This window comes from Sulfitobacter sp. L-8, from assembly GCF_056859255.1.
The window spans coordinates 1-81,209 of the sequence record NZ_JBSXOD010000029.1 but is presented as its reverse complement, the minus strand read 5'-3'; the positions used below and the strand labels follow the sequence as shown (position 1 = coordinate 81,209).

77 protein-coding genes and 9 pseudogenes are annotated in these 81,209 nt (G+C 59.0%); 22 read left to right on the top strand and 64 right to left on the bottom strand.

Translation table 11 applies throughout. The features are described 5' to 3' along the window. Nucleotides 1-6: 6 nt before the first annotated feature. Both AC13DE_RS02825 and AC13DE_RS02820 read right to left on the bottom strand, forming a co-directional pair. Nucleotides 7-1,176 carry an IS256 family transposase gene (locus AC13DE_RS02825; protein ID WP_483046981.1) on the bottom strand — a complete coding sequence of 390 codons (1,170 nt, stop codon included), beginning with the start codon at nucleotides 1,174-1,176 and terminating at the stop codon, nucleotides 7-9. 135 nt (nucleotides 1,177-1,311) lie between these two features. Further along, nucleotides 1,312-2,370 carry an IS110 family RNA-guided transposase gene (locus AC13DE_RS02820; RefSeq protein ID WP_483046980.1) on the bottom strand — a complete coding sequence of 353 codons (1,059 nt, stop codon included), beginning with the start codon at nucleotides 2,368-2,370 and terminating at the stop codon, nucleotides 1,312-1,314. A 51-nt stretch (nucleotides 2,371-2,421) separates the two neighbouring features. Between AC13DE_RS02820 and AC13DE_RS02815 the strand changes: the two are divergent. After that, nucleotides 2,422-2,643, top strand: a pseudogene (locus AC13DE_RS02815) (transposase domain-containing protein); the annotation flags it as partial. A gap of 191 nt (nucleotides 2,644-2,834) precedes the next feature. Here the strand turns inward: AC13DE_RS02815 and AC13DE_RS02810 are convergent. From AC13DE_RS02810 to AC13DE_RS02755, 12 genes are all read right to left on the bottom strand, one after another. Next, complete coding sequence (locus AC13DE_RS02810; protein ID WP_483046979.1) at nucleotides 2,835-3,635, bottom strand: ATP-binding cassette domain-containing protein; 801 nt, start codon at nucleotides 3,633-3,635, stop codon at nucleotides 2,835-2,837. Next, nucleotides 3,632-4,651, bottom strand: coding sequence for an ABC transporter ATP-binding protein (locus tag AC13DE_RS02805; RefSeq protein ID WP_483046978.1), 1,020 nt, complete (start codon nucleotides 4,649-4,651; stop codon nucleotides 3,632-3,634). The genes AC13DE_RS02810 and AC13DE_RS02805 overlap by 4 nt, the downstream gene beginning before the upstream one ends. After that, nucleotides 4,648-5,478, bottom strand: coding sequence for an ABC transporter permease (locus AC13DE_RS02800; protein ID WP_322330077.1), 831 nt, complete (start codon nucleotides 5,476-5,478; stop codon nucleotides 4,648-4,650). The genes AC13DE_RS02805 and AC13DE_RS02800 overlap by 4 nt, the downstream gene beginning before the upstream one ends. 2 nt (nucleotides 5,479-5,480) lie before the next feature. Further along, the gene (locus AC13DE_RS02795; RefSeq protein ID WP_483046977.1) at nucleotides 5,481-6,491 is read right to left on the bottom strand and encodes an ABC transporter permease; all 1,011 of its coding nucleotides are present in this window, start codon (nucleotides 6,489-6,491) and stop codon (nucleotides 5,481-5,483) included. Between the two features lie 75 nt (nucleotides 6,492-6,566). Then, nucleotides 6,567-8,090, bottom strand: coding sequence for an ABC transporter substrate-binding protein (locus AC13DE_RS02790; protein WP_483046976.1), 1,524 nt, complete (start codon nucleotides 8,088-8,090; stop codon nucleotides 6,567-6,569). A gap of 121 nt (nucleotides 8,091-8,211) precedes the next feature. Next, a complete protein-coding gene (locus tag AC13DE_RS02785; RefSeq protein ID WP_483046975.1) occupies nucleotides 8,212-9,633 on the bottom strand; it encodes a M20/M25/M40 family metallo-hydrolase in 1,422 nt (473 codons plus the stop codon). A gap of 7 nt (nucleotides 9,634-9,640) precedes the next feature. Further along, the gene (locus AC13DE_RS02780; protein ID WP_483046974.1) at nucleotides 9,641-10,462 is read right to left on the bottom strand and encodes a GntR family transcriptional regulator; all 822 of its coding nucleotides are present in this window, start codon (nucleotides 10,460-10,462) and stop codon (nucleotides 9,641-9,643) included. Beyond that, nucleotides 10,459-11,913, bottom strand: a complete 1,455-nt coding sequence (locus tag AC13DE_RS02775) for an amidase (RefSeq protein ID WP_483046973.1) — start codon at nucleotides 11,911-11,913, stop codon at nucleotides 10,459-10,461. Before AC13DE_RS02775 ends, AC13DE_RS02780 begins: the two co-directional genes overlap by 4 nt. An 840-nt stretch (nucleotides 11,914-12,753) precedes the next feature. Further along, entirely contained in the window at nucleotides 12,754-13,095 is a 342-nt protein-coding gene (locus AC13DE_RS02770) for a DoxX family protein (RefSeq protein WP_483046972.1), read from the bottom strand. Between the two features lie 43 nt (nucleotides 13,096-13,138). Continuing rightward, the gene (locus AC13DE_RS02765; RefSeq protein ID WP_483046971.1) at nucleotides 13,139-13,648 is read right to left on the bottom strand and encodes a flavin reductase family protein; all 510 of its coding nucleotides are present in this window, start codon (nucleotides 13,646-13,648) and stop codon (nucleotides 13,139-13,141) included. After that, entirely contained in the window at nucleotides 13,645-13,989 is a 345-nt protein-coding gene (gene fdxA, locus AC13DE_RS02760; RefSeq protein WP_322330084.1) for a ferredoxin FdxA, read from the bottom strand. Before fdxA ends, AC13DE_RS02765 begins: the two co-directional genes overlap by 4 nt. 61 nt (nucleotides 13,990-14,050) lie before the next feature. After that, a complete protein-coding gene (locus tag AC13DE_RS02755; protein ID WP_483046970.1) occupies nucleotides 14,051-14,653 on the bottom strand; it encodes a superoxide dismutase in 603 nt (200 codons plus the stop codon). Nucleotides 14,654-14,742: 89 nt separating this feature from the next. On the opposite strand from AC13DE_RS02755, the gene AC13DE_RS02750 reads away from it, so the two are divergent. From AC13DE_RS02750 to murB, 3 genes are read left to right on the top strand one after another with little or no spacing between them, the layout of a single operon-like run. Then, nucleotides 14,743-15,405, top strand: a complete 663-nt coding sequence (locus AC13DE_RS02750; protein ID WP_483046969.1) for a helix-turn-helix transcriptional regulator — start codon at nucleotides 14,743-14,745, stop codon at nucleotides 15,403-15,405. Next, entirely contained in the window at nucleotides 15,405-15,863 is a 459-nt protein-coding gene (locus tag AC13DE_RS02745) for a group III truncated hemoglobin (RefSeq protein WP_394380306.1), read from the top strand. The genes AC13DE_RS02750 and AC13DE_RS02745 overlap by 1 nt, the downstream gene beginning before the upstream one ends. Beyond that, on the top strand, nucleotides 15,860-16,861 hold the full coding sequence (gene murB, locus AC13DE_RS02740) for a UDP-N-acetylmuramate dehydrogenase (protein WP_483046968.1): 1,002 nt from the start codon (nucleotides 15,860-15,862) through the stop codon (nucleotides 16,859-16,861). The genes AC13DE_RS02745 and murB overlap by 4 nt, the downstream gene beginning before the upstream one ends. 651 nt (nucleotides 16,862-17,512) lie before the next feature. Here murB and AC13DE_RS02735 read toward each other — a convergent pair. Next, on the bottom strand, nucleotides 17,513-17,650 hold the full coding sequence (locus tag AC13DE_RS02735; protein ID WP_322330090.1) for a hypothetical protein: 138 nt from the start codon (nucleotides 17,648-17,650) through the stop codon (nucleotides 17,513-17,515). 99 nt (nucleotides 17,651-17,749) lie between these two features. Further along, nucleotides 17,750-18,511: an IclR family transcriptional regulator domain-containing protein gene (locus AC13DE_RS02730; RefSeq protein ID WP_483046967.1), complete on the bottom strand. Its 762-nt coding sequence runs from the start codon at nucleotides 18,509-18,511 to the stop codon at nucleotides 17,750-17,752. Nucleotides 18,512-18,616: 105 nt separating this feature from the next. Between AC13DE_RS02730 and AC13DE_RS02725 the strand changes: the two genes are divergently transcribed. From AC13DE_RS02725 to AC13DE_RS02695, 7 genes are all read left to right on the top strand, one after another. Next, nucleotides 18,617-19,336, top strand: coding sequence for a 3-oxoacid CoA-transferase subunit A (locus AC13DE_RS02725; protein ID WP_483046966.1), 720 nt, complete (start codon nucleotides 18,617-18,619; stop codon nucleotides 19,334-19,336). 17 nt (nucleotides 19,337-19,353) lie between these two features. Beyond that, complete coding sequence (locus AC13DE_RS02720; protein WP_483046984.1) at nucleotides 19,354-20,031, top strand: 3-oxoacid CoA-transferase subunit B; 678 nt, start codon at nucleotides 19,354-19,356, stop codon at nucleotides 20,029-20,031. Continuing rightward, nucleotides 20,028-21,227, top strand: coding sequence for a 3-oxoadipyl-CoA thiolase (gene pcaF / locus AC13DE_RS02715; protein ID WP_483046965.1), 1,200 nt, complete (start codon nucleotides 20,028-20,030; stop codon nucleotides 21,225-21,227). Before AC13DE_RS02720 ends, pcaF begins: the two co-directional genes overlap by 4 nt. Nucleotides 21,228-22,553: 1,326 nt before the next feature. After that, nucleotides 22,554-22,940 carry a helix-turn-helix domain-containing protein gene (locus AC13DE_RS02710; RefSeq protein WP_394403957.1) on the top strand — a complete coding sequence of 129 codons (387 nt, stop codon included), beginning with the start codon at nucleotides 22,554-22,556 and terminating at the stop codon, nucleotides 22,938-22,940. 50 nt (nucleotides 22,941-22,990) lie between these two features. Continuing rightward, a complete protein-coding gene (locus AC13DE_RS02705; RefSeq protein ID WP_483046983.1) occupies nucleotides 22,991-23,512 on the top strand; it encodes an IS630 family transposase in 522 nt (173 codons plus the stop codon). A gap of 260 nt (nucleotides 23,513-23,772) precedes the next feature. Further along, nucleotides 23,773-24,189, top strand: coding sequence for an IS200/IS605 family transposase (tnpA, locus tag AC13DE_RS02700; RefSeq protein WP_088636158.1), 417 nt, complete (start codon nucleotides 23,773-23,775; stop codon nucleotides 24,187-24,189). Nucleotides 24,190-24,657: 468 nt separating this feature from the next. Next, nucleotides 24,658-24,804, top strand: a complete 147-nt coding sequence (locus tag AC13DE_RS02695; RefSeq protein ID WP_483046964.1) for a hypothetical protein — start codon at nucleotides 24,658-24,660, stop codon at nucleotides 24,802-24,804. Here the strand turns inward: AC13DE_RS02695 and AC13DE_RS02690 are convergent. The 12 genes and pseudogenes from AC13DE_RS02690 to pcaC form a co-directional block, all read right to left on the bottom strand. Further along, a pseudogene (locus tag AC13DE_RS02690) lies at nucleotides 24,801-25,679 on the bottom strand (IS3 family transposase); the annotation flags it as partial. The gene AC13DE_RS02695 and the pseudogene AC13DE_RS02690 overlap by 4 nt on opposite strands. Before the next feature lie 12 nt (nucleotides 25,680-25,691). Next, a pseudogene (locus tag AC13DE_RS02685) lies at nucleotides 25,692-27,058 on the bottom strand (IS110 family RNA-guided transposase). Between the two features lie 241 nt (nucleotides 27,059-27,299). Continuing rightward, nucleotides 27,300-27,539 (bottom strand): annotated as a pseudogene (locus tag AC13DE_RS02680) (transposase); the annotation flags it as partial. Between the two features lie 267 nt (nucleotides 27,540-27,806). Continuing rightward, complete coding sequence (locus tag AC13DE_RS02675) at nucleotides 27,807-29,303, bottom strand: sodium:solute symporter family protein (RefSeq protein WP_483046963.1); 1,497 nt, start codon at nucleotides 29,301-29,303, stop codon at nucleotides 27,807-27,809. Then, nucleotides 29,300-29,485, bottom strand: a complete 186-nt coding sequence (locus AC13DE_RS02670) for a hypothetical protein (RefSeq protein WP_483046962.1) — start codon at nucleotides 29,483-29,485, stop codon at nucleotides 29,300-29,302. The genes AC13DE_RS02675 and AC13DE_RS02670 overlap by 4 nt, the downstream gene beginning before the upstream one ends. 162 nt (nucleotides 29,486-29,647) lie before the next feature. Next, nucleotides 29,648-30,571: an EamA family transporter gene (locus tag AC13DE_RS02665; protein ID WP_483046961.1), complete on the bottom strand. Its 924-nt coding sequence runs from the start codon at nucleotides 30,569-30,571 to the stop codon at nucleotides 29,648-29,650. Beyond that, a complete protein-coding gene (locus tag AC13DE_RS02660; RefSeq protein WP_483046960.1) occupies nucleotides 30,568-31,623 on the bottom strand; it encodes a 3-carboxy-cis,cis-muconate cycloisomerase in 1,056 nt (351 codons plus the stop codon). Before AC13DE_RS02660 ends, AC13DE_RS02665 begins: the two co-directional genes overlap by 4 nt. After that, entirely contained in the window at nucleotides 31,620-32,405 is a 786-nt protein-coding gene (gene pcaD, locus AC13DE_RS02655) for a 3-oxoadipate enol-lactonase (protein ID WP_483046959.1), read from the bottom strand. Before pcaD ends, AC13DE_RS02660 begins: the two co-directional genes overlap by 4 nt. 28 nt (nucleotides 32,406-32,433) lie before the next feature. After that, nucleotides 32,434-33,266: pseudogene (locus tag AC13DE_RS02650) on the bottom strand (beta-keto acid cleavage family enzyme). A gap of 6 nt (nucleotides 33,267-33,272) precedes the next feature. Then, nucleotides 33,273-33,893: a protocatechuate 3,4-dioxygenase subunit alpha gene (gene pcaG / locus AC13DE_RS02645; RefSeq protein ID WP_483046958.1), complete on the bottom strand. Its 621-nt coding sequence runs from the start codon at nucleotides 33,891-33,893 to the stop codon at nucleotides 33,273-33,275. A 3-nt stretch (nucleotides 33,894-33,896) separates the two neighbouring features. Beyond that, the gene (gene pcaH / locus AC13DE_RS02640; protein ID WP_322330067.1) at nucleotides 33,897-34,625 is read right to left on the bottom strand and encodes a protocatechuate 3,4-dioxygenase subunit beta; all 729 of its coding nucleotides are present in this window, start codon (nucleotides 34,623-34,625) and stop codon (nucleotides 33,897-33,899) included. Continuing rightward, nucleotides 34,622-35,005 (bottom strand): 4-carboxymuconolactone decarboxylase, encoded by a 384-nt coding sequence (gene pcaC / locus AC13DE_RS02635; protein ID WP_483046957.1) that lies wholly within the window; start codon nucleotides 35,003-35,005, stop codon nucleotides 34,622-34,624. The genes pcaH and pcaC overlap by 4 nt, the downstream gene beginning before the upstream one ends. Before the next feature lie 99 nt (nucleotides 35,006-35,104). Here pcaC and pcaQ point away from each other — a divergent pair, with 99 nt between their 5' ends. Next, nucleotides 35,105-36,043, top strand: coding sequence for a pca operon transcription factor PcaQ (gene pcaQ / locus AC13DE_RS02630; RefSeq protein WP_483046956.1), 939 nt, complete (start codon nucleotides 35,105-35,107; stop codon nucleotides 36,041-36,043). Here the strand turns inward: pcaQ and AC13DE_RS02625 are convergent. From AC13DE_RS02625 to AC13DE_RS02535, 19 genes are all read right to left on the bottom strand, one after another. Beyond that, nucleotides 36,020-36,586 (bottom strand): antibiotic biosynthesis monooxygenase, encoded by a 567-nt coding sequence (locus AC13DE_RS02625; protein ID WP_483046955.1) that lies wholly within the window; start codon nucleotides 36,584-36,586, stop codon nucleotides 36,020-36,022. The two genes, pcaQ and AC13DE_RS02625, sit on opposite strands and share 24 nt — an antisense overlap. A 100-nt stretch (nucleotides 36,587-36,686) precedes the next feature. Beyond that, nucleotides 36,687-37,967, bottom strand: coding sequence for a Rieske 2Fe-2S domain-containing protein (locus AC13DE_RS02620; RefSeq protein ID WP_322330063.1), 1,281 nt, complete (start codon nucleotides 37,965-37,967; stop codon nucleotides 36,687-36,689). A 90-nt stretch (nucleotides 37,968-38,057) separates the two neighbouring features. Beyond that, nucleotides 38,058-38,294, bottom strand: coding sequence for a putative antibiotic biosynthesis monooxygenase (locus tag AC13DE_RS02615; RefSeq protein ID WP_322330062.1), 237 nt, complete (start codon nucleotides 38,292-38,294; stop codon nucleotides 38,058-38,060). A 68-nt stretch (nucleotides 38,295-38,362) separates the two neighbouring features. Beyond that, nucleotides 38,363-40,267 (bottom strand): TRAP transporter permease, encoded by a 1,905-nt coding sequence (locus tag AC13DE_RS02610; RefSeq protein WP_483046954.1) that lies wholly within the window; start codon nucleotides 40,265-40,267, stop codon nucleotides 38,363-38,365. Continuing rightward, nucleotides 40,264-41,247 (bottom strand): TAXI family TRAP transporter solute-binding subunit, encoded by a 984-nt coding sequence (locus tag AC13DE_RS02605; RefSeq protein ID WP_483046953.1) that lies wholly within the window; start codon nucleotides 41,245-41,247, stop codon nucleotides 40,264-40,266. Before AC13DE_RS02605 ends, AC13DE_RS02610 begins: the two co-directional genes overlap by 4 nt. A 296-nt stretch (nucleotides 41,248-41,543) precedes the next feature. Next, nucleotides 41,544-42,068, bottom strand: coding sequence for a MarR family winged helix-turn-helix transcriptional regulator (locus tag AC13DE_RS02600; protein WP_483046952.1), 525 nt, complete (start codon nucleotides 42,066-42,068; stop codon nucleotides 41,544-41,546). 121 nt (nucleotides 42,069-42,189) lie between these two features. Continuing rightward, nucleotides 42,190-43,950 carry a thiamine pyrophosphate-binding protein gene (locus tag AC13DE_RS02595; RefSeq protein ID WP_483046951.1) on the bottom strand — a complete coding sequence of 587 codons (1,761 nt, stop codon included), beginning with the start codon at nucleotides 43,948-43,950 and terminating at the stop codon, nucleotides 42,190-42,192. A gap of 26 nt (nucleotides 43,951-43,976) precedes the next feature. Next, a complete protein-coding gene (locus AC13DE_RS02590) occupies nucleotides 43,977-45,458 on the bottom strand; it encodes an aldehyde dehydrogenase family protein (RefSeq protein ID WP_483046950.1) in 1,482 nt (493 codons plus the stop codon). 38 nt (nucleotides 45,459-45,496) lie between these two features. Next, nucleotides 45,497-45,937, bottom strand: coding sequence for a hypothetical protein (locus AC13DE_RS02585; protein WP_483046949.1), 441 nt, complete (start codon nucleotides 45,935-45,937; stop codon nucleotides 45,497-45,499). 10 nt (nucleotides 45,938-45,947) lie between these two features. Beyond that, on the bottom strand, nucleotides 45,948-46,940 hold the full coding sequence (locus AC13DE_RS02580) for an ABC transporter substrate-binding protein (RefSeq protein WP_483046948.1): 993 nt from the start codon (nucleotides 46,938-46,940) through the stop codon (nucleotides 45,948-45,950). Continuing rightward, the gene (locus tag AC13DE_RS02575) at nucleotides 46,937-48,127 is read right to left on the bottom strand and encodes a Gfo/Idh/MocA family protein (RefSeq protein WP_483046947.1); all 1,191 of its coding nucleotides are present in this window, start codon (nucleotides 48,125-48,127) and stop codon (nucleotides 46,937-46,939) included. The genes AC13DE_RS02580 and AC13DE_RS02575 overlap by 4 nt, the downstream gene beginning before the upstream one ends. Beyond that, complete coding sequence (locus tag AC13DE_RS02570) at nucleotides 48,117-49,058, bottom strand: PDR/VanB family oxidoreductase (protein ID WP_483046946.1); 942 nt, start codon at nucleotides 49,056-49,058, stop codon at nucleotides 48,117-48,119. Before AC13DE_RS02570 ends, AC13DE_RS02575 begins: the two co-directional genes overlap by 11 nt. Nucleotides 49,059-49,433: 375 nt before the next feature. Then, a complete protein-coding gene (locus AC13DE_RS02565) occupies nucleotides 49,434-49,595 on the bottom strand; it encodes an ATP-binding protein (protein WP_483046945.1) in 162 nt (53 codons plus the stop codon). A gap of 96 nt (nucleotides 49,596-49,691) precedes the next feature. Next, complete coding sequence (locus AC13DE_RS02560; RefSeq protein ID WP_483046944.1) at nucleotides 49,692-50,474, bottom strand: IclR family transcriptional regulator; 783 nt, start codon at nucleotides 50,472-50,474, stop codon at nucleotides 49,692-49,694. Between the two features lie 143 nt (nucleotides 50,475-50,617). Further along, the gene (locus AC13DE_RS02555; RefSeq protein ID WP_322330118.1) at nucleotides 50,618-51,373 is read right to left on the bottom strand and encodes a citryl-CoA lyase; all 756 of its coding nucleotides are present in this window, start codon (nucleotides 51,371-51,373) and stop codon (nucleotides 50,618-50,620) included. Nucleotides 51,374-51,386: 13 nt separating this feature from the next. Beyond that, nucleotides 51,387-52,526, bottom strand: a complete 1,140-nt coding sequence (locus AC13DE_RS02550) for a CaiB/BaiF CoA transferase family protein (protein WP_483046943.1) — start codon at nucleotides 52,524-52,526, stop codon at nucleotides 51,387-51,389. Between the two features lie 482 nt (nucleotides 52,527-53,008). Next, nucleotides 53,009-53,767: an IS21-like element helper ATPase IstB gene (istB, locus tag AC13DE_RS02545; protein WP_483046942.1), complete on the bottom strand. Its 759-nt coding sequence runs from the start codon at nucleotides 53,765-53,767 to the stop codon at nucleotides 53,009-53,011. Further along, on the bottom strand, nucleotides 53,764-55,263 hold the full coding sequence (gene istA, locus AC13DE_RS02540; RefSeq protein ID WP_483046941.1) for an IS21 family transposase: 1,500 nt from the start codon (nucleotides 55,261-55,263) through the stop codon (nucleotides 53,764-53,766). Before istA ends, istB begins: the two co-directional genes overlap by 4 nt. Nucleotides 55,264-55,316: 53 nt before the next feature. Further along, on the bottom strand, nucleotides 55,317-55,790 hold the full coding sequence (locus AC13DE_RS02535) for a DUF4158 domain-containing protein (protein WP_483046940.1): 474 nt from the start codon (nucleotides 55,788-55,790) through the stop codon (nucleotides 55,317-55,319). Between the two features lie 82 nt (nucleotides 55,791-55,872). Between AC13DE_RS02535 and AC13DE_RS02530 the strand changes: the two genes are divergently transcribed. Beyond that, nucleotides 55,873-56,175 carry a type 2 periplasmic-binding domain-containing protein gene (locus AC13DE_RS02530; protein WP_483046939.1) on the top strand — a complete coding sequence of 101 codons (303 nt, stop codon included), beginning with the start codon at nucleotides 55,873-55,875 and terminating at the stop codon, nucleotides 56,173-56,175. Nucleotides 56,176-56,203: 28 nt separating this feature from the next. On the opposite strand, the pseudogene AC13DE_RS02525 reads toward AC13DE_RS02530, so the two are convergent. Together AC13DE_RS02525 and AC13DE_RS02520 are read right to left on the bottom strand one after the other, a co-directional pair. Continuing rightward, nucleotides 56,204-56,812 (bottom strand): annotated as a pseudogene (locus AC13DE_RS02525) (IS5 family transposase); the annotation flags it as partial. Continuing rightward, complete coding sequence (locus tag AC13DE_RS02520; RefSeq protein ID WP_483046985.1) at nucleotides 56,788-56,967, bottom strand: hypothetical protein; 180 nt, start codon at nucleotides 56,965-56,967, stop codon at nucleotides 56,788-56,790. The gene AC13DE_RS02520 and the pseudogene AC13DE_RS02525, both read right to left, overlap by 25 nt. 179 nt (nucleotides 56,968-57,146) lie before the next feature. On the opposite strand from AC13DE_RS02520, the gene AC13DE_RS02515 reads away from it, so the two are divergent. From AC13DE_RS02515 to AC13DE_RS02485, 7 genes are all read left to right on the top strand, one after another. Then, the gene (locus AC13DE_RS02515) at nucleotides 57,147-58,070 is read left to right on the top strand and encodes a crotonase/enoyl-CoA hydratase family protein (RefSeq protein WP_483046938.1); all 924 of its coding nucleotides are present in this window, start codon (nucleotides 57,147-57,149) and stop codon (nucleotides 58,068-58,070) included. Between the two features lie 48 nt (nucleotides 58,071-58,118). Further along, a complete protein-coding gene (locus AC13DE_RS02510; RefSeq protein ID WP_483046982.1) occupies nucleotides 58,119-59,372 on the top strand; it encodes an acyl-CoA dehydrogenase family protein in 1,254 nt (417 codons plus the stop codon). Continuing rightward, a complete protein-coding gene (locus tag AC13DE_RS02505; RefSeq protein WP_483046937.1) occupies nucleotides 59,369-60,400 on the top strand; it encodes a phosphotransferase family protein in 1,032 nt (343 codons plus the stop codon). Before AC13DE_RS02510 ends, AC13DE_RS02505 begins: the two co-directional genes overlap by 4 nt. An 88-nt stretch (nucleotides 60,401-60,488) precedes the next feature. Beyond that, nucleotides 60,489-61,184, top strand: a complete 696-nt coding sequence (locus AC13DE_RS02500; RefSeq protein ID WP_483046936.1) for an SDR family oxidoreductase — start codon at nucleotides 60,489-60,491, stop codon at nucleotides 61,182-61,184. Further along, entirely contained in the window at nucleotides 61,184-61,975 is a 792-nt protein-coding gene (locus AC13DE_RS02495; protein ID WP_483046935.1) for an SDR family NAD(P)-dependent oxidoreductase, read from the top strand. Before AC13DE_RS02500 ends, AC13DE_RS02495 begins: the two co-directional genes overlap by 1 nt. A gap of 8 nt (nucleotides 61,976-61,983) precedes the next feature. Beyond that, nucleotides 61,984-62,619, top strand: a complete 636-nt coding sequence (locus AC13DE_RS02490) for a TetR/AcrR family transcriptional regulator (protein WP_483046934.1) — start codon at nucleotides 61,984-61,986, stop codon at nucleotides 62,617-62,619. Between the two features lie 45 nt (nucleotides 62,620-62,664). Continuing rightward, complete coding sequence (locus tag AC13DE_RS02485; RefSeq protein ID WP_483046933.1) at nucleotides 62,665-64,284, top strand: AMP-binding protein; 1,620 nt, start codon at nucleotides 62,665-62,667, stop codon at nucleotides 64,282-64,284. 67 nt (nucleotides 64,285-64,351) lie between these two features. Here the strand turns inward: AC13DE_RS02485 and AC13DE_RS02480 are convergent, their stop codons facing one another. Genes AC13DE_RS02480 through AC13DE_RS02450 form a run of 7 tightly spaced genes read right to left on the bottom strand, consistent with a single transcriptional unit; the run spans nucleotide 64,352 to nucleotide 71,788 of the window. After that, nucleotides 64,352-65,479, bottom strand: coding sequence for a CaiB/BaiF CoA transferase family protein (locus tag AC13DE_RS02480; protein WP_483046932.1), 1,128 nt, complete (start codon nucleotides 65,477-65,479; stop codon nucleotides 64,352-64,354). Between the two features lie 16 nt (nucleotides 65,480-65,495). Next, nucleotides 65,496-66,533 (bottom strand): hypothetical protein, encoded by a 1,038-nt coding sequence (locus tag AC13DE_RS02475; RefSeq protein ID WP_483046931.1) that lies wholly within the window; start codon nucleotides 66,531-66,533, stop codon nucleotides 65,496-65,498. Nucleotides 66,534-66,560: 27 nt separating this feature from the next. After that, complete coding sequence (locus AC13DE_RS02470) at nucleotides 66,561-67,865, bottom strand: TRAP transporter large permease (RefSeq protein WP_483046930.1); 1,305 nt, start codon at nucleotides 67,863-67,865, stop codon at nucleotides 66,561-66,563. A 16-nt stretch (nucleotides 67,866-67,881) separates the two neighbouring features. Then, a complete protein-coding gene (locus tag AC13DE_RS02465) occupies nucleotides 67,882-68,412 on the bottom strand; it encodes a TRAP transporter small permease (protein WP_483046929.1) in 531 nt (176 codons plus the stop codon). Between the two features lie 16 nt (nucleotides 68,413-68,428). Next, the gene (locus AC13DE_RS02460; RefSeq protein WP_483046928.1) at nucleotides 68,429-69,535 is read right to left on the bottom strand and encodes a C4-dicarboxylate TRAP transporter substrate-binding protein; all 1,107 of its coding nucleotides are present in this window, start codon (nucleotides 69,533-69,535) and stop codon (nucleotides 68,429-68,431) included. A 25-nt stretch (nucleotides 69,536-69,560) separates the two neighbouring features. Beyond that, nucleotides 69,561-70,577, bottom strand: coding sequence for an NADPH:quinone oxidoreductase family protein (locus tag AC13DE_RS02455; RefSeq protein WP_483046927.1), 1,017 nt, complete (start codon nucleotides 70,575-70,577; stop codon nucleotides 69,561-69,563). Next, a complete protein-coding gene (locus AC13DE_RS02450; RefSeq protein ID WP_483046926.1) occupies nucleotides 70,574-71,788 on the bottom strand; it encodes a CaiB/BaiF CoA transferase family protein in 1,215 nt (404 codons plus the stop codon). The genes AC13DE_RS02455 and AC13DE_RS02450 overlap by 4 nt, the downstream gene beginning before the upstream one ends. Nucleotides 71,789-71,921: 133 nt before the next feature. Here AC13DE_RS02450 and AC13DE_RS02445 point away from each other — a divergent pair, with 133 nt between their 5' ends. Beyond that, nucleotides 71,922-72,590: a TetR-type transcription factor C-terminal domain-containing protein gene (locus AC13DE_RS02445; protein ID WP_483046925.1), complete on the top strand. Its 669-nt coding sequence runs from the start codon at nucleotides 71,922-71,924 to the stop codon at nucleotides 72,588-72,590. A gap of 10 nt (nucleotides 72,591-72,600) precedes the next feature. Here AC13DE_RS02445 and AC13DE_RS02440 read toward each other — a convergent pair whose 3' ends face one another. Both AC13DE_RS02440 and AC13DE_RS02435 read right to left on the bottom strand, forming a co-directional pair. After that, nucleotides 72,601-73,320: an enoyl-CoA hydratase/isomerase family protein gene (locus tag AC13DE_RS02440; protein ID WP_483046924.1), complete on the bottom strand. Its 720-nt coding sequence runs from the start codon at nucleotides 73,318-73,320 to the stop codon at nucleotides 72,601-72,603. Between the two features lie 49 nt (nucleotides 73,321-73,369). Further along, nucleotides 73,370-74,524 carry an acyl-CoA dehydrogenase family protein gene (locus AC13DE_RS02435; RefSeq protein ID WP_483046923.1) on the bottom strand — a complete coding sequence of 385 codons (1,155 nt, stop codon included), beginning with the start codon at nucleotides 74,522-74,524 and terminating at the stop codon, nucleotides 73,370-73,372. A gap of 327 nt (nucleotides 74,525-74,851) precedes the next feature. Here AC13DE_RS02435 and AC13DE_RS02430 point away from each other — a divergent pair. Then, nucleotides 74,852-75,475: pseudogene (locus AC13DE_RS02430) on the top strand (TrbL/VirB6 family protein); the annotation flags it as partial. Between the two features lie 39 nt (nucleotides 75,476-75,514). On the opposite strand, the gene AC13DE_RS02425 reads toward AC13DE_RS02430, so the two are convergent. From AC13DE_RS02425 to AC13DE_RS02400, 6 genes and pseudogenes are all read right to left on the bottom strand, one after another. Then, nucleotides 75,515-76,117, bottom strand: a complete 603-nt coding sequence (locus AC13DE_RS02425) for a plasmid pRiA4b ORF-3 family protein (protein WP_483046922.1) — start codon at nucleotides 76,115-76,117, stop codon at nucleotides 75,515-75,517. Beyond that, a pseudogene (locus tag AC13DE_RS02420) lies at nucleotides 76,114-76,731 on the bottom strand (IS66 family transposase); the annotation flags it as partial. The gene AC13DE_RS02425 and the pseudogene AC13DE_RS02420, both read right to left, overlap by 4 nt. 79 nt (nucleotides 76,732-76,810) lie before the next feature. After that, a complete protein-coding gene (locus tag AC13DE_RS02415) occupies nucleotides 76,811-77,746 on the bottom strand; it encodes a TniQ family protein (protein ID WP_175544817.1) in 936 nt (311 codons plus the stop codon). Beyond that, nucleotides 77,743-78,600: a TniB family NTP-binding protein gene (locus AC13DE_RS02410; RefSeq protein WP_245770741.1), complete on the bottom strand. Its 858-nt coding sequence runs from the start codon at nucleotides 78,598-78,600 to the stop codon at nucleotides 77,743-77,745. Before AC13DE_RS02410 ends, AC13DE_RS02415 begins: the two co-directional genes overlap by 4 nt. After that, a complete protein-coding gene (locus AC13DE_RS02405) occupies nucleotides 78,578-80,206 on the bottom strand; it encodes a Mu transposase C-terminal domain-containing protein (RefSeq protein ID WP_093039161.1) in 1,629 nt (542 codons plus the stop codon). Before AC13DE_RS02405 ends, AC13DE_RS02410 begins: the two co-directional genes overlap by 23 nt. Nucleotides 80,207-80,355: 149 nt before the next feature. Then, a pseudogene (locus AC13DE_RS02400) lies at nucleotides 80,356-80,991 on the bottom strand (DUF1403 family protein); the annotation flags it as partial. Nucleotides 80,992-81,209 lie beyond the last annotated feature (218 nt).

The window sequence follows — 81,209 nt, the reverse complement described above, 5'->3', positions numbered from 1 at the left end:
CCCACCTCATGCTCCAAACCCGGGCCCGCGCGCTTGACGGGACTCTCCGCGCCAAGTTCGAGCAGTGGTATCCCGGTCTGAAATCTCACGAAGAAACGCAAATGGTGGCCTGATTGCCCCGCACTTTGCGGTGCTCTCCACGACGTCTGTCCTGCGCTTGATCTCGCCGTTCAAACGTTCAATCGGATTCGTCGAATGCAACTTCGTCCGATGCTGTTGGGGAAAGGTCATGTAGGCGAGCACGTCTTCCTCGGCATCATCCATCAGCCCAGAGAGCCTAGGCAGCTTGGACCGCATCTGGTCGGCGACGTTGCGCCATTGGACTTTCGCCGCCGCATGGTCTGGCTGTGCAAAAGCGGTTGCGATAAAGGCGGAGACGACGCGTCGGCTGCTCTTGCCTGCATGCGCAAGAGCGTTCCTCTGGAAATGCACCCGACAACGCTGCCAGCTCGTGTTCAGCACGCGTGCGACTGAGGCCTTGATGCCTTCATGGGCATCACTGATGACCAGCTTCACACCACATAGCCCGCGCCGCACCAGATCGCGCAGAAACTCCGTCCAGAAGGTTTCGGCCTCGGACGGGCCGATGGACATGCCCAGCACCTCTCTGCGGCCGTCTGTATTGACGCCGACGGCGATGGTGACGGCAACGGAGACGATACGCCCGCCCTGGCGGACCTTGAGATAAGTCGCATCGATCCAAAGGTAGGGCCATTCGCCGTCAATTGGACGGGTAAGGAAGGCATCGACCCGCTCGTCGATCTCCTCGCACAGGCGGCTAACCTGGCTCTTCGAGATGCCGGTCCCACCCATCGCCTGGACGAGATCGTCCATAGAACGGGTTGAGACGCCATGGACATAAGCTTCTTGGATAACCGCGCTCAACGCCTTCTCTGTCGCCCGCCGCGGCTCCAGGAAAGAAGGAAAATAGCTGCCGGTGCGCAGCTTCGGGTTCCGCAGTTCCACGTTCCCGGCTCGCGTCTGCCAATCGCGTTCGCGGTAGCCGTTTCTCTGCGCCTTCCGCTCCGACGTCTTCTGATGATAGTCGGCCCCGGTTTTTGCGCCGACCTCCAGTTCCATCAGCCTTTCGGCGGCAAAACCGATCATATCTCGAAGAAGATCGGCATCCGCGCTCTTCTCGACAAGCTCTTTCAGGTCCATCATAGGTTTGGTCATCGGGGTCTTCCTTCGGTTCAGGTTGATGTTCGCAACCCGACCTTACCGAAAATTCACCGATGACCACCGCGCCTTTGATGACGTCCTACGGCGCCTCATGAAGGGCGCGGACGCCACCAAAAGCGCTACCAGAAGTTACACCTCTCCCTGGGACAGGACCTGACTGCGTTTGTGGCGTATCTGCGTGAGACGCTGATATCGGCCATACAATCGCAACTGCGCTTTCCAGGCGATATCCTTCGCTGCCTGTGACAGGTCTTTTTGTCGAACCAGTGACCACTGTCCCACCTTTGGCTTCAGCCGGTAGAGCCAGGCAGCCTCGAACAAGAGCGCGCGAACGTCCGAGGATCCTGCCTTAGTGATCCCGCGCGGGCGTATGCTGGACCCACTTGAGAATTCCCCCGGCACCAGGCCAAAGTAGCTCATCAGACGACGTGGGTTTTCAAACCGAGCAAAATCGCCGACTTCGGCGACAACCGCTGCGGCTATCACTATGTCAAGACCGCGAAGGGCTGTGAGTTCTCGCACGATCGGGGCCAAAACCCAGTCTGACATCAGGTTTTCAATCTGTCCGTCAATCTGGGCCCGTCGATCAACAGCTTGCTCTTCTTCATTGAGATAGCTCTGCAAAGCGAATTGCGTTGCAACATGGCCGAATTGAAGATCCGCCAGCCAGACCCAATGTCGATGTCCCCATTTCTTCCGTTCATAGCGCCGGCCGTGCTTCAGCAAGAAGCAGCTGATGCGCTGGCGTGCCTTACGAACTTGATGAGAGGATATGCGCCGCGCCTTGACCAGGTCCTGCATCGCCTCGTGGGTCGCATCCGGTGTCCAGATATAGGTGAGTTCACCGGCCCGGTGCAATCGGGCCAGATTCAGCGCGTCGATCGTATCGTTCTTCATGCGCCGCTTTCCCGGCTGAACAGGGGTTCTGGAGGGTGCAACGACGTCGCAGACATGTCCGAGTCCGATAAGATGGCGGTGCAGGCCATAGCCGCACGGACCTGCTTCATAGGCAAAAGATATCGCTTCAAACCTGACCGCCAATTTCTTGACCATTCGATTGATGGCGGTCGTCTCGTTCGGGATTGAACCCAAAGAGCAAAACTCGCCGGATCGTTCGCCTTCAGCAAAAGCCACAGCGATTGTATCCTTGTGTACATCGAGACCCACATAGGCATCAAAATTATCCATAACAGTTCTCCTTTCCTCGCCGCACGATTATGCACTGCAGTCACGGAAAACGGTCATCTCATCTGGCTCTTTGCAGGGGCCGACACAGGTGCGGAAACTTTGGCTCGCGCCATGACCATCATCGAAACAGCCAAGCTAAATGGCCTCGATCCACAGGCCTATCTCGCGGACGTTCTCGACCGTATCCACGACCACAAGATCAACAAGCTGGATGAGCTGCTGCCGTGGAACTGGAAGGCGCTACACCCTGAAGCAAGCAGTCAGGCCGCATAAACCGCGGTGCCAATGGCTTGGTTACGGAATAAGGGCGACTGCGTCATCCAGATCTGACCTACATCATCACAATCACGCTACTTGTCTCCGCAAGGCTTAGCTAAGTGAGATCGACGGCACTTGCCTTGCGACGCGAGCCCGTAGACCGCCAAGGATTGCTCTAGACGAGCTAATTTCTGGCCCGCGAAGAACTAATGGTGTAGACGCGGAACCGAGGCGATCAGTGAACGGGTGTAGCTGTCTTGCGGATTGTCCAGAACTTCAAGTGTACGCCCCCGCTCGACCGCCTGGCCTCCGTACATCACCATTACCGTATCGCAGAGATATTCTACGACAGAGATGTCGTGTGTAATGAATATGATAGACAGCCCGATCCGGTCGCGCAGATCTAGCAGCATGTTTAGGATTTGCATCTGGACCGAGATGTCGAGGGCGGAAACCGCCTCGTCTGCAACCAAAAACGAGGGTTCCATCACCAGGGCCCGCGCGATGCAGATACGCTGCCGCTGACCACCGGAAAACTGGAATGGATGCTTCTGGGACGCATCCGGTGACAACCCGACCAGCGACAGGGTCTCCGCCACCCGGTCGTCTCGTTCAGATTTCGCCATGCCGGCAATCGCCAGTCCCTCGGCGATGGCCTCGCCAATGCGCATACGCGGGTTAAGAGACGCATAGGGATCCTGAAACACCATCTGGATGCCGCGCCGCACCGGGGGTACACCCGAGACGCCGGGTCCGAACAGGTCGCGTCCGGCCAGAGATAGACTTCCGGCGTCAGGTTCTTCCAGGCCTACAAGCACGCGGGCCAAAGTCGATTTTCCGCATCCACTTTCGCCGACGATGCCGAAGATCTCTCCGGGTTGCACATCGAAACTAACTCCCTGCAGGGCCCTGGTCTCTGACGGCGGAGCGAACCAGCCGTGGGACCGGTGGAAGGTCTTCCTGATATCTCGGGCAGACATGGAGACGGTGGGACTGGTATGTATCATTCAGAAGGCCTCACGCATTTTGCGCGCCACTGCGGGCTTAGCTCTTTGACGGGTATGGGGGCTTCGGCACAGGCGGCATCCGCCTTGCCACAGCGATCCCGGAACCGGCAGCCGACATCCCAGTCAAGGGGCGACGGTACGGTGCCGGGGATTCCCTGCCGCCGTTTGCCATCGACCCTGCGCCCTGGTGCACAGTTCAGAAGCGCCTGGGTGTAGGGATGCGCCGAACGGCCGATCACGTCTGCCTCGGTCCCGGTTTCCATCAGGACACCGCCGTACAGCACCCCGACCCTATCTGTGTATTGATGGACAAGCGACAGGTCGTGAGAGATGAAGAGCACCGACAAACCGTGTTTCTGGCGGAGCCTCTGGATAATCTCCATTACTTCGCGCTGAATAGTCACGTCCAGAGCGGTCGTCGGTTCGTCGGCGATCAGCAGCTTGGGATTGTTGGCAAGCGCCATCGCGACCATGGCGCGTTGGCGCATCCCGCCAGACAGTTCATGTGGAAACAGCCGCGCGATCTTGATCGGGTTATCGAACCGCACCTCCGACAGCAACGTCTCGATCCGTTCGGTCCGCGTTTTTTTGGACTGCTTGCTGTGCAGTTCCAGCGTTTCCTCGATCTGGCGCCCGATCGGCATCAGCGGATCGAGCGAAGTCATCGGCTCTTGGAAAATCATCGAGATCGCGCCGCCCCGCAGCCTGCGCATCCTCGACTCCGGCAGGGTGATGAGCGAGTCACCGCAGAAATCAAGTTCGCCTTCGATTTCCAGCAGCGAGGACGGAAGCAGCCGCATGATTCCACGGGCGATCATCGTCTTGCCCGAACCGCTTTCCCCAACGAGAGAGAAGAACTCGCCCGCATTGATTTCGAAGGACACGTCGGAAACGATCTTAATCCGCTTGCGCCCCTCACGGACGAACAATGACAGGTTGCGCGCGGACAGTACCGGCGGATCGGTCCTGGTTGCGGCGTCCCGGGGTGGGGTCTGTGAGTCTGTATCTCGTATCATATCAGGTTCAGTGTCTTTTTCGGGTCATACTGGTCACGCAGCCAGTCTCCCAGAAGGTTCAGGGACAGCACGGTCATGAAGATCCCCGCGCCGGGCATCACGGCCAGCCACCAGGCCCGCGTGATGTAGGAGCGGCCTTCGGCCAGCATGCCGCCCCAGGTGGCGATCTGCGGCGGGACACCCAGGCCGAGAAAGCTCAACGAGGCCTCTGCCAAGATTGCGGTGGCCATGGAAAAGGTGCCGACGATGATCGCCGAAGCCATTAGGTTTGGAAGGATGTGCCGCCGCATGACCCACAACAACCCTCCTCCCATCACACGGGATGATTCAACATAGGCCAGTGATCGCAGGACCATCGCCTGTGCGCGGGCCATTCGCGAATAGGGAATCCACCGCTGGATCACGAGCGCGAAGATTACGTTAGTCAGGCTCTGCCCCAAAAAGGCGAGAATCGCGATAGCCAGCAGGATCGGCGGAAAGGCCCAGAAGGATTCCACGATTTTCTGCGTCACCAGATCCCAGGCGCCCCGCAGGTAACCAGACAGCGCGCCGACAGTGACACCGACGACCCCCGAAATGACCACGACCGACGCCGCGATGGCGAGTGATACGCGGGCGCCCGAGATCATGCGCGCGAGAATATCGCGGCCCAGGTGGTCGGTGCCAAGGAGATGCCCGTCCGTCAGTGGCGGGAGCAGCGAAGCCAGGAGGTTCTGCCGGTTCGCCCCGAAGGGCGTCAGCAGGTTTCCGAAGGCCGCAAGGAATAGGATGAAACCCAGCAGGAAGGCTCCGATTAGGAATTTGAGGTTGAAGAAATCGAACTTCATGGTCAGGCCTTGTTGCTGCGCAGGCGCGGGTCGATCAGGACGTAGAAGATGTCGATCAACAGGTTCAGCGCGATGAATAGGATGGTGTAGGAGGCCACGACCCCGGTCGTCAGGGGCATGTCCCTCACGCTGATCGATTGGAACAACAGGGTTCCGATGCCCGGCCATGAGAACACAACTTCGACGATGATGGACCCGCTGATCAGTGCGCCCAGTTCAAGCCCGATGATGGTGACGATCGGAATGGCCGCGTTGGGCATCAGGTGGCGCCGGACGATCGACCGCCTTTTCATGCCCTTGGCGACCGCGGTGAATACATGCTCTTCCTGACCTGCATCGATAACCGCAGCACGCGTGATCCGGGAAATTATCCCGATCATTGCTAGCGTCAGTGTCAGGGCGGGCAAGGCCAAGTATCGCAGGGCCTGGAAGAAGGTCTCGAAGGAGCCGGCCAATAGCGCATCTATGGTGACGAAGCCGGTCACCGTCGGCGCGGAAACGCCATAGGGCAGTCGGCCGCTGGAAGGGAACAGATTCATGTATCCTGAGAAGAAGAGCACTAGGAGGATGCCGACCCAGAATGACGGTGCGCTCACCCCTGAAATGGACAGCACGGACACGATCGCATCGATCACCTTGCCTTTGTTCAGGGCCGCGAGCATACCGAGCGGCACGGCAATCACGATGGCCAGAAGCAGCGCGTAGAACGACAGTTCGAGCGTAGCGGGCAAGCGTTCTCCGATCAGTTCGAACACCGGCGCACGGTAGCGATAGGATTCACCCAGGTCGAACCGGGCAAGGTTGCCTAGGAACTGGCCGTATTGCACCCAAACCGGACGATCCAGCCCCCAGGCCTCGCGTGTTTCGGCGACCTGCTCCTCGGTCGCGTCGTCGGGCAGCAGCAGTTCCGCCGCATCGCCCGGAGCCAACCTGAGAAGACCGAAGATGGCCATTGTTACAAGCAGAAGGACCGGGATCGCTCCGAGCAGCCTCGTCGTAATTAGGTGTAACAAACGTATGCTCCCAAATGTCGTTGCAGGCCGACCCGCGGCGATGCTGCCGCCGCGGGTCCATTGCAAGCCCTTGGCTTACATTGACATTTTCACGTCGGACAGCCAGATTTCGCCATCGGCGCTGGCATTCCACTCGATGCCCTTCTGCATGCCATGCACCAGGCGGTGCGACCACATGAAGAACATCGGCACCTCTTCGGCGATCAGTTCAGCCGCCTGCCGGACGATCTGGCAGCGCTCTTCCGGATCTAGGGTTTGACGTTCCTGCTGCAGCAGCGCGTCCAGTTCGGCGTTGGTGTAGCCAATCCGCTGCGTGACATCGGATTCAAGGTACTGCGACAGCGGCTCCGAGGGGTCCAGGAACAGGCCCCGGCCGAGGTAGTACATCGGCAGTTCACCGGCGCGCATCGCGGCGGTTAGATTGGCGTATTCCGGCACCTGCAGATCAACTTTGAATCCGACTTCGGTCAGCATCTGCGTCACGATTTCGGAAACTTGCCGGTCTGAGATGTAGCGGCCCGAAGCGGTCATGAACTCGATCGCCGGTCCGCCGTCTTCGTACCCGGCCTCAGCCAGAAGTTCGCGCGACTTTTCAGGATCATAGTCAATGACGAAATCGAGCGGCCCGCTGTAGCAGATCTGCTGTTCACCCAGGGGACCGTCCAGCTTGTCCGCAAGACCCATTAGAAACCGGTCGATAATTAGGTCCTTGTTGATGGCATGAGCGGCCGCCTGGCGCACTCGCTTGTCGGTCCAGGGTTCGAACTTGGGGTTGAAGGCCAAAAACATCTGTTCGATCGACGGGCTCTCCACGACGGAGATTGACTCGCTCCCTTCGATCCGCGACACCAGCTGAGGCGGGATCAGGCGAGCGATCTGCACTTCGCCATTCATCAGCGCAGTTACACGCTGCTCCGCCTCGCGGATCTGCCGGTAAACGGCGGTGTCGGGCGCGGCCTCAGCGATACCAGGGAAATCGTCGTTCTTCTCCAGCGCGATTTCTTGATCCAGCGTGTATGACGCAAGCTTGTAAGGACCCCAGCCATAGGGCGCGTCCTCGTCCGGTGACGCGCTGTCCTCGGCCAGTTCAGCGCTTGTGATGATGAAGCGGTCGAAGATGTAGGAAAGCAGCGACGCCAGGGGCTTTGTCGTAACGATCTCGAAGGTGTGTTCATCAACTTCGCGGATTGTCTCGACTTCGCTGAAGATGTTCTTCTGGATGCTCGCCGGATCGTTCAGGACACGATCATAAGAATGCAGCACATCTGTCGTCGTCGGGCCGGGGCCTCCATCGTGACGGACCAAGTCGTCGCGCAGCTTGAAGCGCCAAGTGTTGTCGTCGACGATTTCCCAGCTTTCCACTAAGATGCCTTCGTATTCCTTGGTGGCATAGTTGTAGCGCCCCAGGCAGCCATAAGTCTGGCACCAGACCGAATACATCTGCGCGTTACTCTCGGCGTAAGGCGTCGGAGAGGTCATCGGGAAGGTGCTGGTCACCATCAGCAGCTTGTCGTCTTGGGCCGCGGCGGGAACTGCCGTACCGAGGACCGCAAGCGCGCTCAGCGCTCCGGCGATCAGGCGGTTTCTGTTAGTCTTCATGTGGTCGTTCTCCCTTTCGCTTGTCGGATCTGCCCCCATCTTTCCGCTTGCGGGGGTCAAAATATACTTAGCCGTCTAAGTTTGTGGATGTGAAAACCCGTTTGGGTCCCCTGCCCTGCCTTCACTTATTTTTTAGTATCTCCCGCTCGCCTTCCGAGACTTCTCCGATGTCCCAGAAGATCCCAGCCATCATGGCCAGCCCGTCATCGTACAGGCCAATTAGCCCATGTTCGTTCGGCCCGTGCTGGCCGCAGCCGCCATAGCTCTGTGGCAGCCACATGACCGGAACCCCGAGCGTCTGTTTGAAAAATTCCGACGGCCCTGAGGCGCCGATGGTGGGAATTATGTTCGGATCACCGTCCATCGTCAGCGTCATCGACTTGGCGATCAGCTGCACCCAAGGGTGCTTGGGATCGGTGCGCGATGGCGGAAACATATCGCGTTCGGTGATCGGCTGCACCTCGACCTCAGGAAAGCCGTGGTCGTCTAGATGCTTCCGCAGCGCCGGAGCCACATCGTCGGCATTCGTGTCGACCGTGTGTCGCAACTGGATGCGCGACCGGGCATAGCCGGGGACCGCGGGCACCGGGTTCTCCGGCTGACCGCTGATCATGGACAGCACGATCGCGCTGTTCCAAGCATAGATACGTTCGGTCCGGCTCATCCCCGGCTCACCCCACCCTTCGTCCGGGGCGGGTGCGCCGGGCAAGTCCTTGACCTTCACCTTTCGGCTCGCCCCGCGTACAGAAACAGGAACGTTTTTGGGGCGCCATCCCTCAACCAGAATGCGGCCATCTCGAGAAATGATAGTAGAGATCGCATGGGCTAGGATCACCGCCGGGTCCTTCAGAAGCCCGCCCCAGTGCCCAGAGTGATGGCTACCCTCACGCAGATTAACGACCAGATCGATACCCAGACCGCCACGTGTACCCAGGGTGATATCAGCCACCTCCATACTCTGGCGCGGCCCGTCCAGCGCGATGAAGACATCCGCTGCTAGAATGTCCTTCTTGTCTTCCAAAAAATTTTGAAGCCCTGGCGATCCTGCCTCTTCTCCCATTTCGATCAGCACCGTGGCATTGAAACCAAGGGATCCGCGTTCCTCAATCACTGCGCGCAGGCCCTCAATCGCGATTAGGTGCTGGCCCTTATTATCTACCGTACCACGTCCGTAGACCCGCTTGCCCTCGACTTTTAAAGCCCATGGGTCCAAGTCTTCGCGCCAGCGTTCTGGCATAGCGCGCACCACGTCGCCATGCCCATAGACCAAGATCGTTGGCAGGGCGGTATCCTCGTGTCGCCGCGCGACGAGAAAGGGGCCGTGCTGCGGCAGCGGATTGTCGAAGATGTCGATCTTAAAGCCAAGGTTCTTCAAGTACGGGCCAACCACCTCGTGACAGTACCGTTCTAGTTCGGGCTTGCGCGAGGGTGGATGGCTTTCGGTCTGCACCGCAACCAGCCTGCCAAGCGTGTCCAAGAACTCGCCAGAAGCCAAGTAATTCTTCGCTCTCGCGATGGTGCTACTACGCGCGTCGACTGCCATTGTCTTCTTAGCCTTTCTTGCGGTCTGTTTTGGTGGCGCGGATATCTAGCCGAGAGGCCTTTCGCCCCTCTATGATGCCGGTCGCCCGGTCCTCTGCGCGCTTCAGATAACGGCAATAAGTATCGACCGCCGCGTTGGTCTCTCCGTCCGCCACAGATTGCGTGACCAACCGTAGAAGCCCGATAGTTATCCTGTGCTCATCCTGAGTTGTTGCGCGGAACAGCATGACCCGGACGTAATTTATCCGGCTTTGAAGAGAATCCAAAATTTGCACGGCGACCTCATTCCCGCCACCGGCCCAGATCAGGTGGACGAACCGACTGATGAAGCTAGTGTAGTCTTTGCTGTTCCTTTCGGCCGCATCTAGGGCCCGGTCCAGCAGTCGGCTCATCTTTTCAGTATCTTCCTCGTTGGCCTTGGCGATGAATCGCCGCAAGAGGGTCGATTCCAGGATGAGGCGGAGGTCGAAGATGTCGCGCACTTCATCCGGCGACAGCTCGGTGACCACGAGGCCTCGGGTGTTTTCGCGCCGGACTAACCCCTCGGCCTCCAGCAAGCGCAATGCCTCGCGCACCAGCGTCCGACTGACACCTGTTTCCTCACACAGATGCCTTTCAATTAGCGGCTCGCCCGGCCGGTAATGCAGCGACATGATTGCTTCACGGATAGTATTTGTGGCCTTGTCGCGAAATGTCTCGCTGTCGGCCCTCACGCGCATCTTCAAGTCCCAATTCCTCCTACTTGTGAAATGCGGGGGCCGGTCCACCCGCATCTTCGATGCGCCCACCGGCAGGCCGGCGCACACAGAGGAAGCAGGGGACAGGATCATACGACTGGCTCCATCTCGTCCCGGACCTTGACCTTCTCCAGCGCCACGAGGTCAGGAAGAGGGCGGGCTGTCAGCGGGTTGCGGGCCAGAAGCTGTTCCAGCGCAATCGCCGCGTGCATGACCTTCAGATCTTCGTTCCGGCGTCCGACGATCTGGATCCCAAAGGGCATACCCTCGCGATCGACGCCGCAGGGAATGGAAATGGCCGGATGGTTAAGCAGCGTGATCGCATAAGTCAGGCCGACATATTCGAAATAGTTCGACATTGGACGGTCGTTGACAACCGAGGGATAGACCTCGTGTTTCGGCCAAGGTGACACGCCGACGGTCGGCGTGATTAGCAGGTCGAATTCCCGGAAGAACAGTTGCGCTCGGCGGTACAGGTCCGTCTGGTCAGCCATCGCTTGGCCTACATCCGTAATCGAGAACTGCGAAGCATGTTCTAGGTTTTGAGCGACCAGCCGACCCCACTTGCCGGGGTGCGCCTGCTCCCGCTTGTTGTACATGCCGATATAGCTGACGGCCCGTAGCACTTCGTAAAGGTGGTCGACATTCTCCATCTCAGGTGACGCATCCGCGACCTCGCGGAAGGCCGATCCGAATATACCCAAGCGCTCGCGGAAGACCGCGCGCAGGCTGTCTTCGATCGGGGCAAAGCCCAAGTCTTCCGACACTGCTACACGCAGGCTCGAAAGATCGACGGGCCGGTCGTGCGAGTAATCCATGAATGAGGCAAGAGGATCCATTGGATCCGACGTCGCCATGGCCTTCAGCATGAAAAGCGTATCTTCTGCCGTCCGTGCCATTGGCCCCTGGACGGGAAAGTGCGTTGAACCGATCATCCGCTTGTCAGATGCAACGATGCCTGCCGTGGGTCGCATCCCGACGACACCGCAGAACGATGCGGGAATACGCAGGCTCCCGGCATTGTCCGACCCATGGGCCAGGGGCATCATGCCTGTCGCCAGCGCAATGGCAGACCCGCCGGACGATCCGCCACAGGTACGTGAAGGAACGAAGGGGTTGCCGCTGACGCCATAGACCGGGTTAAACGTGTTTCCCCCTGCACCGTGTTCCGGGGTGTTTGTCTTGGCAAAGATGTTGGCTCCCTTCGTCCGCAGGTTTGCCACAAGCGCCTCGTCCTTCTCGGGGACATTGTGGCGGAACATCTCGGATCCATAGGTCGTGGTTAGGCCAGCAGTGTCAACGAGGTCCTTGATTCCAACCGGCAAACCGTGAAGCGGCGGAAGGTCACCCCCAGCCATAACCTGCGCCTCGGCTTCCTTGGCACGGGCGCGGGCGGCTCCATAAGCTATCGCGACAACACCGGTGACCGGAGGGTTCACCGCCTCGATCCGGGCTAAACACGAATCCAGAAGCTCGACTGGCGACAGGACCTTATTGCCAATTTGCCTACGTGCTTCGACTGCGCTGAGATCGCAAGCCTGCATTTATTAACTTCCCTCGACCGGCCCGGTGACTGACCGAGCATATAAGACGTTCGGAGCTCGGCGGAAAACGCCTTGCCTCCACTTTGCATACATCGACCATAAATATAAACAATGAGTTAGGTCAATAATAAAGTTAGACCTCTATAATTATACATGCTTGCGCGCAGAGGAGCGGGTTAGGCTTGGCGTCTAAAAAGCTACCAAAATCCGAAAGGTTTCGTGGCAGCGGGCGCCTCAAAACGACCGAAAAGGATGCTTCGCGCGCGTGATAAAATTTCGGGGATCCGGCCGGTCAAGGCAATCCGAATCCGTCAAACGGTCCGTGCTTAGCCGAGCATGGCCGGCTCAGCCATAGTCAGCATCGAGTACACGGCAGAGGCGTGGGCCGGACGCCGCGCAGCCACGAATATTTCGACCGATCCGTTCATCGCGACCGCGCTCGACTTCAGGTTGTGGGGAGCTCAAAACTCCATCCGCTGCCCGAAAACCAACGAAGTTGATGCGCCATCCGTCAGCGCGCGCCATTCTAACTTGATGTTCGCATTGATCCGAACGCCCCGCAACAGATCGAGCAGCAGCCATAGCAGTGCCCAATGTGCGCAGGTCTGCCGGCCTGACCCCGCGTCATAGCCGATACCCTACCCGCGTCCCTTGCGCTGCCCTCTCCCGATAACTAAATTACTTCTTCCCCTAAAAAAATTAGCTGACCACGAACCAACAGCGATGCGAAGAACACCGAAATCAAATGCCGCATTAGGTCGATGTCCTTTTGGTTGCCCCTGCAGACGCTGGAAAACGGGAAGGTCGTTTCGGTAAAACCCTATGTCAGCTAACTGAAATTTACCTTTTCCAAGTCAGCCATCCGTTCGCCAAAACAAGAGCGAGTATGACCAGCGGTGTCACTGCATGACCGAATTCTCCGTGCAGAAGAACTGTCGCGGACGCGGCGCCCATGACGCAGCCTGCAAGGACGCTGCCAAGCAGGCGTGTTCGAGGCAGCGCAATCAGTGCGGCCGCGGTCCATTCCAGCAGGCCAGTGATGTAGTGAAACCAGTCGGGATAGCCCCAACGGTCATAGTCTGCGCGGATCTCTGTGCTGGCGAAAATGTTCAAGGCCCCACCCAAAAGGAAGAATGCGACAAGCGCGCCAGCGAAGATGTGGCGCCAGGGGATCGTAGACATGGGCTGTCCTCTATATTGTATCTAAAGGGATAAGGCCGTTCGCTCAAAGTGGACGAACGGTGGTGAACCGACGGTGGTGCCAGATGAGGGGCTGCCGGGTCTTGGCCAGGTCTATTGCCCTCGGCCGCCCGACAAAAAGGACGTGGTCTTCCGTCTCGATTTCTCCAGTGAGGCTGCAGTCCATCGCTACCATCGCCTCTCGCAGGCGGGGATGACCAGATGGCCAAGCCTCCCACGTGCCGTGATCGAAGCGCCGGTCGCGCGGAACCTTGCCTGCGAAGGCCTGAGCGACCGCTTGTTGATCGGCTTGCAGCATGGCGAATGAGAAGCCGCCGCTCGCGCGGATCAGCGAAGACAGTCTCGCGCCGGCGTCGATCGAGACTAGCAGCGAGGGTGGGTCGACGGCCAACGACAGAGCCGCCGTCACCGTGCGCCCGACGCGTTCGTCCGCATAGGCGGCCGTAACCACACATGCCGTCGCCGCAAGTGATGCCATGGCCTCGCGGAACGCGTTAGCGGGTTGGTCCGTTTTTGCGGATGCGATGGCAGTCATGACGCCTCCTTCTGCCCGGGCTCGGACGAGAAATGCGTCTGGAGCTTGTTCGGTATGCCGTCCATCTCGGCGGCATTCGCGGGCGGCTCGCCGGCAGCGGTGATGACAGGCCAAATCTCGGCGTACTTGCGGTTAAAATCGACCCAACGCTCGCTGTCTGGTTCCGTGTCGGGTCGTATGGCGTCCGCGGGGCATTCGGGTTCGCAAACGCCGCAATCAATGCATTCGTCGGGGTGGATGACGAGTGTATTCTCTCCCTCGTAGAAACAGTCAACGGGACAGACCTCGACGCAGTCCATGTATTTGCAGGCAATGCAGTTCTCGGTGACGACATATGTCATGGCGGACTCTTGGTTCGAGGAAGGCCCATGCGCGCCTAACGCGCGCATGGGAAGCGGCTGATCAGGCGAGGTTGGCCATTGCAAATTCGAAATTCGCGAGCCGATCCAAGAAGTTGTCGACGTAATCCGGACGGCGGTTGCGGTAGTCGACGTAGTAGCTATGCTCCCACACGTCCAGGCCGAGCAGCGCGGTCCCCTCGCCGGTAGCCAGTGGGTTTACCCCATTGGGCGTTTTCGTCACCCCAAGGCTGCCATCTGACTTCTGGATCAGCCAAGCCCAGCCGGACCCGAACTGCTCGGTGGCCGCAGCCTTGAACGCCTGCTTGAAGTCATCGACCGAGCCGAAGTCAGCGGTCAGCTTCTTTTCAAGCGCGCCGGGGATGCGACCGCCATTGGGCGAGAGCGCGTTCCAGAAGTGGATGTGGTTCCAGTGCTGGCCCGCCTGGTTGAAGATGCCTTCACGGTCGGCAACGCCATAGGTCGCGGTGATGATTTCCTCCAGCGACTTGCCCTGCAGGTCCGCGTTTCTTTCGACGAAACCGTTGAGGGCAGTCACATAAGCGTCGTGGTGCTTGTCGTGATGCAGTTCGAGCGTTTCGGTGCTCATCCCGAGACCCTCGAGGGCGGTGTGGGCGAAGTTAAGGGCTGGCAGTTCAAAGGCCATGTCAGGCTCCCTCTGATAGGTGCGGTTGCGCCGCGCGGTGCGACGGGTTATTAAAACAAGCAGGTACTTTGAAAACTTTTGGAGTCAATATGTCAAGTGATGTCTTGGAAAAAGAGGTGTGGTCGCCACGCTCCGCCTCCGAACGCGTCCTGATGGCTCTTAAGATGCATGGCGCGTTGACTTCGACCGAGGTGGGAGCCCGTCTCGGCACCTCTGGAGAGGCAGCACGACAGCAGCTTTTAAAGCTGGCAGAGGATGACCTCGTGGCCGACGAACGTAGGCCCTTCGGGCGCGGCCGGCCCTCAGTACGCTGGCGCTTAACCGAGAAGGGTCAGTCCCGTTTTCCCGACACTCACGCTGCGCTAACCGTGGACATCCTGCGCAGCATCTCGGGCGTCCTGGGCGAGGAAGCGCTGGACCGGATTATCCAGGCGCGCGAGTGGAAGACGCAAGCGCTTTATGAAGAGGCGATAGCTGACTGTGTGTCCCTACGTGATCGCTTAGGCAAACTGGTCGAACTGAGAAATGCTGAGGGTTACATGGCGGCTGCAGAGGAAGGCGAGGACGGGGAGTTTCGGCTGGTCGAAAACCACTGCCCGATATGCGCTGCGGCGACGGTTTGCCAAGGATTCTGCCGTGCTGAGAAGTCGGTGTTCGAGAACGTGCTGGGTGACGGCATCTCGGTCGAGCGGGTGGAGCATATCGTCAGCGGCGGGCGGCGCTGCACCTACGTCATCCGCGAGGCATCCTGATGGACGCGCCGCCCCGCCTCGTGGCACGTTTTCCCGAGGCCTTAGCCGAAGGCCTCGACGAGGCGATGATCCGCAAGGTCGTGCATCATTTCTACGCGGCCGCGCGCGAGGACCCGGTGATCGGCCCGGTGTTTCGCGCTCGGGTACCGGACGATCGCTGGCAGGCACATCTCGACTCGATCGAGGATTTCTGGTGCTCGAGCCTTCTTGGCACACGCCGCTACAAGGGTCGGCCCATGCCCAAGCACCTTGCGATTTCAGAGTTGAACGACGATCACTTCCGGCGCTGGCTGGCGCTGTTCCGGCACACGGTCACGCAGATTTGCCCCCAAAAGACCGCCGAGCTTTTCGTCGAGCGCTCCGAGCGCATTGCCGAGGCGTTCCGGATCAATATCGGCATGGACCGCGGCGAGGACCTGATGTTCCGGCCTAAACTTACGCGGGAAGCCTATCCATGAGGGAGCCGCCCGCCCCGCTGGTGCCTCGGTTTGACCTCAGCGGGCGCAATACGCTCGGTTTGCGGTCTCGTGCCAGCTACGGCGGCGTTCTGACCGACGAGAGCAAGATTATCGCGGCCGCGCAGTTCGCGGACCGCGTGGGCCTGCCCTTTCACATGCTTGGGCGCGGAAGCAACTGCCTGCTGGCCGAAAAGATCGACGCGGTGGTCGGGATCGCCGGCGCGCGCGGCCGCCGGTTGCAGCGTGTCGGAGGCGGCGTCCGCGTTACCGCCCGCGCAGGAGAGACATGGGATGACATCGTCCGCTGGACCGTCAGACGGGGCTTCGGCGGGCTCGAGAACCTTGCGGGGATTCCGGGTACAGCCGGGGCCGCTCCGATCCAGAACATCGGCGCTTTCGGCGTCGAGCTGAGCGACCTGGCCGAGAGCGTCGATGTCATCGATACTGCGGATTGGAAGCCACGTAGACTGGCAGCCGCCGAGTGTGGCTTCGGGTATCGCCAGAGCCGGTTCAAAAACGAGCCCGGGCGCTTTCTGGTGACCGGGATTACGCTTTACCTACCGACCAAATGGGACCCCGTTCTCTCACACGAAGGCCTGTCCGGATGCGCCTCTCCGAACGGACCGGCCAAGGTCATGAACGCCGTGTTGGCGCGGCGGCGCGCTCGGCTGCCTGATTGGCGGATTACTGGAAACGCGGGTTCTTTCTTTCATAATCCGGTCGTGCCGATTGCCGCCGCGGCCCGCATTCCGGACGTCTGCGGCCACCGGGTCCCGGGCGGCGTCAAGCTGCCGGCGGGCAAGATGCTCGATCTCTGCGGATTTCGCGGCCACGGATTGGGCGGCGCCGCATTTTCAGAGACCAACGCCCTGGTTCTCGTCAATGTTGGCGGAGCGACCTTGGGCGACGTGGACGCGCTTGCCGCGCGCGCACAAGACGCCGTTCGATTGAGGTTCGGCGTCGATCTCGTTCAGGAGCCATCGCGCGTTGGCAAGTGAGGCCCAATTGGCGGTCCGAATTGTTCTTCGGCGCCTTGCTTTCTTCTTTGGCGGCAAGTTCTAAAGTTTGTATCATCTGGTCTGAACGGTTGCGCTGGCAGCTGCGCGCATTGTTATCCAATCTTAAAAGGAATTCAGATAGGGTTCGCACCGACTATCTACAGAGTCCAGCCAGACATCTCCTGGTCGAAAGGCTTGGGGGTCTTCGGCGGGCAAAGCTGCGTAACCGTATACCGAAAGAGCGTGAGCCACCGCCGGGAGTGGTCGTTATTCAAGTCCGATATCGCACGGTGTGTATGCATACGCTGGCCCTAGTAGCCGCGTGTGCTAAGAAGGAGTGAGCGTTAGAAAGCCTCGATTTTGTCGAAATATGCCGATTATATATCAATTTGTAGTGGGCGCGGATTAGAGGACCGATCACCGGGTCCTCGCGCCTGGCCGTGTAGAAGTGATGCACGACCTTGCGAACCACGCGCGGCCATGACCTCCCTGCGATGCTGTAGGTGCAGCACCGCCCGCCGCCAACGATAAACTCCACCGAGATTCCGTCACCGAGTGCGTTCTCGAACATTACTTCCCGGCGCAGCAGAACCTCTGGCAAACCGGCTCCGCGGCGCGGATCGGGAAGTGGTTCTCCATAGGGCACAGTACTCAGTCCTCGCCCTCTTCGGCGGCTGCCATGTAGCCTTCGGCATTGTGCAGTTCGACCAGCTTTCCGGAGCGATCAGCTAGGAGCACGCAGTCGGCCATCGCCTCTTCGCAAAGCGCCTGCAACTTCGCCGTACGCATGAGTATGGTCCGGTCCAGAGCCTCTGAGCCTAGAACGTCCGGGATGCTGCGCAGGATGTTCACGGTCAGCGCTGCGTGGGTGTAGGGGAACCGTGTGAACTACCCAAGAATGCGCGCAATTCCGGCCTGAGCCTTTAGTAATACGGGCAGGTAACTATCAACCAATTCCTGTGGATTCGGCTGCGTTGCTGCCATCCCGGTGTTCAAGGCCGCAACCACGGCACCCTTGCTGTTGAGCACCGGCACCGCGAGCGACCGCAGGCTGATCTCAACCTCTTGGTCGACCATCGCATAGCCGCGCGTCCGCGCCGCCTGTACCTGCGCCATGATTTCCTCCGGGTCGGTCAGGCTGAACCGGGTGCGCGGGGACAGGTCGGACGCCTCGATGACGCGGCGCGCTTCCACGTCCGGCATCGCAGCCAGCAGCACCCGCCCCATGGAGGTGCTATGCGCCGGGAGGCGTGAGCCGGGCATCAGGCCGATCGACATGACCCGCCGCTGCGATGCGCGGGCGAGATAGACAATCTCGGTCTCGTCAAGGATGGCGACGGAACAGCTTTGGCCGATCTGTTCGGTCAGTTGATCCAGCCAGGGCTGAACGACCTGAGGCAGTTGCAAGCCACCGATGGCCCCGGTGCCAAGGCGCAAGCAGCGGTGTGTCAGCGTAAAGAACTTCCCGTCATAGGCGGCGTAGCCTTCGGCATGTAGCGTCAACAGGCATCGGCGCGAGGTGGCACGGTCAAGCCCGGTCAGCGCGGCGACCTCACTGATGGACAGCTTGGGGCGCTGTGCGTCGAAACACTCGATCACCCGAAGTCCCTTAGCGAGAGAGGAGACTGTACTGCTAGATTTGTTCGACATGCGCACATCAAATGACGCAATGCGAACAAATGTCAACATACGCACAAATTTCTGGCCGTGCAGGCATCTGCCCGCTAGACCCTCTGCAACCTGAGGAGACCAGCAATGGACAAAACACTTCCTACCGTGGCCGAGGCTGTGGCCGACATCCCGGATGGGGCGACGGTGATGATCGGGGGGTTTGGCGGCTCTGGCGCGCCCATCGAACTGATCCACGCCCTTATCGACCGCTTTCGCGCCACTGGCAGCCCGGCGGCGATTACTGTCATCAACAACAACGCAGGCAACGGCTATTGTGGGATCGCCGCGATGATTAAAGCGGGCATGGTCCGCAAGATGGTTTGCTCATTCCCGCGCAGTTCCAACGCCGAAGCCTTCAACGAAAAGTACCTCGCGGGCGAGATCGAGCTGGACCTCGTCCCCCAAGGCACATTGGCCGAGCGCATCCGCGCCGCCGGTGCTGGCATCCCGGCCTTTTACACGCCAACCTCCTTCGGCACGGAACTTGCCGAAGGCAAACCGACTGAAGAATTCGACGGCAAGATGTATGTCCGCGAAAGATGGCTGAAGGCGGATTACGCGCTGATCAAGGGGCAGGACGGAGATCCCACCGGCAACCTCACCTACCGCATGGCGGGACGCAACTTTAACCCGCTGATGGCCATGGCGGCAAAAAGAACCATCGCGCAGGTCAGCGTGCTCGGCGAGCCTGGCAGCATTGACCCGCAAGCGGTCATCACTCCGGGCATCTTTGTCGACGCCATTGTGGAAGTGGCCGAACCTCAACAAGAAGAAGTGCTTGTGCGCACGGGAGTGGTTTACTGATGGCTGAGTTCAACATCATGCAGGACAAGCTTTCCAACGCACAGATCGCATGGCGCGCGGCGCAGGACATCGAAGACGGGTCTTACGTCAACCTCGGCATCGGCTTCCCCGAGATGATTGCCAAGTTCCAGCCCGAAGGTCGCGATGTGACCTATCACACCGAAAACGGGGTTTTGGGTTTCGGTCAGGCCCCGAAAGAGGGCGAAGATGACTGGGATCTGATCAACGCTGGCAAGAAGCCGATCACGCTCAAGCCCGGTGCCGCGTTTTTCCACCATGCCGACAGTTTCGCGATGGTCCGCGGCGGGCATCTCGATCTCGCCGTGCTGGGAGCCTATCAGGTGGCTCAGAATGGCGATCTGGCGAACTGGCGCGTCGGCACTAAAGGCGTGCCTGCCGTGGGCGGCGCGATGGACCTCGTACATGGCGCCAAACGCGTGGCCGTGGTCACCGATCACGTCACCAAGGATCGCGGCCCGAAACTGGTTGAGCGCTGCACCTTCCCGCTGACCGGCTTAGGATGTGTCACCCAAGTCTATACCTCCCTTGCGGTGATCGACATCAGGAACGGCAGGTTCATCCTGCGGGAGAAAGTGCCGGGGCTGAGCATGGATGCTCTACAGGCTATTACCGGGGCCACGTTGTACATTGAAGGCGATGTTGCCGATCTTATCGTACCGGAGGAATTGGCATGATCGACGTCTATATCTGTGATTACATCCGTACACCCATTGGCCGATATGGCGGAGCTTTGTCCTCAGTCCGGGCGGATGATCTGGGCGCGGTGCCCCTCAGGGCGCTGATCGAACGCAACCCCTCTCTGGACCCTGCGGCAATTGACGAAGTTATCTTCGGCTGCGCCAATCAGGCGGGCGAGGACAACCGCAACGTCGCGCGCATGTCGCTGCTGCTGGCGGGCTACCCCGAGACCGTCCCCGGCACCACGATGAACCGGCTTTGCGGCTCGGGCATGGATGCGGTGATCACCGCCGCACGGGCGATCAAGGTCGGAGAGGCCGAGGTAATCGTCGCCGGTGGGGTCGAGAGCATGTCGCGCGCGCCCTTTGTGATGCCCAAGGCCGAGACCGCCTTTGGACGCAACAACGAGGTCTTTGACACCACCATCGGCTGGCGTTTTGTCAACAAGATGATGAAGGCACAATACGGCGTCGATTCAATGCCTGAAACCGCCGAGAACGTGGCCGAGGATTTTAACATCAACCGTGCAGATCAGGACACCTTCGCTCTGCGATCCCAGCAAAAAGCAGGTGCCGCCATGGCCAGCGGGCGTCTGGCGCAAGAGATCGTGCCTGTCTCTATCCCGCAGCGCCGGGGTGATCCCATCCTCGTGTCAGAAGACGAACACCCCCGCCCCTCGACCACCTTGGAGGCGCTGCAAAAGCTTAAATCCTTCGTCAAAGCGGATGGCACGGTGACGGCGGGCAATGCCTCCGGTGTGAATGATGGTGCGGCGGCATTGATCCTCGCCACCAAAGAAGCCGCAGAAAAACATGGGCTGACCCCCATCGCCAAAGTGCTCGGCGGCGCGACGGTCGGGGTCGCACCGCGCATCATGGGTTTTGGTCCTGCACCTGCGTCCGAGAAGCTGATGGCGCGGCTCGGGCTGAAACAAGCGGATTTCAGAGTCATCGAACTGAACGAGGCTTTCGCCTCGCAAGGTCTCGCTACCCTGCGCGATTTGGGGATCGCTGACGACGATCCGCGGGTGAACCCCAACGGCGGCGCAATTAGTCTTGGCCATCCCTTGGGCATGTCGGGAGCAAGGATTACCGGCACGGCTATGCTGGAGTTAAAACCTGGCGAGAAGTCCCTTTCCACTATGTGCATCGGTGTTGGGCAAGGGATCGCCATTGCGTTGGAAGCCGTCTGAGCCGCGAACGGTTGTGCCTCAGCGGAACTAATTACCGCAAGTGATAGCTCGCCTCGGAGCTCTATGAAGAACCGATGCGCGCCGGAGCTATGCTGAAAGCCGGCGGTTTGACATGAGGGCACGGGATCGCGCGGGCACGGACGAGAACGCCACTTTTCTGGCACGGGCTAAGCGCCTTGTGTTTCTGAGCGGCAGCGTAGCCGGCAACCTCCGGGTCTGAAAGAGTTGGCCGCGTTGGCAGAAGCCTCGGGCGCGCCGGCCATCTGCGAACAGGACCCCCCGCATCTCGGCTTCACGATGTCTCACCCACAGTTTGTCGACACACCGGCTCTGAACCACGACGTTCTTGCGGAGGCCTATCTCCCACAAGCTTTGGCGGGTCCCGCAAGAACGACTCACTCACGAATTGCCAGACGGTGCCTAAAACGACTAGAGCATTTGGCAGGCAGGGAGCACGGTCGGCTGGCGCCCGGAGGCCATGATCGAACACGACGACCCGTCGAACTTCCACGCGGCCCAGAGTTTGCAATGAACTCTGAAAACTAAACCGTATGAAGCTGGATTTCTCCGCGAAGTTTCTCTGATCGGAAGAGAAACGGCATGAAAGCATCGAGGTTTGCGGAGGCGCAGAAAGCCTTCTTCCTGAAGCGAGGCGAGCAGGGCACGCCGGCCCCGGAGATCTGCCGTTAGGCGGAGATCAGCCGGGCGAGGAACTTCAACTGGAAGAAAGAATACGGGGTCTCTTGTCGGAAGAAGTACGCCTGCTACGAAATTCAAAGGATGAGAATATCTGCCTGAAGAAGCCCCCTGCCCTGCTGCACCTCGTGATACCAAAAGGGCTGAACGCCCGGATGCAGACGCCAGCGCGCAAACTGTTCGCCGCAGGCGAGCCAGTCCTAGGCATCTTGGCTGCTACATGTCTCCACGGGCGTTGCGTCACAAGGTTGGTCCGTCGCTCTCCTATCACTCGGAGCTTTTCTTGGGCAGGGCGATGACGACGCTGATCCACTGCCAAGGGCTGCTGCCCGGCTCGCAAAGATTACCGGCACTCGGCGCAGGATCACCGGATGCGCAAGGGTCTATTTCGAACCGTTCGGCGGTTTGGCCGAGATCGAGGGCCCGAATCGTATCCTAAGGCAGCTGCATGGCACTGCCGTCTGCTGGTCCGCCTCAAATCGCAGCGATCTCATCGTCGGCTGAGGCCTCGGGAATACTCTCTCGGTCGGAACAGCTTTCTCTGAGCTAAAGCGTTTCTAACGAAACCTGAATCGTAGGGGATTCCCAAAATGGTCTGATTGTGATTCATCCTGTTTGGGAGGATGAACTATGTCAGCACCTTTGCCATCAGCGCTTCGGGCGCGGTTTCAGAGATATATTGAGGAAGGATTAAGCGGGCGAGCGGCGGCAGCGCGCTTGAAGTTGTCGCCAGCAACAGGCGCACGGTGGCGGCAACAGATTCAAAAGACAGGCCGGGCTGATCCGGCCGTACAGGGGCGTCCAAAAGGGTCTGGAAAATTAGCCCCCTACGTTGGCTTTTTCGAAGAGTTGATCGCTCAAGACCCTGATATCACATTGTTTGAGTTGCGTGATGCACTTGCTGATGCAACCGGACTTCAGGTCCACCACTCTGCTATCGGACACCTGCTAAAGCGGCTCGGGTTCACGCATAAAAAAAGTCACTGGTCGCTACCGAACGTCACCGCGCAAAGGTAAGGCGACGACGTGAGGATTGGTTCGCACACCGCTTGCCAGCCATCGCGCGGATGCCGGAACGCGTGGTCTTTCTTGATGAAACAGCGGTCAAAACGAACCTCACACGGCTACGCGGTTGGGCCCCTCGTGGCGAGCGCCTAACAATGGACGCGCCCTTCGGCAGTTGGGGGACCCAAACCCTGATTGCGGGGCTGACAAATGAGGCTCTGATCGCACCTTGGGTGATCAGAGGTGCGATGGATGGCCCTGCCTTTGCAGCCTATGTGCGCAAGGTACTGATCCCTGAGATCGCGCCCGGCACGGTAGTGGTTCTCGACAACCTCGCGACGCATCGCAACAAAGAAGCCGCGGCGGCACTCAAGGCCCATGGATGCTGGTTTCTCTATCTGCCGCCATATTCGCCAGACCTGAACCCGATTGAGTTGGCCTTCTCCAAATTGAAGGCTCACCTCAGACGCATCAGTGCGCGATCATTCACCTCGGTGTTCGAAGCCCTTGGCGATATCTGCGCGATGTACTCCCCGCAGGAGTGTTCAAACTACTTTCAGGCTGCCGGCTATGCCTCAGGTTAAAGTAGAAATGCTCTAAACCTCGCCTCTTGTCCTACAGCTACAAGTCTCAGCCTCTTCGTTCCGCTGTGGGGGATCAAGCGCATCTGGATCGCGCGAGACATTGACAAAGCCCGATGCAAGATTTTAGTATCCACGCTCTGGAGCAAACCCACCGACTTCCAGTCGGTTGCGCTTCAGCGTGAAAGAATCGTCTTATGAACATACCCTCTGAAAAATGAGCCGCAGCCGGGTCGGAGGCTCATTTTTCAGAGGGTATGTTCATGCAATACGACACCGGCAGCCACTGTGTTTTCTATCATCGGTATCACTTGGTCTGGTCCACCAAGTACCGCTTCAAGGTTCTCAAAGGTCGGGTGCGCCTGCGTGTGCGCGACATCTGCCGCCAGGTGTGCCACGAGAACGAAGTCGACATCTTGCGCGGCGTATTGTCGAGCGACCACGTTCACATGTTCGTATCAGTGCCACCGAAGCTCGCCATCTCCGATCTGGTGCGCAAGATGAAGGGTCGTTCGTCCCACAAGGTGCAACGGGAATTCCCGGAGTTGCGCAGGCGCTATTGGGGCCGCAGGTTCTGGGGCCGAGGGTATTTCTCAACGACCAACGGTGCCATCACCGAAGACATCGTACTTCAGTACTTGGAGCAGCACATCGCCGATCCTACCGGCGCCAGCCGGTAGTGGTTCAGTTTTATATCATAACCCGCAGTAATTTATATGAATTCTCTGCGATGAGCTCATTCCAGTTTCTGGCGATTTCGACGACGATCCGCTGGCCGTGGAAAAGGTTACGCTGCGCCGATCCCTGATGGATGCCATGAAAAAGCAAGGTTTGGAGATCGAAGACGGGTGACACCACCTTCCTCCGAATGCCCTAAGTGCGCAAAGGTTCCGCTAGTTCGATCTGATCCCGTTTGGATAAGGGTAGCGATGGGTCAGTGTGTCAGGGCAGAGCTCGCCTCGCCTGGGCAGCAATGCACCCCGGACCGAAAAATTCCCCTGCCGCTTAGAGCATTTCTCGCGGAACTAATGTCCCGGCCCACGGTGCATTCTCCGCTGCGCTCAGATCCTGATGGATGCGGCCCGGTCGCCGCCGGTCCTGATATCGCCCCATCCAAATGGGGTCAGGTCAACCAGAGGAACTAGACAATGCTCCATCAGTTAGACATCCCCGACGAGACCGGCATGTCCTGCGCCATCCTCGACTGCCTGGAGCTTTACGGCGCAATGCCCGGGCCAGGCGAGACCGATCATTGGACCTGTCGCGTTTTTGTGCCGCCCCACGTGCTCGTTTAGGCCATTTTCCTTTCGAAAGCGACCGGGCTTTTCCAACCCAGTGCTGAGTGCCGCCTTCGCGGATTGTAGAAGCCGTTGATGTATTGGAAGATGGCCAGCTCTGCTTCTCTTCGCGTATGCCATGGTCTCCGCCAGATCAGCTCTGCCTTGATCGTCTTGAAGAAGGTCTCGACGGCAGAGTTGTCATAACAATTGCCCTTGCCGCTCATCGATACTATGAACCCATGGTGGCGCAGAAGCTTCTGGTAGTCGTGCGAACAATATTGCGACCCACGGTCGGTGTGATGGATGCAGCCCTTGGGCGGCTGCCGCAGCGCAACAGCCATTTTCAATGCCCGGATTGCCAGGTCGCGCTTCATCCGGTTGCTCACCGCCCAACCGATCACCCGGCGTGAATGCAGATCGAGGATAACCGCGAGATACAACCACCCTTCACGGGTCCACACATAGCTGATGTCACCTGCCCACTTCTGATTGGATCCCTCCGCCTGGAAGTCACGGTTCAGCAGGTTGGGCGCAATGTTGAAGGCGTGATTACTATCCGTTGTCACCTTGTATCTCTTCGATCTCTCGACCCGTATGCCATTTTCACGCATCAATCTGCCAACCCGACGATGGCCGACATTCAAGCCCAGCTCTTTCAATTCTTCCGTCATCCTCGGTCGTCCATAGCTGCCCAAGCTTAGACGGGATTGCTCCTTGATGTGGGCCAGCACGACCATGTCAGTCCTCTGTCTTTGGCTGGCAGGGCGGTTGCGATAGGCGCGCAGGCCGCGTGAGCTGACACCCAGCATGTCACACATCCGCTTGGCGCAGAAGGCGTGACGGTGTTCTTCGATGAACCGGAACCTCATGGCTTTTGCCCCGCGAAGAACTGCGTTGCCTTCCTAAGAAACAGCCATGTCGGCCTCCAGTGGTAACTCTTGCAAATCATACCCGAATGACTTGGCTCGACGTTTGAGATTGCTAAGCACTCGATTGCGGTATCGTTCTTCATAATGGGATGCGCCGGGATCTTTGTAGGTCATGCCGTGTCGGAGGGTATTGTAGAATAGAACGGCAATTTTGCGCGCGGTGGCCGTGACTGCTTTGGCCTTGCCCGCGCGTGCTGCCAGTCGGCGGTAGAAAGCCCCAAGAGCGGTATCGCTGCGCCCGATCGTGACCGCAGCCAAACGCAAGAGGGCTGCAGCGCGGCTGGATGATCGCCGCGTTCGAGATGACAACACCTTACCGCCAGATATCTTGTTCCCCGGTGCTAGGCAGAGCCACGAGGTGAAGTGTTTGGCGCTTGGCCATGCGCGCAGGTCAGTGCCACATTCGCCAACCAATTTGAGTGACAGAGACGGCCCCATCCCGTGGATTGGGTCAGATCAACGCCAAGGACGGCGAACAGTGCGGCCCGTACATCAAACGAAGGCGTGCTGACTTGCTTGGTCTTTGTGCGCGGGCGTGGCAGTTGACTGGGATCATGTTCGGTATCTGCGCCCAATACCGCAAGCGTCGTCTCAAGATGGCGATCACATTCCAGCATCTTGGCCTGATAGAAGTCATAGAGTTCGAGCGACTGGGTCAGCCCGAAGATGTGTTCGGGGCGATCATTGCCATTGAGCGCGGCTTTGATTGTCTCTGTTGAAGCCTTGCAACGCACGTCGCGATACGCGGCTAACACGTCCAAATCCCGTTCGCCCGCAACAATCGCACGGATGATCTTCATCCCCGTCACGCTGGTGATATCAGAGACGACATGATGCAGCTGCAAGTTCATCTCCATCAGAGCCTTTTGCATGTGTTGGATGTGAGCAGCTGCATATTCCACCAACCGTTCGCGCTGGCGCAGATAAGCCCGCAACGTCGCAATCTCAGCCGTTGGTCGAAAGCTGCCACGCAGGAGCCCATATGAATGCAACTGCCGCAGCCAACTTGCGTCGCTGACGTCCGTCTTCCGACCTGGGACGTTCTTGGCGTAGCGGGCGTTGACCAGTATAACCTCGAAGCCGTGCTGTTCGAGTATCTCGTAGGCTGGGATCCAATACACGCCCGTGGATTCCATCGCGACGCTGGTCACACCGTGCGATTTGAACCAATAGGCCAAATCATGCAGATCATGCGTGAAAGTTCCAAACGCACGCACGGGTGCATCTGTCACGTCAGGGTTCACTGCAGCCATGTGTTCTCGTGAACCGATATCAACAGCGGCAGCGCCAATGTTGACGGTCTCAATGGTAGGGGGCCGTTCGGTCTTTTGCTTTGCCATCATCTATCCTCCTGTCGGCAACAGAAGGGCGTGGGCTATGCAAATCCGTCATCTTCCTAACCGGGATCGCCGCAAAACGGCGTCACCACTCTCAAGTTCGCACCAACCCATGGACCACGTTTTTTAACGGGGTTCCGCCCTTAGGCGGATCACCAATAAGCGAACGGCCGCTGCCCTTCATAGCGCAACATAGCACAGGCTGTTGCTACCGCGCGCAGGCGGGCTCCAACCCGGAACGGTTTTTTAGAATCTCCCTCTCCTCCTTGAGAATGCGGTTCTCTCGCCGAAGCCGTTCATTCTCCCGGGCAAGATCCAAGTCCTTGTCAGGCACCGCATTGGTGTCACGATGCGCCGTCACCCACTTGTTCAGCGTCGATAAGCCAATACCCAAATCTGAGGCAACTTGCCTGCGTGTCAGCCCGCTTGTCAGCGCGATCCGCGCCGCATCAGCGCGGAATTCGCCCGTGCGTTTCGTTCCCATAGTTCGTCTCCTTTACTGCAATAAATGCTATCAAAGGAGCGGCATCAAACCGTGACACGTCCAAACATCCTAAGCTGTGCACAGACCAGGTCACCTCACTGGCTGCGCATGTCAGCCGCTTCACCGTGATTTTGAAGAAACTGAATAAGCGCACTAAACGGATCATAGGTAAGATTTTGACGGCCTCTAAATATTCCCCCTCGTGAATCGTCGGAAAATCACCATTAGAGCATCCGTTGCAGATCGCGAATTTGCAAACCGCTTCAGTTACCTGTTGGAAAGCTTAGACATATTCGAAAGGGTTTCTACAGAATCAGGTATTCCGTCGATAAACCCCTCAGTCACTGATGCGGCGTTCGGCCTCGTGACAAGGCTGACACCCGCGAACAAGAGAGCGGACACAGGTAGGCCTAACACGCCAGCGTTTAGGCCAAACAAATTGTTGCCTGTCAGATACATGCAGAGAACAAAGACCGCGCCACCTACGATAGATGTCAAGGCTCCTTTTGCTGTGCCACCTGTCCAAAAAAAGGCACCAACGATCGCCGGCACAACGACGACCAAGCCGGCCGACGCAGCTACTGAGAGTACCGCGATCATTGAAAATTCTGCTGCCGCGAACATCATCGCTAAGATTGAGATCAATGGTATCACAAACTTGGCAATAACTAACTGGTCGTGGTCCTTTTGCGACCCGCCCATATTCCCGTACACGTCACGAGCGAAAATCGAGGAAAGCGTTAGTAGGATGGAGTCGATTGTCGAGACAGCGGCCGCTAGAATGCCGACCATTACAGTTACACCAAGAACTGGCGGAATATAGTCTGACGTCAAGAGGGTCGCGGTCGCAAGGTCAGGCTGATTGAGCATCGGAAAGGTGACAAATGCCGCAAATCCCCAAATGACTGACACGATCGTGTATATCAGACCGAAGCACAAAAAGATTAGTACCATCCGACGCATCGCCACCAGGTTCGCTGACATGAATAGACGTTGGCTGACCTGCGGGTTTGAAATTGAAAAAAAGAACCAGGGGATTGTGAGCCCGAGAAACGTCTTAAAACTGAAAAGGCCGGGTCCGGGAACCTGTAACATATCCGGCGCTCTTTCGGTGACCGCGCGGAACATGGCGGTGAAGCCCCCCAAACCATGGACAACGATAATCGCCACCAGAATCGAGGCGATCACCATTACAAGTGCTTGGAGGCTGTCAGTCCACATCACAGTTCTAATGCCGGCAATATAAGAGAAAGTGACCGCCAGAGTGGTCGCAATGATGATTCCCATCATGAATGTTATACTGCCACCAGTCATGCCCGAAAGAAGATAGCCGACCCCTGACAACTGTACGGCGGAATAAGGGATTAAGAATACAAGGCTTGTAGCTCCGGCTGCAATTGCGACACTGCGTTCGCCATAGCGGTGGCCAAGTAGCTCTGAAGGCGTGACATAGCCGTATTTTTTTCCTACTCGCCAAAACCGCGGCCCGAATATTGCGACTAGAGAGACACCAGAGAAATAGACAATCTCGAAGCCCAGTGCGCCAACGCCACCCCGATAGGTCAAACCGGCTAGCCCAATCATCATAAAGGCGGAGTAGGTTGTCGCCGAATAACTCAGCGCGGATATAATTCCACCCATCGATCGGCCCCCGAGAAAGTAGCCCGACATTGAGGTCGATGTTCCTTTCCGTGAGAGCCAAACAACAAGCAGAGAGACGGCGATGTAGAAAAAAATGCCAGTCAATAAATAAGACGTGGTCATTCGTCTTCCTCACTGAAGCTGGCCATAGCTGCAGCGTTGAGGAGGATGATGGCTAAACCAGCAAGACACCAAAACAGGAAAGCCCCCTTCCAATCCGCCATCTGTCCCAAAAAAATGTATGGCACGGCATAGCAAGCGATAATTGTCACTCCGATCAGGAGTAGCGCAAGCTTACGTAACATATCCCTTTCCTCTTAATAACTGATGAGCAACCATCTGCTTGCAAATCTACCTTGAGATTCTGTGGTCGAGAACTGCTTGATGTAATGCACCGAGTGCTTGCCAATGCCGCAGATGGAAAAGCGGACCAAATAGATGTGAAGTTCGCATTCCCGAACCTTGCGTCAAACCAGCGCTAGCACTGAAACACCCAAAAAGGCCAGCGCGGATGCAAGCGCGAAGGCCATTCCGGGTCGCTGTTCCGTCCTAAAGACGACCCCAGCCAGCCACGCGGCGAAGAACATTTCGACAGAGGCAACAATCGCAACCGTGGCCACACCCGCGTATACCAGCGCAAGAAAAAGTAGAATTTGCCCGATAGAAATCCCCGATGCCGCCGCCAGTTGCCAGCCGGTTGGCCGCCGCTTTACTGCCGCCAACTGCGCTGCAAAGCCCTGCGACACCGGCGCGGCCAAGCAGAAAAAAGCGATCCCCGCGCCAGCACCGATGGCAGTGCCCAGCAGTGGGTCGGGCAGGCCCGCGATCCCAAACTTGCGCGCTACGTAAGCTCCGCCATAGCTGGCGGCGGATACCACAGCCAACAAGCGCCCGGTCATCCGCGCGCGCCCGTCACGCGCGCCTTTGGCCTTCGCAGCCATCGGCGGCGCTGATATCCATACGATCGCGATGCCCGCGAAGATAAGAGCGAAGGCTGTAAGGATCTGCGGGCTTAGCCGCTCCCCGAGCATAATTATTGCCAAAACCGTGGCAAATACCGGTATAAGCCTGCGTAGCAGCGATGTCTCGATAACACCAGCGAGCTCGATCGAGCGAAAAAACGACACTCGACCTAGCACTGTTGCCAGCAGTCCTGCCGTGCAAAACGCTGCGACTCCCTGCCATAGCTGCGGCGACCAAGCTGGCAGCGGCGGGCCGACGAACAACCATGCGATCGCCGACAAGAGCGCGGTCAATAACACCGAAAGCAGAACAGCCGTGCCGCGACCGCCATTGGCCCGCGCGTCTTTGGTGGCCGCAACCGATGCGAATGCATAGCAAAAGGCCGACAGCACCGCGAGAGCCACACCCAGAGTGACAGTTGCGGTCATGCGGCGCCCATATCTTCGATTCCGTCACAGAGCGCATGCGCGGCCGTGATTGCCCGGCCGGTGGCCAACGTCATTTGCGGCAGTAGGGCCCATTCTAGCATCCACGCCGCGCCCGAGCGTTCCTGTTCGTGAATAAGCGCGTGATGCATTCCCGATAGAGACCCTGCATTCAGCCGCGCCAGCGTCACGAGCAGTTCAGCCAGCACTGGGTTAGATTTGTGTGGCATCGCTGACGATCCGCCACCGCTCGCGATACGGATATCGTCGAGCCCCTGCTGGGACATCAGTACAATGTCCTGCCCAATCTTGCCAAGCGCCCCTGAAAGGCCTGCGAGACAAGCCGCATAGTGAACGATTCCGCCGCGTTCACTGTGCCAAGCGTGATCTGGCGCCGACAGGCTGAGCCGCGCCGCCATGGTGTTGGCAATAGCCTGCCCTTGGTCGCCAAAGCTGTGTCGCGTGCCAACCGCGCCGCCCAACTGCAGTCGCTCAACTCCCGCTCGAGCGGCGTCAAGCCGGTCCGCATGGGCTGCCAGCGGCACGCGCCAGCTGCGCAACCGGTCCGCTATCTGAATCCACAGCGCCGCCTGCATCCGCGTCCGGCCCATCAGCAGTCGGTCCCCAAAGCGAGCGTCAAGATCCCAAAGGGTGGCGTCCAAGTTACGCAGCCGCCGCGTCAGGAGATCTGAGACGGCCCGGAGAGTCAATGCCAAGGCGGTGTCCATTACATCCTGAGACGTCGCGCCAGCGTGAATCGCGTCCTTGTGTGCGGGGTCGGCTGCGCGCCAGCGGCGCACCAGTGCGGGTATTGGTATGCCGTCGCGGGCCACGTCCCTAGCAAGCGACGCCGGGTCGATGATGCTGGCTTCCAGCGTCGCAGCGGCGGCGGCGCCATGGCCTTGAGGCACTCTTCCCACGTCCTCGAGCGCGTGGGACAGCGCCACTTCAAAGGCGGTGTAATGTGCGATCTGCTTCGTTGGAGACCAGAGGGCTTGCATTTCTGGATCTCCGAAAAGGCCGCAAAGCCAAGGGTGGTTGAAGACATCGCTCATCCCAGCCGCCCGTGCATGCCCGATACCAGTTCCGCCATGCAGTCTGGCACTTCGAGGCAAGGCAAATGCCCCACGCCTTCCAGTGTCACTAGGTCGGCGCCGGGAATTCGATGGGCCAGATCTGCGACGATACCGGGGGGAGTGGCTTTGTCCTCCGACCCGGCGATACACAAGACCGGACAACTCAGGCGCGGCAACGCGGCCAATAGATCCGCGTCACGGATCGCCTCACAGGCTGCGCGATACCCTGCTTGCGGAGTGCGGGCCAACATCATGCGCCACCCCTCGGTATCAATCGGGTGAGCGTCGCGGAACCCCAGCGATAGCCAGCGCTCGATAACGCCAGCCGACATCGCGGTCAGGCCTTGGGTGTCGAGGTCATCTATCCGCCTTTGCCACATATCTGGGCTGCCGATCCTGTAGGACGTATTGCTCAAAATGAGCCCGCGTACCAAGTCCGGGCGGGTGTCTGCCAGCTGTAGTGCGATAAGCCCACCAATGGATAAACCTACTACCAGCGCGTTAGATAGTGCTAAGTGATCCATGGTTTTGATCAGGTCCTGAGCGAATTCTGCAATGCTGTCACTCTGCCCTGATGATAGGCCGTGCCCACATTTGTCGTAGCGTAGGACTGTGGCGTCCGCGGGCAGTTCCGGTAGCACATTATCCCAGATCCGCAGATCGGTTCCTAGCGAATTCAGAAAAACGATGGGCTGTGTGACATTGCCCGGCCGCAGATCTATGTGCAGCACCTTCGAACCCAGCTTCAGAAAGCGGCGCATGGTTGCCTCCCGGGCTGCACGTACGCCCTCAAGAGACGATGGGCGGCAGGCCCAGCATTGCGCCCGCTTCGGTCGGGGTAGCTACGAGGCGACCGTTGGCCGCGCAGATTTCTGCAGTGTACGTTGCCAGCGCCCCGTTCGACGGCCCCAAACCGGTCGTTGTCCAGCAGCACGTAATTCTCAAGCCCCTTGCGCGCGTGGCCGCCCGCGGCGATGGCCCATTCGTAAAGCGTCACCAGGTGCTGCCCGATGCCCGCCGCACACCATTGCGCAGCCTCTCCGGAAAGCTGCTTGACCATCGGCAAGTAGAAATCGAACGCGACGCCGCCGATGGGCATGGCGTTCCGCACGCTTAAAGCGAACTGCACATAAGGTAACGCAGCGATCTTGCCCTCGGCTTGCAACTTTGACGGTCGAAAAATCCGCGAAAAATCGAAGGCCTCGATCTCCGGCTTCACGTCGTATCGGACCATCTCAGCGATCCACCAGATCTGTCGGGTTCTCGCAAACGTCGGTCGGGAAGTTGTCGAGTCCTACTGACTGGGAGATCATTTCCGGGCACAGCTGCAGCATTCTCTCCCGTGCCCGCCCCGCGCCGGACCGTCCGCCGGTCGAAGACTGAATGAGCATGCCTGACGGGTGTTTCTCCAATTCTCCCTTTAGCCGCGCGAATTTCTCGTGGTCCGTTGACAGCGTCTCGTGATCGTTGCGCACAGGGGGGTGGATTATGCTGGCACCGACTTCGAATGCGTCATTTGTGCTTTCCACCTGTTCGGCCAGAGTGATCGGCACGGCGGGATTGTTGGCCTTTTGTGGCAGCGAGCCGGTAATGGCAACGCTGATGATGCAAGGTTTAGACATGGATTCTTAAATATCGAAGAATACGGTTTCGTTGTCGCCCTGTAGGCGGACGTCGAAACTATAGACGGGGATCGGTCCGCTGTCGTCGCGGTTTGCGATCAGCGTGTCGCAACGATGGGGCGGATCGACACGGCCCAAAACCGGATCTGCGTCGTTGGCGGCGCCCTCGTCGTCGAAATAAAGTCGGGTATTGAGGCCTATATTGATGCCGCGCGCCACAATCCAAAGGCTGATATGGGGGGCCTGCACCGTGCCGTTTCGGCCCGGCACAGTGCCCGGTTTCACTGTGTCGAAGCACCATGCCCCGCTTTCGAAATTGGCGATAACGCGACCCCATCCGCGAAAGCCGGCCTCGACCTCGCCTGCGCTTTCGGGGTGGGCGTAGCTACCTGTGGCATTGGCCTGCCAGACCTCAATCAGCCCGTCCTTCAGCGCGACGCCGTTGCCATCAATGAGCCGCCCCTCGACGCGGATACGTTCGCCGGCTGCGTTGGGCCCGGCAATGTCTTTGCCAAGCTCGTGGCCGTAGATATCGATGCCGGCGTCGCTCGGCATGAGACCGATATGAACGTAAGGGCCAGCAGTCTGAGACGCTGTTTCAGGAAGATAATCTTGCGGATCGCGCATTGCTTAGTTCCCCTCCAGTCGGTTTTCGAAAAGGGTCGACCGACGTCCGCGCAACACGATGTCGAAGCGGTAGGCGATGGCGTCGAACGGGATCGTCTGGTTCACGTCCAGCCGCGCCACCAGCCGGTCGATGGCAGCGGGGTCAGGAATGGTCTGAACGATGGGGCAGAGCGGGATCAGCGGATCCCCCTCGAAATAGCACTGGGTGATCAGCCGCTGCGCAAAGGCGCTGCCGAATATTGATAGATGTATATGCGCGGGGCGCCAGCTATTCACCTGGTTGGGCCAAGGATAGGCACCGGGCTTGACCGTGCGAAAGAAATAGTGGCCGTCGTCGTCGGTCAGGGTGCGCCCGCAACCGCCGAAATTAGGATCCATCGACGCAAGGTAATTATCTTTCTTGTGACGATACCGTCCCCCCGCATTGGCCTGCCAGACCTCAACCAACGTGTTGCGCACGGGCTTGGCGTCTTGGTCCAGAATGCGGCCGTGCAGGATGATCCGCTCGCCAATGGCACTTTCGCCGGCGGCGGCGTAGTTTGTCAGTAGGTCGTTGTCGCGCGGCTCGATGTCGGAATGGCCGAAGCGCGGCCCCGTGATCTCGGACAAGGTGTTTTCCAGCGAGATCAGCGCCTGCCGCGGACTGCGCGCCACGGATGTCTTGTAGCCCGGTACGTAGGCGGGCGGGTGCAAGCGGCGGTCGCGCATGTAGTATTCTGCCGGGTCCTTCATGTCGTCTCGCCCTCCATTTCAGCAAGAGTGGCCTTGGCCAGCTTGATCGCGTGATTGGCCTTAGGCACGCCGGCATAGACTGCTACGTGCAGGAAGGCCTGCATGATGTCTCCCGGGCTGGCGCCGGTGTTCCGCGTTGCTCGGACATGCATGGGGATTTCCTCGAAATTGCCGGTGGCCGCCAGCAGCGCGAGCGTGAGCATGGACCGTTCACGGAGCGAAATCGTCGGGTCGGACCAAAGCGTGCCCCAAGCACCTTCGGTTATCATGGTCTGGAATGTCGCGTCGAACGCGGTTTTGCAGGCCTCGGCACGGTCGACATGGGCCTCGCCCAGAACCTTGCGCCGCGTTGCCATGCCGTCATTGTATCGCTGGCTCACGCTTCCGCCCCCAAAAAACTCATCTAATGTCGGTGATTTTAGTATAAGGACACGCAAATATATATTGAAATAAGATATTACTTCTATAACCAATACGTTATGGATTGGCCCCATCGCCTCAACCTTCGTCACATTCGCTCGTTTCTTGAGATCGCGCGCACCGGCAGCATCTCGAAGGCGGCCGATATGCTAAACGTTACGCAACCTGCGGTGTCGAAGAGCCTGAAGGAGTTGGAACAGATATTGGACACGCGGCTCTTTGATCGGGCGGGGCGAGGCTTGCGCCTGAACGAGGCCGGGCGCATATTCCAAGCCCATGCAGCGGCCTCCATGTCCGAACTAATGCGCGGACACGATCGGTTGGCGCGAGAAGGAGGCGCCCCCGTGCGACTTTCGGTGGGTGTGCTGCCCACGGCAGCGGGCGACCTGCTTCCGCGTGCCGCGCTCGCTTTTCGCGGCGCGGCCCCGAATGCGACGCTCCACGTGCTGACCGGGCCGAATTGGCTGCTGTTCAATCACCTGCGTGACGGGGCAGTAGATCTGGTGGTTGGGCGCATGCCCGAACAGGACGAAATTACCGGCGTAACGTTTGAACAGCTCTATCTTGAAGACGTCGTGCTGGTCTGCCGCCCCGGCCATCCTCTACTGCAGGCCCCGGTGCAGGAGACCCTCTTGCCTGCTTACCCAGTGATACTGCCACCACGCGGCGCAGTGATCTCTGCCACGGTCGACCGGTACCTCACTAGCATCGGACTACCTAGCCTACGCGCCACTATAGAGACGGTGGCTCTGCCGGTGGGACGTAAGGTCGTTCGCCAGTCCGACGCTCTTTGGTTCATCTCCCGCGGGGTCGTGGCCGACGATTTGGATGAAAGCAAACTGGTTGCAGTGCCGCTGAAATCACCGCTTCTGTCGGGCCCGGTCGGGATCAGCGTCTCGCGCACGGCACCGATCAGTGTGCAGCGCGGCATTTTCGTTGACTGCCTGCGCACCGCCGTGCGTGACTCCCACCGGTCACCCGTGCAGCCAACCGTGTAGACGACGGCCGAGCCACGGTACAATAATGGCGGTATTCAGCCCTGTCAGGATTAGTACGACCAGCAACAGGCCAACCGGCGTGGGCAGTCTGTCGGTCACAGGAGTTAGCAGCGCGACCAGCAGCACCAATGTCGGATAGACCGCAACAACGCTGAGCACCCAACGCTTCCATATGGGCGGAGGCGCAGCAGGGCTGGGCAGAACGCTTATCGGTTCGAACCAGACGGACGCCCCTGCTACCTGCTGACGTGAGATATCAGAGATCGCCATTGACTCGATCCGGTCGAGTAAGGCGTGCCGCTCAGGCGAAGCCCGCCATCTTTCGACGGCCTCTAGGCTCTCGAATCGCACGAGGATGTAGAAGTCAGTGCCGAGCCCGCCATCGCGGCGAATCACATCAATGCTGCGAAAGCCGGCTACGCGCTCAATCTTGCGATTCAGAAGATGCAGTTGTTCTGCGCAGGCCGGCGCGTCTGCGTGTGCAACGCGCAGTGACACTAGCAATACACCAGGATAGTCGTTCAGGACATCGCTTCGCAGCATCGGCTCAGCTCCTGTTGTGACCGGGCCTGAATTAAAACTGAAAGGACCACCCGCGCTCCCCGTGCGGGTGATCGATAATAAGGCCAATGCCGTAGCGCAGTTACTCTGCTGCTTCGGCGCTGCCACCCGGGGCTACCAATGTGCGCCAATCGACCTCTTTCGGATAGACACCCTCGTGCGACGCGATCTGCGCTTGCGACACGTCCGAATCTGTCCCGATGGCGCGGCCGCCCTCAGCTACTTTGGCGGCAGCATCGGCCATCAGGCGACGAAATTCGACGATGGCCAAGTCCGATGCACCCAGTGTGTCGGTGTGGCGCTGCACCCGACTGCCCATGGAGACCCACATGATAATGTCTTCGTTCGGGATCCCGTCAACACCGGTGAAATGACCTTCTTTCATGCGCTCTCGGTCTTGGTTGAAGTCGTTTTCCAACGTATTCTTGGTGCGCCATTTGTGATCCACGTCCCTGCCTGGCACCGCGTGGTTGAAAGCGCGCCATTCGTCCGTAGAGGGCACGTTCGGGCCACCGAAAGCGACGAAGTGAAAGGCGGTTTCATCATCGTTGATTGGCACGATCACACTCGCCACCTTGTAGTTATTATTTGGCGGGATGAGCGAGTAATAGGGCGCAATGAATTCAGTGATGCGCAGATAATGATGTGTTTTTGCGTTTTTGATCGGTTTGCGGATCGCCGCGTAGTGGAATCCGTAACTTGTGGTTTCCGTCTGCATGCGCGGCGATTTATCAGTAGAGGGACGATACCACGATTTTTCGTCCGCCGACGCGCCCTCAACCCGAGCGGGCTTCATCGTCGACGAATGCAGCGACGATGAATGGGCGCTGTCGATCTGACCCTCGTGAATCTGCGCCCAGTTGGCGGGAATGCGGATCTTGAGAATAGCTACCGGGGTGTCCTTTTCAGGCGCGAACGCGGGAGGCTGGAATTCGGGCATTTCGTCTTTTTCGCCAAGCCACGCCCAGACGAAGCCACCCCACTCCTCGACTGGATAGGACCGCGCCTTCACTTTGTCCATTAGTGGGCTACCTTCAGGTTCAGACGACATCGCCACGACGTTGCCGTCAACGTCCATCTTCCAACCATGGTAGAGACAGCGCAGACCGCAATCTTCGTTCCGGCCATAGACCAGCGAAGCTTTACGGTGCGGGCAAAGCTCGTCAAGCATCCCCAGCCGGCCCTTGCTATCGCGAAAGGCCACATAGCTTTCGCCCAGGACCTCCACGCGTAGTGGCTTGCCGTCAGGCTCGGCCACTTCTTCCATCAGGCACACGGGCGTCCAGTGCTGTCGCATAAGCTGTGCCATCGGCGCATCACCGGTGACGCGGGTCAGCAGTTCGTTTTCCTCAATCGTCAGCATTGCTTTCTCCTCGAGGACGTCATCAATTTCAGTCCGCCCTACTTAGCTATCTAAGTTTATTTGTCAAGATCGGTCGTTGTCGCCACGCGATCAAGTGTTGAGCCACCCTCCCAACCGCCGATGCAGCAGAGGCAGGATCAGTCCAGTAGTCAGCGCAGTCAAACAGGCCGCGATCAAGAACAGCGATAGAAGAGTGGGCATGTCGTAAAACAGCGCCCGGAAGGCAAAGACCAACACCACCAACGGCGGATAAACCGCGACCATGCTGATCAGCCAGCGTTTCCAGAAGGCGGGCGTCGTCCGTCCTTGCACGTTCTTGATGGCCATGATTTGTATCTCCTGTATAGTATATAATGTCGCTCGGCGGTTGAGTCTGCCCACCGCCGAGCTGCGCGTTACTCCGCAGTTGACACGCCCGCGCCGCGACGCATCAGAAGCGCGTAGCGTAGCCCAATGGCCAAAATCACCACCATGCCGCAAATCGAAACCATGGGCACCGGGAACACCGCCGCCACGGCTGCCAGTGTCAGCGCTAGCCTCTCCACCGTCTTCAATGAGGTGCCGACCGAGCCCTCAATAGAGATCGCAATGGCCGCAGTTGCCAGCAAACCGCCAAGAATAGCAAAACCATTTGTTATCATGTCGCCGAGCAACAGCAGGCCAGGGTTGAAGATGAACGCGAATGGCAAAAGGAAGCCCACCGCTGCCAGCCTCACCGCCGAGAACGCAATTCTAAACGGATCCTCGTCCGCGATGGCCGCCGCGGCCAGCGCCGCGACCGCAATGGGCGGCGTAAGCGCCGAGAGAACCGCGTAGTAGAGCAGGAACATATGGCTTTGCAGGATCGGGTAGCCCAGCTTTGCCAGTGCCGGACCCACCAGAACCGCGGCCAGGATATAGGCGCTTGGCGTCGGCATCCCCAGCCCCAAGATGATAGTCACCACCGCTGCTATAACCAGCGTGACCGCTGGCTGCTCGCCGCTGATCGTCAGGATTACATTGGCGGCCTTCATACCCAACCCTGTCATCGACAATCCACCAATAACAAGACCGGCTGCCGCGCAAGCTCCCGCCACCGGCAGGATGCGCAAGGTAGTTTCGCCCAAGCCCTCGACGATCTGCCATGGTGTAAGCCGCGTGACCTTGAGCAGACTTGCAGCCAGCACCGCTCCCATTACACCGATACCCGCTGTAAAGGTTGGCGAATAGCCTGCCATTAGCGCCGCGACGATGCCGATTATCGGGATCATGAAAACCCAGCCCACCCGGAAGGTGCTGACCAATGTCGGCACCTCGTCCTCGGACGGTCGTAGGTCCTCCCGCACAGCGCGAAAATGCACCTGCAGGAAAACACCGAGGTAATAGAGCAATGCAGGCAGCAGCGCCGCAAGCACAACCTCTTGATAGGGAACGGCGGTATATTCTGCGAGGATAAACGCAGCCGACCCCATGATCGGCGGCATCGCACTGCCCCCGGTAGACGCGGCTACTTCCACGGCTCCCGCAAAGCGCGGGGTATAGCCTAGGCGCTTCATCACCGGGATGGTGATTGAGCCAGTAGCCACCACGTCCGATGTCGGGCTCCCCGACATGGTGCCATAGAGCCCCGACGAAATCACAGCGATCTTCGCGGGCCCCCCGCGCGACCGGCCCGTGAGCAGGGCCGCTAGGTTAAAGAAGAACTCGCCCCCGCCAGCCTTTGAAAGGAAGGTGCCGAACATCACGAAAAGGAAGACATAGCTAGCCACAACCTGAATGGGCACGCCAAATACACCGTCTGTGGTGAAAACGAGGATATCCAGCAAGTAGCTAAAATCGCTGATGCCGTGGCCGAAGGGTGGCGGCAACATCGACCCGAACTGGTTATAGAGCAGGAACAGCACGACCACACCGGTCAGCCCCATACCGGTGGTCCGGCGAGTCGCTTCTAATGTCAGTAGCAGAAGCGCGGTTCCGAAGAAGAGTTGAGCGGCGGTGAAAGGTTCAAGTAGACTGATCCGGTCGGAAATCGCCCCGGCATTCACGAAGAAGAAAATACCGCAGGCTAGGCTCAGAATGCACAGCGCCCAGTCGTAGATCGGAATATCGTCCCGGGCATCTGGCGTGGCTCCGATCGCGACAAACATGATGGTGTAGATGCCGCAAACGAACAGGATCCCCAGAATTAGCGGGTCGGAGATCGTAAATAAGTTCGCATAGATGACCCAGGTGGCGAACACAGCAGCAACCGCGACCAGAGCCTTCTGCGAACCGGCCGCAAGCTTACGCCTGCGGCCTGTGGCAACGAGCGATCCAATCAATTGATCAGTCCCGCGTCCCGATACACAGCCTCTGCGCCTGGGTGGAACTCCAGCACGCTCGGCTTCGCAAGCAATTCGGGGCTGAGCGCGGCCATCGAACTGTGCACGCCTCGCACCTCGTCGATGTTGGTAATCAGCGACGACGCTAGCGAAGACGCAACCTCGTCGGGCATTTCATCGGTGGCGACCAGCAGCGCCCCCAACGCGACACTCGTCACGTCCTCGGTTTGGTTGGAATAACTGCCGCCAGGAATCACCATGGTGCCGGTGCCAAAAGCTTCGTTGGTTGCGTCGATCACCTCCTGCGGCACGCTCAACAGCACCACATCGCTGTTCTGGTCAACGGCCCGGAAGGACGAATGATTGATGAAGATGCCATTGGTGATCATGTCGAGCCGCCCGTCTTGAATTAAATCGGCCTGCTCATTTGCACCGGCGCGGACGAACTGGCCTCCGCTCTGCGAAATAGCCTCCTCTGTCACGCCCACCGCTTCCAGCATCGCCAAGGCGACGTTCGAAGTGATGTTTCCGGAGCGGTTAATCCCAATCCGCAGTGGCGCGCCGCTATCGGCGAGGTCGGCCAGACTTTTCAAACCATATTCTTCGGCGATGCCGCGATCCACGAAGAAATGCATGGGCGCCCAGTTATACATGTAACCAATGGCACGCATATTTTCGATCGGTGCGCTAAAGGGCTCGCCGCCCTGCAGGGCGATCTTGGCTTCGGCGTCGTGCAAAAGGCCCAGATCAGTGCGATTGCCGCTTAGAAGGCCGATGTTGGCAAAGCCTCCACCGGTGGCTTGATAGGTAATGACAGAATCGCTGTCGTCGGCCTTGGCCGCGCGGTCGATCCCGGCACCCAGAAGTGACCACAGCCCGCCGGGATTGCCGCCCGACAAGGTAAGGTTCACCGGGTCCGCTGTCGCGGCGCTGGACGAAACAGCAATCCCGAGTGCCGCGATTAAAGCCGATAGTTTCATGCGTTCTCCTCCCAGATACGCACCCGTCGCGTGAACGGGCTGGATGTGACAATCTATGCTCTCGGCACGCACAGCCCATCCGCACAAAGAACTTAGACATCTACTTTCTTATCGGGACGCATAGCCGCAGTCAAGAAATTAGATATCTTATATTCACAATTCACTAGAGGAGTGACCAACGGAACCAATCTGCGCATTACTTAAACGGATCGGTAAATATCAGCTCCCGAGCGGTCCTTAGGACTCACTGAATGAGACAAGGCCCCAAAGCGAATCTAACTTTGGCACCGACTAGTTCAGCCGAAAGATCGAGTCGCGGGAACGCGTTGACCAGCGGCAGCCGCGCGTTCCTCGTCGCGCTCGAGGTTGCGGATAACCGTGCTTAACGCTCGTCGCAGCAAAGCGACCTCGTCCTCGGTCAAACCCTCTACTGCAAGCTCGTTGGTCTCGATTGCCAAGGGCTCCAAACGATCCCGCAGAGCAAGGCCTTTTTCTGTCATAAAGGCGTGCTGACGGCGCTTGTTAGGGCCCACGCGCCGGCGTTCAATAAACCCCAGTTCTTCCATCCGGATCAACGCTGTGTGAGCCGTGGGCTCGGTCAAGTGCGCCTTTTCGCTTAGCTCGCGCTGAGAAAGGCCGTCGTGATTCCAGAGTATGCGCAGAAAAATCCACTGGCCGAAGGTCACGCCTTCCGTCGTCAGCCGCAGTTGCAAAGAACGGTTGAAGGACCGCGCGGCAAGTCGAATCAGGCGCGCAAGGCGTTCGTTCTGGTAAACTTCGTTGCCGGGCTGCATCCCGTCGCGATTTTCCTGTCCGTCCAAAGGTCAGCTCCTGGCTTTGTCCATGCTCCGCCAATACATCCACTAGGTCGTATGGTTCGGCACCATTCCTATGACCAGACAGACATCGCCTGACGGACGCACTCCCAACCCTGGGGGAGTCTCACTCTTGGGTCATGCCCTCGGTCATCGCCGCACTGTAACCTTGAGCGATGCGGACGTCGACCACTACGGTGTCGCCAGCCGCCACTCGATCGAGTGCTTGTGAAAGCGCGTCGTCCAAAGCTGCATGCCCGTCTACCGGACCGAATGCGGTGGCTCCCTGCGCGCGGGCCATGGCCGCGATATCAATATCCGGCCCGGTGATTGCCTGACCTACATGTTTGTTCTCGATCGGTCGGCCGCGCATTCGCGCCACGCGTTCCTGATGTACCTCATCATTAAAGTATGACCGGTTATTGGCCACCACGATCAGCATCGGTATCGAGTGGTGCACTGCCGTCCAGATCGCCGTCGCTCCCATAAGGAAATCACCGTCACCCAGCACCGCAACCGGCAGCCGGCCCGCACCCCGCAGCGCAAGTGCCGAGCCCACCGCCATGCCGGGCCCTGATCCGATGCCCGCGCCGCCGTCATACCCCAGATAATCCAGAGGGCCGCGGAAATCGCATTTGTCGCCGTTCCAGCTGAGCGTCAGGCGCATCAACGTGACCTTACGCCCTACAAGCCGCGCATCCAGATGATCGGCCAGTGCGTCAATGGTTATAGGCCCGGTATGTTTCGAAGTATCGAACGCCACAGCCAGGGTCGGTAAAGACTCTTTCCCCTGCCGCGCAATCCCTGCGACCTCGCACAGGGCCGAGATCAGTGAGTCAGGGTCGGCCAGTAAAGAAAAGTCGCTTTGCGGCTGAGCCTGATGATCCAGCGACCAGCCGTTCTGTAGCAGCGGCTCCAGCGTAACGTTTACGACTCTCGAGGCTGCGGGTTCCACTCCTGCCTGCTTCATGGTGCCCGCGGGATCCACCCAATCGAAAAAAACTAGAAGATCAGCCTCCGCCATAACCTTTGACGCCTCCGGACAAAGGAAATAGCTAGGCGCACCTGCGTGCAACGGGTGTTTTGTCGGGAAGGAGGCGGCGGTCTTAATATCGGTCACAACGCGCGCGCCGAAGGCCTCGGCCAAGGCCACGCGCCGGTCCCAGTCAGCACGATCGCGTGAAACCCTTCCCATAAGGAAAACCGGTTGGTCCGCCTCTCGCAGCATCGCCAGTATCCGAGTCGCTTCGGCCTCAGACACTTCGGGAAATTGTGGCACTGGGTGCTTCGCCGCATCAGGCAAAGGCGGCATATCGTCGATTTTCTGCTCCTGCACGCTCACGTCAAAACATACATAGGTGGGCGCTTTGGGTGCGGTTTTCGTGATTGTCGCCGCGCGTTGCATTGACGCCAGAGACGCGGCCAGCGATGCGGGCTGATCGTCCCATTTCACGTAAGGCCTCACGATAGCTGACTGATCACGCGAAGTATGTAGCCAGTCAATCCACGGTCGCCGTTTGTCTGCATCAACTGGCCCGGTCGCACCGTATACCAGCATCGGCACCCGATCGCACCAAGCGTTGTAGAGCGCCATCGCAGCGTGCATCAACCCGACATTCGCGTGCAAAACTACCGCCAAAGGACTTCCCGTCACCTTGGCCCAACCGTGCGCGATGGCAACGGCGTGTTCCTCGTGCAGGCACAACAACATTTGCGGTTCGCGGTTTCCCAAGTCGTTCACAAGGCTGTCATGCAAACCGCGGAAGCTCGATCCAGGATTGAGCGCAACGAAAGGCACGTCTAAATGCCTAAGCATGCGGCCGATGGCGTCACTGCCGTAAAGCGTAGTGATGTCGCAAGCCACGGGCCGGTCCAGATCGTCGCGCATTTTCTTGGCCTTTCCTGTCGCCCGCGTCATTGACCGGACAAGTTGATGTGGACGTTTTTCTCGTGTGTGAAAGAAAGCAGTTCACCTATGCCCTCTTCTCGACCGATACCCGACTGTTTGACCCCCCCGAAAGGCGCGCCTAGAAAATGTCGCCCCACCTCGTTGATCCAGACGAAACCTGCCTCAACTCGCGCCGCGGCGCGGTGTGCGGTCGCCAAGTCGCGTGTCCAGATCGCGCAGGTTAGGCCCACGTCCAGCCCATTGACTTCGGCCAGCATGTCGGTTTCCTCGGACCAGCGACGCACGGCCAAAACGGGGCCAAAGATCTCCTCGCGAGCTATGCGCATGCCGGGCGTCACGTCTGCAAAGATAGTGGGTGCGATGAAATTGCCATTCGCCAGATCGCCGTCTGTTAGGGCATGCCCGCCAGCTACGATGCGGGCCCCCTCGGCCTTACCGCTATCAACATAGGACATAACACGGTTGAAATGCTCGCGCGAGACCAGCGCCCCCATCGTCGTTGCGGGGTCAGTCGGCAGACCAGGGCGATAGCGCGCCACTGCATTCGCCAGCCGGTCTACCACCGCATCATGTAGGTCCTCGTGCAGAAACGCCCGGCTGGTTGAACCGCAAGACTGCCCGCACCAGCCGAAATTCATTCCCGCCACGATGGCATCGGCCACCTTCGCGGGATCGCTGTCGGGGTAAGCGATAAGGGCATTTTTGCCGCCAAGTTCCAGCAGCACAGGCTTTACGGTCGCGCTGGCGCCGCGCATCACTGCCTGCCCCGCGCCCACGGACCCGATCAGTGTGACCTTGGCGATGCCCTTATGACTGGCAAGTGCGGCACCCGCCTCGGTTCCACCGGGCAGCACGCTGAAAACACCCGCAGGCACCAAATCGTCCACCAGTTCCGCAAGACGTAGTGCCGATAGCGGTGCCTGCACCGGCGGCTTGATGATGACGGCGTTGCCCGCAGCTAGCGGCGCGGCCATTTTGCCGCCGCAGAACATGAATGGGTGGTTGAAGGCCAGAATGCGGGCAACGACGCCCATAGGCTCGCGGAGAGTCAGGTTCACCCGGTCGGTGCCCATCGGGATCGTGTCGCCCTTCATCTCGGTCACAAGGCCAGCGAAGAACTCCATCTGCGCGGCCGCGATAGTCGCGTCGCCGCGCATCTCAGTATAGGGGTTGCCGCAATTCGCAGCGTCTATCATCGCCAGCTCGTCGCCATGCACGCGCAGAATCCTGGCAATCTCGCGCAGAATACGCGCCCTCTCCAACGGGGTCACATCCCGCCACTCCAAATACCCAGCGTACGCGGCGGCCACGGCAGTATCTACGTCATCGGCACCCGCATCGGCAACGCTAGCGAGCACCTCTCCGGTGCCGGGGTTCAGAGTATCGATGCGGCGGCCCGACAGCGGGGCGTACCAGCGCCCCCCCCTGTAAAGATTGGTCTCGGCGGGTAGGACCCGCTGCGGATCGGGCGGGGCGTAATGCGGCATCGTCGGCTCCTTTGGTTGTAAGGAATATTTGGAAAGGCTCAGGTGTCCGACAGTAGCGCCAGTAGGCGCTGGCCAGTCATTACTTCGCGCATGGGCAGATTCGCGGCAGCAGCGTTCAACTCGGTGTCATAACTTAGGCCCCGACCGTCCCAGAACCACCAGTATACGATGTTGCCCTGCTTATCGCGGATGGGCATACGAAAGGTTGGGAAAATGCGGTGATCCTCGGGGATTTCGGCCTGCCCGAGGTTTGCGTAGGTTGCCCCCGCGCGCTCTAGTGCGGTTTGCAGTGGGATCATCGCTACAAATTTCGTAGCGCGCCCCGTCACGGATGCCGCATCATGAGCACCGCTCTCATGCAGGCCTTCGATAGCGCGCACAACGGGCGGATAGCTGCCGTGCAGATGGGTCACTTGCACATGAGCCTTGCGGCCCGCAACGTCGATCTCGATTATGTCCCCTGGTTCAAAGTCAGTCATAGTTTCATCCTCACAAGCTGTAAGCTTCGCGGGTCGCCGGGTGAAACAGTTCGTCAACGGCGACACGGCGCGGTGACAGACCCTGCGCGTGGTGGTAGGACAGGAAACGGTCCAGCACGTGTTCATTGCCGGGCAGGCCATAAGGCCAAGGGTCTGCTCCCATTAGCGCCTGGGCGCGGTTTAGGTTGTCTTCGACAAATGGCATGGTGACTTTGGTGGCCGAAGTATCTTGCAACGCCTCCTGAGCAAGTGCTTTGGCGCGTGAGAACCCTTTCAAAAGCGCACCGGGCAACCAAGGATGCGCGTCGGCAATGGATCGGCGGATTCCGAGGACGTGCATGATCGGAAAGATTTTGGTTCGAGAATAGTAATCTTCGGCCGCGCCCACGCTATCTGAGAACAGGCGCCCTACACTCGGGTGTCCTTCAGCGAAGCAGCGCGGCCAGCGCGGTCCGATGAACCCGTCGATCTCGCCATCCGCCAACATCTGATTCAGCGTCGAACCCTCGGGCGCGGAAATCACTTCGACATCCGAAGGCAGGTCCACCTTAATCTTTTCAGGGCGGCCGGGCGTGTCCATGCCGCCGCGCACCCAAGTGACATCTGAAGGTTTTACCCCGAAATCCTCCTCGAGGATGCCGCGCACCCAGACATTCGCCGACAGTTGATATTCTGCGATGCCGATCCGCTTGCCTTTCAGATCCTCGGGCCGTTCGATCCCTTTGTCGGTGCGGATATAGACTGAGGTATGACGGAACGCACGGCTCAGGAATACCGGGATCGCCACGTAGTGCGCATTCCCTCGTGCGACCGAAATCGAATAGGACGACAGCGAAAGTTCCGACACGTCGAAAGCTTGGTGCCGAAAGGCGCGAAAAAACATCTCTTCGGGCGAAAGCAGCATCGGAATGGGATCGACACCATCGATCTTAACACGGCCATCAACGATGGCGCGAGTGCGGTCGTAATTGCCCATGGCAATCGAAAGTGAAAGGTCGGTCAAAGCAGTGTCTCCTCGGTCTCGATTCCAGTTTGGCGGGTCAGTGTGACAGGTTTCCGGCGTGCGGCCGATGAAAGGATAGCGTGGCATACCTCAAGACTGGCGCGGCCCCAGCGTGCCGTCTGCACGGGCGCGCGATCTCGGTGTACCGCATCCACTAGCGCGTCGATGACCGGCTTGCGCGGCGCGGGGTCCAGCGGCGACTTGATGAAGCTGCGGGCTTCGTCGCCGAAAACCTCAAGGCCGCCCGGCATCAGGCGCAAATCGGCCCGATCACAACTAATGATAATCGGCCCGAAATGCTCGTTCACCTCAGGTCGTGGCGGCTCGACCCCGGTGCCATAGGTGCGTGTCTGTTTCAGTCGCGCTTCGGCCTCGGGGTCAAGGTCACACAACGCACGCCGGGCGACCCCGTAGCTCGCCGGGTCCTTGCATCCGCCCAATTCGCTCACGTCGTCCATCCAGATATCACTGTCGAAATGCGCGTAGCCCGAATAGGTAAGATTGGCGAAGGAACCACCCTCGAAATCCAATATCGCGGTATAGGCACCTTCAGTAGGCCGCTCTGGGTCCCACGCCCCGGTCATCGCATACACACTGCGCGCTCGCCCGCCACAGAGCAACCGCACGATGTCGATCTGGTGCACCCCTTGGCTGAATAGAACGCCGCCGCCTTCCTCAGTACGCAATTCCTCGGGGCGGCGTGGGCGATAGAGAAAGTCGGTGTAGTTGAAGGCTTGGACCATCCGCACCTTACCGTAGTCGCCCGCAGCAATTATCTGGCGCGCCAGCCCCACGGGAGGATCAAAACTATGGCTCGGTCCCACTATCAGGTGCACGCCTGCAGCATCGGCAGCGGCCACCATGCGATCTGCATCGTCCAAAGTGACAGCCAGCGGCTTGTCGACCAAGATGTGTTTGCCGCCTGCAGCGACTGCCTCTACGTGATCAGCATGCATCTGGTGGGGCGTGGCGATGTAAACGGCATCGATTTGCGGGTCCGCCGCCAACTCCTCCACTGTCCCATAGGCACGCCCCCCGAATTCGGCGACAAAAGCGTCACGGCTTTCGGCACGAGGTGCTGCGGCCGCCACCAGCCGTACACGCTCGTCGTTGCGAAAGGTAGGCAGCATCAGCATGAAGGCACGGCCCAAACCGAGGACCCCAAGCCGAACGGGTCTATACGTCAAGAACCAACTCCTCGCCACTCTTCGATCGGGAGACGCAGATCATTATCGTGTCCTTCTTTTCGTGATCCATCAGCACCATGTCGCGGTGGTCCACCTCGCCCGCGATGAGCTTAGTCTTGCAGGTGCCGCAGGTGCCGCTTTCGCATGAGCTCACAGTAGGCACTCCTGCGTCTCGGATCGCTTCCAAGATCGACCGGTCCTTGGGCACGGTAACGGTTTTGCCGGTCTTCTCCAGCTTGACGTCAAAGGGAACATCGTCGTCACGCACGACTTCGACCGGCTTGAAATCCTCGAAAATCACATGGCCCTCCGGCCAGTGGCCGGAAATTGCTTCTATTTCTTCCAGCATCGGAGCGGGACCGCAGCAATAAACCTTCATATTCTTCGGCTCTTCGAAATCATCCCAGAAATCGAAAACCTCGTCGGGGTCACCGCCGTCATGGTGGATAGTCAACCTATCGCCGAATAGGTCGGTCATTTCCCGCATATACGCCGTGTCCTCGGCGCTGCGAGTGCAATAGATCACGCGATATGGCTTGCCCTCGCGCGCCAAATGTTGGCCCATGGCATAGATCGGCGTCACGCCGATGCCGCCCGCGATTAGCAGATAATCCTCAGCATCAGTTAACTCGAAGGTGTTTTCAGGGGGACTTACGCGCAACTCTGTGCCTTCGGCCGCATCATCATGCATCGAGGCAGATCCTCCGCGCGACTCGGCCTCGCGCTTCACCGCGATGACGTATTGCGTCGGTGCGTTGCCATCATTGACAAGTGAGTAGCGACGCATGGCACCCGACGGCGTCTCGATGGTCAAATGCGCACCGGGAGTGAACCCGGGCAATTCTTTGCCATCGACAGGCTCCAACGTGAACTCGCAAATGTTGTCGGTCAGGGCGCGGCGGCCCGCAACCTTCATGTTCATATCATCCATGCAATCCCCCTTGGTTCCTCCGGGACCCGCACGTACTGGGCAGGCTCGTTATCCTACACCCCTCATACTTAGGTCTCTAAGTTTTTGTCAAGTCCAAGAAACCTGAAATATCCGCGAGATCCTTTCCGCCATTCTGACCTAATTGCCAGAACTTTAGTTTGTGGTGATGTTTACGTTTGTGCGCTCGTAGTGTTTGCCGAGAAGGTGGGCCAGCATCACACGGCCAGCGGTGTTGAACGGCTGGGAACCAGTTCCTCAAGGATCACCAATTCGCTCTTCACCAGTGCCTCGGAAATTTTACCAGTCTTTCTCTGCTCCAGCGCATTTACGAGTTCAACCGATAGGGAACGTAGCGCTTGCAGTGGAGTTCGATGCCTAGGCGCCAAGGGCCGTAGTACCATAGCTTTTCCCGGTTCCGGGGCCGCCAATCAGCACGACGTTTTCAGCCGCGCCCATGAACTCGCACCGAAGGAGTTGCCGCGCGACACCGGCAATAGAAATTCTGAATCGGCGAGAGGAGATAGAAGCCAAGACCATCGCGAAACGCCGCCTGCTGCATCGCCAAGCCACAGCATAAACAGAAATCCGATCGAGCCAGACATAACGTTCTCAGTTCTGCCTTGATGTTCCAAATCATCTGTCGACGGACATCTGGGCTCGCAGCTCGCCCACCGTTTCGCGCAGCAAGCCTGACAGCTCCTCCTCGCGCCGCGTCATGCGGCTCGTAGGGCCGTGCAGCCCGATCCCGAGAAGGCGGTGGTGCCTCTCCGGTGCCGGGATCAAGACCGAGATCATCGACGCGTCCCAATGGGCCGTCCGCTCGTGCAGGTCTCGTGCGTGCAGCACCGATATATCCGTTGCGCGATGTGCGTCGAGTGTTTGGCGAAACGCATCCTCGGAGTAAACGGCGTCTGAAAGGAGCCCGTCGGCAATCGTTTGGTGATAGATGCGCAGGGCCACTTCCTCGGACTGGCGGCTGAGAAGCATCCAACCGATCCCGTTTTGAACCATCAAGCGAAGCGATCCTGCCTCGATATGGGAATTGGTGTCCTCGTAGGAATGCAGCGATATCACATATTCGACGTAGAGCCCGTTCTGGGCGGCCAGCACCACCGGTTCCCCGGCGCGATCGCGCAGCCGGTACATGGCATCAAGCACGGTGCTCTGTTCGTAGCCACCCGCATCAATCCAATTGGTGAGTTTTGTTAGGCGAGGGGATGGGAAGTAGCGGTGGCTCTTTTGGTCGATCTCGAGGTAGCCGAGCTGAACCATGGTGCGCAGTATGGCGGTCATGCTGGAGGCCGGCAGACCGAGGCCTCCGGAAAGATCGCGAAGCCGCGCGGGCTGGCGATGCTCCGCGAAATATTCCAGCACCGCAAAGACCCGGGCTGCCGATTTCACGTTTTCATGCCGCATCACGCTCCCCCGTGTTACGCGAATTTTACCCCGTCGCAAGATCGGAGGAAAGGGGGCGCAACCTTCGCGGCGCGGCTGCGGGTCACGATCGGACGCGGCCCGGTTCTCGGCGGGGGCGCCGGGGCCTGTCCGGAGGCCGGGATTTAGGGGCCGGCATAAGCAAATTCGTTTTCCACCAGCGTCCATATCCGGCGACCCGAGCGGGTCTTCTGCTCTTCGGCGATATGCGCGGTCAACCCCGCCGCACGAGAGGTGACGGCAATGGCGCGCATGATCTCGGGGGCAATGCTCACCTCTAGCAGCAGCGCCCCGATGGCGCCCGTCGCGTTAATCGTCAGGTGACGACCATAGACCTCGTCTACCGCAGCTGAGAATTGCTCGAGCAAATCGATGACCTCACCCGGGGCCCCGGCTTCCCGCGCGATCAGGAACAGGCGTGCGCTCCTCGGATCGTCTGGTTTGTGCAACGGGTGGCCAAAGCCGGGCAAGGGCTTGCGCTCTGCCCTGTAAGCTGCTGCCGTCTCGGCACACCAGGTGGCCCGGTCGACGCTTTCGAGCCCGTCGAGCAGCAGCCGTCCGGCGCCTTCCATGGTGCCGGCAAAGACGTCTCCGACGCAGGTCAGCCCAGTGGCCATCGCCACCTGAACCTGCCCAGGATTGGAATCCGCGACTAGCCGGGAAACAATCGCGTGGGGGGTCAGCCCGTGCTCCATCAGTGTGATCAGGCACGCATCAAAGATCTTCCGCTCCCAGTGCTCAGGGAAGCGCCCGGTTATCAACAAGTACATTGTCTCGGCGAAGTCCCTCTTGCCGATAATGTCGGTAATTAGGTCCTGCCCGCGCCAGCGGATCTCGGTCTCAGTGGCATAGGAAATCTCGGTGCTCAGCGAATCGGTCATGGTCTCTTGCTCCTCATTCAGCCTTCGAGCGGATCAGACGGCCGTTGTCCTCGCCTAGCAGAGGCGGCGCGCGTCGCACGGGTGCGCGATGGCCGTCGAACCGCAGGGGCGCATTGATTACGCGGTAGCATTTGCCGCCGCTTGCCGTGATCTCGGAAAACATACCAAGGCATTGCACCTGCTCGTCCCGGGGCACTTCGTCGATGGTCAGGGCGGGCGAAAAGGGCACGTCGTTTTTTGAAAGGCGATCGATCCACTCCTCCAGTGTCCGCCGGCGGAAAATCTCCGCCAGCGTCTCCTGCAAAGCTTCGTAGTTGTCATATCGGTCCTGCCGGCTCGCGAAGCGCGGGTCGTCGGACAGTGTCGGGTCGTCCACCGCGGTCAATAACGCATCCCAGAACTTCACAGCGGAGGAGAGGTGGATCACTAGCACTTTGTCCTCCTTCGAGGTCATAGCGTAGCTCTGCGAAGCGCGAACACGGGTCAGCCGGTCCACGCTATGGCCCTCGTCGGCCATGGCATAGCTGTCGGGTATGAAAGCGACGGAAGCCTCCAGCATGTTCACCTCCACCCGGCGCGCAGTTTTGCCCCGCTCGCGGCCCAGCAGCGCCGCAACTATGGCCTGCGCGGCATACATGACGGTGACGTTATCCGAGGTCGTCGGGCCGGAGATTCCAGGCTTTGCCGGGTCGATCTTTAGGTTGGCGATTCCTGAAAGTGCTAAGGCCACCGTGTCGTAGGCCGGCCGATCACGGTACGGACCCTTGGTGCCGAATCCGGTAATCGAGCAATAGACAAGCTGCGGATAGTCGCGCGCGATCACGTCCGCCGGAAAACCCAGCCGACTCATAACTCCAGGGCGGAAGTTCTCCACCAGCGCGTCGGCCCCTTGCAGTAGCTCGCGCAGGCGCTCGCGGTCGGTCTCTTCGCGCAGATCGAGGGTAACGCTGTTCTTGCCTTTGTTGTAAGCGCGGAAATGGGGTGCATAGCTACCGCCGACAAAACTGCGGAAAGGGTCGCCCTCGGGCCGTTCCACCTTGATCACTTCGGCGCCCATCTCGGCGAGGATCGAGGCCGCGAGTGGCGCCGTAATCATTGTGCCAATCTCGATCACGCGCAGCCCTTCGAGGGGCAATTGCCTGGTATCGTTCATCAGTTGTCCTCCCTGACTGTGGTATCCCGGCATCTTGGGGCGAGGCGTGCTTCAATTGTGCGGGCTGAGTACTTGCCATGGCGGCGCAGCGGATGAGCCTCATCATCGCTGTGAAAAGCGATAGGGCGTGGGGCCGGGCCAAGTCAATCGCGGGACAGGGCGCAATGGGCCTCTAAGACATTAGATCTAGCAAGATCGCGCGGGAATTCACAAATCTGAATTTTCGCTCAGGGGCGCCCTGCGACGTTGACACCCGCCCTCTGCCGGCGAAACTCGGAAGCGCGCGGCAACGCCGGTTTCCGACCGCCACAGCTGCACCCATCCAATTCAGGAGGAGCCATGACTGTCAATCCCGGAGCAAAAAGGGTCCAGTTACCGGAGTAAAAAGGGGCCACTGCGGTTGAGTGGTTCTGCGCCTTGGCGCGTGTGCTCTACATAAAGCTGACGCGTGCCAAGGCGCACTGGCCGAAGGCCAGTTCTGCTCAGTTTTTGGTTTTGGATTTCCGGCTTTCGCGCAGACGGAAACTTTCGCCGTTCATTTCCAGGATGTGGACGTGGTGCGTGAGCCTGTCGAGGATCGCGCCGGTCAGGCGTTCTGTTCCGAAGGTTTCTGTCCATTCGTCGAATGGCAGGTTGGATGTGATGATGATTGATCCGCGCTCGTAGCGCTGGCTGATGACCTCGAACAGCAATTCAGCCCCTGTCTTGCTGAGCGGCACAAAGCCAAGTTCGTCGATGATCAGCAGGTCCTGCGCTGCCAACTGTTTCTGCAGTCGTTGCAGACGGCGTTCATCGACGGCTTCGATCAGTTCATGCACCAGCGCGGCGGCTGTTACGAAGCGGACGCGCATGCCTTTCTGGCATGCCGCCAAGCCCAACCCCAAGGCTGCGTGCGTCTTGCCCGTACCGGATGGGCCGAGGGCGATGATGTTCTCGCGGCGCGTGACATACTCGCAGCGGGCCAGCTCCATCACCAGCATCTTGTTGAGCGACGGGATCACCTTGAAGTCAAAGCTGTCGAGGCTCTTGGTGGCGGGGAACTTCGCGGCCTTGATCATCCGGTCGATCATCCGGCGTTCGCGTTCGATCAGTTCCAGTTCGCACAGGCGCAGCAGATACTGGACATGGTCTTTGCCTTCTGCGGCGCATTGGCGGGCAAGTTTGTCATGCTCGCTCAGGAAGGTCGGCAATCTCAGCTTCTTCAGGTGATGGGCAAGCAGAACCTGGGGCGCATCCGTCATGATGTCGCCTCCGACATCAGCACCTTGTAGCTGGCCGCCTTTGTCGTTTCGACCTGAGCGGCGGGCAGGAACGGGTAAACATCCAAATCCAGCTTGGGTGGGCGGCGCTCAATCCGGCACAAAACCAGATGTTTGACGGCATCATAGCCAATAGCACCGAGATTGAGCGCCTGGCGCACCGCACCGTGGACATGGTCCATCTCAAAAGTTTCCAGAAGCCGGAGGACCTGGACGTATTCGCGCTTTCCCGGTTTGCCCATCCTGGCCTCCAGTAAGCGGTGGAGCGTGGCAAACGCGTCGGGCAACTCCCAACCCTTTAGAGGCGCAGCCTGATCCAAGGCTCCCACCTTCTGTTCCAGCAAGGGCAGGAAGTGCATGGGATCGCAGACCATGTCCGCCTTGTCGTATGACCGCTGGTGCCGGGCGATCACCTCTGGGCCGCAACCGATCACAACCTCATGGATATAGCCGCGCACCTGAACCTCATGGTGGGCATGGGCCACAGGCACGGAATAATCGTTGGACCGATAGCGCACCATTGAGATCGACGTTGCCCGCGTGCTGACCTTCTCGCAGGCGTCATAGGGCACGGGCGGCAGCGCCATCAGCGCATCCAGATCTCGCAGTAACCGCTCGCCGATCGTCGCGCTATGGCCACGCACAATGTCGTTCTGACGCCGCAGGCACTGCTCTTGCAGCCATGCATTCAGGGCCTCGAAGCTCTCAAAACGCGGCGCGGGGACCATGAAGTTCCGCCGCCCGTATCCAACACCACCTTCGACATGACCCTTGTCATTCCCCTTGGCGGGACGCCCAAACTTGTCGCCGAACAGGTAGTGCGACTGAAGCTCCGCGAAGCTGCGGGTCCGTTCGCGTGTGCCGTCACCGTAAATCCTGGCAACCGCGATCTTTGTGTTGTCATAGAGCACCGACAAGGGTACGCCACCGAAGAAGGCGAAGGCTGCATTATGACCATCACAGAAAGCTTCGGTCGTCTCCGCCGGGTAGGCCTTGATAAAGATCGCGTCCGAGTGCGGCAAGACCATCACAAAGTAATGCAGCTTGCATTCGACCCCGCCAATCACACCAAGGGTCTCGCCAAAATCCACCTGCGCATGCCCCGGTGCGTGGCTCAGTGGCACGAAAACTTCCTTCGAGCGCCGCTTCTGCTCACGAACATAGTCCGTGACGATTGTGATCCCGCCCGTGAACCCATGTTCGTCGCGAAGGCGGGCATGAATGCGCTTGGCCGTGTGGCGTTGTTTCTTGATCTTGCTTTTGTCGTCTTCAAGGATCTGATCAATGATCGGAATGAATGGATCCAACTTCGGCCGCACAGGTGATTTGCTGCGCCGATACCCCGGCGGCACCGAGTGCTGCAAAATCTTCGACACAGTCTTGCGATCAATCCCAAAAAACCGCGCCGCCTCACGCCTGCTCATGCCCTGAACATGGCACGCACGCCGCACCCGATTATAAAGTTCCACAGAATACATCTCCCCGCCCGCCGCTCGTTGCATTAGGCGCAAAATGGCGGAATTTTACTCCGCTACGACCAGATTATCCGACCGTTTCCGTGGGCCAATTTGCCTCCGGGATTCACAATCTTCGCCGACGGAATAAACAAGCCCATGTCACGGGCCTCGCCGTACCCGCGTTCAACCCAATCAGATAAGCTCAGTGACCGACCCCCCAGATGTTCAGTCATCCAGACCTGAAGTTTCTCGCGGTCTCGGGACGTCGCACGGCGAATTCCTAGGAAATCGAGGATGAGCCCACGTTGCCGCCGGGCTGTGTCGCTGGAAAAGGCGTAAGAAGCATTGTCTGGCGCGCCAGTCTGATCCGCCACATAAGCGATGACATCAGGATCGAGTTCGCCTTGATCATCTGGAAACCTGCCATGGTACCGGAAAAACAAAAGCTGACAGGCAATCATTACCCGCGATCTCACGCCGAACCGGCTGAGAAAATCCATATCCTCATATGATAAGCCCCAAAGCGAGGCGAACGCGCGCTCGGTCATGATCCCTCCAGACACAAGCATCATCCAGTATCACGCTAGACCGTCAATCACGTTCACTATACGCTCTCACAAAAGCCCAAATATGCAGCTTCGGGCCCCTTGGGCCTATCACGCTCATCTTGCCAGAATTGTACCGTCATCGCGCCTGATCTGCGCCGACAGCGTCGCGGAGGCACGTCATGCATTTGAAGCAGGGGACGCTCCGGCTCTAGCAGGCTTGCGAACCGGTCTCTCTGCTTCGGTCTCGCATGGTGAGCATTGCCTGCGCGACGATTTCGCGACCATCCCGCAGGCCGTTGCCCTCGCGCCCACAGCACACCGGCTATTTGATACCGTCGAAGCAGCCATCCGACAGACACGGCGTTGTTGCGGAACTCCCGTGTGAGACGTGAGACCCCCGTTCCCCCCGGGCTTCAGGCCACGCGGACGATCTCGGCGGTTCCGAGGGCGTTGAAGCGGTTGATGAGGGCGACGCGGATGTGGATTTCGGCAGTTTGGCGGTCGGGGTCTCTTGCGGTGATGCGGTCACCGAAAGCTTTCATGCAGCGCATCTTTGCCTCTTCTCTGCTTCTGACGTGGTAGCGGTTCCGTCGTTTCCAACCTGCACGACCTTGTTCGCGCACATCACGGAGGATTGCATTTCGAGCGACCGCGGCCGGGCAGTCTTCCCGCCAGAGCCGCCCGTTCTTGCGGATCGGGATGATGGCTGTGGCGCCATGCTCGAGAATGGCGGTGTGGCAGCGGCGGGTGTCGTAGGCCCCGTCCGCCGTGACGGAGCCGATCTGCTCATCCTCAGGGATCTGGTCGAGCAGGGCAGGCAGGGTCGGGCTGTCGCCCTCCCGGCTGGAGGTGAACTCGACGGCCCAGATGTCGGATGTAGCCGTGTCCATGGCCAGACGGACCTTGCGCCATTGGCGCCTGCGCGAGGGGCCCTGCTTGCGCGCATGCCATTCGCCATCGCCGAGGAACTTGATGCCGGTGCTGTCCACCAACAGGTTCAGCGGGCCGTCGGCCCGGCGATAACGGCGTCGCCCGCAGCCCAGACACACATGCCCTTTCGCTTCTCCACCATGCGGACGAGTTTCCTACGCTTTGCGTGGCGCGCCGCCTGGACGACTTTGAAGACGACCGAATTGCGCAGAGCGCCGTCCGAGATGTCCAGATCGCGCTCCGCCATCACACGCTCAGGCCCTGATCCGACCGAGGATCTCGGCCGAGGTCTTCCGCGAGAAAATGATGGAGGAGATCGGACGCCGCCCCTACCCTCGCAGGTAATGGGAGTCGCGGTTCGGGTATCGCTCACATTAAACAGTCAGTGTTGACTGTTAAAATTATCCCTGATAAAAGCTGCCTCAGATGAGGAGGAAAAGCATGCCAGATTTTAGCACGCTCAAAGTTTCACAGGACACCAATACACCGAGCATCGCGCGCCTCGTGTTGAATCGGCCAGAACGATTCAACGCGATCAATGACGATTTGCCGGGCGAACTTCGTGAGGCCGTTGAATGGGCTGAGGACAACGACGACATCCATGTCATCGTCTTGGAGGGTGCCGGCAAGGGGTTCTGCGGCGGATATGACCTTGTGGACTATGCCGAGAGTGACATCGAGCATCCTTGCCAGCAGGAAAGCTATCCTTGGGATCCGATGGTCGACTACCGGACCATGAAGCGGAACACGGAAAACTTCATGAGCCTGTGGCGCTGCAGCAAACCGACCATCGCCAAGGTTCACGGCGCCGCGGTGGCCGGCGGCAGCGACATTGCGCTGTGCTGTGACCTTTTGGTCATGGCAGACGATGCGCGGATCGGGTACATGCCGACGCGAGTCTGGGGCTGCCCGACGACCGCAATGTGGACCTTCCGTCTGGGTCCTGCGCGGGCAAAGCAGATGATGTTCACGGGTAACATGATCACGGGAATTCAGGCCGCTGAATGGGGTCTGGCAAATCTGAGTTGCCCCGCCGATAACCTTGATGCCGAAACCATGAATCTTGCGAAACGGATTGCCGGTGTGCCGCGGGGACACCTCGCAATGCATAAGATCGTCGTTAATCAGGTGATGCTGGCCCAAGGTCTGGAACAGGCTCAGATGAGCGCCACGGTGTTCGACGGGATCACCCGGCACAATCCCGAAGGCCTCTGGTTCAGGCGGTATGCTCAGACCGAGGGCTTCAAGGCCGCGATCGAATGGCGTGACAGCGGACGTCCCATCCCCGAAGGGGACGAAGCGCGGCAAATGATCCGGGACATGGAGCGGGCTTCGGGCAAACAGTCCTGACCTGAAGCCCCCTGCGGTTCACCCCGCCAAGCCGGACAAAGCGAGAGTATCAAGATGGATTTCCAACTGACAGACCGTCAGGTGCAGTTGCGCGACCGCGTGCGCGACTTCATGCAGAATCGAGTGCGGCCCAGGATCGCGGATTATGCAACAGACATTGCCCGGGGTGACAGGTGGGAGGCCTCCGCCGTCATCGAAGAGTTAAAGGACGAGGCCCGCGCGCAGAACCTTTGGAACATGTTCATGCCACCATCCGGCGCAGCGGACCGGCTCGACAATTCCTTCGAGTTTACCGGCGAGCGGCTTTCCAATCTGGAATATGCTCTCTGCGCGGAAGAAATGGGCCGCATCGACTGGGCCTCAGAGGTTTTCAACTGCTCGGCGCCCGACACGGGAAACATGGAGGTGCTGCACAGATACGGCACGCTGGCGCAAAAAGAGACCTGGCTGAAACCCTTGATGAACGGCGAGATCAGGTCCGCATTCCTGATGACCGAGCCCGATGTCGCGTCCTCCGATGCCACGAATATCAATACATCGATCAGGCGAGATGGCGACCACTACATCATCAACGGGCGCAAGTGGTGGTCTTCGGGCACCGGCGATCCGAGGTGTCGCGTCGCCATTGTCATGGGCAAGACCGATCCTGATGCGGACCGCCACCGCCAGCAGTCGATGATCTTGGTGGACATGGCAACGCCGGGGATCCGCATCGAACGGATGCTGCCCGTCTACGGCTACGACCACGCCCCGCACGGGCACGGGCAGATCGTTCTCGATAATGTCCGGGTGCCGGTCGGCAACCTTCTGCTCGGCGAAGGACGCGGCTTCGAGATCGCCCAGGGACGCCTTGGACCTGGGCGTATCCATCACTGTATGCGCACAATCGGGCTGGCCGAAGAAGCACTGGAGGCCATGTGCCGGCGCCTGGTGAGCCGCGAGGTCTTCGGCAAGCGCATCGCGCAACATTCTGTATGGGAAGAACGACTGGCTCGCGCCCGTATCGATATCGAAATGACCCGCCTACTTTGTCTGAAGGCCGCGGACATGATGGACCGCGCTGGCAACAAGGCAGCACGTGACGAAATCGCGATGATCAAGATCCAGGCGCCAAACATGGCGCTCAGGATCATCGACGACGCGATACAGGCTCATGGCGGCGCGGGGGTATCCGACGATTTTTCCCTTGCGTCCAACTGGACCACGGTGCGCACGATCCGGCTGGCCGATGGGCCGGACGAGGTACACGCCTGCGCTCTGGCTCGGGCCGAGCTTCGCAGGCATGACAAGGCACCGTCATGACCGATTTCGACACCGAAGGGCTGTCGCGCTGGCTGGTCGCGCAGGAATTGGGACTTGGACCCGTCAGACAGGTAGAACAGCTCTCCGGCGGGCAGTCGAACCCGACCTACCACATTGTCACCGATGCTCGGGACTGTGTGCTGCGGCGCAAGCCTTTTGGCCCGTTGCTCCCGTCGGCCCATGCCATTGAACGTGAGTATCGTGCGATCTCGGCCCTCTCCCCGGCAGGCTTCCCTGTCCCCCGCCCGATAGTCCTGTGCGAAGACCGCGATGTCATCGGCGCGCCGTTCTACCTGATGGATAAAGTGACGGGACGCTCTTTCTGGGATGCGACGCTGCCCGACGAAAGCCCGGCCACGCGACGGAAGCTCTTCGAAGCGATGGTCGATACCCAGGCCCGCCTACATCGACTATCCCCGGAAGACATCGGGCTGGCCACCTTCGGTAAGCCTGACAATTACCTGTCCCGGCAGGTCAGCCTGTGGACGCGGCAGTACCGGGCTGCTGAAACCGAAATCATCCCCGAGATGGAAGAGCTGATCCGTTGGCTACCCTCCTCCCTGCCCGAACAGGTCAGCACGGCCGTGATCCACGGGGATTTCCGGATCGACAACCTGATTTACGCGCCGGACCGCCCCGATGTCCTGGCTGTGATCGACTGGGAACTCTCAACCCTCGGCGATCCTCTCGCGGATTTCACATATCTTGCAATGAACTGGGTCATGCCGGTTGACGGCCGCTCAGGCCTCTTCGGGATCGACTTTGAGCAGAGCGGGATTCCGACGCTTAGTGAGGTCGTCACGCGGTATTGCCGGGCTGTCGGTCGCGATGAGATTGGGCGTCTGGAGTGGTACTTCGCCTTCAACCTCTTCCGGCTCGCCGCAATCCTTCAGGGTGTGAAGGCGCGGGCCGACAGTGGCAATGCGGCGGACCCGAATGCCGCGGATATGGCGCGTCGGGTGCGGCCCTTGGCCGATCTGGCGTGGCAGCAGGCGCGCCGAGACGGAGCGCAAGGAGGACTGAAATGACCCCATTTGACCTTGAAGGAAAAACCGCGATCATCACCGGATCATCACCGGATCATCTCGCGGCATCGGCAAGTCCATCGCCGAGGCTATGGCGATCGCGGGTGCCAATGTGGTGATCTCTAGCCGTAGGCAGGACAGCTGCGAAGCAACAGCAGCGTCGATAAACGAGCTTGCGGGTCGGGATGCGGCGACGCCCATAGCAGCAAGCATCTCGTCCAGGGAAGAACTGGTGACGCTGGTCGCCACGACGCAGGACCGGGTCGGGCCTGTTGATATCCTAGTCTGCAACGCGGCGACAAACCCCTATTACGGACCAATGGCCGGGATCAGCGACGACGCCTTCCGTAAGGTCTTTGACAATAACGTGCTGTCCAACCACTGGCTTATCAAGATGGTCGCGCCGTCAATGGCTCAGCGCGGCGGGGGCACGATCATCGTGGTTTCGTCAATCGGCGGGATGCTAGGCTCCGACACGATCGGAGCCTATAACATCACGAAGGCGGCCGATTTTCAGCTTGTCCGCAATCTGGCAGTGGAGCTGGGACCTAACAACATCCGCGTCAATGCCATTGCCCCGGGCGTCATCCGGACTGACTTTGCCAAGGCGCTCTGGGAAAATCCGAAGGCGGAGGCGTCACTGAAGAAGACTACGCCGCTTGGGCGGATCGGCGAGCCGGCGGATATCGCAGGCGCGGCTGTTTTCCTTGCCTCGCCGGCCTCGCGCCACGTCACGGGGCAGAGTCTTGTCATTGATGGCGGATTCACCGTCGCGGGGGGGATGTGATGACCAGGTTTCTTGGCAAGAGCGTCCTTGTCACCGGTGCGGCGTCGGGCATTGGCAATGCCACCACGAAGCTCTTCGCGCGGGAAGGCGCAAGGGTTTTGGCTGTCGATATTGGTACCGAGTTCGAAGCCATTGCAGCTGCAATACCGGGCGTCGATACAATACGCGCAGACGTCGGCCTGAGTATCGGTGTTCAAGCCATGATCGACCGAGCCATCGAACGGCATGGAGGACTAGACATTTTGGTCGCCAATGCCGGTGTCAGTGGCGGCATGGCCGATCTGTTTCAGCAAACCGAAGAGGACTGGTTCTCGATCCTTCAAACCAACCTTGTCGGGCCCTTCCTCGCAATCAAGGCCGCCGGGCGCTATATGCTCGACCACAATGTTGCGGGCAGCATTGTGTGCACCGCCTCTGTCGCGGGCCTGCGCGCCGGAGCCGGTGGACCGGCCTATTCCGCTTCGAAGGCAGGCGTGATCAACCTTGTTCAGATGGCTGCTCAGACCTTCACCGGCACGGGCATCAGGGTGAACGCTGTCTGCCCTGGCCTGATTGAGACCGAGATGACGCGCTTCATCTACGACGGTGCCAAAGCCCGTGGCAAGGATGCGGAGATCGGTAGGCTGAACCCATTGCAGCGAGGCGGGCTTCCCGATGAAATCGCCGAAGCAATTGCCTTTCTTGCATCCGATGCCTCCAGCTACGTGAATGGTCAGGCCCTCGTCGTCGACGGGGGACTGTCAACTTCGCATCCGGTGCCGCGCCTGCCGCAACCGCCAAGCCCACGTTAGAACATCGCATGGCCCCCACCCCTTCCCGTGGCAAACCCAATCCGCCCGTGACCCGCGCACAAAAGCATGCCGCGACACATGAAAAGCTTCTCGCAGTGGCTGTTCAGGTCCTCGTTGATGAGGGCGTGGCGCGCACCACAACTCTGGAAGTGCAAAAGCGGGCCGACGTGAGCCGCGGCGCCCTGCTCCACCATTTCCCGACCCATGCCGAACTACTTTCCGCGACCGTTGACAGGCTGGTTCAGATGAACGAAGCGGCGGTTTGGGAAGAGGCGACTGCCCTGTCGGACATGTCCGATCCGATCGAACGGACCATCCGCACCCTTGCGAACGCCTTCGCACACCCCTCATTCGCCGCGGAACTCGAGCTCTGGGCCGTGGCGCGGACAGATGAGGCTCTTTGGAAATCGCTGCGTGTCGCGGAACGGCGCGCGCGTGAAAGCAGGGACCGGGTGGTGCAGGAACTTTTTGCACCGCTGGCGGCTAAGCCGCGGATGACGCTTGTCGCTGAGCTGAGCACGGAATTTATCCGTGGACTGACCCTAAGCAACATACTGCGGAAAGACTCGACGAAACGCGACAAGCTCATTCGGGACTGGATCGGGGTCGCGCAGGGCATGCTCGAACCGCCGGAGTCGGACTGACTATCACCGGTCGCTTAATCGCATCTACAAACTGGGAGGACACAGATGCCACGCCAAACGTCATATTGGGAAAGAACCACAGACGCGGAGGTGCAGGAGATCTCGACCGGCGACGCACTGCGCCGTGCCGTCGCCACGGCGCCGGAGCGCACCGCTCTGATCGAGGTTGCACCCGAAAACCATCCGTCAATTGTTGGCGCTGAATCAACTTCCCGCCGTTGGAGCTATGCCGAACTTCTGGAAGACGCAGAGCTTTGTGCCTACTGGCTACTGGATCGGTTCAAACCCGGTGAACACATCTGCCTCTGGGCTCCCAACGTGCCCGAATGGATCATCCTGCAATATGGAGCAGCGCTGGCGGGGCTTGTGCTGGTCACTGCAAACCCTGCCCTGCGTACCGAGGAACTGCGCCACGTCCTTGATCGATCGCAATCAGTCGCCCTGTTCCATGTCGGTGAATTCCGCGGGTCAGACATGTCCTCGACGGCGGCAGAGGTCGCGAGTTCGATACGAGAACGAGTTCCGCTCGACAATTTCCTCCCGCGCATCCGCGCAGAGGCCCGCCGGAAAACACTACCGTCCGTGGCACCTGATAGCGCGGCGCAAGTCCAATTCACCTCGGGCACGTCGGGACACCCCAAGGGAGCCCTGCTGCGGCACCGTAGCTTGGTGACGAACGGTGCGATGGTGGCCCACAGGATCGGCCAAGACAGCGATGTCGTGTTGACCCCGATGCCATTGTTCCACACCGCAGGGTCGGTGTTGGGTGTGCTGGGCGCAGCGGCGACGACCTCGACACTGATCATTCCGCTGCTATTCGATCCCGATCTCATGCTGCGGACAATCGAACAGGAAAAGGCCACGGTCATCGCCGGGGTTCCAACGATGATGGCCGCGCTTCTCGATCAGTGCACCAAGAAGGATTATGATCTGTCCAGCGTCCGGGTCGCCTATTCTGGCGGTGCGCCCGTACCGATCGAACTATGCCGCCGCGTGGAAAAAGCAATCGGTGCGGCTCTGGTCTCCGTCTATGGGCAGACGGAACTGAGCCCGATCGTCTGCGCGACAGGCCCATCGGATTCGGAACTGGACAAGGCTGAAACCTCAGGTCTTCCCCTGCCGCAGGTCGACGTTCGCATCGCGGACCCTGACACAGGAGACATAGTTGCGATCGGCGTCGAAGGCGAAGTCCAGGCGCGCGGCTACCAGACGATGATCGGATATATCGGCCAGCCCGACGACACGGCGAGGACCTTGCTGGACGACGGATGGTCACGAACCGGCGATTTGGGCCGGATGGACGAGCGTGGCTACGTCCGGATCACTGGCCGTCTGTCCGACATGATCATCCGGGGCGGCGAAAACATTTATCCGGTCGAAGTCGAGAACGCCCTCACCACCCACCCTGCTATTTCACAGGCCGCGGTCTTCGGTATTCCTGATGACTATTGGGGGGAAATCGTCGCTGCGGTGATCATTCCTCATAGCGGCATCTCAACGCCAACGGTGGAGGAACTTATAGCGCATGTCAGAAGCAAGCTGTCACCGCAGAAATCACCGTCTGCATGGTTCACCGCCACGAGCCTGCCGCTCACGGCGTCGGGTAAGATACAGAAATACGTCCTGACGTACCAGGCGACAGACGGGACCCTGATCCGCCTTTGAAACACACGCGCCAGGCTTCGGATCCGCAAATAGGCCCGGATCCGAAACTTGGCGCTCAAGAACGCCGCTAAAGCAGGACAGTCTGCGTATCCGCCCCAAGCGCGCTTGATGCTCCGGATTTGTCTGCCATTGCCCCGTTCACACGCAACGGAGACCGGACCAGCGTGATAGTCCCGAAATCCGGATGCTCGACATTGTCCAGCAGTCCGGACGCTATAAGCTGGGGATCCGAGATCAAATCCGAAAGATTGCTACACGGCATCGCAGGAATGTCGTGGTCGCGACAGATCGAAAGCCACTCTGCGGTTGACTTCTCAGTGAACAAACCGTTTCTCAGTTCGAGCCATTCGCTCAGATTGTCGATCCTCGCCCCGAGGGTCGCGAAGCGGGGATCCTCGACAAGATGGCCCTGCCCTGCCCCAACCACAAAGCCGCGATACTGCCGGTCAGTATTGACTGTGACGCTGATCCAACCGTCCTTGGTCTGTATCGGCGCCGTATTGGCGTCCAAGAGCCTCGGATCTCCCAGACCTCCGGCAACGCCAAAAGTTCGCTGCCCCATATGTTCCTTCAAAACATAGGCACACATGTATTCAAACATAGGGATCTCGAGGCTGACCGTTTCTCCGGAGACGGCCCGCCGATACAGCGCGGCCATGATCGCGCCGAAAGCAATTTCGCCCACAACGTGGTCGCAGATTACGGAGGGCACATACATGGGGCGACCGTCCCGATCCTGGAACAGCCCCGCGATACCGGTGCCAGCCTGCACGATACTGTCATAAGCTGGCAGGCCATCGTATGGGCCGCCGGTACCGAACCCGGTAATTGTGCAATAGATCGTTCGCGGGTTGAGAGACCGAATGTCCTTCTCGTCTAGCCCGAGTTTGCGCAACGCCGCCGGGCGCAGATTACTGACGAAAACATCAGCACTGCGAAGCAGATCGCGCATAGCACTCTGTCCAGACGACGAAGTCAGATCCAACAGGACTGATTTCTTCCCCTTGTTAAACTGGATATAGGTCGGCGCGTCGTTGCCCGAAGGCGATTTTCCACCCAACTTGCGCATGATGTCTCCGGACGGCGCTTCGATCTTGATGACCTCCGCGCCAAGCTCTGCAAAGCGCAATGTGCAGGCCGGCCCGACTATGGCCGACGTAAGGTCCACCACTGTGACGTCTGTCAGAAGTCCCATGCTCAGTTCCTCAATTTTACGTCTGCATCGAGAATGTGAAGCCGAAGGTGCCCCCCGAGACTTCCGTCCGTGGAGTCATGCCGTGATGCCTGCTATGCCCGGATGCGAGACCGGAAATAAGCGCTGTATAACCGGCTGCACATTGGTCTGGGAACTCGCCCACTGCATCCATCAGTCTCCATCCCGCCTGCGTCACAGCGGTGCCAGATTGGGCATCGCGCGAGACATTGACCTGGTCGCCCTGGGCTTCGATCAACGCTGCAAGGAATTCCTCCAGCGGCTGGCCTGGCTGTCCCAGTGCACCTGCAAGGTCCCGATAGCCCTGCATCCCGACGATCTGGCACGCGATGCGCATCAGTCCCTCGCCTTCGAGCGGGCCGAACGTGTTGATAGCCTCGAGCATAGCCGACTTCGCATACTCCATGGCGTAGTTCCTGTGAGCTTTGGACAACCTGGCATTGGGCCACTCGTCAGATGCGAGAACCGGCGCCTGCGCAGAGTCAAACGCCGGAGCCTGCTCGGATCTCACGAAACGAAGCCGCTCTTGACGCTCGAGATCGCGACCGTAGTCTAAATAGTAACCTTCAAGACCGTCCTGCGCATCAGCGCCCTGTTTGGTGCAGACGAAGCCGACAGACTTCGCTCCCAGCATGATGCCGTTATTCGAATGCCATCCCCACAGCATTGCCTCCGAGACCTTTCTGGGAATGCCGCACATAACCACACCCTTCCACAGCCAGCGCGGTGGAGAATAGCGTATCCAGGCTTTCTGATCACTTTCATACATATATTCCACGTCCACGCCGCCGATTTGGTTGGACAGATAGTGATATTTGGCGGCGGCAACAGCTGGTGGATCCTTGTCAATGCCAAGCTTGACGAGGCCGGCCTTGAACTTTTCCCTCTGCTGTCGCCGGAAGATATTGAAGACGAACTCTGCCGCGTCGGCCTCGGACTTTCGCGACAAGACCGTCAGCACCAGTCCCAGGAAAACGTCATGATAAAGATCGGCCACTCCGCGCCATTTGACGCTTTCGTCCACGAGTTTACTCATTGTTTTCTCCATTTTTTGGCTCCGACCTTAGAGGTTGCCTGGCAGCCAGAGCGACAAAGTCGGGAAGAACATCAGCGCAGCCAGGATGAACACCTCGGCGATCAGGAACCAAGATACCCCCTTGATTATCGTTCCAAGCGGAACCTTCCCGTCCGTCGCGGCGGCCACCACAAAGAGGTTAAGACCGATCGGAGGGGTCAACAGACCGATTTCGATGAACTTCACTACAAGAACGCCAAACCAGATCACGTTAATGTCGAGTGAGATTATGAACGGCTGGAGGATGGGTAGCGTCACCAGCATCAAGCCAACCGGATCGAGAAACATCCCCAGCACGATATAAAACAGTGTCACGATTGCCATGAACTGCCAGATTTGCAGGTCGTTGGCCTCGAGCCACATACTTATCGCAAAGGGAACTTGCGTCAGGGTCAGCATCTTGCTGAACAGAACCGCGCCAATTGCAATCAGAAAAATCCGGCCGGTCGACCCTATTGTGTCAACCACAGCATCCCAAAGGACGCGCCAGCTGAGCGTGCGCTGGACCATCGCCGCAACCAATGCAACTAACGCTCCGAAAGCGCCTGCCTCGGTAGCAGACACGATACCCGAATAAATACCACCGACGACGCCGCAGATAATGACCGGCAACGGCCAGGACGCCGCCAGCAAGCGGAACTTCTCGGACCAGGGCACACGCGTCGTCTGACGGGGTGCGAGGTCAGGATTCAGCGAGCATCGGATCATGATGATGATGCTGTAACCGAGCATCGTCAGCATACCCGGAACGATCCCTGCAATAAGCAGCTGGCTGACAGACGCCTCCATAAACACAGCATACAACACAAAGGGGATACTTGGCGGGATGAACGCGCCGAGCGTTCCCGAAGCAGCAACGATACCAGTTGCAAGGCCAGGATTGTATCCTGCACGAAGCATTTCGGGAACCGCAACACGGGTCATCGCCGCCGCCATGGCCACGCTTGATCCGCTCGCGGCCGCGAAACCAGCACTCGACACGTTCGTAGCGATTGCCAGTCCTCCGGGCAAAAAGTTGAGCCAAGCTCTCGCGGCGGAAAACAATGTCCCTGTCAGACCTGAGAAAAAAGCAATGGCCCCCATGAAGATAAACATTGGGATCGCGCTAAGAGACCAATGTGCGACAAAATCGTAGGAAGACGCGGCAACTAGAGACACAGTGGCGTCCACACCTCGCACCAGTATCATGCCGGTAAATGCGGATAGCCCCAGGCACACTCCTATAGGAACGCCGGTCGCCAGAAGCCCAACAAGCAGCCCGACCGCCAGCAAGGCGATTTCAAATCCAGTCATGCTTTTTCTCCAGTTTTCAGGCTTCTGGTTCGGCTCGAGACCGCGTGACGACGATGTGCGCCATCACCGAAAAACAGCAGCCTGCAAGCGCCAGAAAAAGAAACACCTTGGACGGCCAGATCGTCAGATCGAAGGACAGAGCATCCGTGACTTCGCGCCTCCTGAAGCTGCGAAGAGCCAGGAAGTATCCGCAATAGGCAAAGAACGCGAAATAGATCAGCGTCGCCAGATTGCGAAACAGGGTGATCGGACCACGTATCTTGGCGAAGAATCTGTCAAACACCTCGACGCTGATATGATCCTTGCGAACGGTCGAATAAAGAACGCCGGCGAAGACGATGAAGACCATGTAATAGTAGGCCGTGATTTCCATCGTCGCTGGTGCATGCCAGTAGAAGAGGAGCCGGGCGAAGACGTCCAACCCGACATGGATCATCATGGCCACGGTCGCCAACGCCGCCAGCAGAAGGGGCAACTTGATGAGTGCTTTGGAGAGGCGCAGCATCGTTTCAGCTTTCCGGGTGTTGTCCGGCGGTGCCAACAGCACCGCCGGAACCCCTTAGTCAGTTAATCTTGAAGATGTTTTTATCGATCATCTGCTCGAACTCATCCTGCGATATGTCCGAACCCGCCGGGATCAGTTTCTTCCATTTCGCGACATTGCGGTGATACGCGGTAATGATTGCCTCTGCGTTCGGCACCTTGTCCGCACGCTCCGAGCTGAGGCGGGAGGTTTGGCCCGCAATATACTCGGCCTGTGCCTCGCGGAATGCCGCGCCCGGTGCAATGGTCTTGATCCCGGCCGCTTCAGTGGTGTTCCTGACCTCGTCCTCGTCCGCGATGTAGATATAGGTCGTCGCGGCGATGGCCTTTGCCGCGCCCTTCTGAAACACCGAACGCTCCTCGGCGCTCAGATCGTCCCAGATGTCCGAATGAACGTTGACGATTGTCCCGCCTTGATAGCCTCCCATGGGATAGTCGACGACCGATTTGACAACTTCGGCCAGCGAGAAAGTCTTCATCCAGCTGATCGGGCCGAGCACACAATCAAGTGCGTTGCGTTCCATCGCTTCATAGGCTTCGGAGTTGGGAATATTCACGGGAATAGCACCGAGGTTGGACATCCGGTATCCAAGTTCGCCGCCAGGAACCCTGACCCGTAGGCCGTCCAGCTTGATCTCGTCCGTCAGCTCGTCTCGGCACATCAGGCTATAGGTTGGCGTGGAATAGCTGGCGAGGAAGTGGATATTGTTGCGCTCGAATTCTTCCAGGCAGTCAGGGCAGTCATTGAGGATCGTGTCCACAACGGCGGCAGTCAGGACGCGAGAATCCTGCTCTTCACTTGCCAGATCGGTCAGCAGCGCATTGGCCGGAGTCTCGGACGGCGTGTAAACCGTCAGAACAACGCCCCCGTCGATCACTCCATCGCGGACGCTTTCCAGCGTCGTGGATGCTGAGGTCAACGAGCCCCCCGCGAAGACTTTGACCGTATATTCGCCCCCGGTGTTCTCCGAGACATAGCTGGCGTATTTGTCGATGCCCTTGCTCGTTGGATGGTTTGGCGGAAGATAGGTAGAGAAGGTCAGTTCACGAGCCGATGCGGCCCCCGTGAGGCATCCGATCAGCGTGGTCGCGGCGATGGTTGTGGTCAGGAATTCTCTGGTGTTCATGGTATCCTCCCGTTGGATGATTGCGTCAGGTCTGAGACGCGGTAAACACGACCCGACCCCGAACCTTGCGGGACGAAATCAAGTCGTAGGCTTCGATGAAATCTTGCAGGGCAAGTTGGCGGTCGGTGTGTGGCCGAACCCGCCCTTCTTCGAACCACCGGAACAGCATCTCATACGCCTCAAGCAACTGAGCGCGCGGGTCCAGAAGGGGCTTTTGCTTGGCCCAGCCGAGGTAGTAGCCCCAGTAGAACCCGATGACGCTGACATGTTTGACGAGCAGCAGATTCACTGGTGCCGATGGAATTTCGCCACTTGCAAAGCCGATCGCGAGGATACGGCCATTTGGAGCAATGCAGCGCAGAGTAGAGCGAAAAGCTTCGCCTCCCACAGGGTCGAAGCAAATATCGACGCCGCGGCCGTCCGTCAGATCGCGCACCTGCTGCGGCCAATGCTGCGACGACGAATAAACGACGTGATCCGCACCGCGAGATCGGGCAAGTTCGGCTTTTTCATCATTGCCGGTCACCGCGATGACCGTCAGACCGATGGCCTTGGATATCTCGACTGCGGCGAGCCCGCTTCCGCCGGACGCCCCGTGGACGAGAATAACCTCTCCTTCTGAAGGCAAGGCTTTCCAGACGATGGCGCCATAGGCCGTAGCGTAGACAGTCGGAAAGTGGCAGGCCACGTGCATTGGAAGCGTGTCAGGAATGCGAAACACATTCCGTGCCGGTGCCACTGCCATTCCGGCATGGGCACCGCTTTCGACGCTGCACAATACCCTATCGCCAACTGCCAGATGACTTACGGACGCTCCGGTTTTCTCAACGACTCCCGCAAGCTCCGTCCCAGGCACGAACGGTAGCTCGGATCGGTTCTGATGACTGCCTTCCATGGTCAGAATACTGGCAAAGCTGGCAGCTGACGCGCCGACCCTGATGAGGACATCGTCGTCCTTCAGGTCTCTGAGCTGAAACTGACCGACGCGTGCATTCCGGTATCCTGCAAAATCGTCGCAAATCAACGCTTCCACCCAAGTCATCGGACCACCCCGCTCGCGAAGAAGTCGTCGATCTCTGACTCCGTGAACGCGCACTCCCTGAGCAACACCGTCGTGTCCCGTCCCAAAGACGGGGCGTCAATCCGGTGAGGTTGCGGCGTGAATGCCGTTCCAACAGATCGGAGCCGCCCTTCGGTGTCGTGGTCGACCTCTTGAAAGAAGCCCACAGTTGCGAGGTGCCGATCATCCAAAACGTCGTCCAAGGAGTTCACCCGCTCGGCCGGGATATCGTGACCCTCAAAAAATGACAGCCAGTCCTGCGTCGAACGAGTTCTGATCGCGTCCTCCAGATACCCGTAGATCTCGGTCAGATTTTGAGCTCGGACCTCTATGGAATTGAAAGGGGGATGCGCGCTTAATTCCTCGTTCCCCGTCTCTGCAAGGAAAGCCTGCCAATGCCGGTCCGTATGCAGCATCAGTGCGATCTCCCCGTCGAGTGTCGGGAAGATCCGACGGACATCCGCATAGCGACGAAATCCGATATCACCAATGTTCGGCACGAATGTCGCACCGCCGAGATGGTCGGACATGACAAAATCCGTGACCGCTTCGAACATCCCGATCTCTTGAGAAAGACGGCCCTTAGCGCCGCCGCGCTTCGCAGAAAGCATCGATAACGCTGCGATCGCGCAGTTGTAACCGGCAACCCTGTCCGCAATTGCGGATGGCATATACTGATTTCCAGACCTCTTTCCGATTTTTGGAATTCCACATTTCGCTTGGATAAGGTCATCATAGGCCGGACGTCCGGAATAATCCCCAGCGGATGAAAAACCATTGATGAACACCGAGATCAGTTCCGGATTGGCTCCATCAAGATACTCATCAGTGACGCCGAGACGCGCCAGAGAAGCAGGCCTAATATTACCCAATAGAATATCAGCCTTGGATATCAATCGCTTCAGAATTTCGACGCCACTCACTGAACTCAAGTCGACGCATATCGAATTCTTGTTGCGATTATTGTTCAGAAATATCGCCCCCATTCCCTTATTTCTGAATGGCCCGATGGATCGCATCTGGTCTCCATCCAAGGGCTCAACCTTGGAAACGGTGGCGCCAAGATCCCCAAGCATCCGACTGGCGAACGGGGCCGAAAGCATCACCCCCAACTCCAACACCCTTACACCTGTCAACCAGCCCACATCGCCCCCCTGACAACCGAACATCCTGTTTTCGTATGTAATACCCATGAGTATCATCCAACTTGGAAGTGTCAAGAACAGAAGTGGGTCAGTTTCGCAGTAGGCGCCCCTCGGCACGAAGAGCGTTGCAATGATCTGACACGCCGGGTATCTGAAAACGCACACAAAATATGGAAAGTCGATGGAAGCTCCCAAACCCGACCTCGAAGAAATCGCACGTGAAAATCGCGAAAAGTTGCTTCGGTCCGCAGCTCAGAACTTTACTCGTCACGGGTATGAAGCAACAAAAATCGACATGATTGCGGAAAGCATCTCAGCGACGAAAGGCCTGTTCTACTATCACTTCAAGAGCAAGGCTGAAATTTACTTCCAAATTCAACTCGAAGCCCTCTCCATTCTCTCCAAATCGGCAGAAGCCGCAATGCATGGAAATGGAAACTCACTTGAGAGACTGAGGAATATGGCCCGAGGTCACGTTCACATTCTTCTAACCGACTTTGACATGCAAAAGGTTGCCCTTCAGGGGGTGGAGAGACACATCCTCGCCTATCACTCCAGAAAAAACAAACTTGATGTGGACGCCATTATTGACGCCCGAGACTCTTACGAACAGATTTTCGCGAACGCCATCGACCAGGCCGTTTCGGAAAAGCTTCTCCCGGACGTATCCGGGAGAATTGCGACAAAGCCTTTTTTTGGATGCCTCAATTGGTCAACGGTCTGGTATCATCCGTCGCGCTTCTCAACCGAAGACGAGCTCGCCAGATTGGTCGACTACATCTCGGACTTCGCGATGTTGGGGCTCAAGTCTGAACTTGGGCGCACCGTAGGCTCGCCAGTCCGGCCCTAAAACCGGACCTTCAGGAGCCGACGAAGCGAGGCGGCCGTCTCTCCCGGAAGGCTGCCGCCCCTTCCAACCTGTCCTGGCTCTCGTAGGGATTGACGTCTGCTGCCAGCCGCAATCCTGCGGCCGGCGGAAGCCCCCAACTGGTGCGCGCAACCGTCTTCATTCTGCGTACGGACAGCGGCGCGTTGGAAGCGATCCGGGTTGCGAGTTCCTTCGCGACCCTCCCGAGGTCCTCTGCTCCGCACAACTGCGACACCAATCCAACGCGCAAGGCGTCTTCGGCATCCATGAGGTCGCCTGAGTAAAGCATCCTCATGGCATCGGAACGACCAATTATCTGCGGAAGCACAACGCTTGCAAAATGTGCGCCCATGCCGACCCGCGCCTCCGGCAGACCAATCCTCGCGCCTTCGGATGCAAGTCGGATATCGCACGCAATGGCCAGCTCACATCCGCCGCCCGCCGCTACTCCATTGATGGCCGCTATTGTCGGCTTCGGAAACTCCAGAAGCATCTCGTTCACGTTACGTGAAGCCCCTTCCATCGGATGCACGAATCGGGTCGACTTCGAAGCTTCCTTGATATCCACCCCGGCACTGAATGCCCTTTTGCCCGCCCCAATAATCAGGAGAACGCGAACTGCCGTATCGGCGGCCGCATCTCCAATCGCCTCGCGCAGCTGTTCGAAGGTGCCTACGCCAAGCGCGTTGAGCTGTGCTTCGCCGTCGAGCATGAGCGTCCTAACGTGGCCCTCGTCGGATATGCGAACTTCCGTCGACATTTCAGTTTCGCATCTCGTTCAGAAGGGCGCGACTGAGAACGATTTTTTGAATCTCGGTAGAGCCCTCATAGATTTCGAGGATACGCTGGTCCCGATACAACCTCTCGACAACAGATGTCTTACAAAAGCCCTCGCCCCCCCAGATCTGGACAGCGAAATCGGCACAATGATGCGCTGCCTCCGAAGCAGACAACTTGGCCATGGCCCCAATGCAGGTGATATCCTTTCCAGCGTCAAAAGCCTTGGCTGCCTCGTAGACCTGAAGCCTAGCGGCACTGATGTCCCGCGCGAGCTCCGCGAAGCGGAAGGCAAGAGCTTGGTTTTCGATCAGCGGTTTTCCGAAAGTCGATCGGCTGACCGCCCTTTTGCGGGCTTCTTCGAAAGCTGCAATGGCAAGACCCAGAGACTGGGCACCGACCAGAACTCGCCCGACGGACAGCGTTTCAAATGCCAGCCGCAAACCACGACCGGCTTCGCCGACTCTCTGATCCTCGCGGATATGAGTATCAAGAACGAGGTTCGACGTCAGCGTTCCCCGGATTCCCATTTTGTCCGAGAACTCAGTGACATCTACCCCCAGGTCCTCTTTGTCGACAACAACCGCGCTGATCAGGTCACGGCTGCCGGTCGGGTTCGGCTCCTTACAGAAAACGATATAATACCGAGACGCGCCACCGTTCCCGATCCAGTATTTTTCTCCAGTGAGGTGCATGTCGTCAGCGGGACGCAGTTGCGCCGAGATTGCCGCCGGATCAGACCCGGCATCCCGTTCGGATAGGGCAAAACTTGTGGAAACCCCGCGCGTCATCTCACCAAGATATTTCTCTCGCTGCGCATCCGTTCCAGCCAGATGGATCGGATATGCACCAAGCTGGTAAGTGCATAGGATCGCTGCGGTAGAGGCGCAGTGTCGACCGACCTCTTCAACTACAGAGACAATCGACGACAGAGGAGCCCCTGCCCCGCCAAATTTCGCAGGCACAAACATCGCGCTTAGCTTGTTGTCCACAAGGTGCTGAATATGCCCCGACGGATAAACCTGCTCGCGATCAATACGTGCCGCTTCAGGCGCGAACACGTCACGACCAAGTTCTGCGGCGATAGCTTTCCACTGATAACTCTCAGGTGAAAGCTCTGGCTCCCAAACAACTCCCAAGCCATTGTTCCTTTTATGATACTCATGGGTATTTTCTGATAACAACTTCGTAGCCGGTTGGCAAGAGGCTCGATAGAATGCCTGGCGACAGCACAGATGAACAAGCCGGTCTGTCTGTCTCACGATGGGCAATTTCGCGATCTCTGGCGGCGTCTCGAAGCCGATCCCCTATGACCACTTCAGGTCAGGACGGGCTTGTCCGACGCATCGGAGGTGCTTGGCCGTGTCATGATGCTAGGGGCGAGGCCGCTATGGATAAGGCGCGTCGGCTTCAGGCGAGCCACTCTACTGACGCAACCAGCAGTTTTCGGCCGAAGCTGTGTGGAAACAGTTGGAACGCTTCTGGTGCTTGCCACCACGCTTGTGGTGATCCTGGTTTGCGCCAACATGATCTATCAGTACCAGGCCATGGATGGCCGGACTGCGTTCTGGCTGGCGACCAAAATAGGATTGATCGGGGTCTTTGCAACCGATTGGGTCGAATTCAATTCCCTCGCGTCCGCAGTGCTAAGTGGGATCGACAGCATAGCGGGCTCTCTCGTGGCCTCGGTCTGTGGAGGAACTCCAGGCCCCTCGGGTACATTTGCGGAGGAATTCGATCGGCTGATTGCCGAATTGGGGGACTACTTGAACGCCGCCGGTTCCGAGCTGAACTGGATGGCCGGTGCGCTCCTCGATGTCCTCGGCGTCCTTTTGCTTTCCATCCTGGGCGGATTGGCGGCCTTCATTCTTGTAGCATCACGGTTGATGATCGCGCTGCTGATCGGGATGGCTCCTATCATGATTTTCCTGACGCTCTTCGAGGTGACGAAAGACTACTTTGCACGATGGCTGTCTGCTTTGGTGTCCTTCTCCATCTATCCGGTTTTGGTGGCTGGTATCTTCGCGACCATCACCGGCGTCTCTTCCGCCCTCATCGGGGAGCTTGGGGATCCCGAAACTGCCTCCAACAGTAAGCATTCGGCGAAGGCCGCGGGCGTTCGCTTTTGATCAGATCCGTTTGGTAGAAGCTTTTGGTTTACGCGGCTTCGGGGCCCATTTCTTTGCAAGACGCTCGAAGTTATCGAGGATGCGGCCGATCTCTGCCTCATCCGGGTCGAACTGCCCCCCATACCATTCCAGCATCTTGCCGTGTTCTTCGTGCTTAGGATCCGCCATGGCTTCGAGGAAGTCAGCGTAGCCGGGGAAGCCACCCACATCTTCCGGAGGGCAAGCCCCGATGGCCCTGACGAGGCGTGGATATACGGCGCCCGCGATGGCATCATCGATTTTCTCGACCTTGATCACATGGTGCCAGTTGTCACCAAAGTCGTAGATGTAATGGATGGTCTTGGTCCCTACATCCTCGAGCACATCAAGCAGGCTGGTTTTGCTGGCGGGCATCGGGCCATCGTAAAAACCATCTGGGTCTGGCACGCCCCAGCCGCTGCCACCGGCTCTGAACTCATACAAGTGACTGTCAGTCCATCCCATGGCAGCCTGGATCACATCATGCAGGCGGTTCAGCTTGATCTTGAGGGGCACATCAAAGCGTCGAAGCACCTGAGGCTCGACATCGGACAATGTGACCTTGATGCGCGCGACCAGCGTCATGCAGCAATCCTCTTCAATCCCATGGCGGCCTTCCAATTCCAGGGTAACAGCTCTGGCAAGCGTGACACAGGCATCTCGGGCAGTCGCGCCAAGACGTCTGCCATCCATGCCTGCGGGTCGATGTCGTTCATCTTTGCTGTGACAATGAGGGTATACATGAAGGCTGCCCTGTCGCCACCGCGTTCAGACCCTGCAAAAAGCCATGACTTTCTGCCCAATGCGATCCCTCTGAGCGCCCGTTCGGCGGCATTGTTCGTGAGGCAGAGACGCCCGTCATCAAGGAATGCGGTGAAGGCCTCCCAGCGACCTGTGCCCTCGAGCATGTAGTTGATCGCCTTGGCAACTGGGTTGTGCTTTGACATCCGAGCCCGCTCGGCCTGCATCCAATCATGCAGATCATTGACCATCGGCGCTACCCACTGCTGGCGAGCTTCACGACGCGCTGCATCTGACAGGCCGGTGATGTTACGCTCGGCCGCAAAGATCGCATCGATCCGCGTCACAGCGTCCAGCGCGATGGGCGAGATTTCTTTTGCTACCTTTTTACCCTTGCGGGCTATGGCCTTGATGTCGGCCAGTTCAAAGAACTTGCGTCTTGTGTCACTGTACCCTAATTAATCAGATTCTGCGGGTTCAGGGCATTTTGGGGCACTTTTGTACCCTTAATTACAATATATCCACAGGCTGCTCGCTTCAGGATTTAACCCCACTTGAGCGCGTCCAGATTGCATCGGCGCGCGCCAGTAACGCTTGACGATTTGCATCGTGTCCGAGCTCTGAGATGGCCTGACGTGCTGCTCGCAAAGCGCTCTCGGATGCATTTGGGCGGCTCATTCCGTGTGTTTCCTGGCCGGTCGGATGCCCCGTTTCGCGCAGTCCCGTCAACTGTTGATCGAGGTCACGCGACAACCCACGGACCCGCTCGATCACCCTGCGATGCTGAGGAAAGACGCGGCGCAACTCCCGAACCACCTGGCCGTTTCCTCTCAGCATGATGGCGGCACCCAACAAGGGACGGGTCATGCCGACACCAACCGCAGCAAGTGCCATCAATCTTTCGAGTTCGTTCATGGAGATGACGGACGCTGAGTTGCCGACGCCCAGAATCGATACAATAGACAGGGTCAAATCCATTCGGCGCAAACGCCTGAGATCGTTGCTCGCCACAGCCGTTTCCCAGACCTGCGCGCCACGTGCAGCGCGCGCAAGTAGCCGGTCTGATACGGCTTCGGCTGGATGTTTCGCCGCGAGGGATTGACCGCAGGTTTCGCAGGTCATCGACCACGCGAAGCGCCAATGACGAAGAGCGAGACCGGGTGTTTGCTCCGTGCACCCCGGACAATACTGGAAGTCATGCCGTGACACGTATCGTACGGCATGATGCACCGTATCCGGAAGGGTCATGGCGGCGATTTCATTCCGGGTCCGTTGAACTGCCGAGCAGAGGCGGGCCCAGTCCATCTCTCCGGGATCGTTGATACGCTCCGGCACCCTGCCCTGCCCCAAGCCGAGATAGCCGCAAAGCTCTTCGACAGAACAGTGATTGGCTTTTGCCAATCGCCCGATCCAACTGGACAGAAGCTCATCGCGCGCTGGCGGTGGCCGAAACGGTAGCGGTTTGACGTTCACCCGAATGTAGCAACGGGCTGGCGAGGAATGCTCCAGGCATGCTTCGTCCAAACCGGTTGCCAGGCCTGAACTGCTTCGTCCGTGATCCGCTCTTCTCCGGTCTCAATCGCATCGATAGCCAGGGACTTGATCATGATAAACACGCGGGAGGTCACACCCCCGGTAACCTTCAGGATCGTCCGAAGCGACGCCACCGTCAGGCCTGAGCGTTGCTCAAGCGCCATCGCCGCGATCAGTGTCTGGATCAGGCGAGAGAACTCCACATCGTCTTCCCAGAGCGGCAGGTAGTGTTCGTCTAGACGTCGGGCCAATTGATCGTCTCCTCGAACCGTCTCCAGGGCTTCGTTCACACCGAAGACAACGAGTGAGGCGCAGAGATCGTTGGCGAGGAACCGGAGCATGTTCAGGAAACGGCGTTGCTCCCGGTAGCTGCCAGCAAGCAGATTGTGCACCTCGTCGATCATCAACATCCTAAGGTCCATGTCCCGAAGGTGACTGAGCGCGCGCACCTCGAGCTCGGACACGGTATGCCGGCCCCACATCGGCGCCCCAATCGTCGCCAGGATGTGCTGATAGAAGCGTCTTTCGTCCGGTGCGGGCGGGGCCTGAACCAGCAGTATGGGTGTCTTCGTGGCGCCCAGTTGGGCGTTGTACTGCGTTGGATATTTGCTCGCCATGCGCTTGGCGATCATCGTCTTTCCGATGCCAGAGCTGCCATAAACCATCAACCCTGGCATCCGGCTTTGCTGTGGCATTTCCATCAGGGATGTCAATCGGTTGAGAACGATGGTGGCACGGTCGAACGCGATCCAATGATCGCCGCGGATACGGTCAATTCTTTCGTCTGGGGTCATTAAACTCATCAATCTCATAGGTTGGCAGATCAGGATTGCCCGTGTCGATCGCGAACATTTCGCGTGACGGATCGCGACGTGGTTGGTGCCGGGGAAGCCGAGCACCTCTTTCGTTTTCCAACCGGGCAGTCCTTGTCTTTTGGCGCGCCGCTTCGGCCAGCCGCCGTTGCGCGTCAATCAATTGGAATAGGACCCGCTCGTTGATCCGGCCACCGTGTTTTTCCTGCCAATCTTTCCGCGCCCGCCGACTTTCCCAAAGCGAGATCCGCGGGTGGCAGAGATCCCGGTAGCGCGCCGGGGTCACACGGCCATCACCGGTGATGACCCAGACCTGCGACAAGTCTCGCGGATCGTATTTCACCTGCACCTTGCCCTGCCCGCGTCCGACCAACGACGCGAAGACATCACTCCAGTAATGGACCCCGAAGAGCGTGATCCCGGTACGCCCGAGCTGGCGCCACTCGAAGGGCAAGAAGCTCGTCCGAAAGGCTTCGACGTCAACGACCTGCCGCCCCGCAGTATCCCCGCCGAGGTCAGCCCAGGCAGCCAACGGCGTTCGGCCGAGGGCTTCGTGAACCGTATTGTGGTAGCGGCAGATTTCGAGATGAAGCCAGTCCTCGAACTCGGTCAGTGTCAGGGCCGCATGCTTCTCGCTGTCATAGTCGCCCTTCTCGACGATTGAGGAATGCGTCGTCCCGGGCAGTACATGAACGGCACCCATGGTCGTTCCGATCAGCCGTTCTACATGGCCGCCATAGTGTTTGCCGCCAAGCGGACGATACTCGACAGAAATGCCCCAATCTTCGCAGGCCACTTTGAAGGCATCGCTGTGGAACTCCTGCGCATTGTCGACGTGGATCGCCTTCGGAATGCCCGCCGTCGGCCAAACCAACTCTTCCATAGTTCCAGGGACGTGCACCGATTTCCGGCGCACGCAGTGATCGAGACATAGGGCGATCGACAAGACAGATGGCTCATCGAAAGTGACATAGACCCCAAGAACGATCCGGCTCGCGACATCGATGGCCACCGTCAGATAGGGGCGCGCAAGCGGCCGTCGATTGACGTGATCGACCAACGTGATGTCCGAAGTTGTATGATCGATCTGAACGACTTCCAGCGGGGCCGAAACTTCAAGGCGGCCAGGACGCGCGGCAAAAACCTTGTCAGCCTCCTCTGCCCCGCGCCGTTTCCGGAAGACCTCTCGCTGATCCATCGCGTCGAGACGGGCTTTGACCGTTTTCCGGGTCGGGGGCTGAAACCCCTTCGCTTCGCACTCGGCACGGATCTCGCGCCAGATGCGAAGAAAGCTCGAGCGCTCACGAACCAGATAGTAGCGCTCCAGACTCTCATCGATGATGATTTCGACGTCTTGTGCGATCCGTTTCGACCCCGGTTTCGGCCCGCGACGGTCCAACTCCAACGCCGTGGCACGTGCATCGTTCTCTCTCAGACGCCGGTAGAGCGACCATGTGTGGCTTTTCGCCAAGCCGAGTTCCCAAGCGGCGTCCCCGATAGCAGCGCTGATCGGCTCGCCCCTCTTCTCAAGCTCCAGGATCGGCCGAAGAACCGCTGCACGATGTTTCGCAATACGCTCGCTGGCCACGTAAATCCCCCACCCCAACAGGCCGACACTTATCCACAGTTCCGACCGTACGGCAATTAAGGATACAGTATGGTAATTAACGGTACAATATGAAAATTAAGGGTACAAACCGCCATTGATTTTATGGGACAAATTCAGGCCCGATTCTGATTAATTAGGGTACAGTGACAACAGGCCAGCCGCAAGTCTTCCCCACGCTTGCGCAGGTCGGCGCGTTTCAGGCCCGGGGCCAGCAGCGGCACAAGATGATCCCAACCGAGGGCTTGGGCAAGGGCCGCATCCGCAAGGATCAGCCCCGGAACGTCGGCCCGCGGCGCCTCGCGCAGCACTGCTTCTAACACCAATGCGGCACGCCTGACCGGTGCCCCCTGCCCCGCGTCCAGCCATGCGGCGATCTGGCCCGACCCGAGGGTCGGCAAGGCTCGGCCCAGGGCCTTGATCGACACCGGCCGCTCCACCGCGCGCCGCCAGGCCAGGTAGACCTCGCCCGCCGGGCCGGGCAGATCGCCGGGGCGCAGAAGGTGCACTGCATCGCGCAGCTCCCCTGCCCGTTCCGGGCGCCCCGAAAACACCATACAGGCCTCGGCCGCGCGCAACGCGAGCCGATCCCGCAACAAGGCGTGGGGCACGTCCTCACGTCCAAGCACAACATGCAGGTGGCTCAACGCGGCACCCGACAAAAACGCAACATTTTCAAGGGCTTCAGCGCGTTCGGAGATGACCCAAGCGGGCATCCGAGGTAGCATGTCTGCGTCGCTAATGTGATCCGGTCGCGCAAATGTCATGCTTGGAGTCTACATCGGCGCGGCGCTTTCGGCCAGATGAATACGCAAGAACCGCCCCACCTTACCGCACGTCATCGTGTCCAATAAGTTTGCATTATCGGACGCAAAAAAATATACTGCGAAGCAGTTCAGTATCATCGCCGGATTCTGTCGGAAAGCCGGAATTCATGAGATTCAAGCACTTCCCTGAATAACCGACTGGGGTTCATGAGATTCTG

Bases quoted from the DNA above. Each gene is read 5' to 3' on its own strand.
- AC13DE_RS02825 (WP_483046981.1), bottom strand. From the start codon at position 1,176: ATGACCAAACCTATGATGGACCTGAAAGAGCTTGTCGAGAAGAGCGCG.
- AC13DE_RS02820 (WP_483046980.1), bottom strand. From the start codon at position 2,370: ATGGATAATTTTGATGCCTATGTGGGTCTCGATGTACACAAGGATACA.
- AC13DE_RS02810 (WP_483046979.1), bottom strand. From the start codon at position 3,635: ATGATACATACCAGTCCCACCGTCTCCATGTCTGCCCGAGATATCAGG.
- AC13DE_RS02805 (WP_483046978.1), bottom strand. From the start codon at position 4,651: ATGATACGAGATACAGACTCACAGACCCCACCCCGGGACGCCGCAACC.
- AC13DE_RS02800 (WP_322330077.1), bottom strand. From the start codon at position 5,478: ATGAAGTTCGATTTCTTCAACCTCAAATTCCTAATCGGAGCCTTCCTG.
- AC13DE_RS02790 (WP_483046976.1), bottom strand. From the start codon at position 8,090: ATGAAGACTAACAGAAACCGCCTGATCGCCGGAGCGCTGAGCGCGCTT.
- AC13DE_RS02785 (WP_483046975.1), bottom strand. From the start codon at position 9,633: ATGGCAGTCGACGCGCGTAGTAGCACCATCGCGAGAGCGAAGAATTAC.
- AC13DE_RS02780 (WP_483046974.1), bottom strand. From the start codon at position 10,462: ATGATCCTGTCCCCTGCTTCCTCTGTGTGCGCCGGCCTGCCGGTGGGC.
- AC13DE_RS02775 (WP_483046973.1), bottom strand. From the start codon at position 11,913: ATGCAGGCTTGCGATCTCAGCGCAGTCGAAGCACGTAGGCAAATTGGC.
- AC13DE_RS02770 (WP_483046972.1), bottom strand. From the start codon at position 13,095: ATGTCTACGATCCCCTGGCGCCACATCTTCGCTGGCGCGCTTGTCGCA.
- AC13DE_RS02765 (WP_483046971.1), bottom strand. From the start codon at position 13,648: ATGACTGCCATCGCATCCGCAAAAACGGACCAACCCGCTAACGCGTTC.
- fdxA (WP_322330084.1), bottom strand. From the start codon at position 13,989: ATGACATATGTCGTCACCGAGAACTGCATTGCCTGCAAATACATGGAC.
- AC13DE_RS02755 (WP_483046970.1), bottom strand. From the start codon at position 14,653: ATGGCCTTTGAACTGCCAGCCCTTAACTTCGCCCACACCGCCCTCGAG.
- AC13DE_RS02750 (WP_483046969.1), top strand. From the start codon at position 14,743: ATGTCAAGTGATGTCTTGGAAAAAGAGGTGTGGTCGCCACGCTCCGCC.
- AC13DE_RS02745 (WP_394380306.1), top strand. From the start codon at position 15,405: ATGGACGCGCCGCCCCGCCTCGTGGCACGTTTTCCCGAGGCCTTAGCC.
- murB (WP_483046968.1), top strand. From the start codon at position 15,860: ATGAGGGAGCCGCCCGCCCCGCTGGTGCCTCGGTTTGACCTCAGCGGG.
- AC13DE_RS02735 (WP_322330090.1), bottom strand. From the start codon at position 17,650: ATGCGTACGGCGAAGTTGCAGGCGCTTTGCGAAGAGGCGATGGCCGAC.
- AC13DE_RS02730 (WP_483046967.1), bottom strand. From the start codon at position 18,511: ATGTCGAACAAATCTAGCAGTACAGTCTCCTCTCTCGCTAAGGGACTT.
- AC13DE_RS02725 (WP_483046966.1), top strand. From the start codon at position 18,617: ATGGACAAAACACTTCCTACCGTGGCCGAGGCTGTGGCCGACATCCCG.
- AC13DE_RS02720 (WP_483046984.1), top strand. From the start codon at position 19,354: ATGCAGGACAAGCTTTCCAACGCACAGATCGCATGGCGCGCGGCGCAG.
- pcaF (WP_483046965.1), top strand. From the start codon at position 20,028: ATGATCGACGTCTATATCTGTGATTACATCCGTACACCCATTGGCCGA.
- AC13DE_RS02710 (WP_394403957.1), top strand. From the start codon at position 22,554: ATGTCAGCACCTTTGCCATCAGCGCTTCGGGCGCGGTTTCAGAGATAT.
- AC13DE_RS02705 (WP_483046983.1), top strand. From the start codon at position 22,991: ATGCCGGAACGCGTGGTCTTTCTTGATGAAACAGCGGTCAAAACGAAC.
- tnpA (WP_088636158.1), top strand. From the start codon at position 23,773: ATGCAATACGACACCGGCAGCCACTGTGTTTTCTATCATCGGTATCAC.
- AC13DE_RS02695 (WP_483046964.1), top strand. From the start codon at position 24,658: ATGCTCCATCAGTTAGACATCCCCGACGAGACCGGCATGTCCTGCGCC.
- AC13DE_RS02675 (WP_483046963.1), bottom strand. From the start codon at position 29,303: ATGACCACGTCTTATTTATTGACTGGCATTTTTTTCTACATCGCCGTC.
- AC13DE_RS02670 (WP_483046962.1), bottom strand. From the start codon at position 29,485: ATGTTACGTAAGCTTGCGCTACTCCTGATCGGAGTGACAATTATCGCT.
- AC13DE_RS02665 (WP_483046961.1), bottom strand. From the start codon at position 30,571: ATGACCGCAACTGTCACTCTGGGTGTGGCTCTCGCGGTGCTGTCGGCC.
- AC13DE_RS02660 (WP_483046960.1), bottom strand. From the start codon at position 31,623: ATGAGCGATGTCTTCAACCACCCTTGGCTTTGCGGCCTTTTCGGAGAT.
- pcaD (WP_483046959.1), bottom strand. From the start codon at position 32,405: ATGCGCCGCTTTCTGAAGCTGGGTTCGAAGGTGCTGCACATAGATCTG.
- pcaG (WP_483046958.1), bottom strand. From the start codon at position 33,893: ATGCGCGATCCGCAAGATTATCTTCCTGAAACAGCGTCTCAGACTGCT.
- pcaH (WP_322330067.1), bottom strand. From the start codon at position 34,625: ATGAAGGACCCGGCAGAATACTACATGCGCGACCGCCGCTTGCACCCG.
- pcaQ (WP_483046956.1), top strand. From the start codon at position 35,105: ATGGATTGGCCCCATCGCCTCAACCTTCGTCACATTCGCTCGTTTCTT.
- AC13DE_RS02625 (WP_483046955.1), bottom strand. From the start codon at position 36,586: ATGCTGCGAAGCGATGTCCTGAACGACTATCCTGGTGTATTGCTAGTG.
- AC13DE_RS02620 (WP_322330063.1), bottom strand. From the start codon at position 37,967: ATGCTGACGATTGAGGAAAACGAACTGCTGACCCGCGTCACCGGTGAT.
- AC13DE_RS02615 (WP_322330062.1), bottom strand. From the start codon at position 38,294: ATGGCCATCAAGAACGTGCAAGGACGGACGACGCCCGCCTTCTGGAAA.
- AC13DE_RS02605 (WP_483046953.1), bottom strand. From the start codon at position 41,247: ATGAAACTATCGGCTTTAATCGCGGCACTCGGGATTGCTGTTTCGTCC.
- AC13DE_RS02595 (WP_483046951.1), bottom strand. From the start codon at position 43,950: ATGCGCGACGATCTGGACCGGCCCGTGGCTTGCGACATCACTACGCTT.
- AC13DE_RS02590 (WP_483046950.1), bottom strand. From the start codon at position 45,458: ATGCCGCATTACGCCCCGCCCGATCCGCAGCGGGTCCTACCCGCCGAG.
- AC13DE_RS02585 (WP_483046949.1), bottom strand. From the start codon at position 45,937: ATGACTGACTTTGAACCAGGGGACATAATCGAGATCGACGTTGCGGGC.
- AC13DE_RS02570 (WP_483046946.1), bottom strand. From the start codon at position 49,058: ATGGATGATATGAACATGAAGGTTGCGGGCCGCCGCGCCCTGACCGAC.
- AC13DE_RS02565 (WP_483046945.1), bottom strand. From the start codon at position 49,595: ATGGTCTTGGCTTCTATCTCCTCTCGCCGATTCAGAATTTCTATTGCC.
- AC13DE_RS02560 (WP_483046944.1), bottom strand. From the start codon at position 50,474: ATGCGGCATGAAAACGTGAAATCGGCAGCCCGGGTCTTTGCGGTGCTG.
- AC13DE_RS02555 (WP_322330118.1), bottom strand. From the start codon at position 51,373: ATGACCGATTCGCTGAGCACCGAGATTTCCTATGCCACTGAGACCGAG.
- AC13DE_RS02550 (WP_483046943.1), bottom strand. From the start codon at position 52,526: ATGAACGATACCAGGCAATTGCCCCTCGAAGGGCTGCGCGTGATCGAG.
- istB (WP_483046942.1), bottom strand. From the start codon at position 53,767: ATGACGGATGCGCCCCAGGTTCTGCTTGCCCATCACCTGAAGAAGCTG.
- istA (WP_483046941.1), bottom strand. From the start codon at position 55,263: ATGTATTCTGTGGAACTTTATAATCGGGTGCGGCGTGCGTGCCATGTT.
- AC13DE_RS02535 (WP_483046940.1), bottom strand. From the start codon at position 55,790: ATGACCGAGCGCGCGTTCGCCTCGCTTTGGGGCTTATCATATGAGGAT.
- AC13DE_RS02530 (WP_483046939.1), top strand. From the start codon at position 55,873: ATGCAGCTTCGGGCCCCTTGGGCCTATCACGCTCATCTTGCCAGAATT.
- AC13DE_RS02520 (WP_483046985.1), bottom strand. From the start codon at position 56,967: ATGGCGGAGCGCGATCTGGACATCTCGGACGGCGCTCTGCGCAATTCG.
- AC13DE_RS02515 (WP_483046938.1), top strand. From the start codon at position 57,147: ATGAGGAGGAAAAGCATGCCAGATTTTAGCACGCTCAAAGTTTCACAG.
- AC13DE_RS02505 (WP_483046937.1), top strand. From the start codon at position 59,369: ATGACCGATTTCGACACCGAAGGGCTGTCGCGCTGGCTGGTCGCGCAG.
- AC13DE_RS02500 (WP_483046936.1), top strand. From the start codon at position 60,489: ATGGCGATCGCGGGTGCCAATGTGGTGATCTCTAGCCGTAGGCAGGAC.
- AC13DE_RS02495 (WP_483046935.1), top strand. From the start codon at position 61,184: ATGACCAGGTTTCTTGGCAAGAGCGTCCTTGTCACCGGTGCGGCGTCG.
- AC13DE_RS02490 (WP_483046934.1), top strand. From the start codon at position 61,984: ATGGCCCCCACCCCTTCCCGTGGCAAACCCAATCCGCCCGTGACCCGC.
- AC13DE_RS02485 (WP_483046933.1), top strand. From the start codon at position 62,665: ATGCCACGCCAAACGTCATATTGGGAAAGAACCACAGACGCGGAGGTG.
- AC13DE_RS02480 (WP_483046932.1), bottom strand. From the start codon at position 65,479: ATGGGACTTCTGACAGACGTCACAGTGGTGGACCTTACGTCGGCCATA.
- AC13DE_RS02475 (WP_483046931.1), bottom strand. From the start codon at position 66,533: ATGAGTAAACTCGTGGACGAAAGCGTCAAATGGCGCGGAGTGGCCGAT.
- AC13DE_RS02470 (WP_483046930.1), bottom strand. From the start codon at position 67,865: ATGACTGGATTTGAAATCGCCTTGCTGGCGGTCGGGCTGCTTGTTGGG.
- AC13DE_RS02460 (WP_483046928.1), bottom strand. From the start codon at position 69,535: ATGAACACCAGAGAATTCCTGACCACAACCATCGCCGCGACCACGCTG.
- AC13DE_RS02455 (WP_483046927.1), bottom strand. From the start codon at position 70,577: ATGACTTGGGTGGAAGCGTTGATTTGCGACGATTTTGCAGGATACCGG.
- AC13DE_RS02450 (WP_483046926.1), bottom strand. From the start codon at position 71,788: ATGGGTATTACATACGAAAACAGGATGTTCGGTTGTCAGGGGGGCGAT.
- AC13DE_RS02445 (WP_483046925.1), top strand. From the start codon at position 71,922: ATGGAAGCTCCCAAACCCGACCTCGAAGAAATCGCACGTGAAAATCGC.
- AC13DE_RS02440 (WP_483046924.1), bottom strand. From the start codon at position 73,320: ATGCTCGACGGCGAAGCACAGCTCAACGCGCTTGGCGTAGGCACCTTC.
- AC13DE_RS02425 (WP_483046922.1), bottom strand. From the start codon at position 76,117: ATGACGCTGGTCGCGCGCATCAAGGTCACATTGTCCGATGTCGAGCCT.
- AC13DE_RS02410 (WP_245770741.1), bottom strand. From the start codon at position 78,600: ATGACCCCAGACGAAAGAATTGACCGTATCCGCGGCGATCATTGGATC.